At 32.3% G+C, this 115343-nt stretch carries 96 protein-coding genes, 1 riboswitch and 1 other annotated feature (1 of these 98 running past the window's edge); of the genes, 19 read left to right on the forward strand and 77 right to left on the reverse strand.

The genetic code is table 11. The features are described from left to right. On the reverse strand, nt 1-6396 hold a 6396-nt coding region (locus N4T77_RS13575), incomplete at its 3' end, for a DNRLRE domain-containing protein (RefSeq protein ID WP_261672345.1). A gap of 1 nt (nt 6397) precedes the next feature. Continuing rightward, a complete protein-coding gene (locus N4T77_RS13580) occupies nt 6398-6538 on the reverse strand; it encodes a hypothetical protein (RefSeq protein ID WP_261672347.1) in 141 nt (46 codons plus the stop codon). Between the two features lie 127 nt (nt 6539-6665). Between N4T77_RS13580 and N4T77_RS13585 the strand changes: the two genes are divergently transcribed. The 3 genes from N4T77_RS13585 to N4T77_RS13595 are packed head-to-tail and all read left to right on the forward strand — an operon-like array spanning nt 6666 to nt 13899. Next, complete coding sequence (locus N4T77_RS13585) at nt 6666-11525, forward strand: cytidyltransferase (RefSeq protein ID WP_261672348.1); 4860 nt, start codon at nt 6666-6668, stop codon at nt 11523-11525. A gap of 29 nt (nt 11526-11554) precedes the next feature. Further along, nucleotides 11555-12823 carry a lactate/malate family dehydrogenase gene (locus N4T77_RS13590; RefSeq protein WP_261672349.1) on the forward strand — a complete coding sequence of 423 codons (1269 nt, stop codon included), beginning with the start codon at nt 11555-11557 and terminating at the stop codon, nt 12821-12823. 23 nt (nt 12824-12846) lie between these two features. Continuing rightward, nucleotides 12847-13899 (forward strand): flavodoxin family protein, encoded by a 1053-nt coding sequence (locus tag N4T77_RS13595; RefSeq protein ID WP_261672350.1) that lies wholly within the window; start codon nt 12847-12849, stop codon nt 13897-13899. Nucleotides 13900-13945: 46 nt separating this feature from the next. On the opposite strand, the gene N4T77_RS13600 is transcribed toward N4T77_RS13595, so the two are convergent. Beyond that, complete coding sequence (locus N4T77_RS13600) at nt 13946-14425, reverse strand: ferritin family protein (RefSeq protein WP_261672351.1); 480 nt, start codon at nt 14423-14425, stop codon at nt 13946-13948. 311 nt (nt 14426-14736) lie between these two features. Between N4T77_RS13600 and N4T77_RS13605 the strand changes: the two genes are divergently transcribed. Further along, nucleotides 14737-15576 (forward strand): PHP domain-containing protein, encoded by an 840-nt coding sequence (locus N4T77_RS13605; protein WP_261672352.1) that lies wholly within the window; start codon nt 14737-14739, stop codon nt 15574-15576. A gap of 91 nt (nt 15577-15667) precedes the next feature. Here N4T77_RS13605 and N4T77_RS13610 read toward each other — a convergent pair whose 3' ends face one another. The 11 genes from N4T77_RS13610 to glpX form a co-directional block, all read right to left on the reverse strand. Further along, on the reverse strand, nt 15668-15883 hold the full coding sequence (locus N4T77_RS13610) for a holin (protein WP_261672353.1): 216 nt from the start codon (nt 15881-15883) through the stop codon (nt 15668-15670). Between the two features lie 137 nt (nt 15884-16020). Further along, a complete protein-coding gene (locus N4T77_RS13615; RefSeq protein WP_261672354.1) occupies nt 16021-17421 on the reverse strand; it encodes an aminopeptidase in 1401 nt (466 codons plus the stop codon). 38 nt (nt 17422-17459) lie between these two features. After that, nucleotides 17460-18398 carry a magnesium transporter CorA family protein gene (locus N4T77_RS13620; RefSeq protein ID WP_261672355.1) on the reverse strand — a complete coding sequence of 313 codons (939 nt, stop codon included), beginning with the start codon at nt 18396-18398 and terminating at the stop codon, nt 17460-17462. A gap of 129 nt (nt 18399-18527) precedes the next feature. Beyond that, the gene (locus N4T77_RS13625; protein ID WP_261672356.1) at nt 18528-19076 is read right to left on the reverse strand and encodes a 5-formyltetrahydrofolate cyclo-ligase; all 549 of its coding nucleotides are present in this window, start codon (nt 19074-19076) and stop codon (nt 18528-18530) included. After that, nucleotides 19066-19995 carry an HPr(Ser) kinase/phosphatase gene (gene hprK / locus N4T77_RS13630; RefSeq protein WP_261672357.1) on the reverse strand — a complete coding sequence of 310 codons (930 nt, stop codon included), beginning with the start codon at nt 19993-19995 and terminating at the stop codon, nt 19066-19068. The genes N4T77_RS13625 and hprK overlap by 11 nt, the downstream gene beginning before the upstream one ends. Nucleotides 19996-20021: 26 nt before the next feature. Then, nucleotides 20022-20195 (reverse strand): DUF896 domain-containing protein, encoded by a 174-nt coding sequence (locus tag N4T77_RS13635; RefSeq protein ID WP_261672358.1) that lies wholly within the window; start codon nt 20193-20195, stop codon nt 20022-20024. 101 nt (nt 20196-20296) lie between these two features. Then, nucleotides 20297-21433 carry a (Fe-S)-binding protein gene (locus N4T77_RS13640; RefSeq protein WP_261672359.1) on the reverse strand — a complete coding sequence of 379 codons (1137 nt, stop codon included), beginning with the start codon at nt 21431-21433 and terminating at the stop codon, nt 20297-20299. Between the two features lie 74 nt (nt 21434-21507). Next, nucleotides 21508-22512 (reverse strand): aminoglycoside phosphotransferase family protein, encoded by a 1005-nt coding sequence (locus N4T77_RS13645; protein WP_261672360.1) that lies wholly within the window; start codon nt 22510-22512, stop codon nt 21508-21510. Nucleotides 22513-22528: 16 nt separating this feature from the next. After that, nucleotides 22529-23242 (reverse strand): TIGR04282 family arsenosugar biosynthesis glycosyltransferase, encoded by a 714-nt coding sequence (locus tag N4T77_RS13650; protein WP_261672361.1) that lies wholly within the window; start codon nt 23240-23242, stop codon nt 22529-22531. Further along, on the reverse strand, nt 23242-23916 hold the full coding sequence (locus tag N4T77_RS13655; protein ID WP_261672362.1) for a TIGR04283 family arsenosugar biosynthesis glycosyltransferase: 675 nt from the start codon (nt 23914-23916) through the stop codon (nt 23242-23244). The genes N4T77_RS13650 and N4T77_RS13655 overlap by 1 nt, the downstream gene beginning before the upstream one ends. Nucleotides 23917-24248: 332 nt before the next feature. Continuing rightward, entirely contained in the window at nt 24249-25223 is a 975-nt protein-coding gene (gene glpX, locus N4T77_RS13660; RefSeq protein ID WP_261672363.1) for a class II fructose-bisphosphatase, read from the reverse strand. A 604-nt stretch (nt 25224-25827) separates the two neighbouring features. On the opposite strand from glpX, the gene N4T77_RS13665 reads away from it, so the two are divergent. Next, complete coding sequence (locus tag N4T77_RS13665; RefSeq protein ID WP_261672364.1) at nt 25828-25995, forward strand: aspartyl-phosphate phosphatase Spo0E family protein; 168 nt, start codon at nt 25828-25830, stop codon at nt 25993-25995. A 117-nt stretch (nt 25996-26112) separates the two neighbouring features. Here the strand turns inward: N4T77_RS13665 and N4T77_RS13670 are convergent, their stop codons facing one another. Further along, the gene (locus tag N4T77_RS13670) at nt 26113-26508 is read right to left on the reverse strand and encodes a hypothetical protein (protein WP_261672365.1); all 396 of its coding nucleotides are present in this window, start codon (nt 26506-26508) and stop codon (nt 26113-26115) included. A gap of 634 nt (nt 26509-27142) precedes the next feature. Between N4T77_RS13670 and rocF the strand changes: the two genes are divergently transcribed. Continuing rightward, the gene (rocF, locus tag N4T77_RS13675) at nt 27143-28057 is read left to right on the forward strand and encodes an arginase (protein WP_261672366.1); all 915 of its coding nucleotides are present in this window, start codon (nt 27143-27145) and stop codon (nt 28055-28057) included. 42 nt (nt 28058-28099) lie between these two features. Here the strand turns inward: rocF and N4T77_RS13680 are convergent, their stop codons facing one another. The 5 genes from N4T77_RS13680 to N4T77_RS13700 all read right to left on the reverse strand — a co-directional run bounded on the left by N4T77_RS13680 (nt 28100) and on the right by N4T77_RS13700 (nt 35532). Next, a complete protein-coding gene (locus N4T77_RS13680) occupies nt 28100-29272 on the reverse strand; it encodes an FprA family A-type flavoprotein (protein WP_261672367.1) in 1173 nt (390 codons plus the stop codon). 187 nt (nt 29273-29459) lie between these two features. Then, nucleotides 29460-31754, reverse strand: a complete 2295-nt coding sequence (gene helD, locus N4T77_RS13685; RefSeq protein WP_261672368.1) for an RNA polymerase recycling motor HelD — start codon at nt 31752-31754, stop codon at nt 29460-29462. 149 nt (nt 31755-31903) lie between these two features. After that, nucleotides 31904-32404 (reverse strand): ECF transporter S component, encoded by a 501-nt coding sequence (locus N4T77_RS13690; protein ID WP_261672369.1) that lies wholly within the window; start codon nt 32402-32404, stop codon nt 31904-31906. A gap of 200 nt (nt 32405-32604) precedes the next feature. Beyond that, nucleotides 32605-33807 (reverse strand): methionine gamma-lyase, encoded by a 1203-nt coding sequence (megL, locus tag N4T77_RS13695; protein ID WP_261672370.1) that lies wholly within the window; start codon nt 33805-33807, stop codon nt 32605-32607. A gap of 153 nt (nt 33808-33960) precedes the next feature. After that, the gene (locus tag N4T77_RS13700; protein ID WP_261672371.1) at nt 33961-35532 is read right to left on the reverse strand and encodes a sigma 54-interacting transcriptional regulator; all 1572 of its coding nucleotides are present in this window, start codon (nt 35530-35532) and stop codon (nt 33961-33963) included. A gap of 167 nt (nt 35533-35699) precedes the next feature. Here N4T77_RS13700 and N4T77_RS13705 point away from each other — a divergent pair, with 167 nt between their 5' ends. Continuing rightward, nucleotides 35700-35999, forward strand: a complete 300-nt coding sequence (locus N4T77_RS13705; protein WP_261672372.1) for a hypothetical protein — start codon at nt 35700-35702, stop codon at nt 35997-35999. Nucleotides 36000-36696: 697 nt separating this feature from the next. Here N4T77_RS13705 and def read toward each other — a convergent pair. The 19 genes from def to N4T77_RS13800 form a co-directional block, all read right to left on the reverse strand. Beyond that, nucleotides 36697-37164: a peptide deformylase gene (gene def, locus N4T77_RS13710; RefSeq protein ID WP_261672373.1), complete on the reverse strand. Its 468-nt coding sequence runs from the start codon at nt 37162-37164 to the stop codon at nt 36697-36699. Between the two features lie 172 nt (nt 37165-37336). Further along, on the reverse strand, nt 37337-37702 hold the full coding sequence (locus tag N4T77_RS13715) for a DUF4363 family protein (RefSeq protein WP_261672374.1): 366 nt from the start codon (nt 37700-37702) through the stop codon (nt 37337-37339). 80 nt (nt 37703-37782) lie between these two features. Next, entirely contained in the window at nt 37783-38484 is a 702-nt protein-coding gene (locus N4T77_RS13720; protein ID WP_261672375.1) for a DUF421 domain-containing protein, read from the reverse strand. Nucleotides 38485-38647: 163 nt separating this feature from the next. Further along, nucleotides 38648-38854 (reverse strand): DUF1657 domain-containing protein, encoded by a 207-nt coding sequence (locus N4T77_RS13725; protein WP_261672376.1) that lies wholly within the window; start codon nt 38852-38854, stop codon nt 38648-38650. 82 nt (nt 38855-38936) lie between these two features. Next, nucleotides 38937-39290, reverse strand: a complete 354-nt coding sequence (gene spoVAE, locus N4T77_RS13730; protein ID WP_261672377.1) for a stage V sporulation protein AE — start codon at nt 39288-39290, stop codon at nt 38937-38939. Between the two features lie 20 nt (nt 39291-39310). After that, complete coding sequence (gene spoVAD / locus N4T77_RS13735) at nt 39311-40312, reverse strand: stage V sporulation protein AD (RefSeq protein ID WP_261672378.1); 1002 nt, start codon at nt 40310-40312, stop codon at nt 39311-39313. Beyond that, nucleotides 40313-40792, reverse strand: coding sequence for a stage V sporulation protein AC (gene spoVAC / locus N4T77_RS13740; protein WP_261672379.1), 480 nt, complete (start codon nt 40790-40792; stop codon nt 40313-40315). Between the two features lie 12 nt (nt 40793-40804). Further along, entirely contained in the window at nt 40805-41665 is an 861-nt protein-coding gene (locus tag N4T77_RS13745) for a DUF421 domain-containing protein (RefSeq protein ID WP_261672380.1), read from the reverse strand. 12 nt (nt 41666-41677) lie between these two features. Further along, complete coding sequence (locus N4T77_RS13750) at nt 41678-41884, reverse strand: DUF1657 domain-containing protein (RefSeq protein WP_261672381.1); 207 nt, start codon at nt 41882-41884, stop codon at nt 41678-41680. A 154-nt stretch (nt 41885-42038) separates the two neighbouring features. Beyond that, a complete protein-coding gene (locus N4T77_RS13755; protein ID WP_261672382.1) occupies nt 42039-43445 on the reverse strand; it encodes an FAD-binding oxidoreductase in 1407 nt (468 codons plus the stop codon). A 13-nt stretch (nt 43446-43458) separates the two neighbouring features. Beyond that, a complete protein-coding gene (locus tag N4T77_RS13760; RefSeq protein ID WP_261672383.1) occupies nt 43459-44658 on the reverse strand; it encodes an electron transfer flavoprotein subunit alpha/FixB family protein in 1200 nt (399 codons plus the stop codon). Nucleotides 44659-44734: 76 nt separating this feature from the next. Continuing rightward, the gene (locus tag N4T77_RS13765) at nt 44735-45523 is read right to left on the reverse strand and encodes an electron transfer flavoprotein subunit beta/FixA family protein (RefSeq protein WP_261672384.1); all 789 of its coding nucleotides are present in this window, start codon (nt 45521-45523) and stop codon (nt 44735-44737) included. Nucleotides 45524-45553: 30 nt separating this feature from the next. After that, on the reverse strand, nt 45554-46828 hold the full coding sequence (larA, locus tag N4T77_RS13770) for a nickel-dependent lactate racemase (protein ID WP_261672385.1): 1275 nt from the start codon (nt 46826-46828) through the stop codon (nt 45554-45556). 74 nt (nt 46829-46902) lie between these two features. Beyond that, nucleotides 46903-48426: an L-lactate permease gene (locus tag N4T77_RS13775; RefSeq protein ID WP_261672386.1), complete on the reverse strand. Its 1524-nt coding sequence runs from the start codon at nt 48424-48426 to the stop codon at nt 46903-46905. Between the two features lie 300 nt (nt 48427-48726). Beyond that, nucleotides 48727-49053 (reverse strand): FAD-dependent oxidoreductase, encoded by a 327-nt coding sequence (locus tag N4T77_RS13780; RefSeq protein WP_261672387.1) that lies wholly within the window; start codon nt 49051-49053, stop codon nt 48727-48729. Between the two features lie 206 nt (nt 49054-49259). Next, entirely contained in the window at nt 49260-49952 is a 693-nt protein-coding gene (locus N4T77_RS13785) for a FadR/GntR family transcriptional regulator (protein WP_261672388.1), read from the reverse strand. Between the two features lie 146 nt (nt 49953-50098). Continuing rightward, nucleotides 50099-50788, reverse strand: a complete 690-nt coding sequence (locus N4T77_RS13790; protein WP_261672459.1) for a ribonuclease H-like domain-containing protein — start codon at nt 50786-50788, stop codon at nt 50099-50101. Between the two features lie 137 nt (nt 50789-50925). Then, nucleotides 50926-51651 (reverse strand): HAD-IB family hydrolase, encoded by a 726-nt coding sequence (locus tag N4T77_RS13795; RefSeq protein ID WP_261672460.1) that lies wholly within the window; start codon nt 51649-51651, stop codon nt 50926-50928. Nucleotides 51652-51911: 260 nt separating this feature from the next. Then, nucleotides 51912-52304, reverse strand: coding sequence for a PilZ domain-containing protein (locus tag N4T77_RS13800; protein WP_261672389.1), 393 nt, complete (start codon nt 52302-52304; stop codon nt 51912-51914). 280 nt (nt 52305-52584) lie between these two features. Between N4T77_RS13800 and N4T77_RS13805 the strand changes: the two genes are divergently transcribed. From N4T77_RS13805 to N4T77_RS13815, 3 genes are all read left to right on the forward strand, one after another. Beyond that, nucleotides 52585-52803: a ferrous iron transport protein A gene (locus tag N4T77_RS13805; protein ID WP_261672461.1), complete on the forward strand. Its 219-nt coding sequence runs from the start codon at nt 52585-52587 to the stop codon at nt 52801-52803. A gap of 90 nt (nt 52804-52893) precedes the next feature. Then, on the forward strand, nt 52894-54657 hold the full coding sequence (gene feoB, locus N4T77_RS13810; protein WP_261672391.1) for a ferrous iron transport protein B: 1764 nt from the start codon (nt 52894-52896) through the stop codon (nt 54655-54657). 19 nt (nt 54658-54676) lie between these two features. Further along, nucleotides 54677-54817 (forward strand): FeoB-associated Cys-rich membrane protein, encoded by a 141-nt coding sequence (locus N4T77_RS13815; RefSeq protein WP_261672392.1) that lies wholly within the window; start codon nt 54677-54679, stop codon nt 54815-54817. 46 nt (nt 54818-54863) lie between these two features. On the opposite strand, the gene N4T77_RS13820 is transcribed toward N4T77_RS13815, so the two are convergent. The 4 genes from N4T77_RS13820 to N4T77_RS13835 form a co-directional block, all read right to left on the reverse strand. Further along, nucleotides 54864-55247, reverse strand: coding sequence for a CBS domain-containing protein (locus N4T77_RS13820; RefSeq protein WP_261672393.1), 384 nt, complete (start codon nt 55245-55247; stop codon nt 54864-54866). Nucleotides 55248-55399: 152 nt separating this feature from the next. After that, nucleotides 55400-56197 (reverse strand): ribonuclease H-like domain-containing protein, encoded by a 798-nt coding sequence (locus N4T77_RS13825; RefSeq protein ID WP_261672394.1) that lies wholly within the window; start codon nt 56195-56197, stop codon nt 55400-55402. 131 nt (nt 56198-56328) lie between these two features. Beyond that, nucleotides 56329-58020 (reverse strand): arginine--tRNA ligase, encoded by a 1692-nt coding sequence (argS, locus tag N4T77_RS13830; RefSeq protein WP_261672395.1) that lies wholly within the window; start codon nt 58018-58020, stop codon nt 56329-56331. Between the two features lie 121 nt (nt 58021-58141). Next, nucleotides 58142-58369, reverse strand: a binding site (T-box leader). 169 nt (nt 58370-58538) lie between these two features. Next, nucleotides 58539-58919, reverse strand: a complete 381-nt coding sequence (locus N4T77_RS13835) for a hypothetical protein (RefSeq protein WP_261672396.1) — start codon at nt 58917-58919, stop codon at nt 58539-58541. 312 nt (nt 58920-59231) lie between these two features. Between N4T77_RS13835 and N4T77_RS13840 the strand changes: the two genes are divergently transcribed. Then, nucleotides 59232-60773 carry a hypothetical protein gene (locus tag N4T77_RS13840; protein WP_261672397.1) on the forward strand — a complete coding sequence of 514 codons (1542 nt, stop codon included), beginning with the start codon at nt 59232-59234 and terminating at the stop codon, nt 60771-60773. Nucleotides 60774-60938: 165 nt separating this feature from the next. On the opposite strand, the gene N4T77_RS13845 is transcribed toward N4T77_RS13840, so the two are convergent. The 9 genes from N4T77_RS13845 to N4T77_RS13885 form a co-directional block, all read right to left on the reverse strand. Beyond that, a complete protein-coding gene (locus N4T77_RS13845; protein WP_261672398.1) occupies nt 60939-61493 on the reverse strand; it encodes a hypothetical protein in 555 nt (184 codons plus the stop codon). Nucleotides 61494-61667: 174 nt separating this feature from the next. Further along, nucleotides 61668-63977: a PAS domain S-box protein gene (locus tag N4T77_RS13850; RefSeq protein WP_261672399.1), complete on the reverse strand. Its 2310-nt coding sequence runs from the start codon at nt 63975-63977 to the stop codon at nt 61668-61670. A gap of 365 nt (nt 63978-64342) precedes the next feature. Next, a complete protein-coding gene (locus N4T77_RS13855) occupies nt 64343-64891 on the reverse strand; it encodes a flavin reductase family protein (RefSeq protein WP_261672400.1) in 549 nt (182 codons plus the stop codon). A 120-nt stretch (nt 64892-65011) separates the two neighbouring features. Further along, the gene (locus N4T77_RS13860) at nt 65012-66019 is read right to left on the reverse strand and encodes a lipoate--protein ligase (RefSeq protein WP_261672401.1); all 1008 of its coding nucleotides are present in this window, start codon (nt 66017-66019) and stop codon (nt 65012-65014) included. Further along, the gene (gene lpdA / locus N4T77_RS13865) at nt 66009-67733 is read right to left on the reverse strand and encodes a dihydrolipoyl dehydrogenase (protein WP_261672402.1); all 1725 of its coding nucleotides are present in this window, start codon (nt 67731-67733) and stop codon (nt 66009-66011) included. The genes N4T77_RS13860 and lpdA overlap by 11 nt, the downstream gene beginning before the upstream one ends. A gap of 161 nt (nt 67734-67894) precedes the next feature. Beyond that, the gene (locus N4T77_RS13870) at nt 67895-68248 is read right to left on the reverse strand and encodes a carboxymuconolactone decarboxylase family protein (protein WP_261672403.1); all 354 of its coding nucleotides are present in this window, start codon (nt 68246-68248) and stop codon (nt 67895-67897) included. Between the two features lie 179 nt (nt 68249-68427). After that, nucleotides 68428-68850 (reverse strand): MarR family winged helix-turn-helix transcriptional regulator, encoded by a 423-nt coding sequence (locus N4T77_RS13875; RefSeq protein WP_261672404.1) that lies wholly within the window; start codon nt 68848-68850, stop codon nt 68428-68430. A 295-nt stretch (nt 68851-69145) separates the two neighbouring features. Beyond that, nucleotides 69146-70384 (reverse strand): serine/threonine transporter SstT, encoded by a 1239-nt coding sequence (gene sstT / locus N4T77_RS13880; RefSeq protein ID WP_261672405.1) that lies wholly within the window; start codon nt 70382-70384, stop codon nt 69146-69148. 443 nt (nt 70385-70827) lie between these two features. Continuing rightward, nucleotides 70828-71595, reverse strand: a complete 768-nt coding sequence (locus N4T77_RS13885) for an SIMPL domain-containing protein (RefSeq protein WP_261672406.1) — start codon at nt 71593-71595, stop codon at nt 70828-70830. Nucleotides 71596-71887: 292 nt separating this feature from the next. Between N4T77_RS13885 and N4T77_RS13890 the strand changes: the two genes are divergently transcribed. Continuing rightward, complete coding sequence (locus N4T77_RS13890) at nt 71888-72403, forward strand: RNA polymerase sigma factor (protein WP_261672408.1); 516 nt, start codon at nt 71888-71890, stop codon at nt 72401-72403. Beyond that, a complete protein-coding gene (locus N4T77_RS13895) occupies nt 72403-73686 on the forward strand; it encodes a DUF4179 domain-containing protein (RefSeq protein WP_261672409.1) in 1284 nt (427 codons plus the stop codon). The genes N4T77_RS13890 and N4T77_RS13895 overlap by 1 nt, the downstream gene beginning before the upstream one ends. A 242-nt stretch (nt 73687-73928) precedes the next feature. Here the strand turns inward: N4T77_RS13895 and N4T77_RS13900 are convergent, their stop codons facing one another. The 3 genes from N4T77_RS13900 to N4T77_RS13910 form a co-directional block, all read right to left on the reverse strand. After that, nucleotides 73929-75302 carry a D-serine ammonia-lyase gene (locus N4T77_RS13900; protein WP_261672410.1) on the reverse strand — a complete coding sequence of 458 codons (1374 nt, stop codon included), beginning with the start codon at nt 75300-75302 and terminating at the stop codon, nt 73929-73931. Nucleotides 75303-75376: 74 nt separating this feature from the next. After that, nucleotides 75377-76156, reverse strand: a complete 780-nt coding sequence (locus tag N4T77_RS13905; RefSeq protein ID WP_261672411.1) for a GNAT family N-acetyltransferase — start codon at nt 76154-76156, stop codon at nt 75377-75379. Nucleotides 76157-76195: 39 nt separating this feature from the next. Then, complete coding sequence (locus tag N4T77_RS13910) at nt 76196-77548, reverse strand: PLP-dependent aminotransferase family protein (protein WP_261672412.1); 1353 nt, start codon at nt 77546-77548, stop codon at nt 76196-76198. A 115-nt stretch (nt 77549-77663) separates the two neighbouring features. On the opposite strand from N4T77_RS13910, the gene N4T77_RS13915 reads away from it, so the two are divergent. Further along, nucleotides 77664-78575 (forward strand): DMT family transporter, encoded by a 912-nt coding sequence (locus tag N4T77_RS13915; RefSeq protein WP_261672413.1) that lies wholly within the window; start codon nt 77664-77666, stop codon nt 78573-78575. A gap of 112 nt (nt 78576-78687) precedes the next feature. Here N4T77_RS13915 and N4T77_RS13920 read toward each other — a convergent pair whose 3' ends face one another. After that, nucleotides 78688-80097, reverse strand: coding sequence for an amino acid permease (locus tag N4T77_RS13920; protein ID WP_261672414.1), 1410 nt, complete (start codon nt 80095-80097; stop codon nt 78688-78690). Between the two features lie 306 nt (nt 80098-80403). Continuing rightward, entirely contained in the window at nt 80404-82680 is a 2277-nt protein-coding gene (locus tag N4T77_RS13925) for an excinuclease ABC subunit UvrA (RefSeq protein ID WP_261672415.1), read from the reverse strand. A gap of 123 nt (nt 82681-82803) precedes the next feature. Here N4T77_RS13925 and N4T77_RS13930 point away from each other — a divergent pair, with 123 nt between their 5' ends. Next, a complete protein-coding gene (locus N4T77_RS13930; protein WP_261672416.1) occupies nt 82804-83736 on the forward strand; it encodes a YafY family protein in 933 nt (310 codons plus the stop codon). Nucleotides 83737-83805: 69 nt separating this feature from the next. Here N4T77_RS13930 and N4T77_RS13935 read toward each other — a convergent pair whose 3' ends face one another. The 9 genes from N4T77_RS13935 to N4T77_RS13975 all read right to left on the reverse strand — a co-directional run bounded on the left by N4T77_RS13935 (nt 83806) and on the right by N4T77_RS13975 (nt 93103). Beyond that, the gene (locus tag N4T77_RS13935) at nt 83806-85599 is read right to left on the reverse strand and encodes an ASKHA domain-containing protein (RefSeq protein WP_261672417.1); all 1794 of its coding nucleotides are present in this window, start codon (nt 85597-85599) and stop codon (nt 83806-83808) included. Beyond that, nucleotides 85592-86623 (reverse strand): methylcobamide:CoM methyltransferase MtbA, encoded by a 1032-nt coding sequence (locus tag N4T77_RS13940; RefSeq protein ID WP_261672418.1) that lies wholly within the window; start codon nt 86621-86623, stop codon nt 85592-85594. The genes N4T77_RS13935 and N4T77_RS13940 overlap by 8 nt, the downstream gene beginning before the upstream one ends. Before the next feature lie 15 nt (nt 86624-86638). Further along, a complete protein-coding gene (locus N4T77_RS13945) occupies nt 86639-87295 on the reverse strand; it encodes a corrinoid protein (RefSeq protein WP_261672419.1) in 657 nt (218 codons plus the stop codon). Between the two features lie 63 nt (nt 87296-87358). Then, nucleotides 87359-88429 carry a uroporphyrinogen decarboxylase family protein gene (locus N4T77_RS13950; RefSeq protein ID WP_261672420.1) on the reverse strand — a complete coding sequence of 357 codons (1071 nt, stop codon included), beginning with the start codon at nt 88427-88429 and terminating at the stop codon, nt 87359-87361. A gap of 40 nt (nt 88430-88469) precedes the next feature. Next, nucleotides 88470-89339, reverse strand: coding sequence for a uroporphyrinogen decarboxylase family protein (locus tag N4T77_RS13955; protein ID WP_261672421.1), 870 nt, complete (start codon nt 89337-89339; stop codon nt 88470-88472). A 12-nt stretch (nt 89340-89351) separates the two neighbouring features. Then, a complete protein-coding gene (locus N4T77_RS13960; RefSeq protein WP_261672422.1) occupies nt 89352-90263 on the reverse strand; it encodes a CobW family GTP-binding protein in 912 nt (303 codons plus the stop codon). Nucleotides 90264-90556: 293 nt separating this feature from the next. Further along, a complete protein-coding gene (locus N4T77_RS13965) occupies nt 90557-91162 on the reverse strand; it encodes a hypothetical protein (RefSeq protein WP_261672423.1) in 606 nt (201 codons plus the stop codon). 372 nt (nt 91163-91534) lie between these two features. Next, complete coding sequence (locus N4T77_RS13970; protein WP_261672424.1) at nt 91535-91876, reverse strand: zinc ribbon domain-containing protein YjdM; 342 nt, start codon at nt 91874-91876, stop codon at nt 91535-91537. A 63-nt stretch (nt 91877-91939) separates the two neighbouring features. Beyond that, the gene (locus N4T77_RS13975; RefSeq protein ID WP_261672425.1) at nt 91940-93103 is read right to left on the reverse strand and encodes an SAM-dependent methyltransferase; all 1164 of its coding nucleotides are present in this window, start codon (nt 93101-93103) and stop codon (nt 91940-91942) included. Nucleotides 93104-93398: 295 nt separating this feature from the next. On the opposite strand from N4T77_RS13975, the gene N4T77_RS13980 reads away from it, so the two are divergent. Beyond that, nucleotides 93399-93626: a FeoA family protein gene (locus N4T77_RS13980; RefSeq protein WP_261672426.1), complete on the forward strand. Its 228-nt coding sequence runs from the start codon at nt 93399-93401 to the stop codon at nt 93624-93626. 64 nt (nt 93627-93690) lie between these two features. Further along, nucleotides 93691-95808 (forward strand): ferrous iron transport protein B, encoded by a 2118-nt coding sequence (gene feoB, locus N4T77_RS13985; protein ID WP_261672427.1) that lies wholly within the window; start codon nt 93691-93693, stop codon nt 95806-95808. 66 nt (nt 95809-95874) lie between these two features. On the opposite strand, the gene N4T77_RS13990 is transcribed toward feoB (N4T77_RS13985), so the two are convergent. Continuing rightward, complete coding sequence (locus N4T77_RS13990) at nt 95875-98034, reverse strand: sensor histidine kinase KdpD (RefSeq protein ID WP_261672428.1); 2160 nt, start codon at nt 98032-98034, stop codon at nt 95875-95877. Continuing rightward, nucleotides 98009-98713, reverse strand: a complete 705-nt coding sequence (locus tag N4T77_RS13995) for a response regulator transcription factor (RefSeq protein ID WP_261672429.1) — start codon at nt 98711-98713, stop codon at nt 98009-98011. The genes N4T77_RS13990 and N4T77_RS13995 overlap by 26 nt, the downstream gene beginning before the upstream one ends. 331 nt (nt 98714-99044) lie before the next feature. On the opposite strand from N4T77_RS13995, the gene N4T77_RS14000 reads away from it, so the two are divergent. Together N4T77_RS14000 and N4T77_RS14005 are read left to right on the forward strand one after the other, a co-directional pair. Continuing rightward, complete coding sequence (locus N4T77_RS14000) at nt 99045-100439, forward strand: MATE family efflux transporter (protein ID WP_261672430.1); 1395 nt, start codon at nt 99045-99047, stop codon at nt 100437-100439. A 202-nt stretch (nt 100440-100641) separates the two neighbouring features. After that, nucleotides 100642-102054 carry a PdaC/SigV domain-containing protein gene (locus N4T77_RS14005; protein WP_261672431.1) on the forward strand — a complete coding sequence of 471 codons (1413 nt, stop codon included), beginning with the start codon at nt 100642-100644 and terminating at the stop codon, nt 102052-102054. A gap of 136 nt (nt 102055-102190) precedes the next feature. Here the strand turns inward: N4T77_RS14005 and N4T77_RS14010 are convergent, their stop codons facing one another. The 9 genes from N4T77_RS14010 to N4T77_RS14050 all read right to left on the reverse strand — a co-directional run. Beyond that, entirely contained in the window at nt 102191-103549 is a 1359-nt protein-coding gene (locus N4T77_RS14010; protein ID WP_261672432.1) for a DUF6179 domain-containing protein, read from the reverse strand. Beyond that, nucleotides 103549-104040: a DUF6323 family protein gene (locus tag N4T77_RS14015; protein ID WP_261672433.1), complete on the reverse strand. Its 492-nt coding sequence runs from the start codon at nt 104038-104040 to the stop codon at nt 103549-103551. The genes N4T77_RS14010 and N4T77_RS14015 overlap by 1 nt, the downstream gene beginning before the upstream one ends. A 200-nt stretch (nt 104041-104240) precedes the next feature. Further along, nucleotides 104241-105467: an MFS transporter gene (locus tag N4T77_RS14020; RefSeq protein WP_261672434.1), complete on the reverse strand. Its 1227-nt coding sequence runs from the start codon at nt 105465-105467 to the stop codon at nt 104241-104243. A gap of 496 nt (nt 105468-105963) precedes the next feature. Further along, a complete protein-coding gene (locus tag N4T77_RS14025; protein WP_261672435.1) occupies nt 105964-107307 on the reverse strand; it encodes a glycoside hydrolase family 113 in 1344 nt (447 codons plus the stop codon). A gap of 336 nt (nt 107308-107643) precedes the next feature. Then, nucleotides 107644-110751 carry a cell wall-binding repeat-containing protein gene (locus N4T77_RS14030; protein WP_261672436.1) on the reverse strand — a complete coding sequence of 1036 codons (3108 nt, stop codon included), beginning with the start codon at nt 110749-110751 and terminating at the stop codon, nt 107644-107646. 311 nt (nt 110752-111062) lie between these two features. After that, on the reverse strand, nt 111063-112037 hold the full coding sequence (locus N4T77_RS14035; protein ID WP_261672462.1) for a D-alanyl-D-alanine carboxypeptidase family protein: 975 nt from the start codon (nt 112035-112037) through the stop codon (nt 111063-111065). A 91-nt stretch (nt 112038-112128) separates the two neighbouring features. Beyond that, nucleotides 112129-113253 (reverse strand): sensor histidine kinase KdpD, encoded by a 1125-nt coding sequence (locus tag N4T77_RS14040; RefSeq protein WP_261672437.1) that lies wholly within the window; start codon nt 113251-113253, stop codon nt 112129-112131. Further along, nucleotides 113243-113941, reverse strand: a complete 699-nt coding sequence (vanR, locus tag N4T77_RS14045) for a VanR-ABDEGLN family response regulator transcription factor (protein WP_261672438.1) — start codon at nt 113939-113941, stop codon at nt 113243-113245. The genes N4T77_RS14040 and vanR overlap by 11 nt, the downstream gene beginning before the upstream one ends. Nucleotides 113942-114287: 346 nt before the next feature. Continuing rightward, a riboswitch (cobalamin riboswitch) is annotated at nt 114288-114463 on the forward strand. 497 nt (nt 114464-114960) lie between these two features. Then, nucleotides 114961-115343, reverse strand: partial view of a PH domain-containing protein gene (locus N4T77_RS14050; RefSeq protein WP_261672439.1) — the 3' portion only. The gene runs 1120 nt beyond the window's last position; only the last 383 of its 1503 coding nucleotides appear in the window; its start codon lies off the right edge, out of view; the stop codon is at nt 114961-114963.

Consider the following 115343-nt stretch of genomic DNA (forward strand, 5'->3'; position numbering starts at 1 on the left):
GTAGTATAATCCAGTTTCCTTATCATACCTATATCCACGATAACGATAAGGATTCTTATCACCTACTTTATCTACAGTGTTATCTACAGCAGATAGAACCCGCCCCCAGCTGTCATAAAGATAAGTTACTACCTGAGTTCCATTACTATCAAACAGCCCTATGATATCTCCCTGACCGTTTCTTATATAATAATACTCAGTTCCGTTTAAATTCATGCTTATCAGGTCATTTTCACTATCATAGGTATAGTATATCCTATCTGAACCATTATCTTCAAAGCTTACTTTATCTCCTATTAGATAATATTTTGTAGTAACTCCATTTACATTTTTCTCAATTCTGATTCCCGAATCATTATATTTAAAGCTGATATCATACCCATTACCTTTTATAGATTTTAATCTTCTGCCTTCTTCCCAGGTATAACTGTAGTTATTATAAGTTAAAGGATTCCCTACGTTATCATAAGTTATTTCCTTTCCATTATAATGTGTCAGTTTATCCTTCCATATAGAATCATACTGATAGCTTCCTGTAGTTACTGATGTTGTTCCAGATAAAGGTGTTTCAATCCTTTGTAGTATATTTCCCCCTGAATCGTAGAGGTAATCTATAGTTTTCTGAGTTACTCCATTTTTTTCTTTTACTAATTCATTTAGTTCATTATATTGATACTCTATAACTTTTCCAGCATCAATAATTTTAGTTATATTTCCGTTGGCATCATATTCATACTCTATTTTAATATTTTTGTTTCTTATTGATTTAAGCTTATTTGTTGTTGACCCTTGGCTGATTCCCTTAACATATTCATAGGAAGCTCCATAGCTGTTAAGCCCTGCATTTACTATTTTTTCAGACAACCTGCCAATGCTGTCATGCCTATACTCTACTTTGCTTCTATGATACATTGCAAGTATAGAGCTTTCACTTATTATTGATGTTGGCGCATAGGTGAAATTTCTAATCAACCCATTTAAATTATAACCACCCTTTGGATTACTTCCTACTGCGGTTTTCGCTCCTGTGAAATCCTTGAAGCTTGTTACATTTGCTGTATAAGGCTTACTATTTAAATATAAAGTACATTTTAAAACTCCACTACTACTGTCAAAAAACCATTGAAGGGCAACAAATTCCCAATTATCTGGAGTTATAGTTTCTTCTGTAGTTATAACATTTGTGAATACACCTACATTATTTAATACTGCAAGGTTAACTTTATTGTTTCCATCCACATAAAGATTAAATAACTGGGAACTTCCTTCGTTTCCAATTATCATTCTTGAACCTGTTCCACTGGTGTTTATCCAAGCGCTTACTGTTCCAGCTGATTTATTTATACCTAAATCATAAACAACCTTTGTTCCACTATAAGCAGCAAGTGCGTTTTTACCACTTTCATCTCTTTGGAATACTGGTGTTTGTATATCAGGAATCGGAACCCTTCCTTTACTGCTTACTGTACTGCCATTGAAACTAAAGTATTCTATTCTCTCATCACTTTCTGAAGGTTCTCCATAAAAAATTAATCTCTGCTTGTTATCCTTATCATATTCATACTTTGTTTCATACAAGGCTCCGCCTACTTTTTGAGTTATCCTGTTTTCATTATTATTGCTATCATAGCCTAATCTTATATAATTTATATCATTAGTAGCAGCTTCTTCAACTCTAACTAATCTATCAGCTAAATCATAGACATATCTATAGCTTCTGTTATTTATCTTATCTTCATGATATCCTAGGTTTCCACTGCTGTCATACTGATAGGTATATCTCTCTTTCTCGTTAAACTTTCTGCTGATAATTCTGTCTAATTCATCATACACCATGCTGACTTTTTGATTATTACCATAAATTGAACTTAGTAAATTCCCTGTAATAGGTTCAAAATTATTTGTTATTAAAGGCTGATTTTCTACTAAAACTCTATTATTATTTCCAAAGCTGTCATACTCAAATTTATAACTAAATCCATTATGGGATATGGTTTTTATTCTGTCACTTTCATAAGTGTAACTGTTTGCTACTGTTGTAATCCTATCATCCTGCAAAGTTCTGGTGTAGAGATCCTGTATATCATCATTACTTAAAGGATTTCTTGAATAAGAGAAACCTTCTAGAAATCCATTTAATTGGTATAATCCGTATACATTGCTTCCAACTGCTGTTATTACTCCAGTAAAGTCTTTAAATTCCGTTGTACTTCCAGTATAAACTCTGTCATTTATATATAAAGTACAGTTTAATACACTGCTGTGAGTTGTCTCATCTGCTACCCACTGCCATTCTAGTGCTACAAAATACCATGTGTTATTTAATATGGTTATATCACTTGCTGTAATTATATTTCTAAAAACATTACTCTTATCTATTGAACTTAAAATAATTTTATTTCCATCGTTTATATATAAATTAAATAATACTCCACTGCCTTCATTAGAAAAAATTATTCTAGTGCCGCTGCCTTTTGTATTAAACCACACTGCCATTGTTCCAGATTTTTTATCTATACCTAGATCATAGTATAATTTTGAATTTCCACGATTACTTAAAGTATATGGAGTAAATATACTATTTTCCTCCATTTGTATTGCATCAAATCTAACTTTGTTATTATCCTTTACATGGGTTCTCAGTATGACAAAAAAGCTTCTTGTACCTGCTGGAAAGGTGAAGGTTTGACTTATTCTTACCCATTGGTTTTCTGGTATTGATTTTACGTAGTTCTGATAAGTTCCAGCTATTAATTTACCTGCTGCATCAAAACATTGAATTCCAAGCTCTGGATTTTCTGTACCTATTCTTTTAGCATATGAACTTAGAGTATAAACCTTTGGAGCTGAAAGAGCAGAAGGTAAATTTATAAATTGATAAGCTACAGAATTTGTAGCACTTCCATTTACAACACCATCTGAGTCGTAACTTTCTAAGCAGTAACTGCCATTTACTCCGTCATACACTAATCTCCATCGTCCTGTAGAGTTATCCCAATCTTCTAATGCCCAAGAACTAGTAGATCCAATTCCGCCTGTACCTTCAAAGGATGAGTTTACAAGTAGATTTGTACCAGCATCAAAAGCTGCAAAAGCTGATTTACCACCGCTATCTTTATCAAATACTGCATTTTCAGTTACAGTTTTTGTTCCTTTACTTCCTATAGTATTTGATATCAACGGAAACCTTTCAACATTTTTACTGTCAGAAGCCTCAAGAATTTTAGAAGCGTTAACTAGCCTGTTCATATTATCGTATTGATAAGATGTCTTACTTCCTTTTCCATCAGTGGTTCCTGTTAACAAGCCTTTAGCTTCATCATAATGATTAATTACAGAATCTCCTCTCTCATCTGTAATTGCCTTCATGTAGTTTCCGCTTATACTATAATTAGCTGTAGATTTTATAAATGGTGAATTAGCATCTGTTACACTGCTAACTGTTGAAGTTAAAGGATTTCCATAGCTGTCATAGGTAAAGGAATATACTACATTCTCTGCCGAAATTGCCTTCTCTATATTACGATTTTTATCGTATTTGTATTCAAATTTTCCACCTGCTGGGTTTATAGCTTTAACTAGGTCATTATTCTGATATTCAAATTTAGATTCCTTTTTTGCTAAATCTACAACTGATATTACATTTCCATTTTCATCATAAACATAGCTTACTCCAAACTCTTCTTTGTATATTTGAAAATTGGTAAAGTAAGCTGCATTTGCATTATTGTAGTATTCTCCATATATGATTATTCTTACATAATCACTTTTAGCTACTATTTTCTCTGATACATACTGCCAATCTGTTGAATCTTCATTAAAAGAAACCAAGTACCAGTCAAGAGACTTATCTGCCTTTTCCATTCCTACTTCCAGTGAAAAACGTCTTCCTTCAATTAAAGGTACAGACTCACCTTTAGCCCAAACTGAAACTACGAAACTGTCTCCTTTTTTTCCTGAAATATTAATGCTTTGTGCCAGATATTTTGAGTTTCTAGAAGCTCCAAATATTCTATAAGCCCTTTTACCATCAATATCAATAACTTTATCATATTGATCTGACTGTGGATCTCTAGTCCAATAAATAGGCATGGGATCACCATAGGATAGATCTGCATTTTCCACTAAGTTGTATCTATTTGCTATAGTACCTTCCTCTAGCTGAAAACAATCAAAATAGGCAGTTCCCATTTCTTCTATGATTCCTGCTCTTGCATATACAGTATTTGATGCTGCATTATCTGGAAGGGTGAATTTAACTTCATATCTCGTCCAGTTACTTGTTCCTTGAATCATTCTTGATTCAACAGTTTGTACGATATTGCTGCTATCATAGTAGTTAACAAAAATTGCTGCACCCTTACCTCTTTCATTCTTTATATCTACAGTTTTAACGTATGCTGAAAAAACGTAACTTTTTCCCTTTGGCAGGCTAAGTCCTTGACTGTAAAACAACCTATTTGCTCCAGCAGCAATTCTATTAATTTTTAAGCTGCTTCTTCCCATATAAGATGCTTCAGTAGTAATAATACCTGAACCTACAGTACCTATTTGCTCATCAGGAATTCCCCATGAATCCAATCCCCAATCTAAATTTTGAAGTTCTACATTGTGATTTTTTAAGTAGTTTTTACTAAACTTTTGAGGTTTTGAAGCTAATGAAAGCTTATTTGAAAGGTTTTCTGTCATATATTTATAGTATTCTGCACTGCCATCCTCATCTCTTATACTTATGGTATTTCCGTAATCATTAAATTGGTATATACTATTTCTCCTTCTTCCATCAGGGAAAATAGTAGTGAAAGTACTTGTATTATACCTATAGTCAATACTTAAATTTCCTCCTAATGCTCCATCTGTTCCAATTTCTTGTATTTGTTTTACTCTGTAAGGTGGTTGAGTGTTATAATTATAAGTTACATTATACTTATCATAGTTTCTTACATTTGTAAGATTATTGCTATTATCATAAGTGAAAATAGTATAGTTTCCATCTGGATAGGTAATTTGAGATAACTGTGCTCCGTTATAGGCAAAGCTTGTTCTACTACCATCCGGTTCTATTATACCTACAAGATATCCATTGCTTAATACATCTAAAATTGTTACTCTTCCAGCTCCATCAGTAATTTTCTTTAATATAATTCCATCATAGCTGAGAGTTATAGAATTTCCGTTTTTATCTTTAATTTTATATAGATATCCTCCAGGTACAAACTCAAGAACTCCTCCATCTTTATCTTTTATAGTATAGCTTCCATCTGATCCCTTAGTAAAAGTTAAGTCTGTACCCATATACTGTTTATAAGTTCCCGATGAACTTTCATAGTAAAAATAATGTTTAGTTCCGTCTTCATCTGTATATACATACCATTGATTGCCTCCAATAGTCTTAGGTTCTACTCTTTGACTTAGGTTTAATCTCCATCCATAACCATAGTTACTTGTAATACTTCTATCATTACTGTTATATACGTGATTTAAAGTAAGAGGCATCCTGCTACCTGTCATAGTTAAATCATTATGAATAAATATCACATTCCCATTAAAATCATTAACATAGCCTGTGCCAGCTCTACCTAAATCCTGGCTGTGGTAAGTCCAGTAATTTTCTAAACCTGAATTATTAACGTATTCTATTCTTATCCTCGGTCTGCCCTTCATATACAATTCAGTTGAATCTGAGGAAATAAACTCGTTATAACCTATATTTTCATCACTATTTTTTAACAACACCCCATAGTTATTACCTGTACTACTCCACTCTTTTACCATTTCAGTTATATCCCAGTCAAATAATGCTCCTTCTTCTCCCTGTATAAATTTATAATCTGAAATCTTCTCTTCATAAGAAGGTTTATTATTCCAAGTAGCAGAATCTGAACTCCAAGGAGTTGTTATCTTATGCACATTAATTTGTTGTGATTCATAATTGGTAGTAAGTAAATTTAGATAAAGAGCAGCGTTAGTAATCATATCACCGGTTGTTAGCTCACTTGGCAGTGTAAATTTTATAAGACTTCTAGTGGTTCCTGAATAAATTCCTTTACCAACTCCGAGACGGTCTGCATACTTTCTTGGCTCACTTGCTATGCCTGAACCTATAAAGGTATCTTCAATGCTTTTAACCTCTAGAGATGTACCAATAGAAGGGTCAATTATAATTGGGTACTTTCTATTTTTACTATTTAACCAACCATTATTAGGAATCCATGATAATACATAATTTTTCTTTTCCTGAGCAAGAGTTACTGTAACTTCTCTATTTATCTCTCCATTTCCATCATACATAAATGGAGGGTCAATCTTAAATACAGCAATTGATGAATCTTTTTCATCGTAAAATATTATTGAATAATCCTGTTGAAGCTTTGGGACTAAGTTTTTTACACTCAAATTAAAAGTAAATATCTGAATTTGATGATTTGTCAATACCCCAAGATATTTCGTATTTATCTTTCTTTATAGTTACTAATTTCTTATTCTTAACCTTTTTAGCAATCTTAATTTTAATGTCATTCTCCTTATTTTCAAACACATCATTATTTTCTTCATCTTTTCCATGTTAGCAAAAAATATATTTGTATTTTTTTCCTTTATACCCTTTTAAAATCTACAGTAAAAGTTTATAATTTTCTGTAAACCACATGTTTAAGGAGGCTAAAATGAACACATTATCCTTTGTTGAAATCTACAACAAAATAATAAGAAGACTAACCAGTATAAAGTGGCTCCAAAAATGGGGAATAGAAAAAAAACTAATAGATAACTACATTAGAAATAAAGAGTTTACAGATAACCTAAAGCTGCTTTTAGAGGATAAGGACTTTTCTGGAGAAAGGACCTTAGTTCTATGCAAAGAATTGCTAGATGAGCTAGCCAAAAATGAAGCCCCTGATAACTGGCTTAACTATATATATCAATATGTACTTAATAAAAATTTTCCTGAAACAACTTCTATAGAACTTAAGGATAACTTAAAGGGTCCCTGTGAACTTTACCTTAGAATATTTCGAGTATTATGCGAGGCTCAGAAAAATTCTTGGGATGAAAGCTGGCAAAGCCGCTATCCAATGAATTTTCTATCCTTAGAGGAGGAAAATGAATTAGAACATCCCGATGAATATAGGAGATTCATAAAGGCCTTTTATGATAACTATACCTATGAAATGATGAAAATTAACGGAGAGTTAACAGGCTATAACACTTTAGACCATGTATGCGGTGTTCACTATTTATCACTGTTTTTAGCTAGACAGCTAAAACTTCTAAAGCTTCCTGTGGACCTAGGAAGAGTTTCTGGTGCGGCAGCAGGACATGATATAGGAAAATATGGCTGCAAAGGTGTTGAACTTAAAAGAGTGCCTCACTTGCACTACTATTACACTGACCAATGGTTCCAAAAGTGCGGTATAAACTATATTAGAAATATTGCATTAAATCACTCTACCTGGGATTTAGAGCTTGAAAACCTATCTATAGAATCCTTACTTTTGATTTATTCTGACTTTAGAGTAAAAAACGAAACTGTAAATGGAATTGCTGAGATGAAACTTTTTTCTCTAGAGGATTCCTTTTATGTTATCCTAAATAAACTTGAAAATGTAGATACTAAAAAGTCTAACAGATACAAAAGGGTATACGCCAAATTAAAGGATTTTGAAAACTTTCTCTTGGACCTTGGGGTAGATGTAGAACCTAAAATTAAATTTAATCTTATAAAAAAAGCTAAACGAAACTACACTTTATTACAGGGTAATGATATAGTTAAAAACTTAAAATTTCTTTCTATAAAACACAATATTAATGTAATGTATCAGCTACGTGATGAATATTCTCTTGAATCTATACTAGAGCAAGCAAGAAGTGAAACCGATTGGAAAAACCTAAGAGAATATATTAGGATTTTTCAAGAGTACTCCACTTATCTAACCCAGCAGCAAAAACTTCAAACTATTAAGTTCTTGTACGAAAATTTAACTCATACTGAAGATGATATAAGAAGGCACTGTGCGGAGCTTATCGGAAACCTAATTGCTATTTATGATGAAGATTACAGAAAGGAAATTCCGGAAAACGTTAAACTTCCTTCTCCTGATGCAAATAGCTTAGATCTACTAAAGGAATACTTTAACCTTATGCTATGTCCTGGACATAAAGTTATTCCTTCCCATAGGTTTAATATAGGATACAGCATTAGTATAATGGTAAATTCTCTATTTAATAGCAGCAAAAGCTCCTATATAAAATACTATAGGGATGCAGTTATAGATTATTATAGTAATGAAAGTTATAAAACTACTGATTGTGAACTATTTTTACTAGAAACTGCTAAGTATGTACCACTAGAGCCTTATGAAGATAACCTCCAGTTAATTTTTACTTATGTTTTTTCTAGACTCAAGAAACGAAGCAGTATATTGAGATTGCAAGCTTTGGAAACTACCTTATTGATAATTAATAAGCTTCCTAGTAACCATGAGTTCATAGAAAAACTTAAAAATCACTTTGCCTTAATTACTTCGAAAAGTAAAATACCTGCAGAAAACCTTTTGCTGCTTAAGATTAATACTGCCTTAGATATAGCTATAAATATAGACGCCTTTAAACATTATTGCCAGCTAACTAAAAAGACCGTTTCAGATATATACTTAAGTAATTTAAAAACTGCAACAGACTGGATAAGAAAAAGGAACCAGATAGAACTGCTTTTAGACGATGCATACCATAATCATCAGTCCAGTAGACTTCATACTACTATTCACTTTTGCAACTTGCTAAAAGTAAGTGCAGTAGAAAGTGTCAGAAACAGAGCTGGCAGTGCTGTTTTGGAGTTAATGCCTCAGCTTACCTTAGCAGAGAGAAATGAGGTAGCGGTAGAATTAATGAGGGCCCTTGAAATTGAAGGAAACAAATTTACAGAGTATATTCCAAGATACGCTGGACAGTCAATTTTATGGCTTCAGCCTAAAGAGCTAGATGAAGTTATTGACGATTGTATACTAAAAATCAAAACCTCAAATATAAACCTAAAGTCTTTAATTCTTAAAACTATAGGAATTACTCTATCCAATTATGAATGCTATAGTACTAGGTTTGAAGAAAGTGAAACATCTTATTTAAGCAGACTTAAGAAGATGTTAGGCATTCTCTTAAATGGCCTTGGAAACTATGAATCTCAAGTGAAGCAGTCTGCCTTTAGCGTAATAGGAAAAGATATATTTGGTGTATCTAATTTAAACTTAGATAGAAAGGAATTTATCTTTAAACTAATAGCCAAAAAAGTACTTACCCTTATTACAGCTAACGATAATGAAGAGCTTTTATTTCTCACAAGATCTGCTAGCTTAAATTATTTTTATAGGTTTATTTCTGATTTTATGTTTTTCCATGGTGATATCAATATAGAAGTGCCTTCTAAAATAGCCTTCTTCCCTGGAACCTTTGATCCTTTCTCCTTAAGCCATAAGCAAATTGCAAAATATGTAGAAAGTCTTGGCTTTGAAGTCTACTTGGCAGTAGATGAATTTTCCTGGTCCAAAAAAACTCTGCCAAGTCTTCTTAGGAGAAATATAGTAAATATGTCTATTTCCGATGAACTTAATATATATATATACCCAGACATATATCCCATAAATATAGCAAATGTAGAGGACTTGAAATGCTTAAGAGAGAGCTTTCCAAATTCTGAAGTATATATTGCAGTAGGCAGTGACGTGGTAGCTAATGCTTCCAGCTACAGGATGGTTAAGAGTGAAAACTCTATTCACAGCTTCTCTCATATAGTTTTTGAAAGAGGTAAGAATAAAAAGTTTGAAACTTCTGTTAAAAATATAGATGGAGATGTTTTAGTATTAACTCTATCCTCTAGATATTCAGAAATAAGCTCTACCCAGATAAGGAGTTATATTGATGATAACAGAGACATTTCTAGTCTCATAGACCCTATGTCTCAACAATATATCTATGAAAATGGTTTTTATCAAAGGGAAGCTCAGGATAAATATACAATTAAATCTTTATCTCTTGACATTGAGATTGCAGAAGACTTTACGGAAGATACAGTAGATAAAATCACAACGCTGCTTCCTGAACTAAGTAATAGCTTTAAAAGGACTTTAAAAGAAATATCTTTAAAACCATCTCCAAGGATAGTATTTTTAAAGAATGTAATTAACAATCAAATTTTAGGTTTCTCTGTTTGCCACTGGATACGTTCCTCTATGCTCTACGATGAGTTTAAAAACTCCTCTGTTTCACAGTATATCCGTGAAAACAGTGTTGGAAGGATAATTTTAATTGACGGTATTTACGTAAAAAATGTAGATAAAGCTAAAGAATATGAGGAACTGCTTTTAAATGAAACTCTATCCCTTTGCGTGTCTAAAGACTATGAGTATGCTATCTATAGAAATCTTTTGGGCAGTAGCTATAATTCAGAAGCAATCTATAACTCATTGACGCTTCATGGCTTTGTAAAAGTACCATTTTGTGATGAAACCACTCCCGTTTATGCTGTTAACATGAGTACTCCTTGCATATTAAATTTAGACATACAAAATATTATTAAAGAGCCTTTTAGAAGTGATCCTAGGGTGAAAATGGTTTTAGGTAATTCCAGAAGAAAGCTTTTAGAAGCGTTGACAAAGCTTTATCCCGGTGAATTGATTTTATCCTTTGATGTAAACTTTGTTTACCAATCAATGATAAGAAAAATATGCAGTGAAAATAAAGTACCTACAGAAACCTCAGAGCCAAAGAAACTAGGCAACGCTATGTGTGTACCTTACGGAGATATACTTGATAGGTATGTAATACCTAACACTGTTACTAAAGCACTGCATACAGAAAAATTGTTTTATCCTGATATGAAGAAGTTTAAAATTGCTGAGTTTCCTCATTATCTAGATTTGAAAACCCAGGTTAGAATGATAAATTCCTTTAGGCGACCGGTTATACTTGTAGATAATCTTCTTCATAAAGGCTATAGAATAAAGGCCTTAGACCCTATTTTAAAAAATGAAAATGTAAAGATACAAAAGATAATAGTTGGAGTTCTTTCAGGACGAGGAAAAGATTTAATGGATATGCAAAACAGAAACGTAGATGCAGTGTATTTTATTCCAAGACTGAAAATATGGTTTAATGAGAATTCCTTATATCCCTTTATAGGGGGAGACGCTATATGGCGTGGTGCTTACCCTGAACGTAACCTGCTGCCTTCTATTAATTTAATTTTGCCTTATACTTATCCATCCTTTATAAGAAATGCTTCTAAGTCGGCAATATACAATTTATCTAAAACCTGTATAGAAAATGCCATTGATATACTAAAGGTTATAGAGGATGAATACCATGTGATACATGAAAAAAACCTAAACTTGCATTCCCTAGGTCAAGTGTTTACTATTCCAAGATGTGCTGACTTAGGCGAAAACGTAGACTATAATTTAAATTTAAGTGCATCTAGCTATTTAAAGAATGACTTAGAGCTTTTAATGAGGCTAAATAACGCCTTCCAATAATAAGACAAAAGGGAAAGGACTGTTATATTATGAATAATAACTTATATTACTACGAGCACCAGAATAAACTATTATTATCTAATAAAAAATATGACTTTAAAGAGCTTTCGGAAGACTTTGCTCAGAATTATAATGGCACTATTTTTGCATTAAACAGTTTGACTCCTGAAAAATCTCGGAGAAGCTTTTCTGTAACTTCCGATAGTAATTTATTTATTCAGGAAGAAAACTTAAATCTGTTGAGAAGGAATAGAAGTTCTAGCCTGCCATCTTGGCTTATTGAGAAGATAGATAATAGAAAGGTCACTGCTGTAAATACTAATTATCCTAATTGGCAGGAGCTTTTATCTAAGGATCTTCCAATAATTAATGGAGAAAAGTCTAATACTAAAAAGTGGTCTGTAACTGTAGTTGGCCTTGGAGATGTAGGCGGCACCTTGATTACTGGATTACGCTTATTAGGTGGCGATTGTATATCAAGAATTAATATTTTTGATAAAGGGGAAGATAAAATGAAAAGATGGGAGTATGAATGTAATCAAATCCTCTCCCCTACCCCTGATAAAGAATATCCTCCTATAATTCCTCTTAAGGAAGATGAGCTTTTTAACTGTGATATGTTTATATTCTGTGTTTCTATTGGAGTTCCTCAAGTTGGAAAGGAAGACTTTGATGTAAGACTGGCTCAATTTGAAGGTAATGCCAAGATAGTAAGCTATTACTCTAGGCTTGCCAGAGAAAGTAACTTTAAAGGCATATTTGCAGTGGTCTCTGATCCTGTAGACTTGCTTTGTAAAACAGCCTTTTTGGAGAGTAATAAAGATATAAATAAAAATTTTGATTTTCAGGGCCTTCTACCAGAACAAATAAGAGGTTATGGCCTAGGAGTAATGAATGCCAGAGCCTCCTACTATGCCTCTGAAAAATTAGAGTATAAACATTACTTAAAGGAAGGGAGAGCCTTTGGGCCTCATGGTGAAGGACTTATAATAGCTGACAGTATGAAAAATTATAATGAGGAAACTTCAGACTATCTTACAGAAAGAACAAAGAAAGCTAACTTAGAGGTGCGCGCACTGGGCTTTAAGCCCTACGTAGCCCCTGCTCTTTCCTCTGGTTCCCTGTCACTTATAGCTACTATAAAAGGAGAATGGCATTACAGCGCTACCTTCTTAGGTGGTGTATTTATGGGATGCAGAAATAGATTACTTCCTTCAGGTATAGAGCTAGAAACCTATGATTATATTGACGATGTTCTTTTTAAGAAATTACAGCATACCTACAACAGTTTTTTATAGATTTTAAAAGAGGTGGTGAATCTATGGAGACTTTATATGTAATAGTTCCAAATGAAAGTATTTCTGGACAGTTACAGGGAATGATCCAAAGTTTCTCTAATAGTTTTCATTCTACAGTATACGTAAAAGCTCCCTCAGATTGTTCCAATTTTAAAAATAAAAAGATACTCTTTGCAGCGGAGGTTGGTATCACTGGTTATGACTTGACAATGCTAAAGTTTTTCGAAAAACTTAAAGATGAGGAAAATGACTTTTTCTATGGCTCTACCGGTGCACTGCTAATTCACAGCAGCTCTGAACTTGGAACCAAAGGAACCGCTCAAGATATTATTTTCTTAGCAAATAGCTTAGGCTGCAATTTTATAGGTAAGTCTTTAGTGGAAGCTACCTCTAGCCTAAGAAACTTCCTAACATGGCAAAAGGTTATTCCATTAACTTTAGAAGAAATTTGTATTGATTTATGTAATAAACTAGGCCAAAGATTATTGGAATATAAGGATTCATCACCAAAGAAAAATAAAAAAGTAACAGTATTATACTCTTCACCAAATAAATTTTCTAATACTCTAGAATTATGGAATATGATATCAAAACACTTAAAAGGATTAAATATAAAAGAAATACAAATAGAAAATGGCAAAGTTCAGGATTGCAAGGGCTGCTCCTATAAACTCTGTGTCCATTACAGCAAACAAAACAGCTGCTTCTACGGGGGTATGCTGGTTGAAGATGTGTTACCTTCTATCGAAGAATCAGATTCAATAATATGGCTGTGCCCTAACTATAACGATGCTATAGCAGCTAATTTAACCGCTACAATAAATAGACTTACAGTGTTATATCATAGGATTAAATTTTATGATAAATCTATTTTTGGAGTAATAGTTTCTGGTAACTCTGGTGGAGACTCTGTAGCAAAGCAACTTATAGGAGCGCTTAATATTAATAAGGGCTTTAGACTTCCCCCTTATGCAATTATTACGGAAACTGCCAATGACCCTAAAGCAATATTTAATGTGGAGAATATAGAGGTTAAGGCAGAAAACTTTGCAAGATACATTACTAAGGGTCTATAGAAAGATAAGCTGTGAACAAATTCCTTTATTCACAGCTTATTACTATTTACTCTTCTATTTCACTAAGTAATTTTGTAAAATAATCAACATGGGCTTTTTCCTGCTCTATTAAACCAGATAGCACTTCTTTGACTTCACCAATAGAAATTCCTTCGTACATCTTTGTATAAACCTCTACAGTTAACTTTTCCGACTTTATGGCATATTCTAAAGCAGATTTTAAACTTTTAAATGCGTCCTCTGCCGGTTCTTTTTTATCGAATACCTTATTTTCTATTAATGCCTTTAAATAAGCAGTTACATCTGTATCAAATAGATAATCGTAGTCATCCTCTTTTTTTTCTAATAGGTCATTATATATTTTTGTAAACTGTTCTTTGTGAATAAACTCCTGACCTGCAGCAGCTAATAAAAAATCTTTTATTTTTCCTGTAGTATATTTAGCGCCATTAGTATAAAACTTTTGTCCCTCTTCTTCCATTAATATAGCTATTTTTAATATTTCAAGTCCGTTAAAATTATTCATACTATCCCCTACCTTTCCCACAGAATTACTAGATAATTTAAAAAATACTGAACCTTATATAAAATATATCATATAACACCTATGTTGTACAAGGGTAATGGGTGTTATAGGCTCTAATCCATATATATGCCAAATTCTTATTATTAGTAGAACAAAACTTGGTACTATTACAAATAATTTTCCCTTGCATTTTGAATTGTTGATGTATTGTATTATAATAAACTTACTACACTAAAGAATAAATTCTAAAATGTTAAAGCCTTGATGAAACATTTAGGAAAACAAAAATTTTCGACAAGCAGGTGATTTTATTGTATAAAAAAGGAGATTTTCACTTACACACAAAGGCTTCCGATGGTAAGCTATCCCCAAAAGAATTAGTTAACCTAGCTAGAAAAGAAGAGGTAGATATAATGGCAGTTACAGATCACGATACGGTGGCAGGTATTGATGAAGCTGTCTCCGAAGGAAAGCATATTGGAATTACAGTAATTCCCGGAATAGAACTTTCTACCCTTCATAGAAATAAAACTGTTCATATCTTGGGATATTTTAGGTCTATAGAAGACATAAGTGAGGAATTCAAAAGCTATTTAAAAGACATGAATGAATATAGGATTCAAAGAGCAGAAAAGATTGTAGAAAACTTATACAAAATCTTTAATATAAAACTAGACTCTAAGAAGATGCTAGAAGGAGCTCATGGCATTGTAGCAAGGCCTCATATTGCAAAAGCTATAGTGGATGCAGGTTATAACTATACCTGGGATTATATTTTTGAACATTTTATTGGTGAAGATAGTCCAGCCTATGTTCCCAATAAGAAGCTAACTACAGAGGATGGAATAAGACTATTAAAGTCTGTAAATGCCCTTGTTTCATTAGCTCATCCTGTTTTAATAAAAACTTTAGACATAGATGAGCTGTTGACTCTTCCTTTTGATGGAATTGAGGCTATATACTCTATGAATAGTGCAGAGGATACGGAAAGGTTTAAAAATTATGCGGAAAAGTATAACAAAATAATTACTGCAGGCTCTGATTTCCACGGTATAGCTAAGGATGATTCAAAACATGCCTCTAGGGTTGGTGAGGTATCCTTAGACAAGTATGGTATTGAAGCCTTTCTAGATAAGCTTAATGATATGTAATTCTAATAACTAGAAATAGGAAGAAGATAACTTTCATTACTTGTTATCTTCTTCCCATTGATCTTAAGGTTTTTATTTCTTAATTTAATGGTTATTTTAGCTTTTTTCTATTAGAAGCATCGTCAAGAAATCCCCTATTATTGGTCTGAGGATTGTTTAAAATTCCTGCTATTACAAGTATAGATAAAAAAGCGTTAATTAATTCGTCATAGTTATCAGGAAGAATATCCTTTCCAAAGGCCTTTAATAACATAGGTATAAATGCAGCAATAGAAAGCCATAGGCCGTAGTTTCTAAATCTATTCATATTACCACCCATTAATATTATTTATTAAGGGGTGTACTAAATTATCACTATTATTTACAATACTTTCCCATAATACAAAACATTTTTTATCCTATAGGTATAAACTTTAATATTTCATGTTAAAGAAAATATTACCCTTAAGCCTCTACTAAAAATGCATTATATCCCTTTACAGCTTCATAAATATCTGCTTTACTTGCTATCTCCCATGGAGCATGCATATTGTGAAGAGCTATTCCAAAGTCTACTACATTCATTCCGTATTCAGCTAAAATATAAGCTATAGTTCCGCCACCGCCTTGGTCCACCTTTCCAAGCTCAGAGGTTTGCCATACTACATTATGTTTATCCATAATATTTCTTAATTCAGCTATATACTCTGGGTTAGCATCATTAGAGCTATTCTTTCCTCTTGCTCCAGTATACTTGTTAAATACTACACCCTTTCCAAAGTATGCTGTGTTCTTCTTCTCCATAACTGATGGAAAGTTTGGGTCGTAGGCTGCAGTTACATCAGAGGACAACATCTTTGAATTTCTTAATGTTCTTCTTAATTTTAATCCATCATAGTCATTACAGAGGTTCATGATTTCCGCTAATGTATCTTCAAAAAACTTAGAATGCATTCCTGTAGCACCTACACTTCCTATTTCCTCTTTATCTACTAATAGGGTAACGCAGGTTTTATCAGGGTTCTCTATGTTCATCATAGACTCGAAGGATGTATATGCACATATTCTGTCATCATGACCATAGGCCATAACCATACTTTTGTCTATTCCATAATCTCTAGCCTTTCCTGAAGGAACCACCTCAAGTTCTGCAGATACAAAATCTTCCTCTATAATTCCATACTTATCATTTAATAGTTTTAATATGTTTTGTTTAACTCTATCCTTTCCATCTTTATCTGCAATTGGCATACTTCCAATTAAAATATTTAAATCTTCTCCTTCAATAACCTTATTGGCTTTTTTGTCCATTTGGTCTGCAGCTAAATGTATAAGAAGATCTGAAACTCCAACTACTGGATCATTTTCATCTTCACCTATTACTACATCTACTTTTGTTCCGTCCTTTTTTATTACAACTCCATGAATCGCCAGCGGAAGTGTAACCCACTGATATTTCTTTATACCTCCATAATAATGTGTCTCAAATAAAGCTAAATCTGTATCTTCATATAATGGATTTTGCTTTAAATCTAGTCTTGGAGAATCTACATGGGCCCCTAGTATTCTTAATCCCTGTTCAAAACCATTACTTCCGATGACAAATAAAGCCAAGGATTTATCCATTTTATTTGCATAGACCTTATCTCCAGCTTTTAAAGTGCCTTTTTCTTTTAAAATTGCATCTAAAGATTTGTATCCTGCTTTTTCTGCTCTAGATATAAACTCTAATACACATTCTCTTTCTGTTTTACATTTAGAAACAAACTCCTTATACCTATCAGATAAGCTAAATACTTTTTTTAAATCTTCCTCTGAATACTTATCCCAAGCATATTCATATTTTTTTGTCAATTCCTTTGTCATTTTCCTTTCTCCCTTCAAACTTAATTTATAGATCTACTCTAAAGCCACTTCTTCTTTTTAAATATAAGTATTAAGGTGCAGGCAATAGAAATCATAAAAAATACTACATAATAACATCCATGTTCTATTTCCATTAAAGGAATTCCCTTTAGATTCATACCATACATACTAGTAATTAAATTCAAAGGTAAAAATATAGTAGCTATTACAGTAAAAACCTTCATCAGTTCATTAGTTTTGTTAGCAATTTCAGATTCAAAAGCCTCTCTTACTAATGCTAAATCCTGTACAAGATTTTCTAAAGCCAGCATCAATTTATCAATTTTTTTATTTAAGCTTACAAAGTGTCCAATATTCTCTTTTTCTATTATTAGATTATCATTACTCACTAAGCTGTCACCTATATATCTAAGTGGATTTAGGTACTTTTTTATTTTATACACCTGTCTTCTTAAAGTTATTAGGTTATCTATTTGTTCATGTCTTGGATTTTTTAAAATGCTTATTTCAATTTTATCTGCTTCTGATTCTAAAGAAGAAATCACATTATAATTGTTAACAATTATTCTATCTAAAATGTAATAAAGCAATATACAAACCCGTGGTTTATCCCTGAGCATGAAACAATTTTTAAAGTCACCTATATCCTTTATTAGATTCTCTACAATATCGATTCTATCTTTACATATAGTTACTAAATAATCCTCACCTAAAAACACATTTAACTCTTTTGAGGTAACTATCTCCCTGCAATACTCTAGTATATTCAGGACGATAAATACATAATCCTCATAAAAACTAATTTTAGAAGACTGAGAAAAATTTTTACATTCAGCTAAACTGTCTTCATCTAATAAAATAATTTCTTTAACCTTCTCTAATTCATCTACATGTACTAAAATCCAGTAGTGACTCCCATTAAACTTAAAATTATTAGTAACATCCTTAAAATTATTATTCAGGTCAAAAATTTTCATAGAATCACCCCAATATAAGTACTGACAAAAACATAGGAATATTAAAACTTGAGAATTGAACTGTTAAAATTTCAATTCCCAAGTTTTTATTATTGCTTATTACAAGCCAGTATTTATATTTTGTGAGGTTTAATCAGTAATTATTCCATCTATAAATTCATCATTGTCATCCATAGGAACTTCTTCTAAAACTTGAAAACTATATCCGAGAGCTATCTTCAAGGAATCTTTTCTTGTCTTCCTTAAAAACCTATCATAAAAACCGCCGCCGTATCCAACTCTTCCGCCTTTTCTATCAAAGGCAACTCCTGGAAGGTAAGAAACATCAATTAGGCTTTCATCTATTTTTAATTTGCTATCTTCAGGTTCTAATATACCATAAGCTCCTGGTTTTAAATCTTCAAAACCTTTTATTTCCACTACATCCATTCCCTCTTCCTTAGAAATTATTCTAGGAACAGAAACTCTTTTTCCATCCTTAAGTGCTTGTTTTATGATTTTATGTGTATCTAATTCTGTATCATAACTTACAAAAATAAAGATAACCTTTGCTTCTTGATATTCCTTGCTATTAGTAACCTTTTTAAATATTATACTATCTAGATTTTCCCTTTCTGCCTCTGTTAAAAGAGCCCTCCTTTCTTTTATCATTTTTCTAATTCCCCTTTTACTTTCCATCATTTCCCCTTCTTTCAGATTCTTCCTTAATCCTCTGTCCAATTATATCCACTGGTGTTATATTAGTTATGAAGCTGTATCTATAATTTGCCGCTGCTGCTTCAATTATAACAGCCACATTTCTACCTGGTCTTATTGGAATTTTAAGCTTTCTCACCGGTACGTTCAATATGTCTATATATTCCTTGTCTATACCTAATCTGTCATAGTTCTGCTCTTCCTTCCACTGCTCAATATACACAACAAGGTGTATTTCCTTGCTTTTTAATATTGAACTTAAGCCATAAAGAGCAGGAATGTCAATTATGCCCATTCCTCTAACTTCAATCATTCCAGCAGTTATGTATGGAGAGGTTCCATAGAGAGAGCCATCTATTTCTTTAATATCAACAGCATCATCTGCTACAAGTCTATGGCCTCTTTTTATAAGTTCAAGGGCAGTTTCACTTTTACCTATACCGCTTTCCCCTGTTATAAGAATCCCTATTCCGTAAACATCTACAAGAACTCCATGAAGCCTTGTCTCCGGTGCTAACTTATCATCTAGGTAATTCATAAGCTTATTTACAAATCTGGTAGAAGTGTTTTCTGTCCTTAAAATCCACCTGTTATTTTTTTTCGCTGTTTCCATAAACTCCTCATGAGGCTCTAAGCCTCTAGTTATTATGGTGCATGGACTATCAAATTTAAAGTATTTTTCTAGTCTTTTCCTTCTTAAGGATGGCTGCATTGCATCTAAAAAACTCCATTCAGCCTTTCCAACAACCTGAACTCTTTCATTTGCATAGTAATTATAGAAGCCTGAAAACTGAAGTCCTGGTCTATTTATATCACTAATGGTTATTTCAGTAACTGTATCTCCTTCGTTAACTACTTCTAAACTTAAATCTTCTATGAGATCTTTAACTGTTACTCCCATTTATTTTCTCCTCTCAGCTTCCTGATTTACTTAGATTTCTTCTCTATTCCCTCTAATTGTGCTCTAAAGTTCCTCTTTACATTATCAATATATCTTCTTCTAAGTTTTTGCTGTTCATCCTTTTCTTCCTCTGTAAGACCTTCATTTTTGCTCTTCTTATATAAAAAGTTTATTCTTTCTATTAGTTCATCAATATTCATTGTTATCACTCCTACTATATTTATAATTACATTTTTATATTACATTATACATAAATTTGTTCAATATATAAAGTTTTTACTGCTAAATTATAGAACAAAATTTACTTTCCCATCTTAACCTTATATCTATTGCTCCAGTTTTTCATTAGACTTGTACTCTGAAGCGATTTTTTAATACTTGTCCATCTTTCGTCGAATATTAAATTCAAAATATGAAGAGTATTTTTGTTTCCTTTTAACATAGATTCTCTGCAGCTAGCACAATAGGTAACTATGTAATCAGACTTTACTTCCTCCACAGCTTTGTTAACAACCTTAGATGTAAGTTCCCTATTTACGGTAAATACCATACCACCATTTCCGCAACACCTTGTTTTTTCCTTGGAGTGTTCACTTTCCTCTACTTTATAACCTAACTGATCTATAATCCATCTTACACTATCCTGAAGCTCCTTTTCGTCCCTTGTAGGGCAAGAATCATGGATAGCAAAGACTATGTCACTGTCTTTTCCAATATTTCTTGAACTTTCTGGTATGCCCAGCTCCTTAAATACTGTCCAAAGAGACTTAACTTTTAACTTGGGACTATTTTCTGAAATAGTTACAAAGCAGGATTGACATGCAGTTATAATCTCTTCTACATTTAATTCCTCTATAGTTCTCTGAAGCTTTTCATACCTATTCTTAAACAGTTCTCCTTCTCCTATAGCTGCTGTAGGCTTTCCACAGCATTTAATCACCATAGCTGTTCCTGGAAGCTTTTCCTTTAAATATTCAAAGGTCTTAAAAACAAGCTCTGGACTATAGGAACAAAGGCTGCAGCCAGGCATAAAAATTCTAGTTACTTTTTCTGCTTTCTCATCCTTTATCACCTTATTAAAAAGACTAGAAAAGCTTAATTTTTGATGCAGGTGGACAGAATTATGCCCCTTTAATGGTGATGTTCCGCCATTTTTTTCTGCCAGCTCTTTTCTTATTTCTAAAAAAGCATCGCCTATATTTAAATTTTTCGGGCAAACCTTAAGGCATAGGGAACATGTATTACAGGAATATGGAATTAAGGGATCTATCTTTCTATCTTCTAATAAGTTTTTAAATAATTCTCCTGGTTTAACTGAAAACCCACTAAGGAGACTACATTCCCTCTTGCATTTTCCACAATTAATACATTCTTCACTAAGGTTTCTTATTGTTTCCATAGTCTTCTGTTTATCTATAGATATTTTATTCTTTTCCATAATCCTAAACTCCTCTCTATAGTTAAAGAAACTCTGTGCTTACAAATACATTAAAATAAACTTTGGTAATGCATTTAGAACCAATCACTGAGAAGCCTTTTCATAAAGTCTAACTGTAGGTAATTCTCAATTTTATTTAAGGTATCTTGGTTCTTAATATCCTTCTCTGGATTTCTGTATTCCAGCCATGCATAAGCACACCATGCTAATGCTCTTAAATATAGATAGGGCGTATATATATTTACTCTCTCTCTTATATCTTTATAATTACTTTTCACTTCTCTTTCATAATTTCTAAAGAAGTTTTCCTTTTCATCCTTACTTAAGATATAATCTGTCTTCCATAAGGTTGTAGTATCTGCTAAAAATTGTGTAATGTCTTGACAGGGGTCACTAATCACAGGCTTTTCCCAATCTATTAGATAACTTTTTTCCTGTCCAATAATAAAATTATGAGAATTTACCTCTGTATTGTTTATTACCTGCCATTTATTTTCTTTAAAATACCTTTCATTGGCCTTATTATCCTCTGCCCACTGCAAAAATTTATAAAAAAAGTTCTTTAGTTCACAACTAACAATAGGTGATGCTAAAAAATCCTTTAAAAGTTTTTTTCCTTCCTTAATTCTATCCCTTAGAACTTCCTTTTCCTCAATAAAGATGTTGAAGTCAGTGTCCTTTAAATCTATAGAATGTATTTTTGAAAATATATTAGCAGCTCTATTTAAGTCTGTAGAATAGTTAAGAGGTTTGCCTTCTAAAAACTCCATTATTAATAGTCCATATTCAAGGTAATCTTTACTATCATCCACAAAATAAGCCTTTGGGGTAACGCCGCTTACTTCTAATCTTTTTATCCCATTGTACTCATATCTAATTTGACTTTCCACATCTATTTGGCTTCCAGTATTTACTCTAAATACATACTTACTAATTCCATCCTCAATAGTATAGTTTATGTTGTATTCTCCCTGTGCTAAAAACTTTACCCTATACTTATTACTTAATCCTAAATCTTTTACTAAACCTGTTTCTTTTAAATAATCATAAATTTTATCTTTTAATATATTTCTAAGCATTCCTACCACTCCACTATTATTTTATAAACAGACTTCTTACTTCCTGACATCTCACTCTTTTACTGTGCTTTTCTAAGAAATTAACAGTATTATGTGGAAAGACCTCATAGCTACGTTTTTTCTCTTCAATTCTTTTTATAAAATTTAATAAGTCTTCCTTTGTATCTATATCCATATGCTTCTCTGAAAGCCCCACTGTTAAATTAGCTCTGTTGGCAATATCAATAGTTCCTTCTAACACAGACTTCTTTCCCCAGGCTATATTGTCACAAAATATTTCACTGTGTATCTCTTTCATACCTACCAAGTAATATCCCCCATCTGATGTGGGACCAAGGCAAATATCATTATCCTCCAGTATATTAAAGGCTATTTCTATATCTTTAGGCTGGAGCTCCGGTATATCACTTCCTATTAGCACTACCTTTTTATAATCTTCATCCAGCAATTTATCTATTGCATTGCTCATTCTATCTCCTAAACTTTCACCTTGTTGAGGAAAGAGTTTTATATACTCTGGCAAAATATCTTCTATCAAAAAAATCTTTCCTTCTGGTGTATAAGTTAGGTAAATATCCACCTTGTTTTTTAATTTTTCACAGGATGAAAACAAGTCCTTAAGGAAGTTTTTATGTATTTCAGCACATTCTTCCCCAGATAATATGTCCATAAGCCTAGTTTTGGTTTTACCAGGAACAGGTATCCTAGTCATTAAAATTAATGCATTCATCATCTTACCTCCCTGTAAAGTTTGTTTAATTGTTTTGGTGACACACCGAGCATATATAAAATCCTAAGCTTATGCATCAATAAATGAGTTCTAAGGGGTCCACCTTTCTTAAATCTTCTTCCTGAAGTTCCAATGGGATATCTTGTCATAGTTAATTTGCCAAGCTTTTTAAGTTTTAGAGATAGCTCTATATCCTCCATAATCTCTATTTCAGGATATCCACCTACTTTCATAAAGATATCCTTTCTAACGAATATACCTTGATCACCATAAAATATATTAAATATTCCTGCCCTTAAGTTAGAAGTTTTCCAAATATATTTCATAAATAGGGTTTTGTAATCATAAAAATAAATAGGGAATCCTCCGGCAATAGCCCCATTTCCTATTGTCTCTTCAATAGCCAATATAGAAATATCCTTTACTATGGAATCACTATGAAGAAACCATAGGATATTGCCTTTAGCTACCTTTGCACCTTCATTCATTTGAAAGGCTCTTCCTCTCTTGGATAAAACTACCTTAGCAAATTGAGAAGCTAGAACTGCAGTATTATCTTCGCTATATCCATCTACAACTATCAATTCCTTATGGCCCTGCAATTTATCTAAACTTTGGAGAAAATTCACTATATTTTTTTCCTCATTTAATACAGGTATTATTATAGAAACCATTTTATCACCGACCAAATATTATTTTGTTAACCTTATATTTTGTATTTCTCTAGAATCCTATAAATACTACATTTAACTTACTACTGTCCATAATAATTATAACTTTTATAAACTTAAAATCTCAGTTGTATAAAATTTTAAAATACTTATACATACTTCTATCAGTTTTTGTTATTTGTAAATAATGGATATATCTTTTCCATAGTACATACCACTAAGTACACCATTGATACTAATAGTATTTCTTAATTTGCTATTTTTACAAAAAAAGCTTCCTCGAACTAAGTTCAAGGAAGTCTATAATAATTTTAATATCTCTGTAATATTTTATCTTACTTTACCACCAAACTGCTTCTCTTTAAATCGTGAAGAGCTTCTACAAATCTTATAGTTCCTGTTTTAGATCTCATAACTACTGAATGTGTTGTAGCCCAATCATTTTTTGAAAATATAACACCTTTAAGCAAGTCACAGTCTGTTATTCCCGTTGCTGCAAAATATACATCGTCGCTTTTTACTAAATCATCTATAAATAAAGTTTTATCTACATCTTCTATACCCATTGAGTGACATCTGATTTTTTCTTCATCAGTATGAGGTTCTAGCTTTGCCTGCATCTCTCCACCCATACATTTTATTGCTGCAGCGGCAATAACTCCTTCAGGAGCTCCACCGGTTCCCATAAACATATCAACACCTGTACTCTCAAAACCACAAGCAAGAACAGCTGCTACATCGCCTTCTCCAAATAGTTTAACTCTTGCTCCTACTTCTCTAGCAGCTTGTACTATATATTCATGTCTTTCTCTCTCTTGAACTATTACTGTAAGTTCTGTTATATCTTTATTTAAAGCCTTAGCTACACTAAGCATATTCTCTTTTGGAGACTTATCTAAATCTATGGCACCTTTAGCACCTGGTCCCACTGCTAACTTTTTCATATACATATCTGGAGCATGAAATAAGCTTCCCTTTGGTCCCATTGCAAGCACTGCTATTGCATTAGGTAATCCCTTTGCTATTAAACTTGTACCATCTAGAGGATCTACTGCTATATCCATCTCTGGCATATTTTCTTCGCCAATTCCTACTTTCTGACCTATATAAAGCATAGGAGCATTGTCTAATTCTCCTTCTCCAATAACTACAGTCCCTCTTACTGGCATCATTTCAAATGCCTTTTCCATTCCGTCTACTGCTGCTTGATCTGCTGCTATTTTATCTCCTCTTCCCATAAACCCAGCTGAACAAAGTGCAGCTGCCTCTGTAACTCTAGCAAGTCCCATAGCTATATCTGTATTTAGCATATTACATTACCTCCAATTACTCTAAAAGAGATTAATATTATCTATTAAAATTCTATTACTTCTGATTTATTGTATATATTATTTGATTATCTTACACATTTTTTTCTCTTTTCAATTAAATATTATATCACATTTCGTCGATAACTCAAGATATAATATACAATATTACCATTGCTAACTTCAGATTATAACAAATTATTTGAAATAGTTTACTCTTAACTTATATTTAAGGCGAAAAATACTTAAGGAATAACTATAATACATAGCTGACAATTATCTTTCTCCGTTATATATATAGGGCAACTTGAAAAGGAGATTTTTATTTATATTATAAGTTTGCTTGCAATATAAAGTAACAAAAAAAACTTTTAGACATTATTTTTTTCTTTAATTTTTATCCATTTAGTCTTATATCAATATTTCAAGACACATTTTTCTATTTTTCCACATTTTCTCCACATATTAATTCACAGTTTATCTACAGATATTAGGTAAGTTTTTGTAACAAACTGTACTTTATTGACTAGTAAAATATATGATAAATTCTCAATAATCTGCTAGAATAAAATAGTGTCAAAATAAAGTGTATAAATGAGGTAATAATATGGATATAAAAATTTTAGATAAAGAAATAGATAATTTAAAGGAGCTTCTTTATCGTTTGTTAGATAGTAATAGCCTTACAAATGAAAATGTAGTTAATTATAGTCAAAAATTAGACAAGCTTATCGTTGAATATCAAAAACATAGAGATTTTGTAAAAGTACAGTAATGTAAATTCGAACATACTGTACTTTTACATTTGTTCGTTAAAAAAACCACAGGTTATTTAAACTGTGGTTTTGTAAGTTCTTATTTTTATACTTTTTATTCAAGTATTCTCTAGAAATTAAGCTTCTATTTTCTCTAATATCTCATCTAAATCGACAGCCTTGCCTTTTTCATAGAATACAGCTACAAACTCACTGTAGTCGCAATTTTCCTTGTCAATTTCGTAAGAGGTATATTGAGCTTCAATATTTAATTCATCCATTAGATCCTCAACAATTTCTCCTACGCTATCTACTGCTAATTCGCTTAAATATGTTAAATAGTATTCATTATACCAAGGGTCACTTTCCTCTTCTTCCTCACTTTCATCATTAGCATAAGCTCTAGCTGCATTTAGCTCACTATCATCAAAATCAAAATAAAATCTTAGCACCACTAAATCTTCATAGCTTAATTCCTCTACATCTTCCAAGCCGTTATCTAACAAAAATCTAATTATCTTTTCCTTATCCATAAAAACATCTCCTTACTAAAAGTCATTCTTATTAGTTTGTTACTAATTAATGCTTTATATAGTTTTTTTAACCTAATATTTAATGTATTGATTTTATCATATATGAGTCATTTTTACTAATATTTTATATTATATACTATAGTGCAAAAAAATTTCATGTATAATTAATCCTGTTTATCACTTTTTATAATTTTCTACAGAATATTTCCAATAACATATTATTTTCACCTTATGTTATTATATTCATGGATTGGTGTTTAAAAATCAATGTTTTGCTCTATAAAATTTATTAAAAAGGGGAAATTTAAAATAAGACTCTAATAACAAAATCAATTTTATATTTACTATATTCAAATATAAAATTAATAAACTTCGTATATTTTACCGAATAATGTATATTGATAACTTTTTCAAATATTCAGAATAGTTCATCTTCCTTAAAACCTCTTTTTATTTTTTCTGAATAGTATATAATCTAGTATCGTACCATAAATTTTATCCATTCACTGCCAAGAATTACTTAGTAATTTTAATACCAAAAAGCGATTAATTTGTACATGCTGGATTAAATTTATGAGTTACTTAAAAGTTAACTTTTACAGAAATAAAATTGTTTATAAATGGAGGTATTACTATGGATATTAGTTTAATTGGTGTACCAATATTTTTTGGTTCAGATAAGAAAGGTGCCGAATTAGGACCAAAAAAGCTGAGGGAAAAAAATATAGTAGAAGTTCTACGCAGAAATAACCATACTGTTTATGACTGTGGAGATATTTACGTAGATAATATACCAGAGGATAGAAAATATGAATTCCATCCTAAGATGAAATATTTAAAGCCAATAGCAGAGGTTAACAGAAATTTAGCCCATCAAGTTTATAGTTCTCTTTGTGCTGGCAGTTTTCCACTTATCATGGGTGGAGATCATTCCATAGGACTTGGCAGCATCTCCGGTGCTAGTAAATATTTTAAAGATGAAGATTTAGCTGTTATTTGGATAGATGCACATGGGGACATTAATACTCCTGAAACTACACCATCAGGAAATGTTCACGGAATGCCTCTAGCCGCTGCAATGGGTATTGGATATGATGAATTAGTAGATTTATATCACATAGGTGGAAAGGTCAAGCCTGAAAATGTATTTATTGTAGGTGCCAGAGACCTAGACGAAGGTGAAAAAGAGATGATAAAACAGTATAATATGACTGTTTTCTCTACTGAAGATGTTCAAACTATGGGCGTTGAAAGAATTATGGAAACAATTCACTGCAAGCTCCAAGATAAAGGAATAAAAGCAGTTCATTTAAGTTTTGATATAGATTCTGTAGATCCTGAATTCGTTCCAGGTACTGGAACTCCTGTAGCAGAAGGAATGAACGTAATTCAAGTAAAATATGTATTAAAGTATTTAATAGATACACAATTAGTAAAATCTATGGATATTGTTGAACTTAATCCTGAATTAGATATTGATGATAAAACTGCAGACTTATATATCGATTTAATTTCATATGTATTTGGACATTTAAAAGAAACTATATAAAAATATGCAGATAGGCTAAAAGATAACCTATCTGCATATTTTTTACATTAACTCTATAAACTTATCTACAAATTCATCTGCTCTTTTTAATTCATCCTCATTAGGTACAAATTTAAATTTAAGACCTTCTTCAACTACTTTAAATTTTAGAGATTTTAATCTATCAGTAAGCATTTGAACACCTTCACCGCTCCAACCATAGGAACCAAAAGCGCCTGCAGCTTTACCTCTGTTGGTAATTGCACAAACTAAAGATAGCATATCCCATACTGGCTTAACAGCGTCTTGATTTATTGTTGGAGAACCAACTAATATTCCTGTTGATTTTTCAACTAGAGCTATTATATCATTCATATCCATTGAAGTAATTTCATGAGCCTCTGCTTTTATTCCTCTTGAATTTATTTTTTCAGCCATGTATTTACCAACTTTTTCTGTATTTCCATAAGCAGAAACATAGAATATTTGAACATTTTTTTCTTCTGGTGCTGCCACAGTAGCCCATTCTCTATATAAACTAATATATTTTTCTATATCATCTATGTGCACTGGTCCGTGACTAGTACATACTATATCAAATTTTAAATCCTTTATTTTATCTAATCCAGCTAATACAAATTTCTTAAAAGGTCCCATAATTACATCAAAATAATATTTCATTTCTTCATAGTAATCTACATTATTATTTTTAATGTTTCCATCCTTTGGACAGTAGTGACATCCTAAGAAATCACAAGTAAATATTACTTCCTTCTCTACGGCATAGGTAAACATTGTATCTGGCCAATGAAGATTTGGAGCTATAATAAATTTTAAGGTAGTATTTCCAAGACTTAATTCCTTTGGTGCCTCCATACTCTTAAATTCTTTATTAACTATATCCTTAAGATATATAATAGCAGCTCTTGAACCAATAACTGTTGCCTCTGGATAAGTTTCTATAAGCTTCACTATTGACCCGCTGTGATCTAACTCTGTATGCTGTACAATAATATAATCAACTTTTCTGTCTCCAATGACTTCTCTTATATTTGATATATAGGTGTCAAAAAATCCTTCCTTAACAATATCAACTATAGCTATTTTTTCATCATCTATTAAATAAGAATTATAAGTTGTTCCTTCTTTTGTCTCCATTATTATATCAAAGACTCTAAGATCTGGATCCTCCACTCCGATCCAGTGGATGTTATCCTTTAATTTTACACTACTCATTTATTTTACCCCTCCTGATACATACACTAAATATAACTGTATACATTTTCCTTATGTATTTATTTTAACATAAAACTTATTTTTTTCAACTACTAATAATTATTATTTTTTAAAAAATTTTATTATTGATTGCTAGAATTTTATTACCCTTCACCATAAAAATCACATCTAAGGTAAAGGGTGGTCATTAATCACTAATTAGCTTTGATTTCTCTCCACTGTAGAAAATATATTCTAAATGTAAAGCCCTTGTAAGCGCTACATATAATATCTTCTTATCTAGTTCGTTATCTGAATAACTGGACTCATTGCAGTTGTATATTATACTGCAATCAAATTCCAAACCCTTTGTCATATAGGATGGTATTATTATTTTCTCCAATTTTAAGTTTTTATCCGTATCTTTTATAACGTCCCACTTATGATTACTATATTTTTTCATATACTCTTTAATTTTCTTGCATTCTTCATAGGTTCTTCCTATGATTGCTACACTTTTCTTATTTATCTTCTCCACTTCTTCAACTATCTTATCTACCCTGGCAGCAAATTCTTTATTTGTGTTAAACTCCAATACCTCTGGTGCTTTTCCATGCCTTAAAACAGGGGTAGCAGGTTTTAATTTATTTTCCTGTAATGCTAAAACTTTATTAGCAAAGTCTATTATTTCTACTGTAGAACGATAGCTTTGAGTTAACTGTACATAGGTGCCTTTATCCTTAAACACTTTATCTATGAGCTTTTCCCAGTCCTGTATTCCTCTATAATAGTAAATCCCCTGTCCTATATCCCCAACTATTGTTAGAGAATAATTTGATACCATTTCTGCTATAACTGCTATTTGAAAAGGACTATAGTCTTGAGCTTCATCAATTACTATATGCTTATACTTATGTTTATCCGGTACTCCCTCTATTTTAAACTTTAAATACATCATAGAAGGTAGATCATCACTATCAATTATTCCTTTTCCAAAGTTATCAATAAACTCTGTTCTAATATGATCAACTATTTTCTTTACGTCTTTAGAAATTACGGTTTCTTTTAAAATCTCTTCATTACTTAGAAAATTTATATAGAGCTTTTGTGTATCCACCTGTTTCCACTTAGTAAAATATTCTTCAAAACTCCTTTTCGCTTCCATTTTAAGTTCTTTCTTTTTGACATCCCTATCATTATATAACTCTGTAAGTTTTTTTCTTCTTTCAACGCCATCTTCCATAGTTCTTTTTGTTCGTGAGATTTGGTACTCAAAGGAAAAATCTATTCTCTCAAGAATATTATTTATCTTTTCATTTATTTTCAAGGTGAAGTATCTTTTTATTTCATCTTTTCTATTGTTTAAAGATAGATGAGCCATATCTTTTCCATATAGTCTTTTAATCTCTTCAGCTTCAAAAAGAGTATAGTTCTTTACTTTAATATCTTCTACCTCTAAGTCCTTAATTTCAATGATCTGAATATATTTATCTATTAGATTTTTATAGTCAATAGTTCCTCTTAAATTACTGCTTTCAGTAATTATCTCTAAGTTCTCCTCATACTTTTCTTCTAGAATAGCTGAAAGTTTCTTATCCTTGGTTAACACCTTGCCTTTAATCCCCAATACTTCAAAGGCCATATCTTCAAAAGTATTTTGCTTTACATTACCAACTCCAAGGTCTGGTAAAACATCAGATATATAATCTAAAAACAACTTGTTTGGAGCTATTACCAGTATGTCTTTACCATCTAGTTTCTCCTTATATTTGTATAGTAAGTACGCCAATCTATGCAACGCTACTGTAGTTTTTCCTGAGCCTGCTGATCCCTGAACTATAAGTGCTGTATTTTTTTCTGCTCTTATAACATCATTTTGCTCCTTTTGAATAGTAGCTACTACATCCTTTAATTTACTACTTACGCTTTCTTCAAGGTTTATCCTTAAATACTCATCTATTAAAGCATTCCCTTCTTCATTTCCAGACTTTAATATTATTTCATTTATGCCTTCATCAAAGGCATCTACAAGCTCACCATTTCTTACTAGAAACTTTCTTTTTAGGCTTAAATCTCCGCTTATCACGCCAATAGGTGCTCTGTAAAAGGAATCTCCATAGGTCCCACTATAATATAGGTCAGCAAGGGGAGATCTCCAATCGATGACCTTTTCATCTCCAGTTGCCATATCACCTAATCCAAATTTTCCTATATAAAAACTTTCCTTATCCCTTCTATACTCCCTAAAATCTATTCTTCCAAAATAAGGTTGTTCCTTAGCTTCCATATATTTTTCTAAGTTTTTATGAGTAATTTGATAAAGTTTTTCTTTAGTTTCTAACTCTTCATTGTATTTACCCTTAGTTTGTTTTCTAAGATCATCTATTCTACTCTTCAGTTCTCTATCTTCTTCTTCATTTTTTAAAATTTCATCTTCAATCCAACTTTTAGTGTTTCTTAGGTTTTCTCTTTCTAATTTCATTTGCTCGGAATCTAAAGCCAAAACACTCACCTCCAGTGATATATACAAAACTTTATTTTATATTTAATATAAAAATATGTCAATACTGGCAGAATGAGTTTAGTTGTGTTTCAATATAAAAAAGATATGACAACCCCAAATTCAGTCATCATATCTTTATATAATCCTATTTAAGTTGTTACCTTTCTCAAATCTAACTTTAAGCTTTTAGACAAGGATTTGATTAATGCAAAGGCAATAACACCGTCTACCATATGATGTAGGAAAGTTCCTACTCCTACAACCACTAGGACCTTGTACATTGTAAATCCAAAAGGTATTACAGCTATAGCTTCAAGTATTGCATGAACGGGAGCAGTTATTGCTACAACTTTACTAAAGGAAACTCCTTTCTTTAAAAGAAGGGCTCCTACTAGTCCAACAAAGGTATGCATAAATGCTCTTGCTGCAATTACCGCCGGTGCTGAAATTAAGAAACCTAAAGCAGAACCAACTCCAACCATTACTGCTGCAAAAGGCCCTAATAACATTGCTACAAACATTGGAACATGGGAAGCTAATGTGGCACTAAAGGGGCCTGCTTGTACCTTTAAAAATCCAAAAGCTAAAGGAATTATAATTGCTAGTGCTGTTAAAAGACCTGAATAAGTAAGTTTTTTTATATTTTTCATTTTAATATCCCTCCTAATATATACTCATGTATATACACTAGTATATATTACTTGCCTCCCAATGTAAATAGTCAATTGTTAGCTAAAAGCTTTTGCCTGAATATCTATCTTAGTACTAGCATTACTCTCTAATAAAAAAACCTAAACAGAAAGGCCAATCCCCTTCTGTTTAGGTATATACACTTACTTTATTGTATTATCTATTTTACTATTAAATCAAGAGCTTGTTTTAAATCTGCTATTATATCTTCAACATCTTCAAGTCCAACAGATAGTCTAACTAAACCATCGCTTATACCTGCAGCATGTCTTTCTTCTGCTGTGTAAGGAGAGTGAGTCATAGAAGCTGGATGTTGAATAAGTGTTTCTGCATCACCTAAACTTACTGCAAGAATTGCAAGTTTAACATTGTTCATTACAGTTATTCCTTCTTCAACGCCACCTTTTAATTCAAAGGAAATCATAGCTCCTGGAAGGCTCATTTGTTCTTTTGCTAGTTCATAATCTTCAAAGCTTTCAAGTCCAGGGTAGTATACCTTGGCAACAGCTGGGTGAGATTCTAAGAATTTTGCAACTTCCATAGCATTTTTACAGTGTCTTTCCATTCTTATAGGTAATGTTTTCATACCTCTTATTATAAGAAATGCATCAAATGGACTAAGTACAGCACCAGTCATATCTTTTAAGCCAAAGAATCTAACTTGGTTTATAAATTCCTGCTTACCAACTGCAAAGCCCGCTATTACATCTCCGTGTCCATTTAAATACTTAGTTGCAGAATGAACTACAACGTCAGCTCCTAATTCTAATGGTCTTTGAATATATGGAGTACAGAAGGTATTGTCAACAAATACAAGACATTCTTTATTGTTTTCATGAGCCATATCAGATATTTTTCTAATATCGTTAACCTTTAATGTAGGGTTGGCTGGAGTTTCAAGATAAACTACCTTTGTGTTTGGTTTTAAAGCTTTCTTCACTTCTTCAAGATTTGATGCATTTACAAAAGTTACATCAACACCAAATCTTGTAAGTCCGTGATTTAAAAGTGCAAATGTACAACCATATAAAGTATCAGATGCAACTACATGATCTCCAGCTTTCAGTGCAGTCCAAAGAGCTGACGCAATTGCTCCCATACCTGATGCTGCTGATATTGCAGCTTCTCCACCTTCAAGTAAGGCTAATTTTTCTTCAACCTCAGTACAAGTTGGATTTCCTAATCTTGTGTATATGTATCCACTTTCCTCTCCAGCAAATCTCTTACCACCTTGTTCAGCTGAATCGAATATGAAAGTTGATGTTTGATATATAGGAGTAGCTAAAGAACCAAATTGCTTATCTCCAACATGTCCGCCATGTATTGCTCTTGAATTAAAACCTAAATTTTTTATATTTTCCATATTATTTATCCCCCTTAATTTTAAAACAATGTATTTTCAATTATATATAAAGCAATATCTATGCCAATTGTTTAATCTAATGTTTGTGCTAATATGCAAAAAAAAGTTGCCACTAAACATTAAAATATGGCAACTTTTTCTTACAACTGTAAATTATTCTTTACACTCTATATTATATTTTTTTATTTTATTCATTATAGTTGTATGAGATATACCTAAAGCCTTCGCAGCCTTCCTAAAGCTAGAAGACTTTTCTATTGCTGTTAGTAGCGCTTTCTTTTCAGCAGCTTCTACAACCTCCTTAAGAGTAAGGCTAAAATCATTCTTTCTTTCTTCTCTTATGTATTCTATATCTCTTACGAAATCTAAAATTAAGTTATCCTCATTAAGTAAACTGCTATAACATAAATTCATAGCTCTCTCTACAACATTCCTTAATTCTCGCACGTTTCCAGGCCATTTATATTTTACTAGATTCTCAATGAATTCAGTTTCAGCACCCTTTATGTTTTTATCTAATTGTTTATTTAATTTATTTATAAAAAAAGTAACTAACATCGGAATATCTTCAATTCTGTCTCTGAGAGGAGGAATATATATAGGTATTACATTAAGCCTATAGTATAAGTCCTCCCTGAAAGTTCCATCCTTAATCATAGATTCCAAATTTCTGTTTGTAGCAGCAATTACTCTTACGTTTACTTTTTCTTCTAAGGCGCTCCCTATCTTTCTTATGGTTCCTTCTTGAAGCACTCTTAAAAGTTTTGCCTGAAGGGAAAGAGAGAGCTCCCCTATCTCATCTAGAAATATAGTTCCCTTATCTGCTATTTTAAAAAGACCATCTTTTCCATCTTCCTTTGCACCAGTAAAACTTCCTTTCGTATATCCGAAAAGTTCACTCTCTATAAGGTTATCAGGAAGGGCAGCACAATTTATAGCAACAAAATTTTTATCAATCCTGGAACTCAAATTATGAATAGCTTTAGCGAAAAGCTCTTTGCCTGTACCACTTTCGCCTCGAAGCAATATAGTAGAATTACTTCTAGCTACAGCTGAGCATATTCTTTTTACTTTTAAAATAGAGGAGCTATTTCCAATGATATCCTTGAAAGCTATTTCTTCCTTGGCTGTAATAACATTTGATAACTCTATTGCCTCATCAATATCCTTAAGAGAGGCAACGGCACCTATTGTCTTTCCCTTATCATCTTTTATAGGACGTCCTGTGGTAATATAATGAATATTATTATTTCTGTTTTTTATATGCACTTCTACATTATCATAGTTTTCGCCAGTCTTTAGAAGTTTAATCATAGGTGCTTCAAATCCTAAGAAGTCACCAACATTTCTTCCAAGAACATTTTCTTTATTTACCTGGAATATGTTTTCACAATACCTGTTAAAAATTTCAATTTCCTCATTGTGATTTATTGCCATAATACCGTCTTGGACAGCATCTATCATTGCAAGAAGCCTTCTCTCATTCCTTTCATAGGGAAGAAGTTCTACACTTTCAGCCTTAAATACCTCTCCTAGAGAAGTTATATCCTCCATTAGTCTTAGTCTTTTTTCCCTTTTTAAACTTTCAACTTTAATATATACTTTACCTGGGAAAACTTCTAGCGAATGTATACTTATATCATTTTTGTAAAGCCTTTTCAAAATATCAAGTACCATACCTACCCGATCCTTCGCTGTTATCTTAAGCCTCAAATAGTCCATCATTAACAACTACTCCTTCTTAATTTTCATATAAAATAAAGTAGAATTTATTACCATGAGTTTATGATATAATAAAATCAGAAAAAACTTAAGTAGTTAGATTAAAATTTACTACATAAAAATTATTAATTTAGTATTTTGTTAATTTAAAAGATGGGAGGGTCCTTTTTATGTTGACTATAGACAAGAAGGCTCTTGAATATGCACAAGAGCGAAATGGAAGTTTTATAGTTAAAACTATCTCTGCTTCTGGCGGTTGCTGTGATGTTCCTATTAAGGATTTATCTATTGAATTTTTAGTAGATTTTAAAGAAAGTAGTAATTATAAATCTTTTGAATACAAGGGAGTGAAGGTATTCATTGAAAAATACTTGCAATTAGAGGAAGACATATTAATTTATCAAAAAATGAAACTTCCTTTCATAGGAAGTATATTTGGTTCTAAAGGCATTTCTGTTAAGTATATTTAATAAGTTTGATGGTACACAAAAATGGGCTTAGAAATTAGACTTGGTGGCCTGTGTTTGTAGGCAGATATGTAGTGCTATGTTAGCCCTCACATCAACAACAGCCTCTAATGCTGGCTCGACTTTTAAAAAGGTCAAATTTTTCAATGCGTCTCTCCGAGAGCTGAAAAATTTGAATCCTTTTTAAACTCGCCAACAATAAGAGGCTGTAGTCTTGTTCGAAGCCAACTGTCGCACTACATATCTACCCACACACAGGCTACAAAGTTTTAATTCTTATTCTAAGCTTTCTTATTTTTCTAAGCTTTCTTATTTTGTTACAATAATGTAAAAATAGATCTATAATATAGGGCGATGAGCCCTTATGGTATAACACTTACAAAGAGTTCTAATTATGCTAACGCATATTTTTATTGGCTGTATTATTCACATAACAAAAATTTTGAGTGCAGTAAAAACAGGTGTGTAGGTGGAGGTGTAGTGTGCAGAAAGCTTCGAATAAGGGCTAGAAGGTCTTATGTTGGCGATTTTGAAAATGTTAACTCAAACTCAGCTTTCGCAGAAAGCATTGAGTTTGAGTTCATTTTCAAAGTTGAGCCAGCATTAGACCTTCTTCCCGAGATGAGGGCTTTCAAACAGTATAACTCTACCAAACACACCTGTATTAAGTGCACTCAAACTTCTGTTACCCATTATGCTGCTATTCTTCTTCAAGCTTGTACATTTTTGTTGCTCTATCAGTATATAAAACTCCATCTAAATGGTCTATTTCATGACAAAAAGCCTTTGCTAAGAGTCCTGATGCTGTATACTCAACTTCCTGTCCATCTAATTCCTGACCGGTTACTATGACCTTTCTAGGTCTTACAACTGACCCTTCATACCCTGGATAGCTTAAGCAGCCTTCTATATCTTCTTCTTTTCCTATTTTCTTAACTATTTTAGGATTCACAAGTATAATAGCTCCTGAGTCGTCTCTTAAATCAATTATTATAACTCTTTTTAATACACCTATTTGAGGTGCTGCTAGTCCAATACCATAAGATGCATATAAGGTATCCTTTAAGTCCTGCACAAGACTTAATATTTCCTCATCTATTTTTGCAACTTTTTTACTTACCTTAGTAAGCGTTTTATCTCCAAATTGTAATATTTCTCTAACTGCCATATTCTTTCATCTAAAACCTCAGGATTTTAGACTAAACCTCCTCACTATTTATTATTACCAATTAGCTACCATTAGCTACATGATTTCTAGGTTTTCCTCTTTTAAATCTATCATAGCTATTTTATCATAACTATTAGCTAATTTCTATATGTACTAATATGGAGACTGTATACTATCTAGTAAGCTCTGCCCAATTTTCATAAAGTTCGCTTAACTCTGTAAAAGCTGCGGATTTATCTCTGCCCATAACTATCCCCTTAAGCCTTGCAATGTTTATACTGATATTAGACATTTCATCTCTCTCTACGCTAAATTGAATTCTTGGCATAACCATTTTCCAAGCCTCTGATAACTTTTTTGTATCCTCTTCTGCTTTGCTCCAGTTATCTACTCTAATATCATCTGTTACTTCTTTTATATACATTACTACATCATCTTTTGTACTTCTTGGCTGCTTTAGATAATTGCCGCTTTTCATAACTAAAATAAATACTAGTATCACAGTAATAGGAATTCCATAATATAACAACTTTTTCATAATCTCAACTCCCCTTAAACTCTGTCTATTAAAAACTTGCTTTAAAAATATGAGGTTATAGCTGCTCATATCTGACTACATTAGTTTGGCTTACGATTATCCTTATATCTGTCTATGTATAATTGACCTCCAGTATCTATGCTAGCTGCAAAGACTTCTGAAGGACTCTTCACTCCATTTTTCTTCAGCTCATTTTTTAACCACTGCTTATCCTTTTTTATTGATTTTAAATTTTCTTCAATTATTATACCATCATATATTAGTTGAATACTCATACCGCTTACATCATTAGTTGGAAGTTTCATATCCTTTGGTGTAACCGGTTGGTATTCAACCTTTTTCAGTACTGATAACTGTCCATCTTTCTCTAATATGGCAAAATCTACTTCTCCTAAATCAAATACTCCCTTTTCTCTAAGCTGTTCCAATAGGTCAGATAATCTGTATCTTTTGTTTTTCATAGTTTCTTCTAATATCTGGCCATTTGCCATTACAATTGTAGGTTTATCATCAAGATACACTGATGCCTTTTTAGATTTTAACGATATCCATTGAATGCAATAACAAATTGCTGTCCATGTAAATAATCCTACCCAATGTGCCCAAGCAGTAGAAGTCAAATCTGTAGTTAAGGAGGATGCAGTAGAACCTATGGTGATACCGAGTACATAGTCAAAAAAGGTAAGTTGACTGACCTGCTGCTTGCCTAGTACACGGGCAAAAATAAGTAATGTAAAAAAACCAATTATTCCTCTTACTAAAACTATAAGGCTTTCATGCAAAGAAAATCACCTCAATTTTTAAAAGTTTTTACGCGTGTGCGTAAATTGTAGTTTATCATAGGAGAAAAGCTGAAAGCAGGTACCTTCAGTTTTCTCCTAGTAAAAACCATTTTCTTTCAAAGTTTATAAGAACAAAGCAAATTAGTCCTTATGTAATTAAAAATTACTGTTGTTTATACTGTGGCTCTTGCTGCTCAATGTATTGTTGTCTTCCCTGTAAAGTGTTCAGTGCATCATCAAGTGTTTTAGCTATATTCTGAAAATCCTGCTTTGCCTGTTTATCCTCAGTTTGTAGAGCAAAAGTTTTCATTGTAGCTGCAGCACTTTGAATTCCTGCTATTGCCTGTTGCATTTGTGTTCCTACTGTCATTTTTATGACCTCCTAAAAATTATATATTTGCCAGATAAAACTTATATATTGAAAATAGAAGTTTATAACTGGTATTAACTAATTAACCCTTTGGTTTAAAAATTATGGCTCCTAAAAATCCAAATATTATTGCAGCAGAAATGCCGGCACTGGTTACTTCAAAAATTCCAGTTAACACTCCTACTATTCCATTTTTTTCACCTTCCATAAGAGCCCCTTTTACTAAAGCATTTCCAAAACTGCTTATAGGAAGAGATGCCCCAGCGCCAGCAAACTTTACCAGAGGCTCATATAAACCAAAACCTCCAAGTATAGCTCCTATTACCACTAAAGTAGTAGTTGTGTGAGCCGGTGTAAGTTTCAGCACATCCATCATAAGCTGACCAATTACACATATTCCTCCACCTATAATGAATGCCCAAATAAATTTTTCCATAACGGTTAAACACCTCACTTTTATATTTCAATGGAAACTGCATGAGCAACACCTGGTATACTTTCCTTTTGTTGATAGGACATTGGTGATAGTAAAGCACCTGTTGCGATTACTAAAATTCTTTTTAATTCTCCTTTTTTCATTCTATTTAAAAAGTGTCCATAAGTTACTGTAGCAGCACAAGCACAACCACTTGCTCCTGCAAATACTGGCTGATCCTTTCTATACATTAAAGTACCGCAATCCGTTAAAATATCTTCAGGGATTTTCAAACCATCTTTTCTTAATAATTCTGCTGCAATTTCATGACCTATCTTGCCTAAATCACCAGTAGAAATTAAGTCATAATAGGTAGGATCAATATTCAAGTCTCTAAAATGAGCTTCTATAGTATCCACTGCTGCTGGTGCCATTGCAGCTCCCATATTAAAGGGATCAGAAATTCCCATGTCAACCACCTTACCGATAGTTGCAGAGGTTATTCTAGGACCATTTCCTTCCTTAGATACCAGCGCAGCACCGGCTCCCGTTACAGTCCACTGAGCAGTAGGTGGCTTTTGTCCGCCATACTCTGTAGGATATCTAAATTGCTTTTCTGCTGCAGCATTGTGACTAGCTGTGCCACATACAACATATTGTGCTGCTCCGCTATCTACCAACTGTGCTGCCAAGGCTAAGCCTTCCATAGAACTAGAACAGGCACCAAATATGCCAAGATAAGGTATAGCTAAAGTTCTTGCAGCAAAACTACTAGTAATTATTTGATTCATTAAATCTCCACTTATCATGAAATTTATATCCTCTTTTTTAACTTTTCCCTTTTTAATCGCTATTTCACAGGCTTCCTCTAATAACTTTTTTTCTGATTTTTCAAAACTATCTTGACCTAGCCATATATCATCATGAAGAATATCAAAATCTTCCGCCAGATTACCTTTAGCTTCAAAAGGCCCTCCTACTGCAGAGGAGGAAATAATAACAGGCTTAGAATTAAACACCCATGATTGATGCCCCTTAATCATTTACATCCCACCTAACCACTTAAAAGTAATTTTAATTATTCCAACTATAAAAGCTGAAAAAACTCCAAAAGTAATTACTGAACCTGCTAATTTAAACATATTTCCACCGACTCCTAGTACATACCCCTCACTTTTATGTTCAATAGCAGTGGAAGCTATTGAATTGGCAAAGCCAGTTACTGGAATAGCTGTTCCTGCTCCAGCCCACTGAGCAATATGGTCAAAGACACCAAAACCTGTTAGTAAAACTGTCGCGATAATTACAACTGCTGAAGTAGGGTTTCCAGCTGTAGCTTCACTAAAATGAAAGTATTTTATGAATATGTATTGTATTGCTTGACCAATAGTACATATTATTCCCCCACTTATAAATGCTCTAATGCAATTTCGTAAGACAGCTCTTTGTGGTTCTTTTTCTTGAGCTAGTTTTTGATATTGCTGCTGAGCCGGTGTTAACTTCTTCTTTTTTTTATTAGACATTTTTATCACCTTCTAACGTAGTAAATGTGGCTCTAATTTTTCCATTACTTTTTTTAGTCTATTAGCATTATTAATATACATATCCTTTGCCTTCTGGTTTTCTGTTTCTAATGCGTACTTCATAAGATCTGCTGCACTTTTTTCAATGCTTGCATATAATAACTCCCTAACATTAGTTTGAGGAAGTTGTATTACATCATCAAAAAGATCCACGTATAGCTCACCACTAGAATTCACTTGACCTATAAACACGTTGTCTAAGGTTACTCCCATATTTTCTAACTGAGCATTTAGCCATCCTTGATTCAACCCTAGGTTAGCTAGAGATTCATTTATTACGTTCCCATCTAAAATAACTGTTTGAGGTGCTGTTTGAGGAGATACCTTTATTCCTAAGTCCTTTGGAGTAACAGGTTTTTTATCTGATTTCAAAATTACATTTAAGTCTCCCGTTGACTCCATTACCGCAAATTCTACATCTGCCAAACTAAATACATTCTTAGATCTTAATCCCCTTAGAAGGTCTTCACCAGTAAACCTTGAGGACTTTAGGTTTTCCTCCATTACCTTACCTTCCTTTATAACCACCACTTCTTTTCCATTTATTAAGTCATATATGAACTTACTTTTCATAGCTAAATAATCTAATGCTATAGGCATAAAAATCCATACTGCCAACGCTATAACTCCAAATACCCAGTTTGATATTAAATTTAAGGATACTAAAGAAACTAAGATACCAATCACAGAGTAGTTAATAAAGCTAAAAGGCGTAATTTTAGCCTGACCTTTTCTTCCTAAAATTTTAACTAAAATAAGAGTCAAAAAAAATAAACCTATAGACCTAAATAACACAATCACCCAAGTTTTCATGACTACCTCCGATTAATTCCCCTTATACTGTGGTTCTTGAAGCTGTATAGCCTTTAATCTTTTTTCTAAGTCCTGAAGGACTTCTTCAGTTATCTTTAACGCCTCTCTGTAGGCATTCTTTGCTTTCCTATCTTGTGTTTGTATAGAATAGATTCTCAAAGTACTTTGAGCACTCTTCAAGTTAACCAAAGTTTGCTTTACGTTTGATCCAACAGTCAAAATATCTCCTCCTTGTTGAAGAATTTTTATTTTAAAGCTATAGTTATTTTTACGCTTATTTTTGTTTTTATTCACAATAACTACATAATAAAAAAAGCAAGAGTAACTATATACTCCTGCTTTATAATATAATTTACATTTTATATTTTGAAGGCTACTGACATACCTTACCAGGGTTTAAAATATTCTTAGGATCAAAAGCTAGTTTTATTCCCTTCATTAAACTCATATATTCACTACCATACTGTTCAAATAGATATGATTTCTTAGCATATCCAATACCGTGTTCTCCTGACACCTGTCCATTTAACTCTACAGACTTCTTATACATACATTCAAATACATCTTTAAGTTTTTTATCCCACTGCTGCTGACCTAATTCGTCTCTTAACACATAGACATGTAAATTTCCATCACCGGCATGACCAAAGCTTCTTATTCTTACATTAAATTCTTTCTGAAGCTCATCAGTATACTTAACAAACTCTGCCACCCTGTTTCTTGGAACTACAACATCACATTCATCCATTTCTGTAGTTGTGGCCTTTACCGCTTCAAGGAAAGCACCTCTAGCTGACCATACCGCTTCCTTTCTCTCATCAGTATCTGTAATATATACATCTAGTGCTCCCTCTTCCAGACAGATATTAGCAACCTTTTCATAATCTTTTTCTATATCTTCTTTACTATTGCCATCAAAAGTTAAAAGCAAATATGCATCGGAAGAGTTATCTGGGAACTTCTTGCCTAAAAACTCTTCTGCTGCAAGTATTACTTCCCTCTGCATAAACTCTACTGCTGTTGGTATTGATTTTGATTTTATAATCTTAGGTACTGTATTTATTGCCATATCTAGATTAGGGAAAGGAATAAGTAAACTTATTGATTTCTTTGGCAATGGTAGTAATCTGAGTACAGCCTTTGTAACTATTCCTAAGGTTCCCTCAGAACCACAGATTAAATCCTTTATGCTATATCCTGAACTATTTTTAACTACCTTTCCGCCAACTTCTATTACCTTTCCTGTTGGAAGTACTACTGTTAGCCCTCTTACATAGTCTCTTGTAACTCCATACTTAACAGCTCTCATTCCACCAGCATTTGTGTTTATGTTTCCACCTATAGTTGCTGATTTTTCACCTGGATCTGGTGGATAAAATAAGTCATGTTCCTCTACAAACTTACCAATCTCCATTAAAAGAACTCCCGGTTCTAAAGTTAATGTGAGATTTTCTTCATCTAACTCAAGAATTCTATTCATTTTAGTTAAATTAATCATTATTCCACCGTATATAGGAACAGATGCTCCAACTAGTCCAGTTCCTGACCCTCTAGCAACCACAGGAATACTATTTTCATAGGCATAAGTCATTATACTGGAAACCTCTTCTGTACTTAATACCTCTACCATAACTTCTGGCATTCTACTTACTCCACCTAACTCGTCATGGCTAAAATCTTCATTTATATTCTCTCCTACATAAACTCTATCTTCCCCTACTATACTTACTAAAAACTCAATATCCTTTTTATTTATTTTTGTATATTCATTATTGCTCATAGTCTTTCCCTCCTTAAGCTATCCCTTTTCCTTCTTTAATATTATTTATTAATTTTGGGACTACCTCATAAATATCTCCTACTATTCCATAGTGAGCTACATTGAATATGGAAGCTTTCGGATCTTTGTTTATGGCAATTATACAATCTGAACCCTTCATTCCTGCTACAAACTGTACTGAACCGGATACTCCACAGGTTATTATAAGCTTTGGTTTTACTGTTCTTCCACTTAAACCTATTTGACGTTTTGCATCTCCCCAACCTGCTTCTATCATAGGCCTTGTAACAGCTACCTGTCCACCAAGTAAGTTTGCCAACTCTCTTATCATTTCTAAGTCTCTTTCTGCCTTAATTCCTCTTCCTGCAACCACTATAACTTCTGCCTCAGATATACCTATTTCTGCTTCTTTTTTAGTTACCTTTAATACCTCTATATTTGAGTGGAGCTTTGAGCTATCTAGTTCACATTCTATTACTTTTCCTGATTCTTCCTCAGCTCTCTGTGGTGCATTCATTACCTTATATCTTACTGTTGCAAGCTGTGGTCTATTATTTGGATTTAAAATCTGTGCCATTATATTTCCGCCAAAGGCTGGTCTAATCTGAACTAAATCTGTGTTTTCCTTTATATCAAGTACTGTACAGTCTGCTGTTAATCCAGTTCTAAACCTTGCCGCTACTCTTGGTGCAAGAGACCTTCCTACAGTTGTTGCTCCAACTAATAGTGTAGATGGCTTAACCTTATTTATAAAGTCTTCCACTGCTGCTGTATATGGCTCTATTCTGAAGTCCTTTAATTCTTCATAATCATATAGGAATACTTCATCTACCCCATAATGTAGTAGTTCCTTAGCCCTATCCTTAATACCCTGTCCTACAAATACAGCATATACTGGATGATTAATTTTTTCTGCTAATTCCCTTCCTTTACCTATAAGTTCATAGGTTACAGGGTGTATTTCACCTTCTACATGGTCTACGTACACAGCTATTCCCTTCCATAGGCTCTTATCAATAGCAACTTCTTCATCTTCAATAAATTCCATTACTCCTGCTGGTCCCTTTTTCACACAAAGCTTACACATCTTACAAGCAGCATTGATTTCAATTTTTCCATCCTTCTCTTCCATAGCTGAAAATGGACATACATTCATTAATTCTTCTATAATTGAAGGAGTTAACTTCTCCTGATTTACTAACAATCTACCCACTTTTCATTCCTCCACATCTTTTTGTCATATTTTCTACTTTTAAATTATAAGTTCTTTCTTAAAAGGAATAATTATCTTAAATAAACTTAAGCTCTTTAAGCTTTTTAGTTAACCTATTTCCCAATTCTTCTCCAGTTCCAGTCCACATTTCTTTATCTGTATTTACTTCTGGTGGAAATATTCTTTCTACCTGTGTTGGTGATCCATTTAGTCCATACTTCTTTTCATTTTGGTCCTCAAAATCTTTTAAACCTAGGATTCTAATTTCTCTATCCTTTGTCTCTAATTTCTTTCTATAGGATGGAAGTCTTGGTTGAAATATATCCTTCTCCACTGTAAGTAGGCAAGGAAACTTTATTCTTGCTACTTCAATAGTATTAGGCATATCCATTTCCACTACTATTGAATCCTTTTTTATTTCCTCTATCTTTAACACATTTGATATATGTGGTATTCCCAAATATTCAGCCATTTCCGGTCCTACCTGAGCTGTATCTCCATCTGTTGTCTGTTTTCCACAAAGTATTAAATCTATATTACCCATTTTCTTTACACCTTGTGACAATGTATAAGAAGTTGCGATTACGTCTGCTCCTGCAAATTTTCTATCTGAAAGAAGTACTCCTTCATCTGCCCCCATCATATAAGCTTCTTTAATTACTTCCGCTGCCTGTGGTGGTCCCATACTGATTACTTTAACGGTACCACCTTCTTCTTCCCTTATTCTTAATGCTGTTTCTAAAGCATACAGGTCATATGGATTCATCTTTGAATCTACTCCATCTCTTTTTAACACTCCAGTTACTGGGTCTACTTCTACCTTTGTAGTTCCTGGCACCTGTTTTATACATACTAAAATATCCATATCTATACCTCCAATTTTTTTAAATCCTAATTATCTAACTATAACGGATACTCCATCAGGAATAACCGCCACCTTTGCATCCTTACCCTTTAATTCATAAGCCCTGTTAAGTGCCTCCTTAAAGCTGTAGGCATGTTCCATGTGCATATTTTTTATCATTTTAGGGTCGCACATATCTGTAACCAATATAACTGTATACTTATCAAGCATTCTAGCTAATATTTGAAATTCCCATTGATCTGGTACAGTTTCATTTCTCGGCACTTTAGCTATCCTATCTAAAAGCTCTCTCGGTGATTTTGCGTTAGCTAGATTATCGTAAAAGGATTGTCCTCCATGTCCATCATTGCAGGCGGACACCATAATTATCACTCCACCTTCATTACAAGTAGCCTCTGCAGCAGTCATTCCCTTAACGGATTGGTATATATTCTGATCTAGCGGATAACCGCCATTAGTTGAAACTACTATATCTGCCTTAACTCTATCTATCTCTGATAGTTCCATAACAAATTTACAGCCTTCCTCATGAGCAAACTCACTGTGTCCTGCTACTGCATTTATAATTCTCTTTTCACTATCTATTACTACATTTAATATAAAAGCTAATTTAGCCTTTTCTGCGGCATAAAGCATGTCTTTGTGTATGGGATTGTTTTTGAGTATACCTGTTCTTGCATAAGGGCTAGCTATAAATTCTGAGCAATGGTTTGCCATAACAGTCTTTGCTGATGCAATTCCCGGTAATATACTTTTTCTTCCGCCAGAAAAACCTGCAAAGAAATGAGCTTCGATAAATCCTTCTGCAATTAATAGCTCAGTTTCCACAGCTAATTTATTTATTATAAGCTCTCCTCCAGAAGGAAGTGTTCCCAGTTTAACCATGCTGCTATCATCTTGCGAGTCATGTATTAATATCTGTTCCTTCTCTACAATTTCCTTCCCAAATTTATTTATAAGCTCTTCCCTGGTAGAAGCCCTATGAAATCCTGTTGCTATAAGAATTTTTATATCAATATTGGGACTTATCTCTCTTATCCTTTTTAGCAATATAGGCATTGTAATCTTACTTGGAACTGGTCTTGTATGATCACTGGTTATAATAACCATGTTATTTTTGCCTTTTACTAAATCTTCAAGCTTATCACTTGATATAGGGTTGTCTAATGCTCTTTCTACAATTTGTTCTTGACTTAAGTCAGTTCTGTATTCTGCTGCCTTTGACTCTAAAATTCCAACAAGGTTCTTATCTTCTATTTCTATTTCCATAATTTTTTTGTGATAGGGTAATCCTATTTTAGCCACTTTAACTCCTCCTAAGCTTTATTATTTAGTCTTATATTAACTCTCTATAGGGTTTAAGTTTTTATTTAACTTGGTTAAAATCCAAATATAGGCCCTGCAAAATATGCTATTATTCCTAAAACTGCTACATAAACTAAACAAAACTTTAAAGTAGCATTTAAAATTTTTCCTTCTGATCCTGCTAATCCTGTTGCAGCAGTTGCAACAGCAATACTCTGAGGTGATATCATCTTTCCAGCTGTAGCTCCACCGGTATTTGCCGCCGCAAGCCAGAATGGATTTAAACCTAGAGACTTTGCTACTTCCACTTGAAGTCCTCCAAAGAGAACATTTGCTGATGTATCACTACCTGTAACAAAGGTACCGAGAGCACCAATTATTGGAGCTATAAAAGGGTAAAAACTTCCTGTTACTGATACTAACACTAAAGCTATTGCTTTAATCATTCCGCTGTAACTCATAACCTTTGCCAGTGCCACTATGGAAACTATAGTTATTGCAGACTTTGTCATCTGCTTAACTGTTTGGAAGAGTACAGAGACTATTTCCCCAAATCTAGCCCCCTGTATCATTCCACCTATAAAAGTTGCTATAATAATTATTGTTCCAGGATTAGCAATCCATGCAAAGGAGTAAGGGTGTCCACCTTCTCCACTATAAAATGACACTGATGTCTGCACTGATACTAAATTTTTATTTACTATAGGAACTAAGGAACTAGTTGCCAGTATAAATACGAAAACTAAGATAAATGGAATCCATGCCAGAACCCCTCTTTGAATAGATATTTTTTCAGCATCTTTAGCTGCTGTGTCTTTATAGAATACTTTAGCCATAACTACTGTTGCAGCCATACATACTACTGAGCCTAGTATGGCTGGAAGTTCTGCGCCCATATACTTAGCTGCCAAAACCTCAGGTATGGCAAAGGATAAGCCAGAGACTAATGCTATTCCCCAAACGCCCTTTATTGCCTTAACACTTTTCCCTGTAAGCATCACTAACACTATTGGTATGATAATGATAAGAATTGTTAACTGAAGACCGACTGCGTAACTTAACTGAGTAACATCTATGTTAGCTATCTTAGCAAGAGTTGATACCGGAAGACCTATAGCACCGAAGGCTGTAGGTGTTGTATTCGCTATTAAGCAAATAATTGCCGCAAATATTGGGTCAAACCCAAGTGCTGCCATTATACTAGCTGGAATTGCTACCGCTGTTCCGAAACCTGCTATGGCTTCTAAAAATCCACCAAATCCCCAAGCAAGTATAAGAACTAGTATTCTCTGGTCTGTTGTAATACCAGTCATCATCTTTTTTATTACATCCATGCTCTTAGTATGCAATGATAAATTATAGGTAAATACCGCTGCAATAATTACAATCATAATAGGCCATAGAGCCATTGCCGCCCCTTCTGCTCCTGCCCCAAGAGCCTGACCTAACGGCATTTTCCATACTATCATTGCTAGAATTATTGTTGTCAATAAAGCTATTGGACAAGTCTTATGTCCCGGCATTTTTAAAGCGCCAAGAGAAAGCATAAGCCAGGCTACTGGCAGCAATGCTATAAAGAAAAGTAAATACATATTCATAATAACCCCCCTGTTTGGTAATATGGTCTTACCACTTCCCATAGCTAAATAGTATCATTATCTTCTTAATATTAAAATAATAGTTATTTTGTTAACATCAAAGTTAAATTTTTCACTTTTCACTTCATCTTTGTAGTCATAACGTTTTCATAGTTTTTTCTATTTTTTAAAATTTTTTATATTTTTTATCCAAATTAATTGAAATAGCATACAGAGGTTATTTCATTAACAAATTTAGAAATAGGTAAAAAAAAACCAGAGTAAAAAACTTACTCTGGTTTTAACAGTATGTAATGTAACTTAACTTACCTTGTTTATAGTGCTGAAGTTTATCATTATTCCTCCGCAAACTATATCAGAATACTCTATGGATTTAACCCCTACTTCCCTAACAGCTATAGGTATATTTTGTTGCTGTGCATATGCCGTAATTTCTGAAATTTCTTCTCTGTTCACTGCTTCAACTACAACTTCTGGTAAAGTACTTATTCCACATAGGTCATGGTCACTGAAATATTCCTTTATCTCATCAGTTACATAGACTCTATCCATTCCTAAGGAATTCATTAAAAATTCCAGATCTTTTCTATCTACCTTTTTATACTCCTTTTTGAAATTCCATGTCATATTAATTACCCCCAACCCCAATAAAAGTAAATGTAATCATTTTCAAAAATCTTAAAAATAACAAGTAAATATAAAATATATATGTTAACTTAGCTTAATTATAACATCATGGTATTACCACTGATAATTTTATATTATCATACAATTCTCTAAATTTCCACAAAAAAATCAATCAGTTTATAAACTGATTGATTTTTTTAACTAATTTATTTGATCATATATTCATTGGCAAAGTCTAGATGTTTTCGCATAGCCTCTGCAGCTTTCTTAGAATCACCTTTTTTAAGAGCATTATAAATCTCTTCATGCTGCATCGCCAAGACTTCCCTATTTTTTTCGTCAGTAAGAATTTTTTTTCTTGCATCTTTGATAAAAGAATCTATTAGAGAAGATATAGCATTAAGTATATTAAGAATTATAAAGTTCCTAGAAGCTTGTGCTATCTCATAGTGAAATTTCTTATCAATTTTTACGTTATCGTTCTCATCTGTTGAATTTTTAAAGGCCTTTATCAATATTTCCAGGCTCTCTAACTCTTCTTCAGTTATTTTTTTTGCAGCTATAGCTGCGGTTTCAACTTCAATTACCTTTCTAACTTCAATAATTTCCTCAGGATTAGTTTCCTGAAGCATAAACATAATGGATAGAGGTTCAAAAAAACTGTGTTCAAAGCTCTGACTAATGAAGTTTCCTTCCCCCTGTCTACATTCAATTAACCCCATAATTTGAAGCGCTCTTAAAGCTTCTCTGATAGAAGTTCTACTTACCTGTAGATGATCTACTAATTCTCTTTCTGATGGTAGTTTATCTCCTTTTTTAAGTATTCCCTTTGCAATCATATCCTTAATTTGTTCTATTACTTGCTCATAAAGCTTTGTGTTTTTTATCGGACTAAACATGAAATCATTCTCCTTGTCAAACCCTATACATTAGGTATTGTATAAGTTATATGATACCTTATTTATTAAAACTTTAAAAGAAAAACTTATGTATAAAAATAATAAAATTCAGGCAGATTAAATCTCCACCTGAATCCTAGTATTCTCTAGTTTTCATTTTCCAACACTTTGTTACTTTCTAACAAAGCATTATTCACCACATTTCCCCAATTCACATATATATGAAATAGACTTACCACATCTTGTTCATTATACAATAATATCTTTTCTTTTTTGTCTACAGGCATTCTGTGAATATACTGTTCATCTTTAATTACTTTACTAAAGGTTTTGGCAAGGTTTGAGCCACTTATTAATTCACTATCTCTTAGAATATCAAATTGTTTCTCAAGACTTTTTAGGCCTATTGGTTCATTTTTTTCTTTTTCATACTGCTTTTGAAGATCTATATGTTTAAAGTATTCCTCTATATTGTATCCAATTTTATATTTCTGAAAAAGATAATTGATTACTGTAAAATCATTATTTCCTGAGAAAGTAATTATATATTTCTTGCCATACTTATCAGACATTAATTTAAAATAGTTTTTTGCCAGTATTAATATACTTTTTACATCTTTTCTATTTTCAATCATGTATTGTGTAACCTTAAGCATATTTTCTTTTTCGTCAAAGTAACAGCAACCGAAGACGCCAACACATATAGGTTTTCTATATATATAATGTTCTAAATCGAAAAACAGAGCATCTTTAAATATGCTGCCATCCCCTTCTATTTCAAGTGAATTATGGTATACTGTCTCATTTATATTTATACTTTTATGTCTTTCAATCACTCTACCACTCTTTTCTAAATTAATCATGTAAAACTCATCAGGGCATCATAGCACCATTTTCTATTATACATGCATTAATTCTATAGTCAATGAAAAGCCCTTCATTGATAAAAATAAAATTTAAATTTATGCCAGTTTTAAAAGTTTTTTATAAATTCTGGCTTCAAATTATATACTACATCTTTTCTTTCAACTATTATTTGAATCTTTTCTTTTATAACATCATCACCTAAAACCTTATGAAGAATTTCCTTTGTAGGATTAACACAGATCGGATACTTTACCATTTGAAACATTGTAAAATCACCTGCTGTATCTCCATAAGCATAACTTTCATCTAAATTTATATCATATTTTCTAACTAGTTCGTTAATTGCTTTTCTTTTGCTATCACTATCCCACATAGGCACAACTTCGCCGGTATATATATCTTCTTTATCCATTACATATATGGCTCCTCTATAATCATCAAAACCATACTTAAAGGACATCTCCCTCACCAGCTCTATAGGACTACCTGAAACCGTTATGATTTTATGTCCTTTTTCCTTATGCCATTTTATTCTGTCTCTTGTATAAGTATATACCCTATCTCCCTTTTGTGAAATTACATTTTTAGCTATAAACTCTATTTGTGATTTATGGAGACCCTTTATAGCTTCTATATATATATCTGCCATTTTCAAAAGGTAGTTGTCATAATTCCCCTGCCTTTTATCCCATCTATCGTATTCAGGCTTCACTTCTTTATACCATCTATCAGAAGGTATTATTTCATACTTAACTAGCTTTTTGAATACTTCAGCAATTAACCCCTCTCGGTACAAAGTACCATCAATATCAAAAAACGCTGCTGTTATCATGTTATGCCTGACTTTTAAATGCTGCTTAATCTTAAAATCAGGCTTTTCACCTACCTTTCCTTTATCATTTTTTTGCCACAGTTGATTTCTCTTATTCATCCTTACCTATTGATTTATAACTAATATTATATCTCATTTTAATGTAATTAGTTTTATTATATACGGAGAATTTATTCCTTGATTTATACTTACAATTACCTTATTAAATATAATATATGCAAAAGCTTTGCAAAGTTTACAGGGTTATATTAATTATAATTTTAATGTTTATTCATACAATAGTTCTTTATTAAGTTTATTTGATTCATATTTAGAGAAATGAATTCACAATCGGCATAGTACCGACTATTCTTCTGTTCCACATTTTTCACTTTTGCTAAGCACCAAAAGGAGGGATTTGCACCTATGGTTAAAGTAAAATTTATAAAATCTCCTTGGACTAAAGGTATTCTACTTTCTATTAGTATAGTTTCTGAAGAAATACTTGTAGCTCTCATAACAGCCTGCTGCACATCTTCTTCCACTTTGACGCTTTTATTATTTATTCTTGGATAGTATATATCCATAATAAATTCTACTGTTCCATACTGCTTTTTATCTAATGGTTTATATATATATTGTCCTTTTTTATGAATACTGCTCTTTGATGACATTCTACTCCTCCTTACTTGTATTAAATATATATTATACTAAAATTCCGCTCATGTATATCTGTGAAAGAATAAATTATTTTCCAGTTCTGTAGAGCATATTATAGTATAATTTCACCTTATTATCAAAGCCTTCACTATTAATTATACTCTCTATTAATACTAAATGTTAATAAATAAGTTTTCTTACCTTTAACTGCCAAAAAAACCATTGACAGTAGAAATGAAAAATGTTATTATTAAATCAATAAATGATAATGATTTTCATTACGAGGTGATTATAATGAGTATTTGTGATTTAAAACCAGGACAAAAAGCTTTAATAGATAATATTGTTGGAGATGAGAAATTAGCTAAAAGACTTTTGGCATTAGGATGTATAGAAGGTACTGAGGTTTCCTTAAAGACTTCTGCCCCCTTTGGTGATCCACTAATTATAAACCTAAGAGGATTTAATTTAGCAATCCGTAAAAAAGATGCCCGAAATATATTTATAAAATAGAATTTATTTTCTATATAATTAAAAAATACTTAAACATAGATTTAGAGATTTATTTCTCTATTTTAAAATATTTTATACAGGAGGAATAAGATGATTACAGCAGCATTGCTTGGCAATCCTAATGTAGGTAAAACTTCTCTTTTTAATCTCTTAACAGGTTCTAATCAGTACGTAGGTAACTGGGCTGGAGTAACTGTTGAAAAAAAAGAAGGTTTTGTAGATAGTTCATTAAAAATTGTAGATTTACCTGGAATTTATGCCATGGATACATACTCTAACGAAGAAAAGGTAGCAAAGGAGTTCCTACTTGGTGGAGAAGCAGACGTTATAATAAATATTGTAGATGCAGGAAACCTAGAAAGAAATCTATACCTTACAACTCAGTTAAAGGAATTTAACAAACCTATTATATTAGTTTTAAATATGATAGATGTGGCAGAATCTAAAGGTATAAATATAGACTACCCTATTCTTGAAAAAGAATTAGATGTTAAAATAGTTCCTATAGTTGCTACAAAAGGCAAAGGAATCGATAAACTGAAAGAGGTGCTCTTTAAGAGCAATTTTTTAAAAGCTCCAATTGATAATAAGTTTCATTTTCAAAACGAGAAGGAAACCTACAATTACATAGGTAAAGTTTTAAATAAGGCTTTAACCTATAGTAAAAATAATAGTACTTCTATTACAGAAAAAATTGACAAAATTGTACTTAATAAATTTCTAGCCTATCCAATTTTCTTTGCAATATTAGTGTTAATATTTAAATTCACCTTCAGTTGGGTAGGACAACCTTTGGCAGATATGTTGGATGGATTAGTAGCTGATTCCCTAGTTCCTTATTTACAAGCTATGTTATCGACTACAAGCCCTTGGTTTAGCTCTTTGTTAATTGATGGTATTGTAGGTGGAGTAGGTTCTGTTATAGTATTCCTTCCAGTTATTCTGGCACTGTTTTTAGGAATATCCTTTATAGAAGATAGTGGATACATGGCAAGAGCAGCGCTTATGATGGATAAGACTATGAGAAAAATGGGCCTTTCAGGGAAGGCTTTTATACCACTTATAATTAGTTTTGGATGTTCTGTTCCTGGTATTATGTCTGCCAGAACTTTAGAGAGCGAAAGAGACAGAAAGCTTACTGCCCTACTAGCTCCACTAATGTCTTGTAATGCAAGACTTCCCGTTTACGCAGCTTTTGTAGCAGCCTTTTTTCCGAAAAAAGCAGCAACTATCATACTATCTCTATACGCTGTAGGAATTGTAACTGCTTTTGTTATAGGACTTTTATTTAAGAATACTATATTTAAAAAAGACGAAGAACCATTTATTATAGAACTTCCAGAATATAAATTACCTGAATTTAAAAATCTTGTGGATCATACTTGGGATAAAGGTAAAGGATTTTTAAAGAAAGCGGGAACTATAATATTTTCCATGTCAGTTATCATTTGGTTCCTATCTAATTTTAATTTTTCAGGTATGACAGAAATGAATAGCAGTATGTTATCATCTATAGGAAAATTCATTGCCCCAATTTTCGCACCTTTAGGTTTTGGCGATTGGCAAAGTTCCGTTTCATTACTAACAGGTCTTATGGCTAAAGAAGTAGTACTTGGAACAATGGGAGTAATTTATGGTGGGGATTTATCTACAACTTTATTAAATCACTTTACGCCACTTTCAGCCTATACCTTTTTAATATTTGTTCTATTGTATACACCTTGTGTATCTGCTGTTGCAGCTATGAAAAAGGAATATGGAACAAAGATGGCTACCTTTTCTGTACTTTACCAATTTGGACTAGCTTGGATTGTATCCTTTATAGTATTTAGAATTGGGTCCTTAATTTTTTAATCTTCTGGAGGTGTTTAAAATGTCAGTTGAAATAATAATAACCTCAATTATAGTAGTATCTGCAGCATATATTTTATATAAAAATGTTAAGAAAAAAGCCTCTGGCGACTGCAGTTGTGGCTCTTGTACCAGTCACTGTCCTCGATATAAAAAAGACTAATTAAATAGCAGAAAACCCCTGTCAATTATAGGACAGGGGTTTTCTGCTATTTATTGTTTTTTTCTAAAATATAATCCAAAATGTCTTCAACAGTGACTATTCCAACTATACTATCTTTTTCGTCAACTATTGGAATAGCTTCTATTTCATTCTCTCTAAGCCTTTTAGCAATATCTAGTATGTCCTCACCTTTAAATGCAGTGATAACCTTTTTTGTCATCACCCAGTCAATAGGACAGGTGTCATAATGACCCTCTTCCATTAAAAATCTATATATATCTGCTTTAACAATAATACCTAACAATCTACCGTTATCATCAGCCACTGGTGCTCCATTCACTTTATTGTCATTCATTATATCTAGAGCCTTACTTAAAGTATCTTCTGGTTTTAGCTTCACTATGTTTAAATGCATAATCTTACTTATCATAAATTCCCCCCCTTAGTAATATTATATCTTAATTTTCCTAAAAGTCCAAATATTGATTGTTCAATTATGCAATATATTCATAATGTTTCAAAATTAATAAAAAATTATAATTAAAATGCCAATATAGCAATAGCTATTAACAGTAATTACTGTTAATAGCTATTGCTAATTATACTTTCAATCTGATCATGATCTCTACAACCCTTTAAGATATGATCAATTATTCTGGAAGCGGCCTTTTTAGATATTCTATCTAACTCAACGTCCAAAAGTATATTATTCTTTTTCACTAAAGTCTTTAAATATCTTAGCTGCTTTTCTGTAATTCTATCTTCTCTAGTCAACTTGTCATTATTTTCAACTTTATAAATATACTCATGTATCTTAGGTAAATTTAAAACATCTTCATAGTTATGAAGCATTATAGTATCTTTTAGTTCTTCATTAAAGGTAACCAAAAATTCCTTATACATATCTACACTTATTCCACCGTCAATTTGATCTTCTCTATCTATTCCTATGTGTTTCTCTACAGTCTTAAGGTTACACCTTTCCATACCCAACTGCTTATAGTAAGGTCTTATTAATCTGTACAAATCTATATGAAACTGAGGTGGTTGAAAGTATATACTGCTTTTTTCCATTCTTCTCTTAATAAAGGGTTCATCAAAGGCTATGCCATTATAAGAACACCATTTATTGTAACCTTTTAAATCTAATCCAAACTCATATAAAATATCATTCTCATCTTCTAAAGACTCTGCAAAATATTGCTTGATGGAAAAGTTTTTCTCATCTATAAATCTTCCAAGAGATACAAGTATTACATTGTCTTCCTCTTTATCAAATCCTGTAGTTTCTATATCATAATAGGCAACACTCTTCATCTCATATCTATTGAATATATTTATATCTATATCAACAAAGTCAGTATATTCTCTAATAAGCATTTATCGTCCTCCAAATTATTCTTTATACAGCTTACATTTACTATACCTTTTATTATATAATAATGATTTGAATTTGCAAACACTATAAAAAGGCAATGAAGCTAAGTTCACTGCCTTTATTATTATAAGCTCTACATTTTTTCTACTGTTTCTAACCCTATTAACTTTAAGCCATTTTTTAGTACCTGACAAACAGCCTCTACAAGCTTTAATCTAGCTTTCTTTATTTCCTCATCTTCTGCATTCATTATACTGCAGGCATTGTAGAATTTATTAAATCCCTTAGCTACTTCTATTATATATCTTGTTACCACAAAAGGTTCTAATCTTTCTATAGCATTTAATACAGCCTTATTAAAACCGTCAAGGGATTTAGCTAACTCAAACTCTTCCTTAGAATTTAACTTGCTATAATCAACTTCTCCGCTAACTTCTCCTGCTTTTCTAAGTATACTCTTTCCTCTAGCATAACTATACTGAACATATGGTCCTGTTTCCCCATCAAAGCTGAGCATCTCATTCCAATCAAATACTATATCCTTTTCTCTGCTGTTCTTTAAATAAGTAAATACTATAGCACCAATACCTACCTTCTTAGCTACTTCTTCCTTATCTTCAAGATTAGGATTTTTTTCATTTATTACCTGCAATGTTTTTTCTATAGATTCATTTAATAAATCTTCAAGGAAGATAACGTCTCCCTTTCTTGTAGATAACTTTTTATCCGCAAATCTTACAAGGCCAAAAGGTATATGCTTACAGGAATCTGCCCACTCATGTCCCATGAGCTTTATAGTAGTAAATACCTGTTTAAAGTGAAGAGATTGATCTGTTCCAACTACATATATACTTTTATCAAAATCATAAGTTTTCTTTCTGTACATAGCTGCAGCTAAATCACGGGTAGCATATATAGTAGCACCATCCGCCTTCTTTACAATACAAGGAGGCATGTTGTACTCATCAAGCATTACAACCTTTGCACCATTACTTTCAACTAATAAACCTTTACTATCTATTTCTTCTACAACTTCATCCATCTTGTCTGAATAGAAGCTTTCACCAGCATAGGAATCAAACTCTACTCCTAGAGTATCATAAACTTTCTTAAACTCCTTTAAGCTTAGATCTTTAAATCTTTGCCATAGTGCTACCTCTTCTTCTTTTCCTTCTTCAAGATTCTTAAAATACATTCTTCCTTCATCTTCTAAGGCTGAATCTTTTTCTGCCTCATCATGGAACTTAACATAAATTCTAAGAAGTTCTTTTATTGGGTCCTTTTCTAGAGCTTCTTCATTACCCCATCTCTTATAGGCAGATATTAGCTTCCCAAATTGAGTTCCCCAATCTCCTAAATGATTTATTCTTACGCAATTATATCCCTGACTAGAAAGTATTTGATATAGAGATTTACCTATAACTGTAGTAAATAGATGCCCTACATGAAATGGCTTTGCTATATTAGGTGATGAATATTCAACACATATGTTTTTACCAGTTCCTATATTTGATGAGCCATAGCTATCTCCCTCAGCTAACACCTTTTCTATAGTATTTTTTGTAAAATCTGTTTTATCTACAAAGAAGTTTAGGTATGGTCCTAAATTCTCTACCTTTTCAAAGCCCTCTTTATTTATTTTTCCTTTAAGCTCCTCTGATATCATGTTTGGTGCTTTTCTTAGAGCTTTTGACAACTGAAAACAAGGAAATGCATAGTCACCCATCTCAGCCTTTGGTGGAATCTCAATAAGCTTTTCAATAGTATCTAACTCTAAGTCTACGTTTTCTTTTATTCTCTCTGCAACTAATTTTTTATAATCCAATGTTATCCCTCCATTTAGAAATTACGAATAGCTAACAGCTTATAATTTATTTGCTAACTTTCAGTTATTAATTTTGTCTTTAGTATTTGTTTAAAAACAAAAAAACCTGTCTTCTGTTAAATACAGAGACGGGTTATATCCGCGGTACCACTCTTTTTGATAAGGTTATATCCTTAATCCACTCAAAACTTTAACGCAGTTAACGTCCTGCTTGTGATTTAATAATAAATTTTTTCACAGGCTTCTCCAAGGCTCTCTTCCTTTTTATATACCCTACAGGCTTCCACCATCCCTGCTCGCTGAAATATTAAGGTCTTTTAAAAAGTACTCTTCTTTTCAATGAATTTGTTATTTAGTTTACCACAGATTATATTACTAATTTTTGCTTTTGTCAATATTTTATTCCATAACTTTTCATTATTAGACTTAACTATAATATTAACATAATTTTCAGCAAGGCACTGCAGCCCACTAGACCCTTAGTAGGCTATAGTTTTAAATTGATGAAGGTTATTATACTATTTATCAAATTTATAATGCCTTGGCAGTATAGACTTTAGCTGCTTATCTAATATCATAATATGAGGATGCCAATCTTTCACTGAGTCTAAGGTTTTAGCTAAAAGAATAAGGACATTTTTCGCCCAGGTAACAGACTGATTTTTATTGTTAACCTCTTCTCTCATAAATTTCAACCACTGTTCTATTACTTTAGATGCCTGGTTGTAAAGTAATTCTTCCGCTTCAATTTTAGTTTCTTGAACCTCACTTAAATGAATAATAAAATTAGTAATTACTTCATCAATTATTTCTGAAACATGAGAGGCATACTGTACCCCATCTCCCTGCTGCAAAGAAATTTCCTTTACCACCGGTTTAAAATCCATATTATAAATCATCTGGTAAATCTCCTTTTCTTAAATTTTATAAAAAATATTTACATTTCACTCCAATATAAAATAAACTAAGTCATTTTATTTATATTTCAACTATATCATTAACAGGGATATTATTCCTATAGTTAAATGAGTAAATTACATATTAATACTATACCATTACATGCTTCCCCTAACTTAAGTGGAACTTACTTTAATTGAAATTAGCGGTGCATTTTCCCTAAGAAATCATTTGAAATTTAGTAACACTGTTATTAATTATACATATGTTATTAGTGAAATAAGGCTTTAATAAAAGTAAACGGGGGAATTAAAATGCCTAACTTTTACAACTTAACCAAAACAAACGGCTTTGATTATGACAACCTCAATAATGGAAGACAAAACAATTATGCATGGTCCATGAGTGAGTTAGGAGATTATATTTATGTAGGCACTGGCAGGAATATATTATTGAATGTTATCAAGTCTATTAATGAGAACACCCAAATTCCTGTATTAATAAACCCAGACCCTGTGGATAACCTAGCTGAAATATGGAGATATAAAAAGGATGGAAAACTTCCATGGCAAAAGGTTTATAAAGCTCCAATAGGTTCCGACATTTCCGGTTTTAGATTTATGATTCAGCATAAACCTTTTTGCGGAAGCCCCTGCATCTATGCTGCAGCCTTCGGAAGAAGAGTGCAAATACTAAAAAGTACTAACGGTGTTAACTGGTCTATATTGCCTGATAGTGTTTTGCAAGGTACTTCCTCAAGAGCAATGATAGTACAAAAGGGGAAAGTATATGTAGCTACTATAAATGAGTCAAGCCCAAGTCCAATCCCTCTGTTATATAGCAGTGAAGATCCCGAATTTTATCCTTGGGAGCCTGTTATAGACTATAATGCACCAGGCTTTGATCCTGACAAAAATCCAAGAGGATCAATAAGTAATATGGCAGTATTTAACAACAAAATATATGTTGCTACAAGTAATTCCGATGGAGTTCAAGTTTGGAGAACAAATGGAGCAGAGCCAAAATTAAATGACTGGACACTTATAGTTAATAAAGGTTTTGGAAATCCTGCAAATAAGTATTCTCTAAGTATTGGTGTATTTAAAGATTATCTTTATGTAAGCGGCACAAAACAATTGCCATTGGCTTGGTTTATTCCTATGGGATGCGATATTATAAGAATTGATAAGCATGATAACTGGCAACTTATAGTAGGTGGAAATCCACTAATATCTTTAACTTCACCAGAAGCAGAACAACGTAGAAGCCTATCGGGGCTTGGATCTGGTTTTAACAATCCTTTCAATGTATACGCTTGGCAGATACAAGAATATGAAAATAAGCTGCTGATAAGTACTTTTGATGATTCTAGTAATATGGAAGTAATACTAAATACACTTTTAGCAAACAGACTTGCTTTAGAATATCTAATAGGTGCCAGAGTAGTAAATAAATTAATAGATGTATATAGGAGCGTAGTAGAAATATTGAGAGCCATTAAATATCCTATTGGATTCGATTTATATGTATCTGAAGACGGGGTTCACTTTAAGCCTTTAGTTCTTAGGGGAATTTACAACCCAAATAACTATGGTGGAAGAATACTCTATGTAGACAGCTGTGATCAATTATATATCGGAACAGCTAACCCATTCCAGGGCTGTGAAGTTTTCAAAGCCTGCAATATTGAAAGCTCCTCCTTAGAATCCTGTGATGAAATGTATTTTAGATGCCTAAAGAAAGCTGAAAAACTAATAAGTGAAAATTACGGTATTGTAAGTGAAAACATGCCAGTGATTCTTGAATTTATACAAAAAAATAATTATCATAGATTTACTAACGATAATGAACAATAGTATAAGTCTATAAATAATGAAGAAGCCTTAATAGAAGTCTGCTGATATGGGACATACCTCTTAATGAAATTATAATAATCAGAAATAGAGGTATGTCTTCTTTTTCTATTTAAACCTTTAAATTTTTTAATATTCCGGTGAGGTATATTTTTATATACTTTATAGTTAACTTTGTCTTCCTCTTTCATAAAGGATTTCTGCTTTATCTATCAGTAGTTTAGCTATAGTTGCAATTAAGAATAAGCTTATAAATGACAGATGTGAGTTCCATAACTTTGTTTTATATATACCTGCAACTTTGGCTAAGGGAAGTGCACCATAAGAAACAAACCCTGCAAATAATGCTGTGATTATAGTAAAATTCCCCCAGCTTTTACACCGTTCATATACTATACTTAAACTTACTGGAATTACAAAAAGATTAGCAGGCAAAAAGGTTGGAATTATTGGTTCTAATTGCATGCGGTAATCATACCAATCTAGTGCAGTAGCAGTATCATCTAAATTTTTGTTTAGTATGTAAACTATTCCAAAGTAAGCAATTGCTTTTAAATAGTCTTTTTTGTCTATCATCACAAAAAATAACACTAAAAATATAATACATATGGCAACAAAGGTCCACCATTGCCAAGTAAAAAGTGTATACTTTCTCCAAATTTCCAATCTTAATTGTAATAAATAATTTGAAACCTTATCAATTTCCTTCCCTAACTTTTCCAAAGTTTAGCCTCCTTATAGTATTTTGCCAACATAAAATTATATAGACTTATTATTCCAAAATACTAGGATGCTATTCTAAGTACTTATTACGTATACGTTTATACATCACTGTAAGTTTACTTTGTCATAGCTTCAAATACAGATTTATAAACACTTGAAGCTATATTAGCAAAACTATCTCTTATAACCCTTCTTTGACCACTTTTCTACAATTTCCTGTAGTTTTTCCATGTCTATCGGCTTACCAATGAAATCATCCATTCCAGAATTCAAACTTTTTTCTTTATCCTCGCCCATTGCATAAGCGGTTGTAGCAACTATTGGCAGGTGCTTATCAGTTAACTTTTCCTTTTCTCTAATAATCCTTGTTAGATCAAATCCACTTATTTCAGGAAGCTGAATATCCATTAACACTAAATCGTATTGCATCTTTTCCATCATTTCTAACGCCTTTTCACCATTATCAGATACCTCTACATTCCAATTATTTTGCTTACACATTAATTTTATAGTTAACTGGCTTACATAATCATCTTCAACAAGGAGTATATTTAAACCCTTAGCTGAATTGTGAGTAGTGAAGCTTTCTTCTAAAGTAAAGTTATCCGATTCCTTTTTGGGTACATCAACTATGCAAGTAAAATAAAAAGTACTACCTCTACCATATTCACTTTCTACGGAAATTTCTCCCCCCATTAGTTCAACAAGCCTTTTAGAAATAGCAAGACCTAAACCCGTACCCTTAAATCGTTTTGTTAGAAAATTTTCTAGTTGAGTAAAATAGTTAAATAGTTTTGGTATATCTTCACTTTTAATGCCTATTCCTGTATCTTCTATAGAGAACATAAGCTGAATTTTATTCTTAACCCTTTTAAGCTTTTTAATTGATAGAATAACTCTTCCCTTTTCAGTAAACTTTATGGCATTTCCTACTAAGTTAATCACAATCTGCATAAGCCGAACTCTATCTACTATGATTTCCTTTGGTATATCCTCTGATATGTCAATTTGAAAGTCTAATCCCTTTTCCTTTGCAATAAACCGGAACATTTTTGACTCTGACTCTATTAAACCTAAAATATCTACTAATTCTGGATTTAACTTAACCTTACCAGCATCGATTTTTGATAAGTCAAGAATGTCATTAATAATTTGAAGCAGAGACTTAGAGGATGACTTAATAATATCAATCATTTCACTTTGTTCATCAGTTAAATAGGTCAGTGTTAATAAATCTGCCATTCCCATTATTCCGTTCATAGGTGTTCTGATTTCATGACTCATGTTTGCAAGGAATTGACTTTTGGCCATATTAGCTGCTTCAGCCTGCTCCTTTGCCTTGTAGAGGTCTGTTTCCATCCTCTTTCTTTCCGTAAAGTCTTCGATAATGGCTATTGCACTTACTACATCTCCATTATCATCCTTTATCGGTGCTGCTAGTATCCTAATTGTTGCAGATTTTCCTCTTTGGGAATAGTATTGCTTCTCTGCAGTTACTAACTTACCACTTTCTATGCATTTCTTATAGATATCAGAAATTCTGTTCTCTACTAGTGAAGAGTCGGTAAAAAGATTAAAGGGTTTATCTATTTCTTCTAATGGAAAACCAAATATCTCCAGCACCTTTGGATTTATAAAGGTTATATTGCCATTTTTATCATAGGAAAATATACCTACAGGTACATTATTAGCTAGGCTCCTATACATTTCTTCCCTTTCCTTCAGCTCCATTTCTTTTAATTTACGTTGGGTTATATCCTGAACTATTCCGTATACTCGAGCTAAGTTTCCAGCACTATCACAATTACATACTACCTTCTCATGAATCCATGTTATAGTGTTATCTGCTTTTACTACCCTTATATCATACTCTGCTGCATTACCTGATTTACCATTAAATGTGTTTTGTATAATTTCTTTAATTAAAGACTTATCTTCTAAATGAACAATATCTATAAAGCGACTTATGCTAGGAATGAATTCTTTAGGCTTATATCCATACATACGGAATAGCTCATCTGACCAAAATGATTGTTCTCTAACCACATCATATTCCCAATATCCTATATGAGCAAACTCCTGTGCTTCCTCCAATTTTTTCTGTGTGCTTTCTAATTCTAACTGAATCTTTTTTCTTTCAGTTACGTCATGTCCTGCAAGATAAATAAGTTTTTCATCCCACTGAATTCTTCCATTCCAAGCAATCCATTTATAAGTTTTATCTTTACAAATGTATCTATATTCAACGTTTAACTCTTCACTAGTTTTTCTATTGAAGAAACTTATCCAATTATATAACTTGAATTTGTCCTCTGGATGAAGAAGGTTGTAAAAGTTTATCTTTTTCATTTCCTCTGCACTATAACCAAGGACCTTTTCACATGCAGGATTTACATATTTAAAATATCCATTTATATCAGAAATGCATAACAGTTCAGGAGTTAAGTTCACCATTTTCTCATAGTTGCCTTTACTTAATTCCATATTAATCAATGTAATTACCTGATTTCTTTACTATCCAAGAATCAGGATTTTCACCTTCCTTTCTTTTTATAGTTTTATTTATATCCTAGCTTTTTACTTTTCCTCCACTCCTCTAACTATAAAACTCCCTATTTAATATCTATGGAGCACAATTAAGCATTTTTATCATCCCAATTAATTTTTGCTTACATTATATCTCTTATAATATCTCATACTAACTCTTAACCCTTGTATTTTCAAGCCCTGTTATTCTATTTTTTATGTCAATTTTAAAAATTCCTACTAAAACAAAGAAAGAACTTACTAATTAGCAAGTTCCTTCTTTGTTCTAGTATTATATTCTGGTAAGTCTGTCTGCTATGTTTTTATTTGCTGCCGCTACATGTACTAAATATTGATCCAACTCTATTCTTTAAATCAAAGTATCCTGAGTCCATCAATACTGTTGGTTTAACCTTCAAAGCATCTGGTCTTCCATTTTCTAAACAATCCTCATTGGCATATGCAGCAACAATTTCTCCGATAAACATTGTAAAATCAAACATAGGAATAGTCTGTATTACCTTGCATAAGTAATTTACAGGGCATTCTTTTATCATTGGTGCATTCCCTACTTCATCATAAAATGATTCAAAAATCTTAGATTTATCTACTTTATTACCAGAAACGGTTCCACAATAATCGGTTTTTTCAATATTTTCAGAGGAAGGAATGTTTACACTAAAAAATCCATTTTCCACTACCCCTGCTGTTGTACAGTGGGAATTCTTTAAAGAAATATAAAGCACAGGTTTTTGACTTACAACTCCATATGCACCAATGGTAGCATAGTTTGGTTTTCCATTAACAATTGATCCTGCTAAAACTGCAATATAGGGTCCAAAAGGAATATTTACTATCTTCTTCTTCATCATATTTATTCTCCTATCAATTTATAATTTTGTTGCAACAATAAAAATTATAAGATAAAAGAAAATAAATTTATAGACTTTTTCTTACCTATAGGTTATCATATAGATAGAGTACGCCCCTAATTAACCGTACTCTTTTTTACTTTCTAACCAATTACACAGGTCATATAAAACTATTTTTTCATTTTCATCTATGTTCACTGTCTTTAGTCTACTACAAATTTCTTCAATATTAAAAGTTGCTCCTTTAATACTGTCTGCTATTCTGGCTATAAGTGTATTATTCATAGCATCAGAGTATATTACCGCCTTCTCTATAATGGCTTTTTTTAATGAAAGACATAATTCTATAGCTCCCCAGGAGAACTTATTTTCAAAGACTATATCAAAGGAAGGAGATTCTCCATATATCCAATTCCAAGAAGAGTATTTACTATACAACTCCTGTAACCTAGGATTATCCTTTTCCACTAGGTATTCTTTACAATTTGAAGGGTATATTTCCACGAAACTCTCCTTCAAACTTTCCTTCATAGACTCTATAGTTATATTAGGATTTAAGTTTTTTAAATTTATTACCCTAGCTTGTACCGAATCTATTCCCTTTGAAACTATCTTTTCCTCTAAAACCTGGAGATAGTCTGTGAGCTTGCTTATATCTACATCTATAAGTATAGTTCCATGATGATATGCAGTTCTGTCTGTGAAATAAAAAGCATTTCCTGAAAACTTTTTTCCTTCTACTTCTATATCATTCCTTCCAACAAACTCTGCATTTATACCCTGCTTTCTTACTGCATTTATTATTACACTTAGCTGTTTATCTAAGTCATATAGCTGTTTACTTAAAATAAAGGTAAAGTTTAAGTTGCCTAAGTCGTGAAAAACTGCTCCACCACCGGAAAGTCTTCTTGCTATCTTTCCCTTATTCTTTTCAATTTCTGAAATTCTGCACTCTTTCCAGGTGTTTTGATTGCTTCCGATTACTACAGTATTGGCATTCTGCCAAAGATATAAGATAACTTCATCTTCCTCTACATTATCTAGCAGATATTCTTCTAAGGCTAGATTATACCATGGGTCAAAGGAAGATGATAAAACTATCTTTGTTTTTAACTCTTTAGTTAACAAAGTGTAGAGAACCTCCCTCTAAGGCAAGAGCTCCTTCATGAATTGCTTCTGCTGTTGTTGGATGAGCATGTATAGTTTCTGTAATTTGGTCTATCTTTAATTTATTCTTTACCGCTAAAGCAATTTCAGCTATTAAATCTGTAGCATGTGGGCCTATTACAGCTCCTCCAAGTACTATGTCTGTGTTCTTTTCCTTTATTAGTTTAACAAAGCCTGCTCTTTCTCCGTAAGTAAGTGCCTTACCATTTGCTGCAAAGGGAAATTTTCCTACTTCTATTTCTAAACCTTGCTTTTCTGCATCTTTTTCTGATATGCCGACAGTTGCAATTTCAGGGTGGGTAAATATTGCACTAGGTACTACAGTGTAATCCATAGACAATTCTTTTCCCATTATATTTTTTACTGCCACAACTCCTTGGTGAGAAGCTATATGGGCTAATTGTATTATATTAGTTAAATCTCCAATAGCGTAGATATTTTCCACAGTAGTTTGAAGTTTTTCATTTACTGCTATTCCCTTTTTATTTTCTAGAGACTTTATGCCCAGCTTTTCAATATCCAAGCCTTCAAATACAGGAGTTCTGCCTACTGCCATAAGCACCTTGTCAGCAGAGATGTACTTCTTCTCACCATCTTTTGTAAATACTACGATAGACTGATTATCTGCTCCGTCTATTATTTCTTCTACCTTTGAGCCAGTAAATAATTTAATCCCATTGTCTCTTGCTGCAGCAGTTATTTCTGCAATTACATCTTCATCTAAATTAGCAAGAATTGAGTTGAAGTATTCCACTACATATACATCTACGCCAAACTTTGAGTATATGAAAGCAAACTCCATTCCTATTATTCCTCCACCGATTATTATCATCTTCTTAGGTAGAGTATCCATTGTTAAAGCTTCATCACTGGTAATAACATTTTTCGAATCTGCACCTGATATAGGAAGCTTTATTGCCTTTGAACCAGTAGCTAGTATTATATCTTTAGCCTTTATTGTTATTTCTCTATTTCCTTCTTTAGCAAATAGGGTTTTTGTATCTAAGAGCCTTCCCTCCGCTTTTATTACTCTAATACCATGTTTTTCAAGGATATATCCAATGCCTCCTCTTAACTCATCTACTACATTGTCTTTGCGAGCTATTACTTTCCTCATATTCACTGATACATTGTCCGCATATAATCCAAAATCTTCAGCTTTAAGTAGATTTTCATAAACTTCTGCAGACCTTACCAAAGTCTTTGTAGGTATACATCCTCTATTTAGACAAGTGCCACCTAGGTTTTCCTTTTCTATTAGCACAACTTTTGCACCGAGTTTAGCTCCTTGAATTGCTGCCACATATCCACCTGGACCTCCTCCAAGTATTGCTATATCACATTCAATTTCTTCTTTTCTAGGTTTCATTATACTAGAGAAGTAATTAAATCCCCCAACTTCTTTTGTTTGTTCTGTTTTTTCGCTAGCCGCAGCTGCTTCTACTCCCTCTATTTTTGCTACAACATCTCCTAACCTTACAGTATCTCCCTCGCCTATTTCAATCGATTCTATGATTCCAGAAAAATTTGAGTTAAAAGTAGAATTTCCTTTTTTTCCTTCTATATCACAGATTTTATCTCCTAATTTTATTTCATCTCCAACATTTATATGAATTTTACACACTTTACCTTCAGTCGCATGTCCATTTAATTTATCTAATACTATATCTAACATAATATTCCTCCGCAAAAGTAAATTTTAAAATATCCACTTTGAAACTTACACCTATACTAAAGGATGTGCTTGCAAATTTTAAAGATACATTTCCAGTATCTAAAAATTTGATAACACATCCCTATGCATAAGTACTTGCCTATAGGTGAGGTCAATTAAGACTATCTAAAGTCCTTCTCAAATTCCTCTATTGAATCTTTTAATAATGTAACACTGTATGCCATAGTAGGGCCTCCACCAAAGGCTACTGATACCATTGCAGCTTCCATTATCTCCTCACCAGTTGCTCCTGCCTCTAGAGCTTTATAAGTATGGAAAACAATGCAATATTCACAACGGTTGTACACTCCGATAGCAACACTTATTAATTCCTTTGTCTTTGTATCAACTGCACCTGGCTTGTAAGCTGCTCCAAGTAAGTTCATAAAAGCTCCTAATTGTTCTTGATTAGTGGTACCTAACACTTCTAAACCTGCTGAAAATTCATTTAACATTTGTCTTGGATCTTTTGCCATTTCCAATTCCCCCTATAAATAATATATCTCATAACAATCAGAATAATTAATTGCTATGCTAATTATTAGTATAGCAATTATATGTAAACATTTCAATAGTAAAAATGTAAATTTTACAATTTTCTTTATAAAAGAAAAGCTGTGAGGCAAAACTCACAGCTTTTTTATGTTATATAATTCTATTCAATATTTCTTACCATTTGATTTAAAACCTTCATAAATGCACTCATATCTTCATCAGAAATATTGTTAGAAAATACTTTTCCCATATTTTCTCCTTCTGGTAAAAGATCCTTCCAAAATTTCTCTCCTTTTTCTGTGAGACTTACGAGAAATATTCTCCTGTCCTCATCATTTTTAACCCTCTGTACATATCCATCCCTTTCCATTCTGTCTACCAACCGTGCTAATGTAGATGGTTTTATATCCATCTTATCTGCAAGTTCCATTTGGCTTAAGGACTTATATTTATCTAAGTAGTACATAGCTATCCACTGGACTCTAGTAACCCCAAAGGGTGCCAACCTATTATTAAAGGCCTCTGCTAACTTTTTAGACTGTCTATTTGTCATAAAACCTATACAACTATCTAAATCAAACAATGTATGTTCACTCCTTAAAATCATGCCTAAGATTTTTATATAATTTCCTTTACATTATACGTGAAATTATATTATATTTCCATAGAATCAAGGTTAAAAATACAGTAGAACTGTCTAATGGGAGTTTTGAAAATTTCTTTATGTATTTGCTATTGAAAAAATAGAACCTTATCCATGTTAATCTGCAGCCATCAACTATACTTAATATATAAAAAGGATATAGAATGAATAGTCCTATTAACTATCTATTCTATATCCTTTTAAATTTAAATCTTCAATCTTAAAATTTCTTTATTTATGCTGCTGAATCAACAACGATTTCCTTACCTTCTTTACGCCACTTAGCAAATTCCGCTGTTGCTGTGAATAATGCATCTGTTGACGAATTAAGTGCTGTTTCGCAAGAATCTTGTAAAACCCCCACAATAAAGCCTACACCAACTACCTGCATAGCAACATCATTTGGAATTCCGAATAAGCTACATGCTAGAGGAATAAGTAGTAATGAACCACCGGCAACTCCTGAAGCACCACAAGCACATACAGCTGACAGTACACTAAGAATTAGTGCAGTACCTATGTCCACCTGAATACCAAGAGTATTTACTGCTGCAAGAGTTAACACTGATATTGTAACAGCTGCACCGGCCATATTTATGGTAGCACCTAATGGAATAGACACAGAATAGGTATCTTTATCTAAACCTAACTTTTCACATAAACTCATATTTACAGGAATATTTGCTGCTGAACTACGTGTAAAGAAGGCTGTAATACCACTTTCTTTTAAACACTTAAATACTAGTGGGAATGGATTCTTACGAATATTTAAGTAAACAATAATTGGATTTAAAACAAGTGCTACAAAGACCATACAACCAATTAAAACTGCAAGCAATTTTCCGTAGCTTAGTAAAGATGCTATTCCATTTGTAGCAATAGCGTCAAATACAAGGCCCATGATTCCTAATGGTGCAAAGTTTATTACCCATGTAACCATTTTTGATAAGGCATCTGAAAAGTTAGTAATAAATGTTTTTGTAGAATCAGAAGCATTTTTTAAAGCGAAGCCAAGCACTACTGCCCAAGATAGTATACCGATATAATTAGCATTAAAAAGTGCTTTTATTGGATTATCAACAAGATTTAATAGCAGTGATTTAAGAACCTCTGTCACACCACCAGGAGGAGTAACATTCTCAGCACCCCCTGCAAGTATTAAGCTTACTGGGAACATAAAGCTTGCAACAACAGCTATAAGTCCAGCTAAAAATGTTCCTAAAAGATAAAGGACTATAATCGATTTCATATTGGTCTTATGTCCACTCTTATGTTGAGATATTGCGGACATAACTAAGAAAAGTACTAGCATGGGAGCAATGGCTTTTAAAGCACCTACAAATAAGGAACCCATAATGACAATTGGTTTTGCTGCTTCTGGAATCGTTACAGCTAAGATAATACCGACAATTAAACCTATAATTATTCTTTTTACTAGGCTCAATTGATTCCACTTATTCATTAGATTTTTCACAATATTTTCCTCCTCTTATAATTGAGATATAAATGAAACAATATACAATAAATAGCGACTTTAAATGTAATACCATCCGACTGCTTGTTTCGAGTTTTTTCGACAAATTAAGCTTATCATATTTCTTTATTCATTTAAAGTAAAATTTAAAATATTTTAACTCGAAATTATTACCATGGAAAATCAACGGTGAAATCATTTTCATAAAAACTTATTTTTAATACAAAAATTTGATCTTTGTTAAAGTTTTATTTATATTTAATTCTATAGTCAGAAAATAATGAAAACAACATCAAAGACCAGTTACTCATTGGCATCTTAAAAAAGAGAGTATAACCAAAACAGGGTAGAGATTTTTTTCTCTACCCTGTTTCATATCTATTACCCTCTCTATTCTCACCCATATAAGCTTGTCTAATTTTTATATAATATAAAAATTAATTTTAATACTCATATACCAAGCTGACATTAGCCTTTACCTTATATGTTCCTACTTCTAAAGCCATGCCTTGACCTGCTGAACTGTTCTTTGCAGCTAAATCATACATAATTGGATAATCAACCGGAACCCCATTAGAATTCTCAGTTATTTTTGTTGGAGTTGATATCTTCACATCTATACAGCCAGCTACTACCTGTGCTTTAGCTTTAGCATTTGATATAGCATTTACTAAAGCCATATTGTAATACTTTGCATAATCACTAACTCCAAAAGTTACCCCATTTGAGTTATTTGCTCCATTGGATATAGCTGTATCAATTATGCTTCCAACAGAATTTATCTTTTTAATTGCGATACTTAAATTGCTTGTAACTGTGTATCCAACAATTGTGCTCTTCCCTGTTTTGTCATCATAGCTGTATTTAGGACTGATGGAGTAATTAGATGTTTTCATATCTTCACCTGCTACTCCAGCTTTTTTAACAGCAGCAATTACATTATTCATAGTAGCTGAATTGCTTTTTTGAGCTTCATCTACACTGCTATTTTCAGTAGTTACTCCTAAAGAAACATAGGCAATGTCAGGAGTCACACTTATCTCACCATCTCCATTAACATTTATTGTTCTTGCTGCAGTTTTATCCTCTGCTGCTAATACCTTGTGATTTGTAGTTGGGACTATTGCCATCAGGAAAAGAATCGTAACTACGGACATAACTACAAATGACCATTTTGTTTTTAGTAAATTAATACTTTTCAAATTAACCACCTCTTCTATATTTTTATAGATTTAAAACCTTCAGCCTATTAGTAGAACTGATTAAATTTTAACTCTTCATAAATATAGACGATTAAACATTATCTTCCGCTTCAAAAAAATCAAATTTTTTTATTTATTACTAAATTATTTAAAAAATCAGCGACAAATATCCTAAAAATGTTATTGTAAATGTAGTGCAACTAAATCTGTTTCTATATAGTGTAAAACTTTTTTATTCTTAATATAGAAAATGAACTTTTTTCATAACTTAATACTCTTAGATATAGAATCGAGGTGCTAAATGGATATTGAGATTTTAGTAAAAAAGTCAAAACAAGGTGATAAAGAAGCCTTAATACAGCTTATAATGGCAGAAAAAACAGATTTTTATAAGCTGGCTTATTTATACTTGAAAAATGAAGAAGATGCTTTAGATGCACTTCAGGACACAATTATAATTTTATATGAAAACATAAACAAATTAAGAAATCATGGTGCTTTCTACAGCTGGAGCAAAACAATCTTAGTAAATCGCTGCAAAAAGCTTTTAAGGGAAAAAAAGAAAATAGTTTCCTTAACCTCAGTTAAAGAAGAACCTTATGAGGAAGGCTTTGATAGAAAAAATGAACAGATTATACTAGAAAAACACTTATCATATTTAAAAGAAAAATATCAAGAAGTAATTAAGCTTCGTTATTTCTTAGATTTGGATAATGAAACTATATCAAAAATGCTTAATATACCTGTGGGAACAGTGAAATCTCGCATATTTAATGGTATTAAAAAGCTTAAAGAAAGCTTAAGAGGTGAAGAATAGTGAATAATATTGAAAAATTACTAAGGAAAAATAAATTACAACTAGATAAACTAGAGGTCCCTGATGTCTTAGAGAATAGGCTAAGAACTGCACTTAATAATAAGAGCAAAAGATTAAGCATTGCTAGACCTCTCAAAATAAAGGCAGCAGTTATTTTCATCTTTTTAATACTAATAGGATATAATTTTAATACCTTAGGATTTTATGCTGAAAAGCTTATAGGCTATGATAAATTAATGGATTCAAACTTAAAAAAGCTAAATGAACTAGGAAAAGGTCAAACTATCGGTAAAACTTTCACCTTCAAAAACGGTTTAACATTTACTTTAGATGGAATAATGCTAGATGATAATAGACTTTTAGCCTTTTACACAATAAAAAATTCTAAAGGAAATATTGAAAACGAACTCCTTGAACCCTTAAATATATATTTTAAGGGAAAACTTAATGATTATAGATGCCTTAGTTCTTACGGAGATGTAAATGATGAAAAAACAGAAGTAAAGTTTACTTCAACCTTTGATTCACCTTCTTTCTTTGACAAAGATTTAGTTTTAAATGTAATTTGTAAAAATGAAACTGGAAAAATTTCTTTTACATTAGATAAAAATAAAGCTATGGGATATAGCATAAAAAAAATCTTACAGAAAAATATTAGAACCGATGATGTTAATCTTCGTCTTGAATATATTTGCGCCTCGCCTACAACTACGGTAGTTAAAGGAAAGGTGAAAAACATATTAGAATTGGCTATAGATAGAATTCGTGGTGCTAAGTTTTCACCTAACAGCTTAGATATAAGATTAATTGTTGATGGAAAAATATTGGAAATTCAACAAACTGAGCTTAGTTCAAACATTGATGGAGTTGCTTTTAAGTATAATTTTCAACCTTTGCCTAATAACTTTAATAAACTTAAAATTGAATTTTTGGGTCTTAGCTCTGAGCATATTATAAATAAAAATTTTAAACTAGAAAAGGATATGAAGAATGAAAATATTAATATAGAAAATAAGAGTATAGAAATAAAAAAGATATATGAGGCTAATGGCAATACTTATGTAACTTTAGCTACAGAATCAGACGTAATTTTAACAAAAGTAAATATGCTGCTGGATGGCAAAACAGTGCAACTTAACAAAACAACTCCAGAAAATGCTAATAAAAATTCTAATATTAAAACTAGAACTCTAGAGTTTATAGGAACAGGTAATGATCTAGAGCTAAATGTTCAACGTATGCTTTATAGAGAAAATTATAATAAAGTTGTAGATGTGTTTTAAAATAAGACTTTTATTGATTTTATAAATTCTGTTATCCAAGATAGTAAGAGGCCATTAAACAAGTAATTTAAGTATGTTCAATGTATGATTGTAAGTTATGACATGAAAAATCAACTTATAATATTCCTTAAATATGAATTAAGGGAGGTCGAAATGACTTCCCTCAGATTCTATTTCTTTTATTCTTAAATTTTATTAAAGAATATTTCTCTGCCAATATTTATTCTTGTTCTTTATAATTTTTATAGTTTACTAGAGTTCTTCAGTTCACACCCTTTTTTGTAGTAAGCTTCCATTACATCCTTGGGAACCATACTTCCCCCTGTGGCCCAAGCAATATGTGAAGCATTTTTCATCTTGTCTTTTAAGTTATTGTTTTCTATATACTTCTGTCCAGCCTCATCTTTAAATAAATCAATTGGCCCAGGTATGCCAGCTAAGGCAGAGGGCTCCAAGTAGATGCCTTCTAAATCTATCAGTGTGCTTAATAGAAGATATAATTTTTCATCTTTTGCTGTATAAGATCCGCTGATTAACTCTCTCAGCGTCTTTCCTACAAAACCTGAAGCTCTGCCAACAGCAAGTCCATCTGCTGCTGTAATGTTGTCTATTCCAAAGTCCTGAACAGCTACTTTGTCATGCATGTCTGTCATTAATCCTATAACCATACATGGAGAATGTGTTGGCTCTGCAAAGAAACAGTGTACATTATCCTTAAATACTAATTTCAGACCAAAGGCTACTCCACCTGGTCCCCCTCCAACTCCGCATGGAAGATAAGTAAATAGTGGATGTTCTTCATCTACAACTACATTCATTTCCTCTAATTGATTCTTCAATCTATAAGCTGCAACTGCATATCCTAAAAATAAGTTAGTTGAATTTTCATCATCTACAAAATACATATTTGGATCTGCCTCTGCTTGTTTTCTGCCCTCTTCTACTGCTTTACTATAATCCGACTCATATTCAACTACTGTAACACCTTTACTTCTAAGAAGATCTTTCTTCCATTGCTTTGCATCTGCTGACATATGAACAAAGACTTTAAATCCCAGTTGAGCACTGATTATGCCAATGCTAAGTCCTAAGTTTCCTGTTGACCCCACTGCAATAGAATACTGAGAAAAAAATTCTCTAAATTTGTCACTATCCATAACAGAATAATCATCTTCTAAGGTTAATATGCCATTTTCAATAGCTAATTCTTCTGCATGTTTTAGAACTTCATAAATACCACCTCTTGCTTTAATAGATCCTGAAATAGCAAGGTGGCTGTCGCATTTTAGTAATAGTTGTCCTAAAATTTCCTGACTGAACATTTCCTCTATTTTGCTCTGCATATTAGGGATTTTAACAATAGGCGATTCAATAATTCCATTTGTTTTTTCTGTTTCTGGAAAAACCTTAGCTATATAGGGTGCAAATCTTTTTAGTCTTTCTTCTGCTTCCATTACATCTTTCTCAGATAGTGAAATTTTTTCAATAGCATCTTGAAATTTACCATAGTTAGGGTTGGTCCAAAATACTTCTTCTGTGGAAATAATTTTATCCATTAGTGGATACTGTTCTTTCCACTGCTCTAAAGTCTTTCCTTGTACTATTGTTTTACTCATACAATATACCTCTTTCTTTTATAATATTTTATATTAAAGATTTTCTAACAGAAATATATTTTATACAGGAAGAATTAGTATATGCCATTTTTTATACCATCTACGACTTTATTGAATTTTGCTTCACTCAAAATTTCATGTGTAATAAATTTACCATTATAAAACAAACTATATATGCTGAAGGGTGATGGATTATGTTTCACCTGTTCTTTATTATCAATCTTAATAATCTCTAGAGGTATGTGATTTTTGCCTGCCAGTTCTTTTAATACTGTGTTTATATAATATTCAGTAAAGGGACAACAATTTGAATAATATGCTGTTAATCCATTTTTATTGTCACAGACATTTTCTTTAGCTGATTTATTAAAGCTAGGATTTATGGCGTTAGGATTATTCTTGTAAACTAATAACTCAAAATACGGAGGAGCTGTATCACATACCTCAAATCCTTGCTTTATAAAGAACTTTTTGTCTGAGATATAGGGCCTCTTTTTATTACTTGTAAGAACTACAATTCCATCCTTATCTTCCGAGTCTCTTAAGCACTCCTGTAAAAGCCTTTTTCCATAACCCTTTCCTGCATACTGTCCTGCAACCCAAAAACAGTTTATTACCATATAGTTTGGTGCAGTAATGGGTAGCCAAGCTATATCCCATGGACAGTATTCAATAAAAACTTTATGTTTAACATTTAATTTTTTAAATACATATCCTTTCGGAATTTGCTCCTTCAGCCACTGCTTTTTCTTCAAATATCCCTCAACACATTTTTTATCCGATATAGCACAGCAAATATGTTCGTTGTCAATGCTTTCTAAATTTAAAGTTATAAATTCCCCTAAGTTATCCATCTTTGTAACTCCTTTCATATAGGTAATTTAATAATACCACTATAAAGGTGAACACTCAATTTCCTGAATTATTTCAGTAATTCCACTAGCAATATAATCCTCTGTTACATTTGACACGTTTATTTTTAGTATTGATTTTTTTGCCGGAAATGAAGTTAAATAGTTCCTGTCTGCTGTATCCACTATAATTGATTTCTTTTTTAATCTATTTATAAGCTTTTCAGAGGATATATATTTATCTAACTCTACATATGTATGAACACATATGTTACCTAAAGGGTTATATTTATAGTTATCCTTGGAATCATGGATCTTCTTTTTCAATAGAGAAGTTAAAAGTTTTGCCCTTAAAAAATAAGTTCTCTTAATTTTTTCCCTGTGTCTTTCAAACATACCACTTTTAATGTAAATTTCTAAGGCTGCTTGAGAAAGCATAGAACTATCTATATCAATAACACTTTTATACTTACTAAATGTTTCAATAAGGCTTTCAGGAATTACAGCAACACCAACTCTCAATCCCGGAAAGATAATTTTTGAATAACTTTTTAGATATATAACCTGTGAAAAGTTATCATATGAAAATATTGGATCTGCTTTTGAGTCTTGCTCAAAGTCAGCTAGATAATCGTCTTCCACAATATATACATCATATTTTTTTGCCAGCTCTAAAATCTTCTTCTTTTCTCCTTGGGAATATGAAGTTCCTAAAGGATTATGATATCTTGGCATGGTATAAAAAAACTTAATACTTTCCAACTTAAATATTCTCTCTAACTCTGATATATCAATTCCTTCACTAGATCTCTCTATACCTATAACTGGTATCCCCTGTACCTGCAAATAATCTATGAACAAATGATAGCTAGGCTGCTCAATAAGTATAGTTTCCTTGTTATTTGGAAAGGGTATTGTAGCTAGAATTGATAGCGCCTGCTGAACACCTGATGTAATAAATATATTCCTTTTACTAGTAAAGACCTGATAGTTTGCCAATTGTTTATGTATAACATCTACTAAGGAGGGTAAGCCTTTAGGTGTACCATATACAAACAAATCCTTCTTATATATATCAATGGCTTGATTTATACAATGCTGAAAATCTAAATAGGGAAACACCTCTGGATCTGGAGCGGAAGAAGCAAAATCCATTATAAGCTTCTCCCCTTTATTTAAATTAGGTTTTCCTGTCACAACATAATACCCACTTTTGGGAAGAGAATAAACTATGTGTCTTCTTTCCAATTCATGTAATGCACTAATGACTGTACTTTTGTTACAATTGAAATTTTCAGTTAGACTCCGAATAGAAGGAATTTTCTCTCCTTCTTTATATCTACCACCTTTAATCATGTTTTCAATCTCATTTGATACTGCTAAATACTTATACATAATCTACTCCTTCCAATCACTGTACCGGTATAGATTAACTTTATTTTCATTGTATCATAACACCTTATTTAATAACATAGATATATAAGATTATAATTATGGGAGGAATACTAAAATGGAAAATTCCGTTAAAAGAAACACTTACTTTGCTGCTACTCTATATGCACTGATTATAGGCTTCTCATTTCTATTCGTAAAGCTAGCTTTAATTGTTACAGATCCACTAAATATACTTGCACATAGATTTACAATATCTTTTGTTGTTGCTTCTATTCCTGTTGTTTTTGGGTGGATAAAATTAGATATAACCTTTAAAGATATGCTTCCTATTTTACCTATTTCATTATTTTATCCAACTTTATTTTTTGCTTTTCAAGCCTTTGGACTAGTATATATTTCATCTTCAGAAGCAGGAATAATCCAAGCCACCATTCCTATTTTCACAATGATCCTAGCGACATTTTTTTTAAAGGAGAATTCTAGCAGACTACAAAAGTTATCATTAATTTTATCTGTATCTGGAGTAATCTATATTTTTGTTATGAAAGGAATAGATTTAAAGCCTGCTAGTTCTATAGGAACCTTGATGATTATTTTATCATCACTTTCTTCAGCTGGTTATAATGTTCTAGCAAGAAAGATAACTAAAAAGTATAAAATATTGGACTTAACTTATATGATGACCTTTATAGGTTTTCTCAGTTTTAATTTAATATCTATCATTGATCATGGTATTCATGGCACTATTAATGTTTATTTTAAACCATTTATCAATCCATTATTTTTAATTTCAGTACTTTATTTAGGTATACTATCTTCACTTATAACATCACTATTATCAAATTATACTTTGTCTAAAATAGAGGCATCTAAGATGAGCGTATTTAATAATTTATCTACCCTGATAACTATGATTGCTGGAGTTATCTTTCTACAGGAAAGTTTATCATATTTTCATATAATTGGAGCGGTAATGATTATTGGAGGGGTAATCGGAACTAACTTTTTAGATAAAAAAACACCATAAATACCAATTTTAAAGGAAGCATTACTAGTGTTAAATAAATATTATAAAAGCTTACCTTACCTTAAGAGAAACTCTTAAGGTAAGGTAAGCTGCTTATATACTATAGTTCAATTTATGCACTTTTCTTTAGTAAGGATTTATTTGTATTTTGTAATGAACTGTTTTTACGTGAATATGTAAAATAAACTATAAGACCCAATGCTAACCATGTTAGGAAATATATCCAAGTTGTCTTTGATAGGTTAGACATTAAGAATAGACTGAATACTACTGCCAATATTGGTACTAATGGTACTAATGGAGTTTTAAAGCTCCTTTTTAAATTTGGATGAGTTTTTCTTAATACAATTACAGATGCAGCAACAAGCATGAATGTTGCTATAAGAGTCATATTTGCAAGATCTGCTAATTGTTTAAGATCAACAACACCTGCTATTAAAGCAGCAGTACAACCTGTTAACCAAGTTGAAAAAGTTGGTACATTTGTCTTTGAATTTATACTAGAGAATACCTTTGGAAGCAATCCATCACGACTCATTGAAAATAGTATGCGGGATGTACCAAAGATATAAGCGAACATAACTGCAGTAATTCCTACCACTGCTCCAATGGAAAGTATTGAAGCAGCCCAGCCTTGTCCAACCCTATTTAGTGCAAAGGCCATGGCATCACCAACGTTCAATAGAGAGTAGTGGGTAATTCCAGTTAAAACCAGACAAACTATAACATATATAATTGTACAAATAATTAATGAAGCAATGATTCCTGTTGGAAGATCTTTTTGTGGATTTTTTACTTCTTCCGCAGAGGTTGAAACTGCATCAAAACCTGTAAATGCAAAGAAAACAGATGCTGCTCCAGCAAAGACTCCCTTTAAACCAAATGGCATAAATGGATGCCAGTTTTGTGGTTTTATAAAGAAGGCACCTACTGCTATGAATAGAATTATAACAGCAACTTTTACTATAACCATAAAGTTGTTTACTTTCTTACTTTCCTTAGTTCCTCTTGAGAGCAGATAGGTAACCAATAATATTATTACCGTTGCCGGAAGGTTCATTATACCTCCCTGACTTGGAATAGTTACGAATTGTTTAGGTATATGTATTCCAAATTCTCCTAAAAAACCATTAAAATAAGCTGACCAACCACCTGCAACAGATGATGTACTTACAGTGTACCCTATAACAAGTGACCACCCAACAAGATGAGCAATTATTTCACCTAAAGATACATAGATGTAAGCATAGGAACTACCAGAGGTTGGTATTGCAGCTGCAAATTCAGCATAGCATAAGCCAACAAGCATACATACTATTGCAGAACAAATAAATGATAATATAACTGCTGGTCCTGCATCTCTTGATGCTACAAGTCCTGTTAGAACCATAACACCTGTTCCTATAACTGCACCGATACTCATTAAGGTTACGTCAAAGGAACCAAGAGTTTTTTCTAGTGATGCAGATTGGTGACGTTCTAAAACCGAATCTACACTTTTTTTCTTAAAAATAGAACTCATTCTTTTAAATCTCCTTTTGCAATCTTTTACTGAAGTTAATTAACAAATCCTTTAAAAAAGTTAACAAAATACTATACAATAATAAAAAATCAGGCTATAATTTGTCAAACTACCAAATTAACCTTTAGGTGGTATTGTTTGCATTTTTCTTTATATTACTCCAAAATTCGTCATTATTTTATTTTATTCGATTTAAAAATTGCAAAAAGACTTTGTTTATTTAAAAAATTCTCCCATTTTACTATAATTTTAATTGCTTTCAGCATCAAAAAGAACTATTGAAACTATCTTTCCTCTAGAAGGCTGTTAAATTTTCATATCCGTTATATATTCTTTTAGATACTTTCCTGTAATAGAAGAAGAGGAATTAATCAAGTCTCTAGGATGTCCTTGGAATATCACCTTGCCTCCATCCTGACCTGCTCCTGGACCTAAATCTATAATCCAATCCCCTTGACACATTATATCAAGATTATGCTCTATCACAATTAAGGTACTACCTTGGTTAACAATGTGGTTCATAATTTTGATAAGCTGTGACAGATCAGACATGTGCAACCCTGTAGTTGGCTCATCTAATACATATATATTCCCTTCTTTCTCCAACTCTGCTGCAAGCTTAAGTCTTTGAAGTTCACCACCAGATAGTGTATCTAAGGATTGACCTAGGCTAATATAGCCTATTCCTACATCTTTCAATCTTTTCAAAGTAGCAAATATTTCTTTTTCACAAAAAAATTCCAAGGCTTCATCAACTGTCATTTTAAGAACCTGGCTAATATTTTTATTTCGTAATTTAAATTGAAGTACTTCCTTAGTAAATCTATTTCCTTGACATGCTTCACAAATACCTACCACCGGATCCATAAAAGCTAAGTCAGTATAAATTACTCCTAATCCCTTACATTCTGTGCAAGCTCCATGAGAATTAAAGCTGAAAAGAGAAGCTTCCGCACTGTTTTCTTTTGCGAAGAGCTTTCGGATAACATCAAAAATCCCTGTGAAGGTAGCTATATTAGAACGCTTAGAACCTTGAATTGCTCCTTGATCTATAAAAATTGCCTCAGGATAATGCTTTTTAAATATACCATTTATAAGAGTACTCTTCCCAGAACCAGCTACTCCTGTAATCACAGTCATAACACCTATAGGTATATCCACAGAAACCTCTTTCAGATTGTGCAAGGAGGCATTCTTTATAGATATCCATCCCTTAGCTTCCCTTGTACTTTCTTTCAAGGTAGTTCTACGATTTAAAAACTTTCCTGTCAATGTATCTGCTTTTAATAAACCTTCTACTGCTCCCTGATACATAATATTTCCGCCTTTTTTGCCAGCTTTTGGCCCCATATCAATCACATAGTCTGCAATTTTAATTACATCCGGATCATGTTCCACTATTAAAACAGTATTTCCTTTATCTCTTAATAACTTTAAAAGGTTATTAAGCCTAGTCACATCATGGGGATGAAGACCTATGCTTGGTTCATCAAAAATATAAGTAATATCTGTTAAACTGCTTCCTAGTTGACGAACCATTTTTATTCTTTGTGATTCCCCTCCAGAAAGTGTGGCTGTTTGTCTATCTAAGTTTAGGTATCCTAGTCCCACAGAATTTAAATGTTCTAATCGATTAATAATAGATTCAACTATTGTATAGGAAGAAGGCTCCTTAATATTCTCTATAAAGCTAATTAACTTACTGACCTGCATTTTTGTACAATCTGTAATATTTTTGTCCTTTATTTTGCACTGTAGTACCTTTTGGTTAAGTCTTCCACCATTGCATAATGGGCAAGTTCCTCTGGTAACCACGTAATCAATATCCTTTTTATATAGCTTAGCATCCCTGCATTCTTTGTTTAAAAAAGTCCGTTCAATTCTCGGTATAACCCCTTCATACTTTGAAGTGGTGGGCCACCCTTCTCCAGGATTTGTGAGCTTAAAACCTGCTTTATAAAGGAGGGTATCCCATTCCTCCTGGCTATAATCCTTAAGTTTCTTGTCATTATCAAAAAGTCCTGTACAAACATATCTTTTCCATCGTACCTCTCCTGGCCTAAAGGTTGGAAACTGAATGGCTCCTTCATTTAAAGATTTACTTTTATCAATTAGTCTATCAATATTGATTATATCTATTTTTCCCAATCCTTCACATTTAGGACACATTCCTGCAGGATTATTAAAGGAAAACACATCAGAATAGCCTACAAAAGGTATACCAATACGTGAAAATAACAACCGCAAAAGAGAGTAAATATCCGTTATAGTTCCAACGGTTGACCTTCCATTTCCTCCTATTCTCTTTTGGCTAACTACAATTGCTACAGAGAGATTTTCAATTGAATCTACATCAGGCTGTCCGTAATGCGGAAGACGGTGACGTATAAAACTTGAATAGGTTTCGTTCAATTGACGTTGTGATTCCGCTGCAATTGTATCAAATACAAGAGATGACTTTCCTGAGCCTGAAACTCCGGTAAAAACAGTGATTTTCTTCTTTGGAACCTCTATATTAATATTCTTTAAGTTTTTCTCTCTAGCTCCAGTAACATGAATATTATTGGATTTTTCTTTTTTCATAGTAATCCCCTTTCAATATCTATCATAAATACTGTATACTAAAAACATGACAATTGCTGTCTGTTTTTATTAAGATTAATCTATTGATCATAGGATTAATTTCTGTTGCAAAGGAGATTTCATATGTCAAAGGCTAAAAAAATATTTGATTTAATTATGTATGTAAATTCTAAGAAAAACTTTACTGCTCAAGATGTTGCCTATGAATTTAACATATCTGTCAGAACTGCTCATAGATATTTAATGGAAATAAGCGAATTAGGAGTTCCTATATATACAGAGCAGGGCAGAAACGGCGGCTATCGCACACTAAAAAATAGAATTCTTCCTCCAATCATATTTGATGAAAATGAGGCCCTAGCAATTTTCTTTGCCTTTCAATCACTAAAGTACTACAAATCACTACCCTTTGATACAGATATAGATTCAGCTTCTAGAAAATTGTATGCCACTCTTCCTGAGGATGCCAAAAACAAAATAAACCGTTTAGAAACACTTATATGCCTATGGAATCCAAAACGAAATATTGCCTCTCCATTTTTAAAGGATATAGTTGAAGCAGTTCTTGAGAGTAATACATTAATAATTGAATATGTATCAAAATCCAAAAATAAAAAAAGAGAAGTTAAACCCATTGGAGCATATGCCTATGACGGACTTTGGTATATGCCTGCCTTTGACCTGGAAAAGGATAAGGTTTTATTATTTAGAGTGGATAGAATCGCCTCTTTAGAAGTTTCTAAAAAAACTTACCAGTTTCCAATGAATTTAATAGATTGGTTTGATAGCTACACTATTAAAAGGCCTGTAAGATTACATGTTAAGCTTACAAGAGAAGGTATAAGACAGTGCCAGAGTAAATCATGGTTAGAACCCCACATTGTTGTTATGGATGATGAGAATGGGTATATTGATACAATAATTGATAAGGATGAGCTAGATTTTGTTTCTAATTATTTTCTTCAGTTAGGCATTTCTGCAAAGGTTATTGAACCACAAGAAATAGTAGATAATATAAAAAAACAAGCACATGCCCTGATAAATCATTACATATAGCTATAATTAATATAGTTCTGTATAAAAAAGTTCTCCCAAAGTAACTTTGAGAGAACTTTTAATAACATTTTAACTTGGAAACATTAGACACTCCATAAAGAGTCTTTCATAACCTTCTGATGCCCCTAGTTCCATATAATCTATCTGATGGGCGAGTTTTTCTATTTGCTCTTTTACATCTGCAGACATAAGGGCCATATATGCCCCGGTTTTAGAGGAATTACCTACATATACCAGCTTATCCCTAACTTCCTCTGGCAATATGCCTATGCCTACTAAGCTATCTGCAGGCAAATGAGCTCCGAACTGTCCTGCTATAACAACTTTATCAAGCTCGCTCATATTGATGTTTGCCTTTTTTAACAGAGCATAAAAACCTGAAAGGATAGCTCCCTTTGCTAATTGTACTTGACGAACATCCGACTGTGTAATTAGCAGTTTTTTTGGATTACTACTTAAAACAAATTCTCGTTTTTTCCCGTCTAACTGAAGCATATTATAACGATAATCTGATTCTTCCAGCTTTTCCTTTTTTATAAATGCTCCATCTTTTTTTACAAGACCTACTCCAATTAATTCTTTTACTACAGCTAATATACCGCTGCCACATACACCTATTGGTTCCTGCTCTCCTATAACTTTAACTTCAATTCCGCTTTCAGTGATTTTCACATCTTCAATGGCACCCTCTGCTGCCCTCATACCGGAGCTAATGTTCATCCCCTCTAAGGCTGGACCTGCAGCACAGGAACAGGATAAAAGCTTTCCATGATTGGATAAGACAATTTCCCCATTAGTTCCAATATCTATAAATAGTACATTCTCCTTAGCCTTGTGTAGTTGACAGACATATGCACCGGCTACAATATCAGCTCCTATATAAGCTGAGACCGATGGAAGACAATAAAGCCTAGCACCTGGAGCTGCCTCTAAGCCAATATCCTTTGCCAATATGTTTTTTGATTTCACAAATATTGGTGCATAGGGAGATTTTCCTATAGAGGTTGCATCAATTCCTAAAAGAAAATGCATCATTGTACAGTTTGCGGCAATAGAAATCTCATATATGTTTCTTCTATCTACCTTTGATTTATTACATATATCTCCAATCATCTCATTAATAGAGCTAACAATTGCATACTGCAGCTTTTCCTTAGAATCCTCTGGGTGCTCTACTTCATAAGTGATTCTAGTTAAAACATCCAGCCCAAAGTTCTTTTGAGCATTAATCATTGAAGCTGTAGCTAATTCCTTACCAGTATTCATATCAATCAGCGAAGTTACAACTGTGGTAGTTCCAATATCCACAGCAACTCCGTAAAGAAGGTCAGTAGTATCACCGGCTTCAATTCCAATTAACTCTCTGCCATTAAAAACTCCTGTAACTTCTCCAATCATAAATTCACGCTGCTGCAACAGTCTCCAATCAAATTTTTCAACATCAAAGGTGTTGCATATAGCCTCTTCAAAGGAACTTTGATTTTCTAAGGTAGGCTTTTCTATTTTAAAAATCTTCTTATGGATTAAAGGATTAAATTCAAAATCTGGAACATATCCCGTTGTAAGTATTTTATGCTTCCCTTCCTTTTGTAAAACTTCAATTACAATATCTCCTTGTGGTACTACCAAACAGGATAATCTTATGCCTGAGTTGATTTCTTCCTTCTTTAAAAGTTTTGCCTCTGTTTCTGACATATCCGGCAGATTTCCTTCTAAAAGTCTAATCTTACATTTTCCACAGGACCCTTTTCCATTACAAGGATTGTCAACGAAAACCTCATTTTCTAACAAAAGCTTCAGCAAATTTTTTCCCGGCACATATTTAAAGCTTTTATTTTCAGATTTAATAGAAATCTTAGCCATTAATAACTCCATCTCCTTTTGATAAATAGTCTACCATAGCTTTCACATTTTTCAAAGGAGACTTCATTCCAAGTCCACAGGCTGGAGATATTATATTTGCTCCGTCTTTCACACATTTTTCAGTTAGTTCAGTGATTTTCTTTGCTTCGCCGAATTCAATAGCATAAGTACTTACATTGCCCATTAGTAATCTGTTTCCCAGATTTTTTCTTGCATCGCTCATATTAACTATAGAATCAAAACTTAAAACATCACTTTTGATTTTATTTACTTCTGGGTAAACCTTCTTCATTTGTCCACATATATGTACAATTGTACCTACATTCTTATTTTGTATACTATCAACAATTTTATTAAGGTATTTTACAGCAAATTCTTCAAATAGCTTAGGTCCTAAAATTTCACCGGTGCCGCTAGGGTCAGAAATTGCAATTATGTCTGCTCCTGCTTCTATTTGTTTTGTTGCAAATAAAATTAACTGCTCTGTAACAAAATTAAGAAATTCATGTGCTTCCTTATTACTTTTCTTTAGCTCCTTATAAAAAGTGGAAGGTTCCATTATAGAGCTTGCTGTACTAATAGGGCCTGTTAAATTACCTATAATAGGAACATCACTACCCTTCAATTTTAGCAGTTTTATAGCATCAATAACTACCTTTGCTCTTCCCTCTTCATAGCTAATCTCAGAAATTTCTTTCCATTCCTTAACAGAATTAATTGCATATTCTACAACATGAGGCTCATAAATATTTGTGCCCATATCAACTTTTGCTCCAAAATTTTCTGCCTCTATAGTCATACAGAAGGGAACACCGTAATTTTCAAAGCAACCTTTTTCATATACTGCTGTTGCTAAATCAGCCATCATTTCAGCATTCAAATGAGCCTTTTGAAATTCTACTCCAACCTCCTCTATTAACTCTGTTGTAACCATATTCATCATGCCGCCAGGACAAATACATGGTGGTCTATCAACTTTTTCTCTGCCAAATACCTTCATTAATCGTTCTTTTGGCAATAACATAGCCCTCACCTCTTTCTACGCTATATTAAGCAATGTCTTTATTTGTTTAACTGCCTCAACTGCATTAGGAGAATAACCATCTGCACCAATTATATCTGCAAATTTCTTTGAAATTGGTCCTCCACCTATAACAACCTTAACTTCTTCTCTTATACCCTCTTCTTTTAATAATTCTATAACAGTTTTCATGCCTCCCATTGTTGTTGTCATTAATGTGGACATACATACGAAGGATGCATTAACCTCCTTAGCCTTATCTACAAAATTTTGAAGTGGAACGTCTCTTCCTAAATCAATCATTTCAAATCCAGCTGTTTCTAACATGATTTTCACTAGATTTTTTCCTATATCATGGGTGTCTCCTTCTACAACTCCAATTACTCCCTTTGGCTTTTCTTTTTCTACTTCATCTGAAGGAAGATGAGGTCTTAAAATTGCTAAACCTTCATACATTGCATCTGAGCATAATAATATATCTGTAACAAAATATTCTTCCTCTTCATATAATTGACTTGCGCGGTTCATACCATCTACAAGACCTTCCAGAATACCTTCAAGTATTGGATACCCTGCTTCTACATATTCATTAGCTGCTTCAATTACATCATCCTCTTCCATATCCACTACACCATCAGATAATCTCTTTAATAATTCTTCCTTTAATACTGCCATTATTTTTCCCCCCACTTTTTAATAACTAATATATTTATTCCGATTCAATTTTCACTTCATATGTTAAAGGAAATTTCTTGGGTCCAAAGGCCACTTTCCATATTTTCTGGCAGAAGCCATAAATTGGTCAATATTTTCTAGCGGAACAGCTCCTGAAAGATCACAGCCTGATGCTAAAATATATCCACAAGGACTGTCATAAGCCTTTTGTATGCAGGTTTTTACTGCTAAATCTACATCATTAGTATTTCCTAGAATCAGTACTTCTACTGGGTCTACATTTCCAAGGATAGGAACTTTATCTCCTACCACTTCTTTTGTATAGGCTAAATCTACCCTGTTATCAATACTCATCATATCACAGCCTGACTTAACCATTTCTCCTACGATTGCCGTTGTATCTCCACAAATATGGTAACAAACCATTCCTTTTGCATCATGAATATCTTTCATCAAATCTATTGTGTATGGTAGAACGAATTCCAAGTATTGTTTTTTATTAAGAATTGTTCCTGATGCAATAGGATCGCATAATAGAATAAGAACACCTGCTTTTATGAATTCTCTACAAATCATTTTTAGTGCATCGTTACAGAATTTAATTAATTGATGCAGTTTTTCAGGATTTTTTCTAGTTGCTCTTAACAAATTTTCTGTTTTATAAATACTGGAAGCAGCAGTAAACGGTCCAGATATTAAAACTCCCGTTGGAACTTCATTTCCTATTTCGTCTATAATGATACCTGCAGCTTCTAAGTGCAGCTGGAAGGCTTTATCATTTTTTAGCTCTAATTTTGACATATCTAACTTGTCAACATCATTCAAGTCCTCTAGAACATATTTCATGATTGCTGGTACAGAGTCCTCTGGGTCACTCATTTCACTGCCTAGAGCTGCACCTACACCATGCAATCCATATTCAACAATTGCTAAATCATTTCCAAATCTTTCATAACAGGCAATCTGTGCCTTTGCTTCATTTAAAGCACTGCTTCTTTTTTCCTTGTGAGTCATTCCAAGTGCTAATCCTGACATAGAACAAGCAACTGGCATAGCTAGAATTCTATCCATAGGTTTTCCTGTCATAAATGCGGCCAATCTTTCATTTGGTGTCATCTTATCATCTTTGTGCATATAATGTCCTCCCTATATAAATCAATATTTTTACTAATACTTACAGCAAATTAATTGTTTTGATTATTCCATTTTTTAATTCAAATTCTTTATCTTTAATACACATTTGTCCAACAAACTTCGCTTGTCCCATTACTTTTATGCAGGCTTCGGAGTATTTTACAGGCTCTCCAAGGTTAATATCCTTCCATACCGCTTTATCTGTTCCTATCAATGCGAAAGTAGTTTTAGGGCAAAGTAATACAATTGTTTCATCATTAATTATTTCTTCAATCTTCTTTAACAGTGGGTAAGTAAACATTTCTACCGTTTGTTCTGCAAATTTAGGCCCTAGAATATTTAATCCTCCAGAAGAATCAGCATAACTAATCATATTTACTCCTGCTTTTTGAGCCTCTTTAACAAAACGTAATAGTTCCTTCTCAAATTTATTAAAAATAGCTTGCATAGTATCTGGATCTTTTCTAAAGATCTTAAAAATGTGACGTGGGTCAATTAAAACATTCATAATTGTAAAGGGACCAGAAATATATAGGAGTACATTCTCCCCTTTATCTCTTAAATGCTTACAAGCTTTTAAAACTTCTGATATACGTCCCTTTGAGTAATCGATTTCAGGTAGATTTAATATTTCCTGTGCAGATGCACAAATATAGTCTTTTGCTCTTGGACCTATATTTTCATCTCCAAAATTAATACTTCCTCCCAAGGCTTCTCCTTCAACGGTATGACAAAATGGTAAACCACAGAAATTTGCCTTATCATACTTTTTCAACTCTTCTGCCAAGAGAGCCATGCTATCCCAATGCTTATAGGCTTCTGGAAACTGCAAGTCCAATTTTTCTGTAACTTCTTTATTAATTCCTATAGAATTATCATATGTACACTTAAAGTCAACAATTTTACTCATGATTCCCCCCTGTTAACTAAAACATTTTAATATTTTTTCTTTCTCTAAATTACTGCCAATAACAGCTACCTTTGTTTCTTTGCATTCTTCTGTATATTCCCAGTGGTAATGATGTGGAGTAAAATCAAAATAAACAAATTGCCTTGTATTAAGTTCTAGAATTCCCTTAGCTCTTAAAACAAAGCCATATTCCTTGTCCTTTAGAGAAACTAGCATGTTATCAAGCTCTTCCTCGGAAAAAACCTTAGGACTAGCAAGGGATAAAGTACCAAATACTTTATTAGCAGGCACTGATAAAGCTTTTCCCTCTAAATTAGTTTCACAGCTCTTGATTGTATTTAATATTTCAATTATTTGTTCTCCATTATAGGAATACCAGTTCTCTTTGAGAATAAATGCTTTCTCATTATTTAATCTTATTTTTGAAATTACTTTTTCAACTTCTTTGTCTTCTGTTTTGTCCAAATGACTTAAAAAAATAATATGAGCATTTTGAATTTGATCCAAATAAAATTCCCCAAATATCTCTAAATAATCTTCGAATGCACTGGCATCTACAATAGTTATTAATTGATTTATTCTTATATCAAGCTGTGGATTTTCAGAAATCTTCTTGCAGGCCCTCACAACATCTGATAAATTCCCAACACCAGAGGGTTCTATAAGTATGCGGTCTGGTCTATACTGCATAACTAACTCTTCTATACTTTTTTTAAAATCTTGTACTAAACTACAACAAATACATCCAGCATAGATTTCCCTAATAGGCAGGTTATCACTGATTAAGTCTCCATCAATTCCAATATCACCAAATTCATTTTCAATTAAAGCAGTTTTACCTTCCATACCTGGAATGATTTTTTTTAAAAAAGTGGTCTTTCCAGCTCCTAGGAATCCAGAAATGATGCTTATATCAATACTCAATGCAATTCTCCTTTGTAACTAAATTTTTTATTTCTATGGAAAAGTACATAGTACTTTTTCATTCTATGCTTTATAATCTCCAAGTAATTTTATCATTATAAATAATGTTGGTCTAATTGATATTTCTTATCTTTTAATTCATATCTATAAGTTTTTTTTATCCTCCATTATTTATTACCCTTATATTTTTAAAAATCTATCTGTATCTTGGATATTTTAAGTGTATAAGTCATATCAAGTTAATATAAGAAGGCTACAAACGAACATAATTCATCTGCAGCCCTTATAAGTTATCAATAATATTGGTTACTCTGAGGTCGTAATGGAAAACAGAAGCTTTCTCTTTCTATAGAATTACAATTATTATGTTGAGATTTTATATTTTTGAGATTGCCTTTATAAATTATTTTACCTTTTAAATCTAGTAAACTTTGAGGTCTCACAAGATTTCTTGATATATCAAGGTCTGCAATATTGCTTTCCTTTAAAATATGATACACAAACTCTGAACATAGAAATCTAGTCTCCGAGCATTCTGCCTTATTAAATAGACTATGAATTAGCCCCTTGTAATTATATTTATAAAGATTACTATTAAAAATAAAATGATTCAGTAAATCTTTAGCCTTCTTATACTGCTGTTTTGATACCTCTACTTCCATTATTACACCGGGTAAATTTTTATGAAATTTATATAATCCTTCATCAACTTTTTCTTGTCTAAACCTTCCTACAAAAGGATTATAAGTATTCTTTCTTCCAAAACCATACATATTGTTCAGTTCTTTGTCTAAAGATATAGCTGCATGAGTATATTCATCATTCTTAACAAACTGAATAAGCTTAGACATTACTGTGTTTGTCCTTGTAAGAACTATATATAAACAATATTTTTCCATCGTAAAGTACCCCCACTTGTTTGTTTGATATACCCATTATGCAGCATAAAATTTAAAAATACTTAAAGAACATCTTAAGAAAACCTTAATTTCAATCTGTAATCTTAAATCCTACACATAAATTAACAAGTAGAGTTACAATAATTTCTCTTTATCCTAAAATAATCATTTTATTGTTATGATAAAGTATAAATCCACACTAAATTACTGAAAAAATATAGATCGAGCTAGGATTAATTCCTTACTCGATCTGTACTTATTAACTGTAGCCTTATAATAAAGGTAATCCATTACCAATCTTTTGCTACTACATTTTTTGTTTCTTTTGTTGTTGCCAAAAACTGTTTCTATTCTATTTTACTAAAAAGGAATTTATACCTTTTTAACAAATTCAGATTTTAGTTTCATAGCTCCAAAACCATCAATTTTGCAATCAATATTGTGGTCTCCATCAACTAAGCGTATGTTTTTTACTTTTGTACCTATTTTTATCACTGATGAACTTCCTTTTACCTTTAGATCTTTTATTACTGTTACAGAATCGCCATCATTTAAGATATTTCCATTTGCATCTTTGATACTATTGTTGTCTTCATTGTCTTCTGTTTCTAATTTTAAAGCCCACTCATGAGCGCATTCTGGACAAACAAAAAGACTTCCATCCTCGTAAGTGTATTCTGAATTACATTTTGGACAATTTGGTAAACTAGACATAAATTCATTTCCTCCATTGCTATTGTTAATTGTCATATATAAAATTATTTTAATCCGTCACCTTTAAATTAAGTTATCTTTTTTTAATAGATTAAATAGTGTTGGATTAAAATTAAATTGCTTAATTAAATCTTCAACCTCAACTAGGGCTTTCTTTCTTTTATCCTCAGATACATTACCCTTAGATGCTCTGATTAATATATTTTTAGGGGAATGTGCTATATCTATAAATTCTAAAAGTTGAGTTTTGTAGCCTAAACACTCTAATAAATTAGCCCTGACAGCATCTGTCATAAGTGCTGCAACTCTTTCTTGCACTATTCCATATCTTGTAAGTATAGATAGAGATTCTGCCTTCATCTGTTCATTAAACTCATGCTGGCAGCAAGGAACAGAGAAAATCATCTTACTATTCCACTTTATTGCATTATATAAAGCATAATCCGTTGCTGTATCGCAGGCATGTAATGTAATTACCATATCAACTTTGTTATTGTATTTAAATCCATTTATATCTCCAATTTCAAAGTGTAGGTTCTCATATTTATATTTTTCAGCTATCTCATTGCACTTTTTAATAACATCTTCCTTAAGATCTAATCCTATCATCTTTACATTAATCTTTTTAATTTCTACAAAATAATAGTAAACTATAAAAGTCAAGTAAGATTTGCCACAACCAAAATCTAAAATTGTAAGCTCTTTAAAATCATTTTTCTTAACTTCATCATCTATGATTTCTATAAACCTATTTATTTGCTTATATTTATCATATTTTGAGTTAACTACCTTACCTTCCTTTGTAAAAACCCCTAAATCTATAAGAGGTTCTATTATCATTCCCTCTTTTAAAATATAATTCTTTTCTTTATTATGACTTTTGTTTGCTACCTTTATATTGTCGTCTTTCTTTTTACCTAAAAAGACTTTTCCCTTTTTAGATATTTTCAAATCAAAAGTAGTTGAGGTAGACCAAGCGGAAAGTTGTTTATAATTTCCTTGTAAATATTCCGTTAGCTTCTCTTCTAATATATCTACGTCAATATTCTCGTGAAAAACTTGTTTGTCAGTGTATTTTTCTATTTGATAATATTGTTTTTCATTATTTTCTTTTAAAATAAATGTTATTTTATTGTATTGAACATCCTTATTCATCTTATTGCTAATAACTATTTTAATAATTTCTTCTTCTATTATTTCCTTAATTGCCTTTTTAAAATCATCCATTCTTGTTATAGCCCTTCTTTCTTAAGCAGCATATGTAAATATTAATTTATTATGAAAAAGATAGTAGTACTCCACGTACTACTATCTTTTTCATAATAATATTTTTCTTGACCTATGTCAACAGAGGTTTAACCTAGGCTACTTATTATTTTATTTAAACTAGCACCTTTTTAGAACTATAAGCATAGATTATATTAAAGTTAGCTTAGGGTAACAAAATTAATACCATGAAACTAAATTAAGCTAGTGAAAACTTATTTTTACAATATAATTATTAGTTCAAGGAGGAAGTTTTATGTTAAAGCTCAATAATGTATCTGTAGGAAATTATGTAACTGTTGAAAATTTGTTATCTACTGGAATGTTAAGAGAAAGAATGCTGGCTCTTGGTCTAACTAAGGGCGCTCAAATAGAAGTGGTAAGAAAAGGTCCATCAGGAGATCCCACAGTTTACAATATAAGAGGTGCCATGATAGCTCTGAGAAAAGAGGAAGCATCCTTAATTTTCGTTACTCATAACTAAAGGCTCATTGAAGCAGGTTACTACCTGCTTTTAAACATCAAAAATTTTTAGGAGGTTAACAAAAATGGGGCTCACATTCCACTCTGCTAAAAGTGATGCTTTTACAGACATATTTAACATCGAGAAAAAAGAAGGGCAATACATTATTGCTCTTGCTGGCAATCCCAATACTGGCAAAAGTACTGTTTTCAATGCCCTGACTGGTCTTCACCAGCACACTGGCAATTGGCCTGGTAAAACAGTAGTAAACGCAAGAGGAGAATTTACCTATAAAGGTAAAGAAAATATATTAGTAGATTTGCCTGGAACCTATTCCCTCTTTGCATCCTCTGTAGAGGAAGAAGTAGCTAGAGATTTTATATGCTTTGGTAATTCTAATGCAGTAATAGTAGTTACCGATGCAACCTGCCTTGAAAGAAACCTCAATCTGGTATATCAAATAATGGAGCTTACTGACAACATAGTGTTATGCATAAATCTTATAGACGAAGCAAAAAAGAAAAATATAGTTATTGATGGAGAAGGCATAGAAAAAGAATTAGGTGTTCCTGTGGTATTATGCGCAGCACGAAGTGGTGTAGGTATAAAGGAACTAAAAGAAGCAGCGTACAAGGTTACTACAGGTCAGATTAAATCAAATCCTAAAGTTGTAAAATATCCCCACTATATAGAAGAAAAGGTTAAATCCATAGAACCACTTATTGAAAAAAATATAATAGGAATTAATTCACGGTGGCTTGCTTTAAGAGTTTTAGATGGAGATTCAAGAACAATCTCCTCTATTTTCAGCAATTTAGATAAGGATTCCTTGCAAGAAATATTAGTAGCTGCAAATTCATCTACCGAGGATAGAGATAAAATAAATATTAGAGACGATATATCAGAACAGATTTACAGGAGAGCTGAAGAAGTAAGGGACAAATATGTAAAGGAAAATAAGGCTAAAATAAATAGAGATAAGTTAATTGATAATTATATTACTTCAAAAGTTTTTGGTATTCCGCTGATGCTCCTGACTTTAGCTATGATATTCTGGATTACCATCACTGGAGCCAATGTGCCCTCTGCCATGATAGCTGATCTTTTATTTAATTTAGAATCTAAACTGACTTTATTGTTTAACCACATGAATGCCCCTAGTTGGCTTCACGGTATTCTTATACTTGGACTTTACAGAACCCTAGCCTGGGTAGTATCTGTTATGCTTCCCCCTATGGCCATATTTTTCCCACTCTTTACAATACTAGAGGATCTTGGCTACCTGCCTAGAGTAGCCTTTAATCTAGATCACTTGTTTAAAAAAGCCTGTGCCCACGGCAAGCAGTGTTTGACAATGTGCATGGGTTTTGGTTGTAATGCTGCTGGCATAATAGCCTGCAGAATAATAGAATCTCCTAGAGAAAGACTTATTGCAACATTAACCAATAACTTTGTTCCCTGTAATGGAAGATTTCCTACTCTAATAGCCATCTCAACGGTTTTCCTCGTTGCAAAGGGAGGCAGCGGATTTAATTTTTTACCAGTACTATCAGTAACAGCACTAGTTGTTATAGGTATATCTATAACTTTACTAGTATCCTATGGCTTATCTAAGACAGTTTTAAAGGGAGTTCCTTCTACTTTTACTTTAGAGCTTCCCCCTTATAGAGTACCTCAAATAGGAAGGGTTTTATACACTTCAATTATTGACAGGACTATGTTTGTACTGTGGAGGGCTGTAGTAGTTGCTGCCCCAGCAGGAGCCATAACCTGGGTACTTGCTAATATCTACATTGGTGACCTAAGTATTATAGGGCATACCGCAGCTTTTCTTGATCCTCTTGCCAAGGTCATCGGTCTTGATGGCTTCATATTAATGGCCTTTATACTTGGACTTCCTGCAAACGAAATTGTACTTCCTATACTATTGATGTCTTACTTATCCACAGGGACTATGATTGAATTTGAAAGTATAGAATCCTTAAGAAAGATATTACTAGATCATGGATGGACATATCTTACAGCACTTAACATGATGCTATTTAGCTTGCTTCACTGGCCTTGTGCTACAACACTTTTAACTATAAAAAAGGAAACCCTTAGCTTGAAGTGGACAGCACTTTCAGCACTTATACCAACTCTAGTAGCATTTGTTGTGTGCTTTATTACAACCACAGTATTTAAAATTTTAGGTTTAGGTTAATTTATATACAACTAAAAATAGACCTTTTCTATCCCTTAAAGCTAGGGAATAGAAAAGGCCTATTTACTATATAGCTTTTTTTTCAAAAGTAATTGTAACCTTAAATAAGTCTCCATCGACAATTACATTTAGTTCTCCACCTTGAAGTTCTACAAAGCTTTTTGCTATAGCTAACCCTAAGCCTGAACCCTCTGCACTCCGTGATTTATCTCCTCTTACAAACCTTTCTACTATCTCATCTACATTAAAATCTATTTCATTTGCTGCCATATTTTTTAGGGTTATTTCTACCTTGTCTTCTCTTGAATCAATGTCTATATAAACTCTAGAACCCTTCATGGCATACTTAGTTATATTAATTATTAAATTTTCGAATACTCTAAAGATACGCTGGCTGTCTAGAGGCACTATTACCTTTGATTTCGGATAATTTGTTTTTACTATTAATGATGATTTTGATATTTTATCATCTAATTCAAGTAAAGTTTGTTTCATTAAGTCCACCACATCTACATCTACAATATTTAATTGTATGTTTCCACTTGTGGCTTTACTAACTTCAAATAAATCCTCTATTAACTCCTTCAATCTTTGGGATTTCCTATCCAGGGTTTCTAAATATTCCTTTCTTTTTTCCACTGAGAGAGTTTCATCTTTTAGCAAATCTACATAGGTAATAATAGATGTTAAGGGCGTCTTTAGGTCATGAGAAACATTAGTAATAAGCTCTGTCTTCATTCTCTGGCTTTTTACTTCTTCATCAACAGCTTTTTTAAAACCCTTTTGTATACTTTCCATTTCCTTCTTAAAAGCATTAAACACCCCTAAATTTTCTTCAATAGTTACATCCAAATTGCCTTCAGCTATTTTATTTGCAGCTTCAAGAAGCTTGTTATATTGATTACTAATATTATTATAATGTTTTCTTATCATTACAAATAGTATGCCAGTGTATATTATTGCCCCTATTATTCCTAAAAACCACAGACAGCTAATTAGTGATACTATAGCTAGATTTATTCCTAATAATGTTGCTATTTTCTTAGTATTCTTCTCTTTTAGATCTACATTTTTTAAATAATCATAAAACCTTTTATTAACTCTTCCAATAAATTTTAAAATTCTATACATGAAAGAGTTTATTTTTATATACTCCTTAATTCCAGTGTTTAGAATGTGCTTTGCAATAATACTAACAGTAAATAATATTCCAAAACATAAAAACCAATAAAGAACATTTATTACATCTATACCTCTATAAATAGCAGCTTGGCTAAAACTTATTGGTAAAATCTTAGATAAATCTCCATTTATTGTGCTTGTAATAACAAGCTCCGGTGCCTGGTATAGGAGTACAGACAGGATAGAAATTATAAGAATAATCATCTCTACAGGTATTGCAGCAATCTTTTTAAATCCAATTAGTTCCTTTTCTATTTTATACGGAATTATAAGTGCAGCTATTAATATGCAAAGAGAAGCTATAATGATAAAAAATACCGATGCATCTTTGTAAGCATTAATTTCATTGTTCTCTTTGTATAAGGATATTGAATCCTTATATTTTAATTCTTTAGGAACAGCATAAATATAGGTCATATTCTTAATAGGTTTCATCTCTAGACGTTCTCTACTAGTTATCTTATTATTTTTAAACTGCCATAGGATATTTGTCACATCCGCACCATAAAGCTTTTTAATTATGCTATTTCCTTGATCATCATATTCAATAACTATATAAAAACTATAGTTGTTATTAAGAGATTGAAGATTAGTACTATCATCTAATAAAGACTTTATACTACCTTTGTTTCTTTCCTCCACTAACTTACTATCTTTTTCTATAGCATAGTATTCCAGGTTCATTAGTTGTTGATCTAAATTTCTCTTATGTTCATATATCTCTTCATTAAATCTATTTTTATAATTATCTATGTCATCATGTATATAATCATCGTACTTTTTATCGAGATTTAAAATAACATCGGAAGGTTCAATATTCTTATTTTCCTTTTTCTTAAGAGTATCAAAATATATGCTGTAATTGCTATTTACTATGTCATTTAGAAAATCTCCTCTTTCGAAAATATTATATTCATATTTCTTGCTGTTTTCTTTTATTATAGGATATACAGAATACATTGCTAAAGAAGAGGCTATTAATACTAATAAAGTAACTATAGTTATAATGTACTTGCCTTTACTGTTTTTCAATTTTATATCCAACGCCCCACACCACCTTCAAATATTTTGGATTTTTAGGATTTATCTCTATCTTTTCTCTTATGTTTCTTACATGAACCATTATTGTATCTGTGTTTATGGCATGCTCATTCCAAATCTTTTCATATATCTCTTCTGCAGGAAAAACTCTTCCTGGATTTTTCATAAGTAACGCAAGAATTTTAAACTCGCTAGGAGTAGTTTTTACCATATTTCCATCTACAGTTACCTCTTTTGTGTCTATATTAAGTTCTAAGCCTCCTATTATGTAAACATTGTCCTGCCTACCTGTTCCCTTAACCATATTTAAAAACTTAGTATATCTTCTGAGCTGGGAATTTACCCTTGCCAAAAGCTCAAGAGGTTTAAAGGGCTTTGTTACATAGTCATCTGCCCCTATATTGAGTCCCATTATTTTATCAACTTCCTCAGATTTTGCAGATAATATTATTACTGGAAAATCATAATCTTTTCTAAGCCTCATAGTAAAAGTTATACCATCCATCTTAGGCATCATTACATCTACAATTGCTAGATGTATGTCTTCTTTTTCTATTATTTCTAATCCTTCCAATCCATTATGTCCAATAAAAACTTTATATCCTTGATTTACCAAATAAGCTTCTATTGCAATGGCTATATCTACCTCATCTTCTACCACTAAAATATTATATATATTCATTTCTTCCCATCCCTCTTTCTATGAAATCATTCTAAATTATATAATATCATAGTTACTTCACTCTATAGTCTTTTTACCCTTCCCTTATTTCTCTACCTTTATGATACACCTAGTTTTTAAAGATAACCTTGTGATAATTCTAAAGAATTTCTAAAGATTGTCCTGACAAATAAAAAGATGATGAATACTAAATATTTTTCATCACCCTTCAAACTTGTGATATAAAAACTACAGCCTTTTCTAAGACCCTTGACTATATGGTTATATATCCCTTATTATAACAATGGGAAAATGTGTATACAGGAATAGTATATAAAGACAGGAGTTGTGTATGTTAAATATAAAAAAGCCTTTGTTTCAAAATAAAGAAATGATAATTACAGTATTTGCATTGGCATGGCCTTCTATAGTAGAACAAGCACTGCAAACTTTAGTGCAATATGCAGACTCGGCCATGGTAGGCAGAATAGGAGCTGAGGCTTCTGCCGCTGTAGGACTAACAACTACAGTAACCTGGCTAATAAATGGACCTTTTTTTGCTATGGGAATTGGTGTCCTAGCTTATATAGCTTCATCTATTGGTGCTCAAAAATATGAAAAAGCAAAAATTGCAGCTGTTCAGTCCATTATAATTACAATTATATTAGGAATTGCTGTGGGAATACTTATGTTGTCCATTAGTCCCTTCCTACCAAAGTGGTTGGGAGCTGCACCGGAAATTCAAAGGGATGCTTCAATTTATTTCGGCATCATATGCCTTCCTATGTTGTTTCGTGCTTCCAGCATAATCTTTGGAGCTGTACTTCGTGCTACTGGGGACATGAAAACCCCAATGGTGGTTAACCTTATTATGAATATTATCAATATACTTTTAAATTACATATTGATTTATGACAGCAGAACAGTATCTATAGGTAATTTTAGCTTTTTTGTCTATGGTGCTGGACTAGGGGTGGTTGGCTCTGCTACTGCAACTGCAATTTCTCACTGCATAAGTGGTACCTTGATGTTTGTTGAACTTTACAGAAACAAAATAATATCTCCTAAAGGTGAAAAAATTAAACTCCACAAGCCAATTATGAAAAGATGTATTCAGATAGGCTTCCCTGTGACCTTGGAACGGGTTACAACCTGTCTTGGACATGTTGTTTTTACGGCATTAGTCACTAAATTAGGTACTATTGCCCTTGCTGCCCACTCCATTGCACTAACAGCGGAGCAAGCCTTTTATATTCCAGGCTATGGTATGCAGGCTTCTGCTTCAACACTGGCTGGAAATGCTTTAGGTGAGAGAAATGAGAAAAAACTTCATAATGTATCTGTTACAATAATAGGAATTGCCGTTGCTATTATGACAATAACCGGTGCTATACTTTTTCTATTCCCAAATGTTATGATGTCTATTTTTACTAAAGATCCTAAGGTAATTCAATCTGGTGCTTCCGCTTTACGTATTGTAGCTATTTCTGAACCAATGTTTGGTGCTCTTATCATTTTAGAAGGTATCTTTAATGGTGTAGGAGAAACTAAAATACCATTTTTAATTTCATTACTTACTATGTGGGGTATTAGGATTTTATCAACTTTTTTATGTGTTTCTGTATTTGGTCTTGGTTTAAATGCGGTATGGCTTTGCATGGTAGCAGACAATGTTGTACGTTTTATCCTTCTTACAATTTGTTTTATCAGCGGACGCTGGAAACGTAATCTTCAGTTTACTCAATAAACTTCAAGTAGGCCTTATCCCTGCTTGAGGTTTATTTTATGTAATGATAATAAAAAATTTATTTATATTACAAATTGAAATTATTAATTCTTTTGTAACCAATTTTTAAACTATTTGTAAGGGTTTTGTAACCACTCTTTATGATTTGTAAAGTATATTATATACATAACACCAAACATAACAAATTAAGGAGCGGATATTGATGAAAAAAATACTTTGTTTAGGATTAATTGGAATGTTAAGTCTGGAAGGTACTTACTTTGTAAAGGCAGCACCAACACCTCAACATACTCCCATTGTATATGTGAAAGATACACAAGTCACTGCCCAATCTAAAGTAAAAATTTCAACAAAGGAAATAAAAGATATTAAGGAAGCTTACCAAATTGATTTAAAAATTCCAGTGCTAGAAGGAATAGAAGATAAGGAAATTCAAACTTCCATTAATTCTTTCATAGAAAAGGATGCACTTGCTTTTGCGGAAGATATAAAAAATCAGGGACTTCAGTTTGCCAAGGATTCAAAAAAACAAGGCTCTAAAGTAAGACCCTATACTGCTTCTACTAGTTATAAGGTTACCTATAATCAAAAGAACATAGTAAGTATATCTTGCACTTACTATAATTATACCCTTGGAGCTCATGGAAACTCCCAAATAAAAACCTTTAACTTTGATTTAACTACTGGAAAAGAGCTTTCTTTAAAAGATCTATTTGATAAAAGTGAAGATTATTTTTCTATTATAAATGAAGAAATTCAAAGGCAAATTAAGGCAGATCCAAATAAATATTTTACAGAAAAAGACAATAACTTTGTTACCATTACATCAAATCAACCTTTTACAATAGAAGATGGTAATATAACTCTTTATTTCAGCTTATATGAAATTGCACCATATTCAACAGGTATTCCAGAATTTAAAATTCCCTTCTCCCTATTTAAGAAGGGAGTAAAAACAGGAATAGAGCTGAAGAAGGATTCTATAAAAGTTGTACCAGAGTTAACATCTGAAAAGAATGATGTTTTAAGCTCCGATATACAAGTTCCAGTACTAAAGAATTTAAAGAATGAAAAACTTCAATCTGAAATAAATAAAGCTTTTAAGGATAGAGTTCTGCAGATTAAAGACCAAATGACAATTGAAGGAAAAGAGGCCTCAGAAGATGCTAAAAATTACGGTTATGAAGCTAGGCCTTATAGTCTATCTGCAGATTACTACATCTCTTACAATGAAAAAAATATTTTAAGTATCACCAGCACCTATTATCAATACACCGGTGGTGCCCATGGAAGTACCCTTATGGAAACTTCTAATGTAAATTTAAAAACTGGAGAAAAAATAGCACTGAAGGATTTATTTAAAGATGGAGTTAACTATAAAAAACTAATTACCGAAGAAATAAAGAAACAAATTGTTTCAGATGATAGATTCTATTCTGATGCTTCTGCTGCATTGAATACAATTTCAGACAATCAATCTTTTTACATTGCAGAAGATGGTATAGTGATCTACTACCAATCCTCCGAAATAGCTCCTTATGCCGCTGGCATTCCTGAATTTAAAATTCCATTCTCTATGTTAAAAGATAGTTTAAAGCTTGATGTAGTTCATTAGTTTTAATTTAAAAATCAAAGACATTGAGTTAACTTCCATTGATCCAATGTCTTTATTTTTGTTAAAAATCTACACCATTCTGGTTACCTTTCAAATTTGTAATACTACTATCTAGAGAATATCCCCTTAAATGTGGTTATATATCAATACCTTGAGATATTTTAATTATGTCTTCTTTTTTCCTATCATCCAAGCTCTCTAAATACTCCTTAAATTTTCCACGCCATTCCTTGTCACTTTCAGTGCCATAATCAATATCTAAAACTTTATCATTAGATATAACCACCATTAATAGTGCTACTTCAAAATCATCTAGAGCTTTAAAAATATCAATAAATTCATCATCAAATATACAATCAGCACTAAACACATCTACTAAATCCTTTAAGCTATGAAATTCTTCCCTTATAATCTCTATTTTCTCTTCTACCTTGCTACAATCCCTAATCTCCTCAGTTATATATCTAAATTTACTATTCTCTAAACTTTCTCCATCCTCATATTTAAGCATATTTTCCTCTGACTTGTTTAAGGTAATAAATATATTTTCTAAAGTATCATTTTCAATATGTTTTTTTATTTCTGGTGCAACCTGACAAAGAGTTCTATTTATATATTCCATAAGCTTTTTATCCCTAATAGAAAGCTCCTTACGGAGTTTTTCTTCTGCCTGAAAAATTAATTTCTTAAACTCTAGTTGAGATAAGTTTTTCATAATGCTTTTAAGATATGCTCTATCCCCTTTAGTTATCTCTAAAGACCTTCCTTCTTTTCCCGCTAGGATGCGTCCTAGATAATTAATAAGAACTAACTGAAAAATATTTATTAACATGTGATTAGAGTCCTTATTAAAGCCTTTTAATAAAGCTTCAATCTCTGCACAGTTGAAATATGAACAAAACTTATTTTCAAGAATTACTTTATTTAAATAATCCTTTATATACTCAATTCCTACTAAATATCTTTCACTAATAGCCAGTGGATAATCTATAGATCCTGGGATTCCTTGACTGGCAAACCTAGGGTCATACTCTTTAAAAAATAATGGAATTCCATAATCAATAGTATCTATATATGCGTAATTTTCTGTTTTCACTCTAGTTTCTTTTGTAATCTCTAATAACCTTTGGCATTCATCTATCTTAGCCCTTAATACTTTTTCACCCTGGGCAAATAAATACTTTATCTCCTTCTTTTTAATTAAGGCTATACTTTCCTCCATCGTTGGCTGGCTTTTTAAAAATATTCCCAGTGTATAATAAACAGATAGCATAATTTGCTCTGCAATTTCCACCCTAAGGGAAGAACTCTTGTTTTTTGTATAATAGCCTACCATTTCTTTTAAGATATTTAACACTTGAAGCTGAATACTTTCAATATCCTTTATCTTTAACAAATTCTTTGAATGAAGCACCTGTAATAGAGATTGAAAGTAATGTTCTTTACTTAATAAATCTTCAAAATCACCTTTTTTATTTATAATAAAGTTGTCCATTATTCTTCTTCATCTCCCTTCTCATATCTCTCTATGTCTTCATCCACATCTAAATAATCAACCATTCCATACTTTATATTATGGGCTATTTTATCTAGGTACTTATATCTAAGAAGTTCTATATCCCCCTGACACCTATTGTCAAAGTACTCTTTCATCAAATTAATTAATTCCTCATCACTTATCTCTTCCATTGTTTCATTTTTATAATAGTAAAAAGTTTCTATAAGGTCATCTATAATTTCAACATAGTTATGCTGTAAAATATAAGGTGAATCACAAAAGTTAGAAATAATTTTCGTTATTATCCCTCCACCAAATTCTACTCTACCATTGCCCTTTAAAACTTCAGTTCTCCTTTCAATAATTGCTGTTATATCTTTGTCAGAAAGCTTTAAACCGTATTCTAAGGTTTTTTCGTTAATCTGCTGAAGTTCTATAAATGCCTGCTTAATTATCATAGAGTTTGGAATAGCCATGATAGAATTCATTATAAATTCCCTCCTAAACTTTTTTAATTTTTCTATTGACTTTTTATTTTAAATGTGTTATGATATAATTGAATATATTATAATATTTAACTGCATATAATTTTATCACTGCCTTTATTTTAAGTCAATGATATTTTTTATATTTACATAAAATTAGTCAAAAACCCTCAACAGTATTGTTGAGGGTTTATCTTTAAAACTTATATTTCAGGTTCTGAAGCCGATTTACCAGCTTCAATTAATGCCTTATCACCAATTAGGAAAAAACTCTGAGCAAACATCAGAATACCGGTTATAATAAGCAGCCATTCTATCCTTATGATATCAGCCAATGGTCCAAATATAAGCATTCCCATAGGCATCATAACACTTGATATCATAGCCAGAACTCCAAATACTCTACCTAGAAAATCTCCTTCTACCTTCTCCTGTAATAAAACTGTAGATGGCGTATTAAACATTGGCATAGCAACTCCGATTAAAAACATAAAAACAAGATAGATCCAAAACACAGGGATAACTCCAAGTGCAAGGGTACTTATTCCAGTAATAAGGCATGACATTGTCATTGTATGAATTCTATTTTTAAAGCCACCCCAGTAAGCCATAATCATACCACCTGCCATCATTCCTACAGAAAAAGTAATTTCAATTGCAGTAAGACGCCAAACATCATTACCAAAGGTACGTGAAACCTGCAGAGGCGTTAAAAACGCAGCCGGTGACACGAGGATAAAGAAAAAGGCACAAAATACAAAAAATTTCTTAACATATTCATGGTTTTTGATATAGTAAAACCCTTCAGCCATATCACTAAAGTAGCTGACTGCTTGCTTCTCCATTGCTTTTCCATGAGCCGGAACATGCAAAAACAGAAGTAATGTTAATACTCCTATAGCTGCTGTAAAAACATCTATAAAAAATATTGCTTCTATAGAAGCCATAGTTAAAAGTGCACCACTAAGCATAGGAGACACAAGCATAACCAGTGATTGTATACTGCTATTTGTTGCATTCACCTTTGTAAGTTTATCCTCAGGCACAAGTTGTGGAATAAAGGCTCCAACAGCAGGAATTTGTATTGCTGCACCTAGCGCACGTATGGCAGAAACAACAAAGAGAAGCCATGTATATTTATATCCCATAAGAAATAGTATAGCTAAAACTAGAGTTGATGCTGCAATCATAGAATCCGATAGAACAATCAGCATTTTACGATTATAACGATCAGCCCACACTCCTGCAAAGGGAGATAGGAAGAATGTAGGTAAAAACCCACAAATAATGGCTATGGTCATCATTACACCAGATTGTGTTTGCAGTGTGATATACCAGGTAATTGCATACTGAACCAGAGAAGACCCAAATAAAGATATGGTCTGGCTGGTTAAAAATAATATTACATTTCTTTTCCAATTTGTATTCATATTCGTCATATACACCTCTACTATTTTTTTACATATAATTTATTGCGGCATTAGTTATTATACCCTAATGATTATAGCGAATTTCATCTTCATCCTCCATTCTAACTGAAATAAAAAAGCATAGATCGGTCACCTATGCTTAGAGTAAAGGGAATAACTTCCTCATTTCCTATTCTATTTTAAAGAACACAAAAAGAGGGTAGATTTGTCTCTCCCTCTTGAAGGCATACTTCTATACCGTTAATAAGGTTTTCTTAAAAATAGGCAGACCAATCCCGATTACTCTACACATAGGCAGAGCCTTTAGCACTATTAAGTTAGTTACATAAAGAAAAAAATCGAAATCTTATATAAAAAACACCCATTTTTAAGCAATCCTCCATTCTTTTAAGCGTATCTATATGATAGCATACATATTTAACCATTGCAATGTAAATACTTGAAAATAAGTATTACCTTACAACCATTTAAACTTCTGTAATTCTACACCCATCCTTTAATTCTTATTGTACCAATTCTTTATAACTGAAGTACTTTGCTCACTAGGATAATAACGTTTATCAGCACTAGTCTCACCTATTGAAAATACAGAAAATCCTAAAAACCATGGTTCATTCTCAAATTCTCTTCTATAAGCCTCAAAGCAGTTAGCCTGCTCCACATCATTTATAATATTATTTTCATCTGGATTCCAAGGTTCAGCCGAGGCCTTATTAATTCTAGGAAAACCAAGCTCTCCAAAGAAAATTTGTTTATCCCACTTATCATGCAATCCTTTTATTTCTTCTTTTATCTTTTGCTTTCTATTGGGATTTTGTGTACTTTCTATAGCCTTAACTAAATCTTCTACTGTATTTGTATCCTTACCTGAAGATTTATCTGTAAGCTCAAAGTAAGCTGCAATAGAAATAAAATCTAACTTGGAGAACATTCTGTTGTTTAGTTTGCTTTGGTATCCTTCTGCTGTATACCACCAGCCCGTTCTGTAGGTTACTAATCCATCATAGCGCTCTCTAACATAGTCTATGGTATCGCACCAATATCCTTCTGCATATTCCAGGTTATTAAAGCTTGACCCTATATTTATAGCATCTACATTATATGGATTGGCAATATTATCAATTAATGACTTCAATACAGTTGTCTTCCAGTTCCAAAAGAAAGTATTTATATTGTCTGGACTCCAATTAGTTTCAGGATCATCTCCATCATTTATCCATGGGTAAGGTTCTAATATTATATTTATATTTTTATCTTTCAATTCCTTTATTAGATTTATTGCCTTTTCTTCACTATACTTGTCTACCGTCATGGCACTTGAAGATAAGTTATCTATTCTTATTACTACAGGTATATTCAGAGTGTTCAATTGGAATTTGTCTATATCACTTAAAGCCTGCTCAATACTATAATCTGTAGCTAAGTTACCTGATTTTATCTTTGTTTTCAAATCTTTGTTTAAGGTTTTATCTTTATCACCGACAGAGAAATCTAATTTATATTCATTTTTCAATGCTTTCCCTGTAGTAGAATATATATTATTTCCTATTTTTAGCACATATTTTTCTCCTGATAAGTACCCCTCTTCTGGAGCTGTTACTTTGACTACTTTCTTGTCTTCTCCTTGTTGAACTCCTATGTTTACTTTAGTTCCTTTGCTATCAGTCACTGTTATAGCATCTCTAGTTAAATTTTCTAAAGCAACCTCACTATTAAATTTAACTATCCATGTTTTGTTTGAATCTACTACCTGATTGTCTATAAACTCTGCTGCTTGTACACTAGGTGCTGTCATCAAAAGAATAGTACAAAGAAATCCTGTTACAATTTTACTCTTCAAGTTATCTCCTCCTTATTACTCTATAAAACCAAATTTTTGACAGTATGTCAATATAATCCACTGGATTTCTTAAATTTTAGCCATCACAAAACAGTAAAGACTTCTAGCATTTTCGTCAGTAAGAAAACAGCTGATAGATTAAATACTTACTGATTTATAATAGATTTTATGTATTTGTAAACCAAGGGGCTGTCGCATTAAGAAATTTATATACAATATACTGGTTTGCAACTCAATAACAAACACAATATGTTGTAAAATTTACTCTTAGTGCGACAGCCCCAATTGATCATCCATATTTATACTCTTTTTATTTCCTCTTTATATAGTTTATAACTATTTGAACACCTTATCTACTACAGATGGAGGCACTACAGCTTCTCCGCCAATGACATATTTCATTTTTATATAGGATTTTAAACTACCTAGTCTATGGATAATATCTCCATTATTAGCCATACCTTCATCCATAAGAATAATAGGACTGCCAAAGGTTGCTGCTAGGGCTGATCCTGATAAAGCATCTGCAAATCCCTGACCAGAAGCAATTATAGTTATTCCAAAGTAAAAAGGAAATCTTTCCATAACCTTTATATTAGTTTCATATCTATCCCTTCCACCTATCCTCTCAACATTCGGCAGCTTATTTGCTACATCTTCATTGATGACCCCTGTTCCTCCTATTAAATAGGTTTTATTTACACCATAAACTGAAATAAATTCTTCTATGCCTTCTGACAACTTGCTGCCTTCTGTTAAAAGAATTGGTATCTGTGAATCTGCTGCATAGGAGGCTATAGACAGGGCATCTGGAAAGTTAGCTCCTGAAACTACAAATATCTCTCCAGCGCTTCCTATATAGTCAGCTACAGCCAGTGAAGTTTCATATCTATCATTTCCGCTCAATCTTGTTATGCTAATCCCTTTTGCTGCCAACTTATTTTCTATATTCTTTGATACAGAAGCAGTTCCTCCAATAATAAAGACTTCCTTTACTCCTAGCCTTGATATTTCTGCTTCGGTGCTTAGCATAAGTGCACTGGGATTAGTTAATAGTATAGGAGCTCCATATGTTCTAGCTAAGGGTGCTGCACTTAATGCATCCGGAAAATCCTCTCCAGAAGCAAGTACTAAATAATGGGAACTTGCCCATTGCTTTGAAACATTTACGCTAGTTTCATACCTATCAATACCTTTGATACGGTTAAATTCCTTTCCTGTGTTAAAGCTTATACTATAAGAATCATTGTATAAGGTATTTACAGAATCATTTACTGCCTTAGAATCTATGTTTAAAGTAAAATTGGTGTTATAAGATAAAGCCTCATGTTCTATAACTAGTAAACCATCCTGAACATAAGCGTTAACCTCATAATTCTTGCCACTGTCTTTTATAGTAATCTTTGAGCTATCAACTGTCTCTATATCATAGTCAAACTTTACGACTATAGGATAGTCTGGAGGTACATCTACATCTCCATTACTGATACTTGAATTTTGTACAGTTAGCTTTTTTATATCTGGTTTAGCATTTATAGATTTCATTGTAATATTATCAAAATAGTGAAGCTTCCCAAAGTTATCGAAAATTAGGATGTTCTTTTCATGAGTAGGTATAGTATTTATTAGTTTCATAGAGCTTAGACTATATACCCCAGATTTTCCTACCATAATATTCTCTTTTTCATATACTGCATATATAGGCTCCGGTAAAGCTACAGGAGCTTTAGTAAGATCCTTGGCATTAAAAAGCTTATCACTACCTATTACTTTATTTTCATTTTCAGTTAAAAATACAGGCGTATCTATAGGATAATTATTGCTGGCTAAGTGTTCTATCTTAGAACTTTCTTCAAGTTTAATGCTATTTCCATTTACAGAGTACTTCATTACATTATTGGCTTCAAAACCTGATGGAAAGCTATATTCATTTAACTTATAAAAGTATTTGCCATCAGCAGTAAACTTGATATCTCCTACCTGATCTATAGGTGCCCCGTAATTAATTTGCACAAAGGTGTCTGAATCAAAAACCAAAAGTGCTGGACTTGCATCACCAGTTATAACATATAATTTATTTCCTTTTTCATATATATGTCTATGTCCATTTACCAGATCAGCTTTTGGTGCCGTAGCAAATTTTAAGTTACCAATATTAGCAAGTGTACTTAAATCAATTTTACTAACTAAATATTGAGTATCATCATTTACAATATAAAGTTTTGTACCATCTTCTGATAAGGTTATTGCAGAAGGTCTGTATTTTAAATCTACAGTTCTCTCTAAAGCATCTGTAGCAGCATCGAAAATCAACAGCTTGTTAAAAGCAGAATCCACTGAATATACTTTATTTTTACTGCTGTCATATACCGCTGAAATAATTTTGTTCGGAATAGCACCCTCTGATGGGTTGTCTAAACTAAGAGCATCTAATATATTTTGCTTAAATATATTATTTATAGTGTACTTTCCTGCATTATCCTTAGTCACCGTTATAATTTTGTTATCTTGTGCAAATATATTCTGTATATTAGAAGGAGTTTTATACTTTCCTAAAAGTTTAAAATTGCTATAATCATAAACACTTATTATATTTTCACTTGATGCAGTGTAAAACTTGTTTGCTGCAGTATCAAAAGCTATGTCTTTAAATTCACCCTTTATAGCGGTCACATAAGTCATATCATTTCCTTTATCATTTGTAGCGTTAAAAACTGTTCCAGCTGAATTAAAAATATACTTTCCATCAGGAGATATCTTAAAGTAATTATTAGCTGGAAAATCATCATGATAAAGCCATTTATAAAAACTTATTTTGGAACTGCCATTACTTGCATCAAAAGTTCCCATTTGAATAGGACTTGATTTAGTCTCCATAAAATAAATCTTATCCATAGTAGGATGAAGTTGTCCTGCACTCCCCTGATAAATTTTTTCTTCACTAGAACTAACCTCTTTTCCATCTCTAGAGTAGGCTTTTATATAAGTCCACTGATGAGAACCTCCAAATAAATAAATATAGCCCTGCTTATCTACAACAATATCGGAAGGGTCAATATCCACATTAAATTCTTCCCTCAAAGTAAGGCTACCGGCATCAATAATAGCTATAGAGGCTTCTTCAGGGGAATCGCCAAACTGTTGATGTCCACTTTTTAAAAGAGTTACGAATAGTTCTCCCTTAGATAAAGTAAGTCTTTCTGGTGCTAGTGCAAAAGATATACTCTTATGTTCGCCGGTATCATAGTTAATTGAATGGACCTTTTTTCCTGCCATATCTGTGAAATAAAGAATAGGCTTATCCGGATCAGCTATAACCTGTGTTGGAGTAAAATTTAATTCAGTGGAGTTATTTCCATTTTCAGCATGTACTAATAAAAGATTACTAAAGCTTAAACTAATAGTCATCATGAAAATTAGTAAAAGTCTAAATAATTTTTTCATGTATATCCCCCTTGTATGTGCTGTTTGAGATTTGTAAATTTGAAACTAGTAAATTATTTCATCTGTAATCTTAATAGGCACAGATAAAACTATGTTTAACCTCATTCTACTATTGATATCTAATTTTTTATATGGTGTTTTATAGTCAGCGCATCCATAAAACGCTAATAAACTAAAAAACACGGATTAATAAAAGATGCCATCTAAAAAGTTCTGCTTTTTCAGCGGCATCTTAATAAAACCGGTGTTTTTCCTTAGTCTGTTATATTGATATTATATTAATGCTTATACTGTTATCTTCTAGGTTACACTCAACTCTTTTTGTATTTTCCTAATTTGTTATATACAGCGTAAGCATCATCAATGTTGTATTGTTCTGATTTATGATTACCCTTGGCTCCTGCCGTTACAAGTATATACTCCCTGCCACCTTTCTCTGCAAGACTTGCAAGACATAACCCGGCTCTATCTGTATATCCGGTCTTACCGCCTAAAATTCTTCCTCCATCAATAACTGGGTTTTCCATGTTTTTAAACATTGTGCTGTGGAATGTAATCCCCTCTGGATGTTTGTTAGTAGGTGTTGTGGAATAACGCGAAGAAGTAAAAATATCTTTAAAAGTATTGTTTTTTAAGGCATAGCTCAAAAGTATTGATAAATCTCTTACTGTAGTATAGTGATTACTATCTTGAAGCCCAGTGGAATTGGTAAAGTGTGTATCTCTCATTCCCAATGCCATTGCTTTTTGATTCATTATCTCTACAAATTTTTTCTCTGATCCTGCAATATGGTCTGCAAGTCCAATGGAACATTCTGCTCCACTGGGCAGTATTACACCATAAAGCAAGTCAATTGCTCTGACATTTTCATCTGGTTTAAATCCTGCTATTGATGCATCCTCCTTGTAGAGCTCATGAAAGGTGGAGTTAGAAAGTTTTATATTTTCCTGTAAGTCCTGTAAGTTCTCAATTGCAACTATTGCTGTCATTATTTTAGTTAAAGACGCAGGGTAAATCCTTTGGCTGCTATTTTTCTCCATCAATACAGTGAGATTATCCAACTGAATCAGAATGGCATTTGGACTGTTCAGATTCTTTGATAGTACTGAAAGTGAAGAATCAGGTACTGTGGTTAATAAAGGAGTCTCCCCTGCTTTATTGACCTTAGTTTTTATAAACATGAATTTTCCGTTACTAGTAAAATTGAATATGTAAACAAAAGCAATAATAGCTATTATCAGAAGAACAAAAAACTTAGATTTCTTCTTTTTTATTTTTTCCATAATAAAAACAACTCCTTATTTTGTGATAGCTATATTTAACCACAAAACAAAGAGTCATTTTGGAATTTCCTCTTATGAACTTCTTAAGATTTTCTTATGACGGAAGTTTTACCGTAAATACAGTATGTTCTAGATTACTCTCTACTGTAATGGTTCCACCATGAGCAGTGACGATTTCTTTAGCAATTGCCAAACCCAGTCCAGCTCCGCCGGTATTTGTGGAACGGGCAGAGTCCAACCTATAGAACTTTTCAAAAATAGTGTCCAGCTTTTGAGGAGGAATGGGATCTCCCTGATTTACGAAGGTAATAACCACATTTTCTCCTTGCTGAGCTGCTGAAATATTAATAGTAGTATTTTCATAACTGTATGCAATGGCGTTTTTTAGAATATTATTGAAAACCCGCGCAAGCTTATCTGCATCCCCAAAAAGTATAAGATCCTCTGAAATATGTATCTCTGTCTCTTTTCCCTTTGGAGAGAGCATAGGATAAAACTCGTCAGTCATTTGCTGAAGCATAAAAGCAAGTTTTATTTTTCCTTTATTTAAAACAATAGACTGTAGGTTAAACCTTGTAATTTCAAAAAATTCATTGGTTAACTCCTCCAATCTGTAGGCTTTATTTAAAGCTACTCCAACATATTTCATCCTTTGTTCTGGAGGCATATCTTGTGCTTCATCTAAAAGACTTAGGTAGCCAATTACTGAAGCAAGTGGTGTTTTTAAGTCATGAGCCAAATATGTAATCAAGTCATTTTTTCGCTGCATTTCAGTTTGCATCAATTGCTGATGCCTTTCTGAAGTTGCTTTTATTTTAATAAGCTCTCTTTCAATTTCAGAGTATTTCTGGGGCAGTACCAATTCATCACCGTCTGACTTTATAAATGAATTCATTGACTCCGCAATAAAAGTAATTTCCCTTTTACTTTTATACTGGGCATAAGAATATGCTGAAATACCTACGGATAATGCTAAGATTATTATAAAATTAAGGAATGCAGTAATGAAAAACTGCTTTATTTCATACCAATCTTTAAAAATTGCTCCTATCTTTCCACTACTTGAGTATTCACCATCAACAAAAAACATATTATAAAACCATTCTTTAAATACTCCATTAAATACTTGGTCTACTAGCCATACCATACCTAAAAAAAATAGAATAATTGCAAATATAATAATAGTAGCTTTTAAAATGCTCTCTCCCCTACTTTTCAATTTTATAGCCAACCCCCCATACAGTTTTGATGTACTTTGGATGCTCTGCAGAATCATGCATTTTTTCTCTCAAATGCCGAATATGTACCATTACCGTATTATTATTATTGCTAAAATATTTATCTGCCCATACCTCTTGAAATAATTCCTCTGAACTAACTACACGGCCCCGATTGGAGGCTAACACCCATAAAATAGAAAACTCTGTAGGAGTAAGAGCAAGGGGCTTTTCGTTTAATATGCATTCATGAGTATCCTTGTCTAGAACTAATCCTGAGAATTCAATTAACCTTTCCTCCCGTAATGGTTCATGCGAATTATATTTGGTAAACCTGCGCAGCTGAGCCTTAACTCGAGCAACAAGTTCCAAAGGTCGAAAGGGTTTCGTAATGTAGTCATCTGCACCTAGTGTTAGTCCAGTAATTTTGTCAACCTCTTCTTCCTTTGCCGTCAGCATAATAACAGGAAAATTATGATTTTCCCTGATTTTCTGACAGATAGTAAAGCCATCAACGTCTGGAAGCATAACATCAAGTATGGCAAGCTCTATCTGTTCCGATTTAATGCAATTTAATGCATCTTCTCCATTATAAAATTTGTACACCATAAAATCTTCATTTTTCAAATAAACTTCGATTAGATCTGCTATGGATTGTTCATCGTCTACAACTAAAATATTAATGCTCATAATCTCATCACCTCTTTCCTGATTGCGTATAAATATCTAGTATCATGGTAATATAAAGCAATAATCTATATGGTAGTAATTTTCTTATGAAAACCTTAAGATTCTATTAATATGTCTTTAATATAGTTCTCTTATTAATATAAACAGCCGCCATACAAAATGCAAGTTTTTCATATACAGTTTAAGGGGCTTTTTACACAAATCATAACTTAAGTGTATTATGCATAAGTTAATGCAAAGAAGCTGTAAATAAATATTATAAATATAAATTTAGAGAAGAAATATAAAGAAAATTATGGCAATGCCAAAAATAGTATGATATAATAAATAATGTACTAAAAAGAAAATTAAATATAAAGTTTTAGGTACTTTTATAATGTTTAAAAGGGAAAGTGGTGAAAATCCACTGCAGCCCCCGCTACTGTATACGGAGACGAATTCTATATCCACTGGATTTATCTGGGAAGGAAGAAGGAGAATGATCCGTGAGTCAGGAGACCTGCCTTTTGCTTTTAATTGCTATCTTTCGGAGGGAGAGAAAATGCATAGGAATTATGTTATATTCATAGCTATATTATCTTCAATATAACATTATATGTATTTTAAATTTGTTTATCAGGAACTTCGTAAGAAGTTCCTTTTTATTTTTAGTAAAATGGTGTTAACTTAAATATATTTAATCCCTTATCTTTGCACCTGCTTTTAAGCAGGTGTTATTTTCTTACAGCATAAAGTCCGTCGAAAGCAGTCCATATAGCCATCTCCATCATTGTATGCATTCATCCATATCTATAGTTACAGGCTTTCTTTTATTTACATTTTGTTATTGGCACCCAAACTTCAAACTTTGAATTAGTTGGATCTTCATTTAAATATAGTTCAATATCTGGCTAATTGCTATGAAAGCCTCTCATTTCATGCACAGATATGAAAGGTTTCTCTCCGCACTATATCACTGTATCTAATCATGTCCCAAATGCCAATACTTTTAAAAAAAGGAAGTTCAAAGGACTCCCTAGTTAAAATTTCAAATTTTCTTGTATTTTGTTATAAAGCGATTGATTTATATATTTAACATTAATCACATCTCCTAATTTGTTAGAGTATAAATCTATCTTATAACTACATACTTTAACTCTATTTTGAAATATACCTTGTTTTTTCGTTATTGACTGTACAGCCTCTTCCCTTATTATTGTTGTTACTTTACTCAGTCCCCCACTACTTGCTATTAAAACATTTTTACTTGTGCCTAGAGATGTATTTTTATAATTTAATAGACTAGCGATAAATGATAACACTAAAACAATCAGTATAACAGATAATTTAACATTGTTTGGTACTATCTTTAAGAATATATATGCTGGTACAAGTATTATGACTGGGATTATAATACCCTTTA

The sequence above is a fragment of the Clostridium sp. CX1 genome (assembly GCF_025398335.1).
GTDB lineage: Bacteria > Bacillota > Clostridia > Clostridiales > Clostridiaceae > Clostridium_AM > Clostridium_AM tanneri.

Bases quoted from the DNA above. Each gene is read 5' to 3' on its own strand.
- N4T77_RS13585 (WP_261672348.1), top strand. From the start codon at position 6,666: ATGAACACATTATCCTTTGTTGAAATCTACAACAAAATAATAAGAAGA.
- N4T77_RS13590 (WP_261672349.1), top strand. From the start codon at position 11,555: ATGAATAATAACTTATATTACTACGAGCACCAGAATAAACTATTATTA.
- N4T77_RS13595 (WP_261672350.1), top strand. From the start codon at position 12,847: ATGGAGACTTTATATGTAATAGTTCCAAATGAAAGTATTTCTGGACAG.
- N4T77_RS13600 (WP_261672351.1), bottom strand. From the start codon at position 14,425: ATGAATAATTTTAACGGACTTGAAATATTAAAAATAGCTATATTAATG.
- N4T77_RS13610 (WP_261672353.1), bottom strand. From the start codon at position 15,883: ATGAATAGATTTAGAAACTACGGCCTATGGCTTTCTATTGCTGCATTT.
- N4T77_RS13615 (WP_261672354.1), bottom strand. From the start codon at position 17,421: ATGACAAAGGAATTGACAAAAAAATATGAATATGCTTGGGATAAGTAT.
- N4T77_RS13620 (WP_261672355.1), bottom strand. From the start codon at position 18,398: ATGAAAATTTTTGACCTGAATAATAATTTTAAGGATGTTACTAATAAT.
- N4T77_RS13625 (WP_261672356.1), bottom strand. From the start codon at position 19,076: ATGGAAAGTAAAAGGGGAATTAGAAAAATGATAAAAGAAAGGAGGGCT.
- hprK (WP_261672357.1), bottom strand. From the start codon at position 19,995: ATGGGAGTAACAGTTAAAGATCTCATAGAAGATTTAAGTTTAGAAGTA.
- N4T77_RS13635 (WP_261672358.1), bottom strand. From the start codon at position 20,195: ATGAATATTGATGAACTAATAGAAAGAATAAACTTTTTATATAAGAAG.
- N4T77_RS13640 (WP_261672359.1), bottom strand. From the start codon at position 21,433: ATGGAAAAGAATAAAATATCTATAGATAAACAGAAGACTATGGAAACA.
- N4T77_RS13645 (WP_261672360.1), bottom strand. From the start codon at position 22,512: ATGCTTAGAAATATATTAAAAGATAAAATTTATGATTATTTAAAAGAA.
- N4T77_RS13650 (WP_261672361.1), bottom strand. From the start codon at position 23,242: ATGAATGCATTAATTTTAATGACTAGGATACCTGTTCCTGGTAAAACC.
- N4T77_RS13655 (WP_261672362.1), bottom strand. From the start codon at position 23,916: ATGGTTTCTATAATAATACCTGTATTAAATGAGGAAAAAAATATAGTG.
- glpX (WP_261672363.1), bottom strand. From the start codon at position 25,223: ATGCTAAATACAGATATAGCTATGGGACTTGCTAGAGTTACAGAGGCA.
- N4T77_RS13665 (WP_261672364.1), top strand. From the start codon at position 25,828: ATGGATATAAAAATTTTAGATAAAGAAATAGATAATTTAAAGGAGCTT.
- N4T77_RS13670 (WP_261672365.1), bottom strand. From the start codon at position 26,508: ATGGATAAGGAAAAGATAATTAGATTTTTGTTAGATAACGGCTTGGAA.
- rocF (WP_261672366.1), top strand. From the start codon at position 27,143: ATGGATATTAGTTTAATTGGTGTACCAATATTTTTTGGTTCAGATAAG.
- N4T77_RS13680 (WP_261672367.1), bottom strand. From the start codon at position 29,272: ATGAGTAGTGTAAAATTAAAGGATAACATCCACTGGATCGGAGTGGAG.
- N4T77_RS13690 (WP_261672369.1), bottom strand. From the start codon at position 32,404: ATGAAAAATATAAAAAAACTTACTTATTCAGGTCTTTTAACAGCACTA.
- megL (WP_261672370.1), bottom strand. From the start codon at position 33,807: ATGGAAAATATAAAAAATTTAGGTTTTAATTCAAGAGCAATACATGGC.
- N4T77_RS13700 (WP_261672371.1), bottom strand. From the start codon at position 35,532: ATGATGGACTATTTGAGGCTTAAGATAACAGCGAAGGATCGGGTAGGT.
- N4T77_RS13705 (WP_261672372.1), top strand. From the start codon at position 35,700: ATGTTGACTATAGACAAGAAGGCTCTTGAATATGCACAAGAGCGAAAT.
- def (WP_261672373.1), bottom strand. From the start codon at position 37,164: ATGGCAGTTAGAGAAATATTACAATTTGGAGATAAAACGCTTACTAAG.
- N4T77_RS13715 (WP_261672374.1), bottom strand. From the start codon at position 37,702: ATGAAAAAGTTGTTATATTATGGAATTCCTATTACTGTGATACTAGTA.
- N4T77_RS13725 (WP_261672376.1), bottom strand. From the start codon at position 38,854: ATGACAGTAGGAACACAAATGCAACAGGCAATAGCAGGAATTCAAAGT.
- spoVAE (WP_261672377.1), bottom strand. From the start codon at position 39,290: ATGGAAAAATTTATTTGGGCATTCATTATAGGTGGAGGAATATGTGTA.
- spoVAD (WP_261672378.1), bottom strand. From the start codon at position 40,312: ATGATTAAGGGGCATCAATCATGGGTGTTTAATTCTAAGCCTGTTATT.
- spoVAC (WP_261672379.1), bottom strand. From the start codon at position 40,792: ATGTCTAATAAAAAAAAGAAGAAGTTAACACCGGCTCAGCAGCAATAT.
- N4T77_RS13745 (WP_261672380.1), bottom strand. From the start codon at position 41,665: ATGAAAACTTGGGTGATTGTGTTATTTAGGTCTATAGGTTTATTTTTT.
- N4T77_RS13755 (WP_261672382.1), bottom strand. From the start codon at position 43,445: ATGAGCAATAATGAATATACAAAAATAAATAAAAAGGATATTGAGTTT.
- N4T77_RS13765 (WP_261672384.1), bottom strand. From the start codon at position 45,523: ATGGATATTTTAGTATGTATAAAACAGGTGCCAGGAACTACAAAGGTA.
- N4T77_RS13775 (WP_261672386.1), bottom strand. From the start codon at position 48,426: ATGAATATGTATTTACTTTTCTTTATAGCATTGCTGCCAGTAGCCTGG.
- N4T77_RS13780 (WP_261672387.1), bottom strand. From the start codon at position 49,053: ATGACATGGAATTTCAAAAAGGAGTATAAAAAGGTAGATAGAAAAGAT.
- N4T77_RS13785 (WP_261672388.1), bottom strand. From the start codon at position 49,952: ATGTTTAGTCCGATAAAAAACACAAAGCTTTATGAGCAAGTAATAGAA.
- N4T77_RS13795 (WP_261672460.1), bottom strand. From the start codon at position 51,651: ATGATAACAGCAGCGTTTTTTGATATTGATGGTACTTTGTACCGAGAG.
- N4T77_RS13800 (WP_261672389.1), bottom strand. From the start codon at position 52,304: ATGTCATCAAAGAGCAGTATTCATAAAAAAGGACAATATATATATAAA.
- N4T77_RS13805 (WP_261672461.1), top strand. From the start codon at position 52,585: ATGAGTATTTGTGATTTAAAACCAGGACAAAAAGCTTTAATAGATAAT.
- feoB (WP_261672391.1), top strand. From the start codon at position 52,894: ATGATTACAGCAGCATTGCTTGGCAATCCTAATGTAGGTAAAACTTCT.
- N4T77_RS13815 (WP_261672392.1), top strand. From the start codon at position 54,677: ATGTCAGTTGAAATAATAATAACCTCAATTATAGTAGTATCTGCAGCA.
- N4T77_RS13820 (WP_261672393.1), bottom strand. From the start codon at position 55,247: ATGATAAGTAAGATTATGCATTTAAACATAGTGAAGCTAAAACCAGAA.
- N4T77_RS13825 (WP_261672394.1), bottom strand. From the start codon at position 56,197: ATGCTTATTAGAGAATATACTGACTTTGTTGATATAGATATAAATATA.
- N4T77_RS13835 (WP_261672396.1), bottom strand. From the start codon at position 58,919: ATGATTTATAATATGGATTTTAAACCGGTGGTAAAGGAAATTTCTTTG.
- N4T77_RS13840 (WP_261672397.1), top strand. From the start codon at position 59,232: ATGCCTAACTTTTACAACTTAACCAAAACAAACGGCTTTGATTATGAC.
- N4T77_RS13850 (WP_261672399.1), bottom strand. From the start codon at position 63,977: ATGGAATTAAGTAAAGGCAACTATGAGAAAATGGTGAACTTAACTCCT.
- N4T77_RS13855 (WP_261672400.1), bottom strand. From the start codon at position 64,891: ATGATGAAGAAGAAGATAGTAAATATTCCTTTTGGACCCTATATTGCA.
- lpdA (WP_261672402.1), bottom strand. From the start codon at position 67,733: ATGTTAGATATAGTATTAGATAAATTAAATGGACATGCGACTGAAGGT.
- N4T77_RS13870 (WP_261672403.1), bottom strand. From the start codon at position 68,248: ATGGCAAAAGATCCAAGACAAATGTTAAATGAATTTTCAGCAGGTTTA.
- N4T77_RS13890 (WP_261672408.1), top strand. From the start codon at position 71,888: ATGGATATTGAGATTTTAGTAAAAAAGTCAAAACAAGGTGATAAAGAA.
- N4T77_RS13900 (WP_261672410.1), bottom strand. From the start codon at position 75,302: ATGAGTAAAACAATAGTACAAGGAAAGACTTTAGAGCAGTGGAAAGAA.
- N4T77_RS13905 (WP_261672411.1), bottom strand. From the start codon at position 76,156: ATGGATAACTTAGGGGAATTTATAACTTTAAATTTAGAAAGCATTGAC.
- N4T77_RS13910 (WP_261672412.1), bottom strand. From the start codon at position 77,548: ATGTATAAGTATTTAGCAGTATCAAATGAGATTGAAAACATGATTAAA.
- N4T77_RS13915 (WP_261672413.1), top strand. From the start codon at position 77,664: ATGGAAAATTCCGTTAAAAGAAACACTTACTTTGCTGCTACTCTATAT.
- N4T77_RS13920 (WP_261672414.1), bottom strand. From the start codon at position 80,097: ATGAGTTCTATTTTTAAGAAAAAAAGTGTAGATTCGGTTTTAGAACGT.
- N4T77_RS13925 (WP_261672415.1), bottom strand. From the start codon at position 82,680: ATGAAAAAAGAAAAATCCAATAATATTCATGTTACTGGAGCTAGAGAG.
- N4T77_RS13930 (WP_261672416.1), top strand. From the start codon at position 82,804: ATGTCAAAGGCTAAAAAAATATTTGATTTAATTATGTATGTAAATTCT.
- N4T77_RS13935 (WP_261672417.1), bottom strand. From the start codon at position 85,599: ATGGCTAAGATTTCTATTAAATCTGAAAATAAAAGCTTTAAATATGTG.
- N4T77_RS13940 (WP_261672418.1), bottom strand. From the start codon at position 86,623: ATGTTATTGCCAAAAGAACGATTAATGAAGGTATTTGGCAGAGAAAAA.
- N4T77_RS13945 (WP_261672419.1), bottom strand. From the start codon at position 87,295: ATGGCAGTATTAAAGGAAGAATTATTAAAGAGATTATCTGATGGTGTA.
- N4T77_RS13950 (WP_261672420.1), bottom strand. From the start codon at position 88,429: ATGCACAAAGATGATAAGATGACACCAAATGAAAGATTGGCCGCATTT.
- N4T77_RS13955 (WP_261672421.1), bottom strand. From the start codon at position 89,339: ATGAGTAAAATTGTTGACTTTAAGTGTACATATGATAATTCTATAGGA.
- N4T77_RS13965 (WP_261672423.1), bottom strand. From the start codon at position 91,162: ATGGAAAAATATTGTTTATATATAGTTCTTACAAGGACAAACACAGTA.
- N4T77_RS13970 (WP_261672424.1), bottom strand. From the start codon at position 91,876: ATGTCTAGTTTACCAAATTGTCCAAAATGTAATTCAGAATACACTTAC.
- N4T77_RS13975 (WP_261672425.1), bottom strand. From the start codon at position 93,103: ATGGATGATTTTAAAAAGGCAATTAAGGAAATAATAGAAGAAGAAATT.
- N4T77_RS13980 (WP_261672426.1), top strand. From the start codon at position 93,399: ATGTTAAAGCTCAATAATGTATCTGTAGGAAATTATGTAACTGTTGAA.
- feoB (WP_261672427.1), top strand. From the start codon at position 93,691: ATGGGGCTCACATTCCACTCTGCTAAAAGTGATGCTTTTACAGACATA.
- N4T77_RS13995 (WP_261672429.1), bottom strand. From the start codon at position 98,713: ATGAATATATATAATATTTTAGTGGTAGAAGATGAGGTAGATATAGCC.
- N4T77_RS14000 (WP_261672430.1), top strand. From the start codon at position 99,045: ATGTTAAATATAAAAAAGCCTTTGTTTCAAAATAAAGAAATGATAATT.
- N4T77_RS14005 (WP_261672431.1), top strand. From the start codon at position 100,642: ATGAAAAAAATACTTTGTTTAGGATTAATTGGAATGTTAAGTCTGGAA.
- N4T77_RS14010 (WP_261672432.1), bottom strand. From the start codon at position 103,549: ATGGACAACTTTATTATAAATAAAAAAGGTGATTTTGAAGATTTATTA.
- N4T77_RS14015 (WP_261672433.1), bottom strand. From the start codon at position 104,040: ATGAATTCTATCATGGCTATTCCAAACTCTATGATAATTAAGCAGGCA.
- N4T77_RS14020 (WP_261672434.1), bottom strand. From the start codon at position 105,467: ATGAATACAAATTGGAAAAGAAATGTAATATTATTTTTAACCAGCCAG.
- N4T77_RS14030 (WP_261672436.1), bottom strand. From the start codon at position 110,751: ATGAAAAAATTATTTAGACTTTTACTAATTTTCATGATGACTATTAGT.
- vanR (WP_261672438.1), bottom strand. From the start codon at position 113,941: ATGAGCATTAATATTTTAGTTGTAGACGATGAACAATCCATAGCAGAT.